The 109,809-nt window shown below is 71.9% G+C and carries 107 protein-coding genes and 1 pseudogene (2 of these 108 running past the window's edge); 71 read left to right on the top strand and 37 right to left on the bottom strand.

The genetic code is table 11. From position 1 onward, the window contains the following. From rplE to J8403_RS18760, 24 genes are all read left to right on the top strand, one after another. Nucleotides 1–226, top strand: the 3' end of a protein-coding gene (gene rplE / locus J8403_RS18875) for a 50S ribosomal protein L5 (RefSeq protein WP_014054174.1). Its footprint begins 335 nt before the window's first position; only the last 226 of its 561 coding nucleotides appear in the window; the start codon falls outside the window, past its left edge; its stop codon occupies nt 224–226. A 3-nt stretch (nt 227–229) separates the two neighbouring features. Next, nucleotides 230–415, top strand: a complete 186-nt coding sequence (locus J8403_RS18870; RefSeq protein ID WP_003948630.1) for a type Z 30S ribosomal protein S14 — start codon at nt 230–232, stop codon at nt 413–415. A gap of 260 nt (nt 416–675) precedes the next feature. Next, the gene (gene rpsH / locus J8403_RS18865) at nt 676–1,074 is read left to right on the top strand and encodes a 30S ribosomal protein S8 (RefSeq protein ID WP_093463854.1); all 399 of its coding nucleotides are present in this window, start codon (nt 676–678) and stop codon (nt 1,072–1,074) included. Nucleotides 1,075–1,094: 20 nt separating this feature from the next. Continuing rightward, the gene (gene rplF / locus J8403_RS18860; RefSeq protein ID WP_211124227.1) at nt 1,095–1,634 is read left to right on the top strand and encodes a 50S ribosomal protein L6; all 540 of its coding nucleotides are present in this window, start codon (nt 1,095–1,097) and stop codon (nt 1,632–1,634) included. Nucleotides 1,635–1,637: 3 nt separating this feature from the next. Next, entirely contained in the window at nt 1,638–2,021 is a 384-nt protein-coding gene (rplR, locus tag J8403_RS18855) for a 50S ribosomal protein L18 (protein WP_211124226.1), read from the top strand. A gap of 43 nt (nt 2,022–2,064) precedes the next feature. Beyond that, entirely contained in the window at nt 2,065–2,670 is a 606-nt protein-coding gene (gene rpsE / locus J8403_RS18850; protein ID WP_030835127.1) for a 30S ribosomal protein S5, read from the top strand. 2 nt (nt 2,671–2,672) lie between these two features. Next, a complete protein-coding gene (gene rpmD, locus J8403_RS18845; RefSeq protein ID WP_009715866.1) occupies nt 2,673–2,855 on the top strand; it encodes a 50S ribosomal protein L30 in 183 nt (60 codons plus the stop codon). 1 nt (nt 2,856) lies between these two features. Next, nucleotides 2,857–3,312: a 50S ribosomal protein L15 gene (rplO, locus tag J8403_RS18840; protein ID WP_059148967.1), complete on the top strand. Its 456-nt coding sequence runs from the start codon at nt 2,857–2,859 to the stop codon at nt 3,310–3,312. Between the two features lie 204 nt (nt 3,313–3,516). Continuing rightward, entirely contained in the window at nt 3,517–4,830 is a 1,314-nt protein-coding gene (gene secY, locus J8403_RS18835) for a preprotein translocase subunit SecY (RefSeq protein ID WP_059148966.1), read from the top strand. Next, nucleotides 4,830–5,486, top strand: coding sequence for an adenylate kinase (locus tag J8403_RS18830; RefSeq protein ID WP_211124225.1), 657 nt, complete (start codon nt 4,830–4,832; stop codon nt 5,484–5,486). The genes secY and J8403_RS18830 overlap by 1 nt, the downstream gene beginning before the upstream one ends. 87 nt (nt 5,487–5,573) lie before the next feature. After that, nucleotides 5,574–6,410 carry a type I methionyl aminopeptidase gene (gene map / locus J8403_RS18825; RefSeq protein WP_211124224.1) on the top strand — a complete coding sequence of 279 codons (837 nt, stop codon included), beginning with the start codon at nt 5,574–5,576 and terminating at the stop codon, nt 6,408–6,410. Between the two features lie 151 nt (nt 6,411–6,561). Continuing rightward, nucleotides 6,562–6,783 carry a translation initiation factor IF-1 gene (infA, locus tag J8403_RS18820; RefSeq protein ID WP_003956442.1) on the top strand — a complete coding sequence of 74 codons (222 nt, stop codon included), beginning with the start codon at nt 6,562–6,564 and terminating at the stop codon, nt 6,781–6,783. 27 nt (nt 6,784–6,810) lie between these two features. After that, on the top strand, nt 6,811–6,924 hold the full coding sequence (gene rpmJ / locus J8403_RS18815; RefSeq protein ID WP_003956441.1) for a 50S ribosomal protein L36: 114 nt from the start codon (nt 6,811–6,813) through the stop codon (nt 6,922–6,924). A 196-nt stretch (nt 6,925–7,120) separates the two neighbouring features. Further along, nucleotides 7,121–7,501, top strand: coding sequence for a 30S ribosomal protein S13 (rpsM, locus tag J8403_RS18810; protein ID WP_014054183.1), 381 nt, complete (start codon nt 7,121–7,123; stop codon nt 7,499–7,501). A 66-nt stretch (nt 7,502–7,567) separates the two neighbouring features. Next, nucleotides 7,568–7,972: a 30S ribosomal protein S11 gene (gene rpsK / locus J8403_RS18805; RefSeq protein WP_009715860.1), complete on the top strand. Its 405-nt coding sequence runs from the start codon at nt 7,568–7,570 to the stop codon at nt 7,970–7,972. Between the two features lie 28 nt (nt 7,973–8,000). Next, nucleotides 8,001–8,627: a 30S ribosomal protein S4 gene (gene rpsD, locus J8403_RS18800; protein ID WP_059148963.1), complete on the top strand. Its 627-nt coding sequence runs from the start codon at nt 8,001–8,003 to the stop codon at nt 8,625–8,627. 107 nt (nt 8,628–8,734) lie between these two features. Continuing rightward, nucleotides 8,735–9,757 carry a DNA-directed RNA polymerase subunit alpha gene (locus J8403_RS18795; protein WP_009715858.1) on the top strand — a complete coding sequence of 341 codons (1,023 nt, stop codon included), beginning with the start codon at nt 8,735–8,737 and terminating at the stop codon, nt 9,755–9,757. Nucleotides 9,758–9,870: 113 nt separating this feature from the next. Then, complete coding sequence (gene rplQ / locus J8403_RS18790; RefSeq protein WP_211124223.1) at nt 9,871–10,401, top strand: 50S ribosomal protein L17; 531 nt, start codon at nt 9,871–9,873, stop codon at nt 10,399–10,401. Nucleotides 10,402–10,487: 86 nt separating this feature from the next. Continuing rightward, nucleotides 10,488–11,354: a tRNA pseudouridine(38-40) synthase TruA gene (gene truA / locus J8403_RS18785; RefSeq protein WP_211124222.1), complete on the top strand. Its 867-nt coding sequence runs from the start codon at nt 10,488–10,490 to the stop codon at nt 11,352–11,354. A 174-nt stretch (nt 11,355–11,528) separates the two neighbouring features. Further along, nucleotides 11,529–12,407: an STAS domain-containing protein gene (locus J8403_RS18780; protein WP_211124221.1), complete on the top strand. Its 879-nt coding sequence runs from the start codon at nt 11,529–11,531 to the stop codon at nt 12,405–12,407. Continuing rightward, on the top strand, nt 12,404–12,814 hold the full coding sequence (locus J8403_RS18775) for an STAS domain-containing protein (RefSeq protein ID WP_211124220.1): 411 nt from the start codon (nt 12,404–12,406) through the stop codon (nt 12,812–12,814). Before J8403_RS18780 ends, J8403_RS18775 begins: the two co-directional genes overlap by 4 nt. Nucleotides 12,815–12,869: 55 nt before the next feature. Then, a complete protein-coding gene (locus tag J8403_RS18770) occupies nt 12,870–13,277 on the top strand; it encodes an ATP-binding protein (protein ID WP_246586350.1) in 408 nt (135 codons plus the stop codon). Next, nucleotides 13,274–14,293: a SpoIIE family protein phosphatase gene (locus tag J8403_RS18765; RefSeq protein WP_211124218.1), complete on the top strand. Its 1,020-nt coding sequence runs from the start codon at nt 13,274–13,276 to the stop codon at nt 14,291–14,293. Before J8403_RS18770 ends, J8403_RS18765 begins: the two co-directional genes overlap by 4 nt. Next, the gene (locus J8403_RS18760; RefSeq protein WP_211124217.1) at nt 14,290–15,498 is read left to right on the top strand and encodes a PP2C family protein-serine/threonine phosphatase; all 1,209 of its coding nucleotides are present in this window, start codon (nt 14,290–14,292) and stop codon (nt 15,496–15,498) included. Before J8403_RS18765 ends, J8403_RS18760 begins: the two co-directional genes overlap by 4 nt. Here the strand turns inward: J8403_RS18760 and J8403_RS18755 are convergent. Together J8403_RS18755 and J8403_RS18750 are read right to left on the bottom strand one after the other, a co-directional pair. Continuing rightward, on the bottom strand, nt 15,492–16,037 hold the full coding sequence (locus J8403_RS18755; protein WP_211124216.1) for a hypothetical protein: 546 nt from the start codon (nt 16,035–16,037) through the stop codon (nt 15,492–15,494). The genes J8403_RS18760 and J8403_RS18755 overlap by 7 nt on opposite strands. A gap of 98 nt (nt 16,038–16,135) precedes the next feature. Then, nucleotides 16,136–18,223, bottom strand: a complete 2,088-nt coding sequence (locus tag J8403_RS18750; protein ID WP_211124215.1) for a glycosyltransferase family 4 protein — start codon at nt 18,221–18,223, stop codon at nt 16,136–16,138. Nucleotides 18,224–18,529: 306 nt separating this feature from the next. Between J8403_RS18750 and J8403_RS18745 the strand changes: the two genes are divergently transcribed. After that, on the top strand, nt 18,530–19,285 hold the full coding sequence (locus J8403_RS18745) for a hypothetical protein (RefSeq protein ID WP_211124214.1): 756 nt from the start codon (nt 18,530–18,532) through the stop codon (nt 19,283–19,285). 41 nt (nt 19,286–19,326) lie between these two features. Here the strand turns inward: J8403_RS18745 and J8403_RS18740 are convergent, their stop codons facing one another. Continuing rightward, the gene (locus tag J8403_RS18740) at nt 19,327–20,187 is read right to left on the bottom strand and encodes a hypothetical protein (RefSeq protein ID WP_211124213.1); all 861 of its coding nucleotides are present in this window, start codon (nt 20,185–20,187) and stop codon (nt 19,327–19,329) included. 359 nt (nt 20,188–20,546) lie between these two features. On the opposite strand from J8403_RS18740, the gene rplM reads away from it, so the two are divergent. From rplM to glmM, 3 genes are all read left to right on the top strand, one after another. Then, on the top strand, nt 20,547–20,990 hold the full coding sequence (gene rplM, locus J8403_RS18735; RefSeq protein ID WP_059148951.1) for a 50S ribosomal protein L13: 444 nt from the start codon (nt 20,547–20,549) through the stop codon (nt 20,988–20,990). 41 nt (nt 20,991–21,031) lie between these two features. After that, complete coding sequence (rpsI, locus tag J8403_RS18730; protein ID WP_059148950.1) at nt 21,032–21,535, top strand: 30S ribosomal protein S9; 504 nt, start codon at nt 21,032–21,034, stop codon at nt 21,533–21,535. Nucleotides 21,536–21,675: 140 nt separating this feature from the next. Next, entirely contained in the window at nt 21,676–23,034 is a 1,359-nt protein-coding gene (glmM, locus tag J8403_RS18725; RefSeq protein ID WP_211124212.1) for a phosphoglucosamine mutase, read from the top strand. Nucleotides 23,035–23,320: 286 nt separating this feature from the next. Here the strand turns inward: glmM and J8403_RS18720 are convergent, their stop codons facing one another. Both J8403_RS18720 and coaA read right to left on the bottom strand, forming a co-directional pair. Further along, nucleotides 23,321–24,241 carry a DUF389 domain-containing protein gene (locus tag J8403_RS18720; RefSeq protein WP_211124211.1) on the bottom strand — a complete coding sequence of 307 codons (921 nt, stop codon included), beginning with the start codon at nt 24,239–24,241 and terminating at the stop codon, nt 23,321–23,323. 16 nt (nt 24,242–24,257) lie between these two features. Further along, the gene (gene coaA, locus J8403_RS18715; protein ID WP_211124210.1) at nt 24,258–25,268 is read right to left on the bottom strand and encodes a type I pantothenate kinase; all 1,011 of its coding nucleotides are present in this window, start codon (nt 25,266–25,268) and stop codon (nt 24,258–24,260) included. 95 nt (nt 25,269–25,363) lie between these two features. Between coaA and glmS the strand changes: the two genes are divergently transcribed. Together glmS and J8403_RS18705 are read left to right on the top strand one after the other, a co-directional pair. Further along, nucleotides 25,364–27,211, top strand: a complete 1,848-nt coding sequence (gene glmS, locus J8403_RS18710) for a glutamine--fructose-6-phosphate transaminase (isomerizing) (protein ID WP_211124209.1) — start codon at nt 25,364–25,366, stop codon at nt 27,209–27,211. Between the two features lie 16 nt (nt 27,212–27,227). Further along, nucleotides 27,228–27,596, top strand: coding sequence for a holo-ACP synthase (locus J8403_RS18705; protein ID WP_059148944.1), 369 nt, complete (start codon nt 27,228–27,230; stop codon nt 27,594–27,596). A gap of 508 nt (nt 27,597–28,104) precedes the next feature. On the opposite strand, the gene J8403_RS18700 is transcribed toward J8403_RS18705, so the two are convergent. Beyond that, the gene (locus J8403_RS18700) at nt 28,105–30,009 is read right to left on the bottom strand and encodes an NAD(P)H-hydrate dehydratase (RefSeq protein ID WP_211124208.1); all 1,905 of its coding nucleotides are present in this window, start codon (nt 30,007–30,009) and stop codon (nt 28,105–28,107) included. Between the two features lie 83 nt (nt 30,010–30,092). Here J8403_RS18700 and alr point away from each other — a divergent pair, with 83 nt between their 5' ends. From alr to J8403_RS18675, 5 genes are all read left to right on the top strand, one after another. Continuing rightward, nucleotides 30,093–31,247, top strand: a complete 1,155-nt coding sequence (gene alr / locus J8403_RS18695; RefSeq protein WP_211124207.1) for an alanine racemase — start codon at nt 30,093–30,095, stop codon at nt 31,245–31,247. A 2-nt stretch (nt 31,248–31,249) separates the two neighbouring features. Further along, the gene (locus tag J8403_RS18690) at nt 31,250–32,473 is read left to right on the top strand and encodes an alpha/beta fold hydrolase (RefSeq protein ID WP_211124206.1); all 1,224 of its coding nucleotides are present in this window, start codon (nt 31,250–31,252) and stop codon (nt 32,471–32,473) included. Between the two features lie 53 nt (nt 32,474–32,526). Next, on the top strand, nt 32,527–32,790 hold the full coding sequence (locus tag J8403_RS18685) for a hypothetical protein (protein ID WP_211124205.1): 264 nt from the start codon (nt 32,527–32,529) through the stop codon (nt 32,788–32,790). A gap of 341 nt (nt 32,791–33,131) precedes the next feature. Beyond that, complete coding sequence (gene tsaE / locus J8403_RS18680) at nt 33,132–33,650, top strand: tRNA (adenosine(37)-N6)-threonylcarbamoyltransferase complex ATPase subunit type 1 TsaE (protein WP_161560382.1); 519 nt, start codon at nt 33,132–33,134, stop codon at nt 33,648–33,650. Nucleotides 33,651–33,839: 189 nt separating this feature from the next. Next, complete coding sequence (locus tag J8403_RS18675) at nt 33,840–34,082, top strand: hypothetical protein (RefSeq protein ID WP_211124204.1); 243 nt, start codon at nt 33,840–33,842, stop codon at nt 34,080–34,082. A 66-nt stretch (nt 34,083–34,148) separates the two neighbouring features. Here the strand turns inward: J8403_RS18675 and J8403_RS18670 are convergent, their stop codons facing one another. After that, the gene (locus J8403_RS18670) at nt 34,149–34,715 is read right to left on the bottom strand and encodes a hypothetical protein (RefSeq protein WP_211124203.1); all 567 of its coding nucleotides are present in this window, start codon (nt 34,713–34,715) and stop codon (nt 34,149–34,151) included. Between the two features lie 179 nt (nt 34,716–34,894). On the opposite strand from J8403_RS18670, the gene tsaB reads away from it, so the two are divergent. From tsaB to J8403_RS18650, 4 genes and pseudogenes are all read left to right on the top strand, one after another. Then, complete coding sequence (tsaB, locus tag J8403_RS18665; RefSeq protein ID WP_211124202.1) at nt 34,895–35,563, top strand: tRNA (adenosine(37)-N6)-threonylcarbamoyltransferase complex dimerization subunit type 1 TsaB; 669 nt, start codon at nt 34,895–34,897, stop codon at nt 35,561–35,563. Between the two features lie 26 nt (nt 35,564–35,589). Next, a pseudogene (gene rimI, locus J8403_RS18660) lies at nt 35,590–36,102 on the top strand (ribosomal protein S18-alanine N-acetyltransferase); the annotation flags it as partial. Nucleotides 36,103–36,310: 208 nt separating this feature from the next. Continuing rightward, nucleotides 36,311–37,429, top strand: coding sequence for a tRNA (adenosine(37)-N6)-threonylcarbamoyltransferase complex transferase subunit TsaD (gene tsaD, locus J8403_RS18655; RefSeq protein WP_211124201.1), 1,119 nt, complete (start codon nt 36,311–36,313; stop codon nt 37,427–37,429). After that, a complete protein-coding gene (locus J8403_RS18650; protein WP_211124200.1) occupies nt 37,426–37,689 on the top strand; it encodes a hypothetical protein in 264 nt (87 codons plus the stop codon). The genes tsaD and J8403_RS18650 overlap by 4 nt, the downstream gene beginning before the upstream one ends. A 36-nt stretch (nt 37,690–37,725) precedes the next feature. Here J8403_RS18650 and J8403_RS18645 read toward each other — a convergent pair whose 3' ends face one another. Next, nucleotides 37,726–39,729, bottom strand: coding sequence for an AfsR/SARP family transcriptional regulator (locus J8403_RS18645; protein WP_211124199.1), 2,004 nt, complete (start codon nt 39,727–39,729; stop codon nt 37,726–37,728). Between the two features lie 94 nt (nt 39,730–39,823). On the opposite strand from J8403_RS18645, the gene J8403_RS18640 reads away from it, so the two are divergent. After that, a complete protein-coding gene (locus tag J8403_RS18640; protein ID WP_211128321.1) occupies nt 39,824–40,723 on the top strand; it encodes an alpha/beta fold hydrolase in 900 nt (299 codons plus the stop codon). 27 nt (nt 40,724–40,750) lie between these two features. Here the strand turns inward: J8403_RS18640 and J8403_RS18635 are convergent, their stop codons facing one another. From J8403_RS18635 to J8403_RS18620, 4 genes are all read right to left on the bottom strand, one after another. Next, nucleotides 40,751–41,890, bottom strand: a complete 1,140-nt coding sequence (locus tag J8403_RS18635) for an ABC transporter permease (RefSeq protein ID WP_211128320.1) — start codon at nt 41,888–41,890, stop codon at nt 40,751–40,753. A 62-nt stretch (nt 41,891–41,952) separates the two neighbouring features. Further along, the gene (locus J8403_RS18630; RefSeq protein WP_211124198.1) at nt 41,953–42,714 is read right to left on the bottom strand and encodes an ABC transporter ATP-binding protein; all 762 of its coding nucleotides are present in this window, start codon (nt 42,712–42,714) and stop codon (nt 41,953–41,955) included. Continuing rightward, a complete protein-coding gene (locus J8403_RS18625; protein ID WP_211124197.1) occupies nt 42,711–43,775 on the bottom strand; it encodes an efflux RND transporter periplasmic adaptor subunit in 1,065 nt (354 codons plus the stop codon). The genes J8403_RS18630 and J8403_RS18625 overlap by 4 nt, the downstream gene beginning before the upstream one ends. Further along, nucleotides 43,772–44,314: a hypothetical protein gene (locus J8403_RS18620; RefSeq protein WP_211124196.1), complete on the bottom strand. Its 543-nt coding sequence runs from the start codon at nt 44,312–44,314 to the stop codon at nt 43,772–43,774. The genes J8403_RS18625 and J8403_RS18620 overlap by 4 nt, the downstream gene beginning before the upstream one ends. 260 nt (nt 44,315–44,574) lie before the next feature. Here J8403_RS18620 and J8403_RS18615 point away from each other — a divergent pair, with 260 nt between their 5' ends. Together J8403_RS18615 and J8403_RS18610 are read left to right on the top strand one after the other, a co-directional pair. Further along, nucleotides 44,575–45,354 (top strand): response regulator transcription factor, encoded by a 780-nt coding sequence (locus tag J8403_RS18615; RefSeq protein WP_211124195.1) that lies wholly within the window; start codon nt 44,575–44,577, stop codon nt 45,352–45,354. Then, nucleotides 45,351–46,619 (top strand): sensor histidine kinase, encoded by a 1,269-nt coding sequence (locus tag J8403_RS18610; protein ID WP_343245305.1) that lies wholly within the window; start codon nt 45,351–45,353, stop codon nt 46,617–46,619. The genes J8403_RS18615 and J8403_RS18610 overlap by 4 nt, the downstream gene beginning before the upstream one ends. Nucleotides 46,620–46,651: 32 nt before the next feature. Here the strand turns inward: J8403_RS18610 and J8403_RS18605 are convergent, their stop codons facing one another. Further along, the gene (locus tag J8403_RS18605; RefSeq protein ID WP_211124194.1) at nt 46,652–47,509 is read right to left on the bottom strand and encodes a polysaccharide deacetylase family protein; all 858 of its coding nucleotides are present in this window, start codon (nt 47,507–47,509) and stop codon (nt 46,652–46,654) included. Between the two features lie 209 nt (nt 47,510–47,718). Here J8403_RS18605 and J8403_RS18600 point away from each other — a divergent pair, with 209 nt between their 5' ends. Then, a complete protein-coding gene (locus tag J8403_RS18600; protein ID WP_211124193.1) occupies nt 47,719–48,459 on the top strand; it encodes a hypothetical protein in 741 nt (246 codons plus the stop codon). Here J8403_RS18600 and J8403_RS18595 read toward each other — a convergent pair. The 4 genes from J8403_RS18595 to J8403_RS18580 all read right to left on the bottom strand — a co-directional run bounded on the left by J8403_RS18595 (nt 48,417) and on the right by J8403_RS18580 (nt 50,840). Further along, nucleotides 48,417–48,749, bottom strand: a complete 333-nt coding sequence (locus J8403_RS18595; protein ID WP_211124192.1) for a hypothetical protein — start codon at nt 48,747–48,749, stop codon at nt 48,417–48,419. The two genes, J8403_RS18600 and J8403_RS18595, sit on opposite strands and share 43 nt — an antisense overlap. A 100-nt stretch (nt 48,750–48,849) precedes the next feature. Then, nucleotides 48,850–49,683: an arylamine N-acetyltransferase family protein gene (locus J8403_RS18590; protein ID WP_211124191.1), complete on the bottom strand. Its 834-nt coding sequence runs from the start codon at nt 49,681–49,683 to the stop codon at nt 48,850–48,852. Between the two features lie 82 nt (nt 49,684–49,765). Then, nucleotides 49,766–49,978 carry a DUF397 domain-containing protein gene (locus tag J8403_RS18585; RefSeq protein ID WP_211128318.1) on the bottom strand — a complete coding sequence of 71 codons (213 nt, stop codon included), beginning with the start codon at nt 49,976–49,978 and terminating at the stop codon, nt 49,766–49,768. A gap of 10 nt (nt 49,979–49,988) precedes the next feature. Then, nucleotides 49,989–50,840: a helix-turn-helix domain-containing protein gene (locus J8403_RS18580; protein WP_059148925.1), complete on the bottom strand. Its 852-nt coding sequence runs from the start codon at nt 50,838–50,840 to the stop codon at nt 49,989–49,991. A 158-nt stretch (nt 50,841–50,998) separates the two neighbouring features. Between J8403_RS18580 and J8403_RS18575 the strand changes: the two genes are divergently transcribed. After that, nucleotides 50,999–51,469 (top strand): ATP-binding protein, encoded by a 471-nt coding sequence (locus J8403_RS18575; RefSeq protein WP_211124190.1) that lies wholly within the window; start codon nt 50,999–51,001, stop codon nt 51,467–51,469. A gap of 42 nt (nt 51,470–51,511) precedes the next feature. Here J8403_RS18575 and J8403_RS18570 read toward each other — a convergent pair whose 3' ends face one another. Next, the gene (locus tag J8403_RS18570) at nt 51,512–52,921 is read right to left on the bottom strand and encodes an acyltransferase (RefSeq protein WP_211124189.1); all 1,410 of its coding nucleotides are present in this window, start codon (nt 52,919–52,921) and stop codon (nt 51,512–51,514) included. A 380-nt stretch (nt 52,922–53,301) separates the two neighbouring features. Continuing rightward, entirely contained in the window at nt 53,302–54,504 is a 1,203-nt protein-coding gene (locus J8403_RS18565) for a class I SAM-dependent methyltransferase (protein WP_211124188.1), read from the bottom strand. Nucleotides 54,505–54,548: 44 nt separating this feature from the next. Between J8403_RS18565 and J8403_RS18560 the strand changes: the two genes are divergently transcribed. The 3 genes from J8403_RS18560 (at nt 54,549) to groL (ending at nt 58,033) form a co-directional block, all read left to right on the top strand. Then, nucleotides 54,549–55,658, top strand: coding sequence for a polysaccharide deacetylase family protein (locus tag J8403_RS18560; RefSeq protein WP_211124187.1), 1,110 nt, complete (start codon nt 54,549–54,551; stop codon nt 55,656–55,658). A gap of 349 nt (nt 55,659–56,007) precedes the next feature. Then, entirely contained in the window at nt 56,008–56,316 is a 309-nt protein-coding gene (gene groES, locus J8403_RS18555; protein WP_014054228.1) for a co-chaperone GroES, read from the top strand. A 91-nt stretch (nt 56,317–56,407) separates the two neighbouring features. Continuing rightward, on the top strand, nt 56,408–58,033 hold the full coding sequence (groL, locus tag J8403_RS18550) for a chaperonin GroEL (protein ID WP_211124186.1): 1,626 nt from the start codon (nt 56,408–56,410) through the stop codon (nt 58,031–58,033). Between the two features lie 159 nt (nt 58,034–58,192). Here the strand turns inward: groL and J8403_RS18545 are convergent, their stop codons facing one another. Then, nucleotides 58,193–58,966 (bottom strand): SDR family NAD(P)-dependent oxidoreductase, encoded by a 774-nt coding sequence (locus J8403_RS18545; protein WP_211124185.1) that lies wholly within the window; start codon nt 58,964–58,966, stop codon nt 58,193–58,195. A gap of 72 nt (nt 58,967–59,038) precedes the next feature. Continuing rightward, nucleotides 59,039–59,707 (bottom strand): MOSC domain-containing protein, encoded by a 669-nt coding sequence (locus tag J8403_RS18540; RefSeq protein WP_211124184.1) that lies wholly within the window; start codon nt 59,705–59,707, stop codon nt 59,039–59,041. Between the two features lie 80 nt (nt 59,708–59,787). Between J8403_RS18540 and J8403_RS18535 the strand changes: the two genes are divergently transcribed. Continuing rightward, on the top strand, nt 59,788–60,690 hold the full coding sequence (locus J8403_RS18535; RefSeq protein WP_211124183.1) for a LysR family transcriptional regulator: 903 nt from the start codon (nt 59,788–59,790) through the stop codon (nt 60,688–60,690). Nucleotides 60,691–60,760: 70 nt separating this feature from the next. On the opposite strand, the gene J8403_RS18530 is transcribed toward J8403_RS18535, so the two are convergent. Continuing rightward, nucleotides 60,761–61,075: a WhiB family transcriptional regulator gene (locus J8403_RS18530; RefSeq protein WP_014054233.1), complete on the bottom strand. Its 315-nt coding sequence runs from the start codon at nt 61,073–61,075 to the stop codon at nt 60,761–60,763. Between the two features lie 408 nt (nt 61,076–61,483). Here J8403_RS18530 and J8403_RS18525 point away from each other — a divergent pair, with 408 nt between their 5' ends. The 4 genes from J8403_RS18525 (at nt 61,484) to J8403_RS18510 (ending at nt 65,869) form a co-directional block, all read left to right on the top strand. Further along, complete coding sequence (locus tag J8403_RS18525) at nt 61,484–62,095, top strand: response regulator transcription factor (RefSeq protein WP_003948568.1); 612 nt, start codon at nt 61,484–61,486, stop codon at nt 62,093–62,095. Between the two features lie 290 nt (nt 62,096–62,385). Then, on the top strand, nt 62,386–62,997 hold the full coding sequence (locus J8403_RS18520; RefSeq protein WP_093463921.1) for a sigma-70 family RNA polymerase sigma factor: 612 nt from the start codon (nt 62,386–62,388) through the stop codon (nt 62,995–62,997). A 157-nt stretch (nt 62,998–63,154) separates the two neighbouring features. Next, nucleotides 63,155–64,657, top strand: coding sequence for an IMP dehydrogenase (gene guaB / locus J8403_RS18515; RefSeq protein WP_014054235.1), 1,503 nt, complete (start codon nt 63,155–63,157; stop codon nt 64,655–64,657). A gap of 84 nt (nt 64,658–64,741) precedes the next feature. Continuing rightward, a complete protein-coding gene (locus J8403_RS18510; RefSeq protein WP_211124182.1) occupies nt 64,742–65,869 on the top strand; it encodes a GuaB3 family IMP dehydrogenase-related protein in 1,128 nt (375 codons plus the stop codon). Nucleotides 65,870–65,969: 100 nt separating this feature from the next. Here the strand turns inward: J8403_RS18510 and J8403_RS18505 are convergent, their stop codons facing one another. Both J8403_RS18505 and J8403_RS18500 read right to left on the bottom strand, forming a co-directional pair. Next, nucleotides 65,970–66,647, bottom strand: coding sequence for a hypothetical protein (locus J8403_RS18505; RefSeq protein ID WP_211124181.1), 678 nt, complete (start codon nt 66,645–66,647; stop codon nt 65,970–65,972). A 210-nt stretch (nt 66,648–66,857) separates the two neighbouring features. Further along, entirely contained in the window at nt 66,858–67,301 is a 444-nt protein-coding gene (locus tag J8403_RS18500) for a hypothetical protein (RefSeq protein ID WP_211124180.1), read from the bottom strand. Nucleotides 67,302–67,390: 89 nt separating this feature from the next. Between J8403_RS18500 and J8403_RS18495 the strand changes: the two genes are divergently transcribed. Further along, on the top strand, nt 67,391–68,548 hold the full coding sequence (locus J8403_RS18495) for a rod shape-determining protein (protein ID WP_211124179.1): 1,158 nt from the start codon (nt 67,391–67,393) through the stop codon (nt 68,546–68,548). Between the two features lie 213 nt (nt 68,549–68,761). Then, the gene (locus J8403_RS18490; RefSeq protein WP_246585895.1) at nt 68,762–71,194 is read left to right on the top strand and encodes a DUF6049 family protein; all 2,433 of its coding nucleotides are present in this window, start codon (nt 68,762–68,764) and stop codon (nt 71,192–71,194) included. A gap of 21 nt (nt 71,195–71,215) precedes the next feature. Here J8403_RS18490 and J8403_RS18485 read toward each other — a convergent pair whose 3' ends face one another. Next, a complete protein-coding gene (locus tag J8403_RS18485; protein ID WP_211124178.1) occupies nt 71,216–72,490 on the bottom strand; it encodes a nucleotide sugar dehydrogenase in 1,275 nt (424 codons plus the stop codon). A gap of 206 nt (nt 72,491–72,696) precedes the next feature. On the opposite strand from J8403_RS18485, the gene J8403_RS18480 reads away from it, so the two are divergent. Then, nucleotides 72,697–74,403, top strand: coding sequence for a glycerol-3-phosphate dehydrogenase/oxidase (locus tag J8403_RS18480; RefSeq protein WP_211124177.1), 1,707 nt, complete (start codon nt 72,697–72,699; stop codon nt 74,401–74,403). A gap of 105 nt (nt 74,404–74,508) precedes the next feature. Here J8403_RS18480 and J8403_RS18475 read toward each other — a convergent pair whose 3' ends face one another. Beyond that, nucleotides 74,509–75,729 carry a serine hydrolase domain-containing protein gene (locus J8403_RS18475; RefSeq protein ID WP_246585894.1) on the bottom strand — a complete coding sequence of 407 codons (1,221 nt, stop codon included), beginning with the start codon at nt 75,727–75,729 and terminating at the stop codon, nt 74,509–74,511. Between the two features lie 200 nt (nt 75,730–75,929). On the opposite strand from J8403_RS18475, the gene J8403_RS18470 reads away from it, so the two are divergent. Both J8403_RS18470 and J8403_RS18465 read left to right on the top strand, forming a co-directional pair. Then, entirely contained in the window at nt 75,930–77,942 is a 2,013-nt protein-coding gene (locus J8403_RS18470; protein ID WP_211124175.1) for a serine/threonine-protein kinase, read from the top strand. A gap of 157 nt (nt 77,943–78,099) precedes the next feature. Further along, complete coding sequence (locus tag J8403_RS18465) at nt 78,100–80,964, top strand: protein kinase (protein WP_211124174.1); 2,865 nt, start codon at nt 78,100–78,102, stop codon at nt 80,962–80,964. Here J8403_RS18465 and J8403_RS18460 read toward each other — a convergent pair. Next, entirely contained in the window at nt 80,961–82,577 is a 1,617-nt protein-coding gene (locus J8403_RS18460) for an AMP-binding protein (protein WP_211124173.1), read from the bottom strand. The two genes, J8403_RS18465 and J8403_RS18460, sit on opposite strands and share 4 nt — an antisense overlap. Before the next feature lie 260 nt (nt 82,578–82,837). On the opposite strand from J8403_RS18460, the gene J8403_RS18455 reads away from it, so the two are divergent. From J8403_RS18455 to J8403_RS18445, 3 genes are all read left to right on the top strand, one after another. Continuing rightward, nucleotides 82,838–84,001 carry an acyl-CoA dehydrogenase family protein gene (locus J8403_RS18455; RefSeq protein ID WP_211124172.1) on the top strand — a complete coding sequence of 388 codons (1,164 nt, stop codon included), beginning with the start codon at nt 82,838–82,840 and terminating at the stop codon, nt 83,999–84,001. An 8-nt stretch (nt 84,002–84,009) separates the two neighbouring features. Then, nucleotides 84,010–85,065, top strand: a complete 1,056-nt coding sequence (locus tag J8403_RS18450; protein ID WP_211128316.1) for an acyl-CoA dehydrogenase family protein — start codon at nt 84,010–84,012, stop codon at nt 85,063–85,065. A gap of 465 nt (nt 85,066–85,530) precedes the next feature. After that, on the top strand, nt 85,531–86,109 hold the full coding sequence (locus tag J8403_RS18445; protein WP_211124171.1) for an ATP-binding protein: 579 nt from the start codon (nt 85,531–85,533) through the stop codon (nt 86,107–86,109). A gap of 323 nt (nt 86,110–86,432) precedes the next feature. Here the strand turns inward: J8403_RS18445 and J8403_RS18440 are convergent, their stop codons facing one another. Then, nucleotides 86,433–87,359, bottom strand: a complete 927-nt coding sequence (locus J8403_RS18440; RefSeq protein ID WP_211124170.1) for a cyclase family protein — start codon at nt 87,357–87,359, stop codon at nt 86,433–86,435. Between the two features lie 110 nt (nt 87,360–87,469). Here J8403_RS18440 and J8403_RS18435 point away from each other — a divergent pair, with 110 nt between their 5' ends. The 4 genes from J8403_RS18435 to J8403_RS18420 are packed head-to-tail and all read left to right on the top strand — an operon-like array spanning nt 87,470 to nt 92,384. Continuing rightward, entirely contained in the window at nt 87,470–88,381 is a 912-nt protein-coding gene (locus tag J8403_RS18435; RefSeq protein WP_211124169.1) for an SDR family oxidoreductase, read from the top strand. A gap of 56 nt (nt 88,382–88,437) precedes the next feature. Beyond that, a complete protein-coding gene (locus J8403_RS18430) occupies nt 88,438–89,850 on the top strand; it encodes an acyl-CoA dehydrogenase family protein (protein ID WP_211124168.1) in 1,413 nt (470 codons plus the stop codon). Further along, the gene (locus J8403_RS18425; RefSeq protein WP_211124167.1) at nt 89,847–91,313 is read left to right on the top strand and encodes an aldehyde dehydrogenase family protein; all 1,467 of its coding nucleotides are present in this window, start codon (nt 89,847–89,849) and stop codon (nt 91,311–91,313) included. Before J8403_RS18430 ends, J8403_RS18425 begins: the two co-directional genes overlap by 4 nt. A 21-nt stretch (nt 91,314–91,334) precedes the next feature. Beyond that, a complete protein-coding gene (locus J8403_RS18420; RefSeq protein ID WP_211124166.1) occupies nt 91,335–92,384 on the top strand; it encodes a Zn-dependent alcohol dehydrogenase in 1,050 nt (349 codons plus the stop codon). A gap of 130 nt (nt 92,385–92,514) precedes the next feature. Here J8403_RS18420 and J8403_RS18415 read toward each other — a convergent pair whose 3' ends face one another. Beyond that, on the bottom strand, nt 92,515–93,537 hold the full coding sequence (locus tag J8403_RS18415; RefSeq protein WP_211124165.1) for a GlxA family transcriptional regulator: 1,023 nt from the start codon (nt 93,535–93,537) through the stop codon (nt 92,515–92,517). Nucleotides 93,538–93,596: 59 nt separating this feature from the next. Here J8403_RS18415 and J8403_RS18410 point away from each other — a divergent pair, with 59 nt between their 5' ends. Beyond that, complete coding sequence (locus J8403_RS18410; RefSeq protein ID WP_211124164.1) at nt 93,597–94,985, top strand: MFS transporter; 1,389 nt, start codon at nt 93,597–93,599, stop codon at nt 94,983–94,985. Between the two features lie 90 nt (nt 94,986–95,075). Here J8403_RS18410 and J8403_RS18405 read toward each other — a convergent pair whose 3' ends face one another. The 4 genes from J8403_RS18405 to J8403_RS18390 all read right to left on the bottom strand — a co-directional run bounded on the left by J8403_RS18405 (nt 95,076) and on the right by J8403_RS18390 (nt 100,306). Beyond that, on the bottom strand, nt 95,076–95,711 hold the full coding sequence (locus tag J8403_RS18405) for a flavin reductase family protein (RefSeq protein WP_246585892.1): 636 nt from the start codon (nt 95,709–95,711) through the stop codon (nt 95,076–95,078). Nucleotides 95,712–95,795: 84 nt separating this feature from the next. Further along, nucleotides 95,796–96,611: an enoyl-CoA hydratase/isomerase family protein gene (locus J8403_RS18400; protein ID WP_211124163.1), complete on the bottom strand. Its 816-nt coding sequence runs from the start codon at nt 96,609–96,611 to the stop codon at nt 95,796–95,798. A 16-nt stretch (nt 96,612–96,627) separates the two neighbouring features. After that, nucleotides 96,628–98,877: an acetate--CoA ligase family protein gene (locus J8403_RS18395; RefSeq protein ID WP_211124162.1), complete on the bottom strand. Its 2,250-nt coding sequence runs from the start codon at nt 98,875–98,877 to the stop codon at nt 96,628–96,630. Between the two features lie 274 nt (nt 98,878–99,151). Beyond that, a complete protein-coding gene (locus J8403_RS18390) occupies nt 99,152–100,306 on the bottom strand; it encodes a flavin-containing monooxygenase (protein ID WP_211124161.1) in 1,155 nt (384 codons plus the stop codon). Between the two features lie 293 nt (nt 100,307–100,599). On the opposite strand from J8403_RS18390, the gene J8403_RS18385 reads away from it, so the two are divergent. Then, complete coding sequence (locus tag J8403_RS18385) at nt 100,600–101,052, top strand: DoxX family protein (protein WP_211124160.1); 453 nt, start codon at nt 100,600–100,602, stop codon at nt 101,050–101,052. Then, entirely contained in the window at nt 101,034–101,492 is a 459-nt protein-coding gene (locus tag J8403_RS18380; RefSeq protein ID WP_211124159.1) for a Zn-ribbon domain-containing OB-fold protein, read from the top strand. Before J8403_RS18385 ends, J8403_RS18380 begins: the two co-directional genes overlap by 19 nt. 225 nt (nt 101,493–101,717) lie before the next feature. Here J8403_RS18380 and J8403_RS18375 read toward each other — a convergent pair whose 3' ends face one another. From J8403_RS18375 to J8403_RS44360, 3 genes are all read right to left on the bottom strand, one after another. Beyond that, nucleotides 101,718–102,416: a pyridoxine/pyridoxamine 5'-phosphate oxidase gene (locus tag J8403_RS18375; protein WP_211124158.1), complete on the bottom strand. Its 699-nt coding sequence runs from the start codon at nt 102,414–102,416 to the stop codon at nt 101,718–101,720. Between the two features lie 427 nt (nt 102,417–102,843). Beyond that, entirely contained in the window at nt 102,844–104,022 is a 1,179-nt protein-coding gene (locus J8403_RS18370; RefSeq protein WP_211124157.1) for a thiolase C-terminal domain-containing protein, read from the bottom strand. Nucleotides 104,023–104,207: 185 nt separating this feature from the next. Beyond that, nucleotides 104,208–104,336, bottom strand: coding sequence for a hypothetical protein (locus J8403_RS44360; RefSeq protein ID WP_281427929.1), 129 nt, complete (start codon nt 104,334–104,336; stop codon nt 104,208–104,210). 188 nt (nt 104,337–104,524) lie between these two features. Here J8403_RS44360 and J8403_RS18365 point away from each other — a divergent pair, with 188 nt between their 5' ends. Both J8403_RS18365 and J8403_RS18360 read left to right on the top strand, forming a co-directional pair. Further along, entirely contained in the window at nt 104,525–105,931 is a 1,407-nt protein-coding gene (locus tag J8403_RS18365) for an acyl-CoA dehydrogenase family protein (protein WP_211124156.1), read from the top strand. Further along, a complete protein-coding gene (locus J8403_RS18360; protein WP_211124155.1) occupies nt 105,931–106,413 on the top strand; it encodes a nitroreductase family deazaflavin-dependent oxidoreductase in 483 nt (160 codons plus the stop codon). The genes J8403_RS18365 and J8403_RS18360 overlap by 1 nt, the downstream gene beginning before the upstream one ends. A 448-nt stretch (nt 106,414–106,861) precedes the next feature. Here J8403_RS18360 and J8403_RS18355 read toward each other — a convergent pair whose 3' ends face one another. Next, nucleotides 106,862–107,509 carry a TetR family transcriptional regulator gene (locus J8403_RS18355; RefSeq protein ID WP_211124154.1) on the bottom strand — a complete coding sequence of 216 codons (648 nt, stop codon included), beginning with the start codon at nt 107,507–107,509 and terminating at the stop codon, nt 106,862–106,864. A 398-nt stretch (nt 107,510–107,907) separates the two neighbouring features. Between J8403_RS18355 and J8403_RS18350 the strand changes: the two genes are divergently transcribed. Continuing rightward, a complete protein-coding gene (locus J8403_RS18350; RefSeq protein ID WP_211124153.1) occupies nt 107,908–108,693 on the top strand; it encodes a VOC family protein in 786 nt (261 codons plus the stop codon). 230 nt (nt 108,694–108,923) lie between these two features. After that, nucleotides 108,924–109,809: the 5' portion of a protein serine/threonine kinase AfsK gene (afsK, locus tag J8403_RS18345; protein WP_211124152.1), read on the top strand. The gene runs 1,754 nt beyond the window's last position; the window shows 886 of its 2,640 coding nt (coding positions 1–886); its start codon is at nt 108,924–108,926; the stop codon falls past the right edge of the window.

Below are 109,809 nucleotides of genomic sequence, written 5' to 3'. Positions count from 1 at the left end.
CGCGCTGCCGCGCATCCGCGACTTCCGCGGTCTGTCGCCGAAGCAGTTCGACGGCCGGGGCAACTACACCTTCGGTCTCACGGAGCAGGTCATGTTCCACGAGATCGACCAGGACAAGATCGACCGCGTCCGGGGTATGGACATCACCGTGGTGACCACGGCGACCAACGACGACGAGGGCCGCGCCCTGCTGCGTCACCTCGGCTTCCCGTTCAAGGAGGCGTGAGCCGTGGCGAAGAAGGCTCTCATTGCCAAGGCCGCCCGCAAGCCCAAGTTCGGCGTGCGTGGGTACACGCGCTGCCAGCGTTGCGGACGTCCGCACTCCGTCTACCGTAAGTTCGGCCTGTGCCGCGTGTGCCTTCGTGAGATGGCTCACCGTGGCGAGCTGCCGGGCGTGACCAAGAGCTCCTGGTAACAGCCCACCCGTCTTCCGCCACCGCCCTCAACGGGCGCCCTGGCGGGCGAAAGATGGAATTTTGGGCTGGTACCGGACTCTCGGTAAGCAAATGGATGGCGAGCCCCGCCCGTCCACTCCCGTAGAGTGGAACGGTTGGGCGCTCGCCGCCCAGAATCCTTACTACGCCGTAGGTCCCCGCGCCGCACCCGTGCCCACCGTGAGTGGGTGAGAGGGATGGCGCATACAGGAAACCCCGGCGAGAGAGGCCGAAGGCCATCATGACCATGACCGATCCGATCGCAGACATGCTGACACGTCTGCGAAACGCGAACTCGGCGTATCACGACTCCGTCCAGATGCCCCACAGCAAGATCAAGTCGCATATCGCGGAGATCCTCCAGCAGGAGGGCTACATCACCGGCTGGAAGGTCGAGGACGCCGAGGTCGGCAAGAACCTCACCCTCGAGCTGAAGTTCGGCCCGAACCGCGAGCGCTCGATCGCCGGCATCAAGCGGATTTCGAAGCCGGGTCTGCGGGTCTACGCAAAGTCCACCAACCTGCCGAAGGTGCTCGGCGGCCTGGGCGTGGCGATCATCTCCACGTCGCACGGGCTCCTCACCGACAAGCAGGCCGGCAAGAAGGGCGTGGGTGGGGAAGTCCTCGCCTACGTCTGGTAACCAGGGAACGGAGGAAGCACATGTCGCGCATTGGCAAGCTGCCCATCCAGGTTCCCGCTGGTGTGGACGTCACCATCGATGGCCGCACGGTCGCCGTGAAGGGCCCCAAGGGTTCTCTCTCGCACACCGTCGCCGCGCCGATCGATGTCGCCAAGGGTGAGGACAACACGCTCGTTGTCATCCGCCCCAACGACGAGCGTCAGAACAAGGCCCTGCACGGCCTGTCCCGCACGCTGGTGGCGAACATGATCACCGGCGTGACCCAGGGCTACAGCAAGGCGCTCGAGATCAGCGGTGTGGGTTACCGCGTCCAGGCCAAGGGCTCCAACCTGGAGTTCGCCCTGGGCTACAGCCACCCGATCGTGGTCGAGGCCCCCGAGGGCATCACCTTCAAGGTGGAGTCCCCGACCAAGCTGAGCGTCGAGGGCATCGACAAGCAGAAGGTCGGCGAGGTCGCCGCGAACATCCGCAAGCTGCGCAAGCCCGACCCGTACAAGGCCAAGGGCGTGAAGTACGCGGGCGAGGTCATCCGCCGCAAGGTCGGAAAGGCTGGTAAGTAAGCCATGGCATACGGTGTGAAGATCGCCAAGGGCAACGCCCGTAAGGCGGCTGCCGTCAAGCGGCGTCACATCCGCGTCCGCAAGCGGGTCTCCGGCACGCCGGTCCGTCCTCGCCTCGTGGTGACGCGGTCCAACCGTCACATGGTGGCGCAGGTCATCGACGACATCGCGGGCCACACGCTGGCCTCGGCGTCGACGCTGGACAGCGCCATCCGGGCGGCCGAGGGCGACAAGAGCGCCCAGGCGCAGCAGGTCGGCGCGCTGGTGGCCGAGCGGGCGAAGGCCGCGGGCATCGAGGCCGTCGTGTTCGACCGTGGTGGCAACAAGTACGCCGGGCGGATTGCCGCTCTGGCGGACGCCGCCCGCGAGGCCGGGCTGCAGTTCTGAGCCCCGGTTCCAACGCAAAGCGGAAACGAGAGAGGTAAATCCAATGGCTGGACCCCAGCGCCGCGGTGGCGGCGCCGGTGGCGGCGAGCGGCGGGACCGGAAGGACCGGCGGGACGGTGGCGCTGCCGCCGAGAAGACCGCTTACGTCGAGCGTGTTGTCGCGATCAACCGCGTCGCCAAGGTTGTGAAGGGTGGTCGTCGCTTCAGCTTCACCGCGCTGGTCGTGGTGGGCGACGGTGACGGCACCGTGGGTGTCGGTTACGGCAAGGCCAAGGAGGTGCCGGCCGCGATCGCCAAGGGCGTGGAGGAGGCCAAGAAGCACTTCTTCAAGGTCCCCCGGATCGCCGGCACCATCCCGCACCCGATCCAGGGTGAGGAGGCCGCGGGTGTCGTGCTGCTGAAGCCGGCGTCCCCCGGTACCGGTGTGATCGCCGGTGGCCCGGTGCGCGCCGTGCTGGAGTGCGCGGGCATCCACGACGTGCTCAGCAAGTCGCTCGGTTCGTCGAACCCGATCAACATCGTGCACGCCACGGTGGCCGCTCTGCAGGGCCTTCAGCGCCCCGAGGAGATCGCCGCCCGCCGTGGTCTGCCGCTGGAGGACGTCGCCCCCGCCGCTCTGCTGCGGGCGCGTGCCGGGGTGGGTGTGTGAGCATGGCCCGCCTGAAGATCACGCAGACGAAGTCCTACATCGGCAGCAAGCAGAACCACCGCGACACCCTGCGTTCGCTCGGGCTGAAGAAGCTCGGCGACGTGGTTGTCAAGGAGGACCGCCCCGAGTTCCGCGGCATGGCGACCACCGTGCGGCACCTCGTGACGGTCGAGGAGGTCGACTGAGATGGCGGAGAACAACCCGCTGAAGGTCCACAACCTCCGGCCCGCCCCTGGCGCCAAGACCGCCAAGACCCGTGTCGGTCGTGGTGAGGCGTCCAAGGGTAAGACCGCTGGTCGTGGCACCAAGGGCACCAAGGCCCGCTACCAGGTTCCGGAGCGCTTCGAGGGTGGGCAGATGCCCCTCCACATGCGGCTCCCGAAGCTCAAGGGCTTCAAGAACCCGTTCCGCACCGAGTACCAGGTCGTGAACCTGGACAAGCTGGCCGCGCTCTACCCGCAGGGTGGCGAGGTCACGGTGGCCGATCTGGTCGCCAAGGGTGCGGTGCGCAAGAACCAGCTCGTCAAGGTGCTGGGCTCCGGTGAGGTCTCCGTGGCGCTCCAGGTGACGGTCGACGCCGTCTCCGGCTCCGCCAAGGAGAAGATCACCGCTGCCGGTGGCACCGTCACCGAGCTCGTCTGAGCACGGTGCACACCCGACCGGGGATGCTCCAGATACGGGGCATCCCCGGTTGGTCGTTCCAAGCGGGGCCAGGTCGCCGGTAAGGTGGCGTGCGTTGTTACCTTCCGCGCGGTACGCCTCCGCGCGGGTCCTGGCTGATAAGTATTCGTCGATCCTCAAGACCGTCACCTCTCGCGCACGCACGCGGGGGGCGCAGGAGGCACCGTGCTCACCGCGTTCGCCCGGGCGTTCAAGACGCCCGACCTGCGCAAGAAGCTGCTGTTCACGCTGGGCATCATCGTGCTCTTCAGGCTCGGGCAACATATCCCGATCCCGGGCATCGACTACAAGAACGTCCAGACGTGCATGGACCTCGCCAAGGGCCAGCAGGGGCTGTTCGGCCTGGTCAACATGTTCAGTGGTGGCGCACTGCTCCAGATCACCATCTTCGCGCTCGGGATCATGCCGTACATCACGGCGAGCATCATCCTGCAGCTGCTGACCGTGGTGATCCCGCGTCTCGAGGCCCTCAAGAAGGAGGGTCAGGCCGGGCAGTCGAAGATCACGCAGTACACCCGCTATCTGACGATCGCGCTGGCGATTCTGCAGGGCACCGGCCTGGTGGCCACCGCCCGCAGCGGCTCGCTCTTCCAGAGCTGTCCCGTCGGCGGCCAGATCGTCCGGGACGACTCGATCTTCACTACCGCCGTGATGGTCATCACGATGACCGCCGGCACCGCGCTGATCATGTGGCTCGGTGAGCTGGTCACCGACCGCGGCATCGGCAACGGCATGTCGATCCTGATGTTCGTCTCGATCGCCGCCGGGTTCCCGAGCGCGATGTGGAGCATCAAGCAGCAGGGCAAGATCATGGGGGGCTGGCTGGAGTTCGGCCTGGTGATCCTCTGTGGTCTGGCCATGGTCGGCCTGGTGGTCTTCGTCGAGCAGGCCCAGCGCCGGATCCCGGTGCAATACGCCAAGCGCATGATCGGCCGTCGCTCGTACGGCGGTACGTCCACCTACATCCCGATGAAGGTGAACCAGGCGGGTGTGATCCCCGTGATCTTCGCCTCATCGCTGCTGTACATTCCGGCGCTGATCGTCCAGTTCTCCAATTCGAAGGCCGGCTGGGCGACCTGGATCTCGCAGAACTTCGTCAAGGGCGACCACCCGATCTACATCGCCACGTACTTCCTGCTGATCGTCTTCTTCGCATTCTTCTATGTCGCCATCAGCTTCAACCCCGAAGAAGTTGCCGACAACATGAAGAAGTATGGTGGGTTCATCCCGGGTATCCGGGCTGGTCGTCCCACCGCGGAGTATCTGAGCTACGTGCTGAACCGCATCACGTGGCCCGGTGCGCTCTATCTGGGCTTGATCGCCCTGGTGCCCACGGTGGCACTGGTGACGCTCAACGCCAATCAGAACTTCCCGTTCGGCGGCACGAGCATCCTGATCATCGTGGGTGTCGGCCTGGAGACTGTGAAGCAGATCGAGAGCCAGCTTCAGCAGCGACACTACGAAGGGTTCCTCCGCTGATGCGAATCGTCCTCGTCGGGCCTCCGGGAGCCGGCAAGGGTACGCAGGCCGCGTACCTTGCCGAGAAGCTGTCGATCCCGCATATCTCCACCGGCGACCTGTTCCGCGCGAACATCAGCCAGGGCACTCCCCTCGGCAAGCAGGCGCAGGAGTACATGCGGGCCGGGCAGCTGGTACCGGACGAGGTCACCATCGCCATGGCGGAGGACCGGCTGGACCAGCCGGACGCACAGTCGGGCTTCCTGCTGGACGGGTTCCCGAGGAACCAGGTCCAGGCCGAGGCCCTGGACGCCTACCTGGCCGAGCGCGGGGTCTCGCTGGACGCGGTGCTGGACCTGGAGGTCCCCGAGTCCGAGGTGATCAAGCGCATCGCGGGCCGCCGTACCTGCCGTCAGGACAGCTCGCACACGTTCCACGTGGAGTACAAGCCGCCGAAGGTCCCGGGTGTGTGCGACATCTGCGGCGGCGAGCTGTACCAGCGCGAGGACGACAGCGAGGAGACGGTCCGCAAACGACTCGAGGTCTACCACCGGGAGACCGAGCCGATCATCGACTACTACAAGGCCAAGGGCCTGGTCGTGACGATCTCGGCGCTCGGCAAGGTGTCCGAGGTCACCCAGCGGGCGATGGACGCCCTGGCGGCCAAGGCGGCCTAGGGAACAGAGCTGATCGGCCGCGATGCCCCGCCGGGGGCATCGCGGCCGTACTGTTGAGCAGAACCGATGGACGCGGAAGGCTGAGTGATGGTGGAGATCAAGACTCCCGAGCAGATCGCGAAGATGCGTGAGGCGGGACTGGTCGTCGCCGCCATTCACGAGGCGACACGGGCGGCCGCGGTCCCCGGCGCCACCACCAAGGACCTGGACGACGTCGCCCGTAAGGTCATCGCCGACCACGGCGCCAAGTCGAACTTCCTGGGTTACGGCGGCTTCCCCGCCACGATCTGCACCTCGGTGAACGACATCGTGGTGCACGGCATCCCGGACCAGGAGACCGTCCTCAAGGACGGCGACATCATCTCCATCGACGCGGGCGCGATCGTGGACGGCTGGCACGGCGACGCCGCCTTCACCGCCTTCGTGGGCACCGGTCACGCCCCGGAGCTGCACGAGCTCAGCCGGGTGACCGAGGAGTCGATGTGGGCCGGGATCGCGGCGGTCCGCAAGGGCCACCGGCTCATCGACATCTCCAAGGCGATCGAGGGCTACATCCGCCGCCAGCCCCGCCCGGCCTCCGGCAAGTACGGGATCATCGAGGACTACGGCGGCCATGGCATCGGCACCCAGATGCACATGGACCCGCATCTGCTGAACTACGTCTCCAAGAAGCGCGGCAAGGGCCCGCGGCTGGGCCCCGGCTTCTGCATCGCGATCGAGCCCATGGTGAGCCTGGGCACCGCGAAGACGCATGTGCTGTCCGACGACTGGACCGTCAAGACGGACGACGGCACCTGGTCCAGCCACTGGGAGCACTCGGTCGCGCTGACCGAGGAGGGCCCGCTGGTGCTGACCGCCGTGGACGGCGGCAAGGCCAAGCTGGCCGAGCTGGGCGTGGAGGCCGCGCCCGATCCCCTGGCCTGACGATCATCCGTGGGCATAAAGATCTCGATTCCGGGGCATCATGCCCCGGATTCGTGTTTCGGGATGCCCTGACGTAGACTGACACGTCGGCTCACGCATGCCCTCCCGCATGTGGCGAGCCGATCAAGGTAGCCGATCCCGAAAGCAGGACATGGCCAAGAAGCAAGGCGCCATCGAAATCGAGGGCACCGTGATCGAGTCTCTGCCGAACGCGATGTTCAAGGTGGAGCTTCAGAACGGTCACAAGGTCCTCGCGCACATCAGCGGCAAGATGCGCATGCACTACATCCGCATCCTGCCCGATGACCGGGTCGTGGTGGAGCTGTCTCCGTACGACCTCACGCGCGGACGGATCGTCTACCGCTACAAGTAGATCTCACGACCCGGAGAACCTCACACCATGAAGGTCAAGCCGAGCGTCAAGAAGATCTGCGACAAGTGCAAGGTGATCCGCCGCCACGGCCGGGTCATGGTCATTTGCGACAACCTGCGCCACAAGCAGCGCCAGGGCTGACGCACACCGGCCGGATATCCTGCACCACTCGCAGCATCTTCGCGCGACGTCATAACTTTGCGTACATACGCAGTCACCCGTTCCCGCCTCGCGGGGACGACACCCCCGGTCGGAGGCCGGGGACCCGGTATCCGTGCGAACGGTGGCCGGGAGCGGTGCTGCGGAAGACCTCCGACAACCATCTGGAGCCAGATTCATGGCACGCCTCGCAGGCGTTGATCTCCCGCGCGAAAAGCGCGTCGAGGTCGCCCTCACCTACGTCTTCGGCATCGGTCGCACCCTTGCCCAGCAGACGCTCGCCAACACCGGTGTGAACCCGGACACCCGCGTTCGTGACCTGGGCGAAGAAGACCTGGTCAAGATCCGCGAGTACGTGGACAACAACATCAAGACCGAGGGTGACCTCCGTCGCGAGATCCAGGCCGACATCCGCCGCAAGGTCGAGATCGGCTGCTACCAGGGTCTGCGCCACCGCCGCGGCCTTCCGGTCCACGGCCAGCGCACCAGCACCAACGCCCGCACCCGCAAGGGCCCGCGTCGCGCGATCGCCGGTAAGAAGAAGCCGGGCAAGAAGTAGTCCGCACCGGACGCTGTCAAGCGGTCCGAGCTGTAGGACCGACCACCTCCACGGGAGATTTCAGGAATGCCTCCGAAGAGCAGGACGGCCGGCGCCAAGAAGGTGCGCCGCAAGGAGAAGAAGAACGTCGCCCACGGGCACGCTCACATCAAGAGCACGTTCAACAACACCATCGTCTCGATCACGGACCCGACCGGGAATGTGATCTCTTGGGCCTCTGCCGGCCACGTCGGCTTCAAGGGCTCGCGCAAGTCCACTCCGTTCGCCGCGCAGATGGCCGCCGAGTCGGCCGCCCGCCGCGCGCAGGAGCACGGCATGCGCAAGGTCGACGTGTTCGTCAAGGGTCCGGGCTCCGGCCGTGAGACCGCGATCCGCTCGCTCCAGGCCACCGGCCTGGAGGTGGGTTCGATCCAGGACGTCACTCCGACTCCGCACAACGGATGCCGCCCGCCCAAGCGTCGGCGCGTCTGACCGGCTGAAGTAGGAGACAACAAAAACAATGGCGCGTTACACCGGGGCCGACTGCAAGCGTTGCCGTCGGGAGAAGCAGAAGCTCTTCCTCAAGGGGAGCAAGTGCGAGAGCGCGAAGTGCCCGATCGAGATCCGTCCTTACCCCCCGGGTGAGCACGGTCGCGGGCGCACCAAGGACAGCGAGTACCTGCTGCAGCTCCGTGAGAAGCAGAAGGCGACCCGCATCTACGGCGTCCTTGAGAAGCAGTTCCGTGGCTACTACGCGGAGGCGAACAAGAAGTCCGGCAAGACCGGTGAGAACTTGCTTCGCATCCTCGAGACCCGCCTCGACAACGTGGTCTACCGGGCCGGCTTCGCCAAGTCCCGCGACCACGCCCGTCAGCTGGTCCGCCACGGCCACATCAACGTGAACGGCCGCAAGACCGACATTCCGTCGGCCCGCGTCACCGTGAACGACATCATCGAGGTCCGCACGAAGTCCCGGACCCTGACCCCCTTCCAGGTGGCTCAGGCCGAGGCGGGCGAGCGCACGGTGCCGGCGTGGCTGGAGGCCATTCCGTCGCAGCTGCGGATCCTCGTGCACTCCATGCCCGAGCGCCAGGTGATCGACACCCAGGTGCAGGAGCAGCTGATCGTCGAGCTCTACTCCAAGTAGTAGACCGCTGGACGATACGGGCGGTACGGAGCCGTTTGGCCCGTACCGCCCGTACCATTGAAGGGTTCGGCGTCAAATAGCGGGCGCCGAAGACTGGAGGCAAACCCATGCTGATCGCTCAGCGTCCCTCGTTGACCGAAGAGGTCGTCGACGAGTTCCGCTCCCGGTTCGTGATCGAGCCGCTGGAGCCGGGCTTCGGCTACACCCTCGGAAACTCCCTGCGTCGTACGCTCCTCTCCTCGATCCCCGGTGCGGCCGTCACCAGCATCCGGATCGACGGGGTCCTGCACGAGTTCACCACCGTGCCGGGCGTCAAGGAGGACGTCACCGACCTGATCCTCAACATCAAGCAGCTGGTCGTCTCCTCGGAGCACGACGAGCCGGTCGTGATGTACCTGCGCAAGCAGGGCCCGGGTCTGGTCACCGCCGCCGACATCGCCCCGCCGGCCGGTGTCGAGGTGCACAACCCCGACCTGGTCCTGGCCACGCTGAACGGCAAGGGCAAGCTGGAGATGGAGCTCACGGTCGAGCGTGGCCGCGGTTACGTCTCCGCCGTGCAGAACAAGCAGGTCGGCCAGGAGATCGGCCGGATCCCGGTCGACTCGATCTACTCGCCGGTGCTCAAGGTCACCTACAAGGTCGAGGCGACCCGTGTCGAGCAGCGCACCGACTTCGACAAGCTGATCGTCGACGTCGAGACCAAGCAGGCCATGCGGCCGCGTGACGCCATGGCGTCGGCCGGTAAGACCCTGGTCGAGCTGTTCGGCCTGGCCCGCGAGCTGAACGTGGACGCCGAGGGCATCGACATGGGCCCGTCCCCGACGGACGCCGCCCTGGCCGCCGATCTGGCGCTGCCGATCGAGGAGCTCGAGCTCACCGTCCGCTCGTACAACTGCCTCAAGCGCGAGGGCATCCACTCCGTGGGTGAGCTCGTGGCGCGGTCCGAGGCGGACCTGCTCGACATCCGGAACTTCGGCGCCAAGTCGATCGACGAGGTCAAGGCGAAGCTGGCCGGTATGGGCCTGGCGCTCAAGGACAGCCCGCCCGGATTCGACCCGACCGCCGCGGCGGACGCCTTCGGCGCCGATGACGACGCGGATGCCGGTTTCGTCGAGACCGAGCAGTACTAGAGACCTGCCGGTCCGCTGTGGCTGAGGCGTTGTCCTCAGCCACCGGACGGGCTGGATTTTGTTCACTGACACCGGTACCTCATACGGCCGGTGCAGACATCTAGGAGAGACACATGCCGAAGCCCGCCAAGGGCGCCCGTCTGGGCGGCAGCGCTGCGCACGAGCGGCTCCTGCTGGCGAACCTCGCCACCGCGCTGTTCGAGCACGGCCGGATCACCACCACCGAGGCGAAGGCCCGCCGCCTGCGCCCGGTCGCGGAGAAGCTGGTCACCAAGGCGAAGAAGGGCGACCTTCACAACCGCCGTCTGGTGCTCCAGACCATCCGCGACAAGAGCGTCGTGCACACCCTCTTCACCGAGATCGGCCCGCGCTACGAGAACCGGCCGGGTGGCTACACCCGTATCACCAAGATCGGCAACCGTCGTGGCGACAACGCCCCGATGGCGGTCATCGAGCTGGTCGAGGCGCTGACCGTGCAGCAGGAGGCGGTCGGCGAGGCCGAGGCCGCCACCAAGCGCACCGCCAAGGACGCCGCCGGTGACACGGCCGCCGCGAACCTCAAGAAGGACGAGGCCACCGAGGCCCCGGCCGCCGAGGCCGAGGCGACTGAGGCTCCGGCCACGGAGGAGTCGAAGGACGCCTGAGGCGTCGCTCCGGCTTTCGTTGTCACGGACGGGCCCGCCCCCAGAACCTGGGAGCGGGCCCGTTCCGCGTGGAGAGGAACGACCCAGTGAGTGACGAGGCGGCCCCCGGTTTCGTACGGGTCCGGCTGGATCTGAGTTACGACGGCAAGGACTTCTCGGGCTGGGCCAGGCAGCGCGAGCGGCGCACCGTGCAGGGCGAGCTGGAGAGCGCGCTGCGGACGGTGACGCGCTCCTCGGAGACCTTCGAGCTGACCGTCGCGGGCCGCACCGACGCGGGGGTCCATGCCCGCGGCCAGGTGGCCCATGTGGATCTGCCCGAGGCGCTGTGGGCCGAGCACCGGGACAGGCTGCTGCGGCGGCTCGCCGGCCGGCTGCCCCATGACGTACGGGTCTGGAAGGTCGAGCAGGCCCCGCCCGGGTTCAACGCCCGCTTCTCCGCGATCTGGCGGCGCTATGCCTACCGGGTCACCGACCACCCCGGCGGGGTCGATCCGCTGCTGCGCGGCCATGTGCTGTGGCATGACTGGCCGCTGGACGTGGCCGCCATGAACGCGGCCTCCGAACGGCTCCTGGGCGAGCACGACTTCGCCGCGTACTGCAAGAAGCGCGACGGCGCCACCACCATCCGCACCCTCCAGCGGCTGGACTGGGTGCGCGGGGCGGACGGGGTCATCACGGCGACGGTGCGGGCGGACGCCTTCTGCCACAACATGGTGCGTTCGCTGGTGGGCGCCCTGCTCTTCGTCGGCGACGGCCACCGTCCCTCGGACTGGCCGGCCAAGGTGCTCGCCGCGGGGGTGCGCGACTCCGCCGTCCATGTCGTCCGACCCCATGGCCTGACCCTGGAGGAGGTCGGCTATCCGGCCGATGACCAACTCGCCGCCCGTAACCGGGAGTCCCGCAACAAGCGCTCCCTGCCGGGTGCGACGGCGATCGGTTCCGGCTGCTGCTGATATCGGCGGGTGTGGGCGGTCGATCTTTGGGTACTCGCCACGAGCCTCGTGTGCCGAGGACTGGGCGGGTGAGTCAAGGCGGCGGGGCTACCGGCATGATGCGACTTCCGGGGCCTCCGGAAGATCGATAAAATCTGCCAACCGACAACGGTCGCAGACCGCGAAGGGATCCGCGTGAGTACCAGCGAGGCCGCTGTACGAGAGCGCCTGACCAGGGCTCTTCAGGAGCGCGATGAGGAAATCGCCGATCGCTGGGTCGAGCTGCAGATGGAGCAGGCCCTGCTTGACACCGACATCGGCGAGGCCGAACTGCGCGAGGAGGCCGACGCCTTGATCGAGGCGCTGGTTCCGGGCCTGCAGAGCGGTGTGCCGGTGGACCGGGTGGTGACCTCCACCCCGGGGCTGCACGAGGCCGTGGTGGGGCTGTCGATGCGCCGGGCGCGGGCGGGGGCCACGCCGACGGCGACCTCGCTGGCGGTGCTCGCGCTCAAGGAGGCGCTGCTCAAGGCGGTGCAGCGGGACACTCGGGACGCCGAGGAGCTGTTCGCCTCGGCCGTCTTCATGAACCGGCTGCTGGATGTGGCCGGGGCGCTGTCCTTCGAGACGTATGTGGAGGGCCGGGAGGAGATCATCCGCCGGCAGAGCCAGCAGTTGATGGAGCAGTCGACACCGGTGGTGCGGCTGTGGCGGCAGGTGCTGGCGGTGCCGCTGATCGGCACGCTGGACACCGCCCGGACCCAGGTGGTGATGGAGAATCTGCTCCAGGCCATCCAGGACCATGAGGCGCTGGTCGCGATCATCGACATCACGGGTGTGCCGACGGTGGACACCGCCGTCGCCCAGCATCTGATGCAGACCGTGAACGCGGTGCGGCTGATGGGCGCGGACTGCGTGATCAGCGGGGTCCGTCCCTCGATCGCCCAGACCATCGCCCAGCTCGGCATCGATCTGTCCACCATCCTCACGCGGGCGACCCTGGCCGACGCGCTGGCCGCCGCGATCAAGATGATCGACGGGCCCGGTCCCGACGGTGACGAAGGAGATGGTCGGTGAACGGTCATCGCTCACCCGGCGTTCCGATTCTGCGACTGGGAGATGTCCTGGTCACGGGGCTGCTCAATGAACTCGACGATCGGACCGCCATCGCCTTCACCGAGGAGCTCACCGAGCGGATCTCGGCCGAGGGCGCCCGTGGGGTGCTCATCGACATCTCCCGGCTGGAGGTCATCGACTCCTTCGTGGCCCGGACGCTGATGGAGCTGACCACGGTGGCCCGGCTGCTGGGGGCCCGGGTGATCGTGGCCGGGATGCGACCGCCGGTGGCGATCACCCTGGTCGAACTGGGGATCGAACTGGTCGGTGTGGAGACCGCACTCAATCCGGAGCAGGGGCTGGCCGCGCTGGGGTGGCGTCAGGCCGAGCAGCCCCTGGAAGGGGCCCGACGTGGCACTGCCCGGTGAATCCACCCTCGCCTCCCACGGGCCCAAGCGGCCCGCGCGGGCGGAGAGCCGGCGCCTGCCCGCGCCGGCCACCTATCCGGTGCGCACGGAGGAGGACCTGCTGACGGTCCGCCACGCGGTGCGCGCGGCCACCATCGAGGTGGGCTTCGGCCTGGTGGACCAGACCCGTGTGGTCACGGCCGCCAGCGAGCTCGCCCGTAACGCCTATGTCCACGGGGGCGGCGGCACCGTCACCCTCGACTATCCGCGCGAGCCCTCCGGACGGCGGGGGCTGCGGCTGACCGTCAAGGACGAGGGGCCGGGCATCGCGGACCTCGAGGCGGCGCTCACCGACGGCTTCACCACCGGCTCGGGCCTGGGCCACGGGCTGGGCGGCGCCCGGCGGCTGATGGACGAGTTCACCGTGCGCACCGGCCCGGGTGAGGGCACCGTCGTGGTCGTCACCCGCTGGGCGGTCCGGTGACCCGTCCCTTCACGGTGCCCACCGCCCAGGTGCGCGTCGACCACCACAGCGCCGTGCATCTGGCCGCCGAGACGGCGCGTGCGGTGGCCCGGGAGTGCGAGCTGCCGGGGGCGCTGCCCGATCAGGCGGCGGTGATCGCCTCGGAGCTGGCGACCAACCTGGACAAGCACGCCAGCGACGGCACGCTCTACGTCCAGCCGCTGCCGCTGGGGCACGGGGTGGAGATCCTCGCCGCCGACCGCGGCCCCGGTATGCACGACCCCGAGCGCTGTCTGGCCGACGGCTACACCACCTCCGGAACGCTGGGGGTCGGGCTCGGCGCCGTCAAGAGGATGGCGACCCACTTCACCATGCGCAGCGCCGATGGCACCGACGCGGGCACCTGGGCCTGCGCCCGCCTGACCGCGCCGGGCGAGCAGCGGCCGGAGTGGCGGGGGGTGGGCGCGATCTGCCTGCCCGCCGAGGGGGAGGAGGGCTGTGGCGACGCCCGCGGGATCGTCGACACGGACGCCGCCCGCACCGCGGTCGTCCTCGACGGCCTCGGCCACGGCCGCGCGGCCGAGGAGGCGGCCCAGGCGGCGCTGCGGACCTTCCACACCGACCCCGACCGGCCGCTGCCGGAGGTGCTCACCCGGATGAACCGGGCCCTGCGGCACACCCGCGGGGCCGCCGTGGGGCTGCTGCGGCTGCACGCCGACCGCGCCGACTACTGCGGCATCGGCAACATCCGCGCCCTCGCCCTGACCCCGGGCGGGGTCGAACACCGGCTGACCGGACAGCCCGGGATCGTCGGCTGGGGCATGCCCACCCCGCGCGTACACGGCTTCCCGCTGTCCCAGGGCGCCACGGCGGTGCTGCACAGCGACGGTATAGACGCCCGCTGGGCGCTGGACCCGCCCCCGTCCGTGCTCCGTCTTCCGCCGTCCCTGCTGTCCGCCGCACTCGCCCATGGACATCGCCGCGTCCGCGACGACGCCACGGTGCTCGCGGCCAGGTCTCCCCTAAGGCTTCCATGACGACGAGGAACCTCACCTGCGCCACGACGGCCGCGCTCAGCCGGGCCGTTCGGGCGCTGGCCCGGGAGCACGCCCTGGACCCGGAGGTCCGGGGGCGCCTTGTGCTGTCCGCTGCCGAGGCCGCCGGGGAGGCGCTGCGCGCCGGGCGTCAGACCGTCCTGGAGTGGGCGTACGACCCGGACGCCGGGCGGCTCACGGTGGTGCTGCGGACGCCGGGCGATACGGGCCCGTCGTCGGCGGAGCTGCCGATGGCGCCCGAGGCGGTGACCGGGGACGAGGTGGTCTGGCGGCTCCCGGCGGGCCCGCCGGTGGACGCCGCGGAAGGGGCGCCCGGCGAGGAGGCCCTGGCCGCCGAGGAGTTGCGCGCCGTGCTGGCCGCCGCCGACGCGCTCACCGCCGAGCACCGCCGCCTCAAGGACGAACTCGAGGAGACCAACAGCGGGGTGCTCGCGCTCTACGTCCAGCTCGACGAGCGGGACAAGCAGTTGCGCACCGCGCACGGCCAGACCCTGCGGGAGCTGGAGGACGCGCTGCGCCCGCCGCTCATCAAGGCCGACGGTCTCGAACTCGCCGTGCACTACGAACCGGCCGGCACCGACGCGCCGACCGGCGGGGATCTGTACGACTGGTTCGTGCTGCCCGACGGCACCGTCCACATCACCATCGTGGACGCGCTGGGCCATGGGGTGACCAGTACGCGCAGCGCGCTCAACGTCACCCACGCGGTGCGCACCCTGGCCCTGGAGGGCCACCGCCTCCAGTCGATCGTGGCCCGCACCGACGAGATCCTGCACCCCTTCGACCGGGCCGTGATGGCCACCGTGCTGCTCGCCCGGATCGATCCGGTCACCGGTGAGCTGTGGCTGGCCAACGGGAGCCATCCGCCGGCGCTCCTGCTGCGCCGCGACGGCACGGCCCGGTATCTAGAGGCCCGGGGGCGCGGGATCGGCTTTCCGCTGCCCGGGAGCGAGACCCCGCTGACCGAGCGGCTGGCCCCCGGGGACCTCCTCCTGCTCTACACCGACGGGCTCACCGAGAGCCGCCGGGACCCGATCGAGGGCGAGAGGCGCCTGATCGAGGCCGCGCACAAGCATCTGCAGAGCCCGATCGAGGAGGTCCCCGGCGCCATCGCGGAGGATATGCACACGGTGATCCTGCATCCGGATGACACCCTCGCACTGGCGGTGCGGCTCACCGGTCAGTGATCGGCGGCCGGGCCGAGGCGCTGTCGCGGGATACGGCCCTGCTGACGATCCCGCTGACGGGGGACCGGGGGCGGGAGCGGGCGCTCGTCGTGCGGCTGTGCGCGCACGAGTTGCTCGAACAGGGGGCGCGCCGCGACCAGCGCCTCCCGCATCCGCTCGGTGGCGGCATCGGCGGCCTGGGCGGCCTCGCTGTCGTGTACCTGTGCCGCCATGGCGTGCAGTCGGCGGTAGCCGTCGATCTCCCCGGGGTGACGGATGGACAGCGCGTCCATCCGCTTGTCGTCGGACTCGGCCGGATAGCCGCGGTCGACGGCCAAGGCGCCCAGCAGCCGGTCGGCTTCGCGCAGCGCCCACCCGGGGGAATCCACGAATCGCTCCTGCAGGCCCGCCCACCGCGCCGCGTACTGCTCCCTGGCTTCCGAGGGCAGGCTTCGGACCGGCAGTTCGCCCTTGCGGCCCTGCCGGACCGAGGGGGCGATCACAAGGCCGGCCATGGCGGCCAGGGCCGCCACCAGGATGATGAGCGTGACTGTTGACATCGCTGTGCCTTCCGCAGAGTTTCCCTCGCTCGAGGCTGGTATCACCGAGTGTTACCGGTGATCTCCGCGGCAAACACCGCACCTATGACTCGCCTCCCTCAATTGTCTGTGTTGGGGGAGATGATGGTGAGGTCGCCGGTGCGGGTGAGGTGGGGTCGGACACCGTGGGTGACCGGGAAGAGGTCCGTTTTGTCGCGGTCCACAATGTCGCCCACGATGCGGCCGATCGGGATCGGAGTCTCGGACCCGGCGGACTTATGGAGCGTCAGGGTCCAGGCCGCGGCGCCCTCGTCGTCCGTACGGGCCCGCTGGATCCGCTCGTACGGGACGGTGAAGCGGAACCGACCGCCGTCCAGCGCCGTGACGCCGGTGAGGAACGGGCGGGCCGGGCCGCGGGACGGGGTGGCCACCGCGGTCGGGGTGGCGCCGGGCCCGAAGCGCGCCCCGTACAGGGTGCCTTCGACGGCGAGCCCCTCGGCGTCCATGCGGATCACCCGGGCCTCGGCGTGGACCGGGCGCCGCCAGGCGCGCAGCGCGAGATAGCCGTCGACGGTGGAGTAGGGGATCCACCAGGCGAAGGGCGAGCCGGGCAGCGGCTCCAGGTCCAACAGCCCGCGCCCTTCGGCGAAGCGGCAGCCGACCCGGCGGCGGACGCCGTCGGAGCGGCGGACCACATGCAGATCCCAGCGGCCCTCGGCGAGATCGAGCGTCGCGCGGTCGAGCGTGGCCGTCCAGGGCGCGGACGGCGTGAGGCTCGCCGGGGGCAGCAGCGGAACGCGGAGCGGAGGCTCGTCGCTCTTGCGGCGGGTGACGGTCAGTTCGAGTTCGCCGCCGCGCACCTCGGCGGGCTCCACCAGCACCGACAGATTGCCCTCGGCGGTGACCCGGCAGGACGCGATGGGCCGCAGCGGCCTGCGGACGAGCTGCTTGACCGCGCCCTTGAGGGTGACGGTCAGCGGCGTCCCGGCCGCCCGGGCGCGCAGCGGCGCGACCGTACGGCGCCGGTGGGCCGGGGGCTCGGTGCCGCGGGCGGTGTGGAGTTCCTCGATGAGCCGTTCGTAGGCGGCCGCCACGCGCTCGGGGGCGTACCGCCGCGCCGAGACGCGGGCCGCCTCGCCCATGGAGCGGCGCAGTTCGCCGTCCTCGATCAGGGTCAGCAGCCCCTTGGCGATCCCGTCGGCGTCGCCGGGCGGCACCAGCAGCCCGTCCCGGCCGTCGGTGATGATCTCGCCCGGTCCGTGCGGGCAGTCGGTGGCGACCACGGGCACCCCGCAGTGCATCGCCTCGACGATCGTCATGCCGAAGGACTCCTCGCGGGAGGTGACGGCGGCGATCGCGCCCTTGGCCCATTCGGTCTCGATGGGGGAGTGGGCGCCCATCAGGGTGATCTGGCCGGCCAGCCCGAGCCCGTCGATCTGGCGGCGCAGCGCGGGAAGTTGGGGGCCGCGGCCGTAGATGCGCAACCGCCAGTCGGGGTGTTTGGCGGCGACCGTCTCCCAGGCGGCCACCAGCAGGTCGTAGCGCTTGACCGGGATCAGCCGGCCCGCGGCGACGACCAGTTTGGCGCGGCCGTCGGAGGGCTCGATCCCGGTGGCGGGCACCCCGTTGGGCAGGGCGGTCAGCCGGGTGGTGATACCGGGGAGGTGGGCCCGGTGGGTGGCCGCGTCGGCCTCGGAGACCGAGGTGTACGCGTCCAGATGGGGTATCGCGGCGTCGCAGGCGGCGCGGAGCTCGGCGCGGTGGGTGCCGTAGAGGCGGTGCTCCTGGCCGATCCGCAGAAAGCGGCCGGTGCGGCCGAGCGCGGCGAGGTAGATCACCAGGCCGGGGCGGGTGGCGATGACGACATCGGCGTCGGTGCGGTCGAGGTAGCCGGCGACGCGTTCATCGGTGAGGGCGTTGAAGTTGGTGGTGCCCCTGGCCTCGGCGTCCGGGATATGTGCGCTGGGCCGCGAGAGCAGCGGATGGCCGAGATCGCCCGCCCGGGCTCCGTCCTCGTGGGGGCGCAGGTCGATCAGGGGTCTGAGCCGCACGGCGGGGTGGAGGGGGAGGTTCGGGGTGTCGATGGTGCGGATCAGGGAGACGATCTCCACGGTGTGGTGAGCGGCGAGTGCCCCGGCCACATTGAAGGTCGACCGGATGGTGCCACCGATGCCATAGGCGTTGTGGAGCAGGAAAGAAATCTTCACGGTGATGTACGCCCGGCGCAGCCGATCCGCCGCGGCGTGCCCTCCCCTCCGAGGTCGTGCTGTGTTCTGGTTCCGAACCAGGCTGCATTACGCCGATATGGGGCTGGTGTGATGCCGGTATGGAGCCAGTAAGGACCGATCGGTCCGTAAGACTGGTCTGGGCTCCGAAGGTTGCTTATGCGCATGGTGATATGGGATCCACCACATTCGGGAAAGGGAGTACAACCCTCCCGGTGTTCTGGGAGTCTGCGGGGTGTCCGTGCGGTGGCCGTACGGGTCCGATAACGACCAGGGGTGGACAGAGAAATGAACGAGTCCGGTGCGAAGCGGACCATGGGCGCGGCCATCGCGGCGGTGGCGGCGCTGGGGCTGATGACCGGATGCGGCAGCGACTCCGGCGACGGCACGTCCGACGGCGCCAAGCAGGATGACAAGCCCGCGAGCACCGCCCCGGCCGCGAAGCCGCTGTCCGCGCCCGCCCTGGAGCGGGCCACCCTGACCAAGGGTGAGGTCAAGGGGATCGAAGTCCAGAAGATGACGGACAAGGAGGTCAGCGAGGGCGGCTCGTCCAAGTCCGCGAAGGCCGAGTGCCAGCCGCTGGCCGCGCTGATGGGCACCAGCTACGACCCGGCGCCCAAGGCCAGCGTCCACCGCGCCTACGCCACCGACCTCACCAAGGCGAAGGTCGGCGGCGCCGGCCTGATCCGCATCTCCTCCTACGGACCGGGCGACGCCGAGCGGACGATCAAGGACCTGCGCGAGGCGGTGACCGCCTGCCGGGGCGGCTTCCCGGCCGAGGACGGCACCGGGGCGAAGGCGGACGTCACGAAGGTGACACCGCTCGACGCGCCGAAGCGCGGGGATGAGGGGGTTGCGTTCAGCCTGCATGACGCGGGCAAGGAGAACGCCGTCATCAAGTTCACGGTGGTGCGGACGGGGCCGCAGGTGACGGTGTTCTTCGGGGTCAACATCGCGGACCCCGCGAAGTCCGAGATCCCGGCCGCGCTGGTGGACGCCCAGGTGACGAAGGTGGAAAAGGCCGCGCGGGGCGCCGCGTCATAGCGAGCCGGGTCCCCCGGCGGGGGACCCGCTGAACCGGTGGCTCAGTCGGCGGTCGTCGCGGCCGCCTCCGCCGAGGCCTGGGCGCTGCCGCGGGCCAGGATGCGGCGGAAGGTGTAGTCGGCCACGTCGCGCCCGGCCTGGAGGGCGGCGGTGTCCGACGCCGTGACCGCCTTGCCCGACGTATAGCCGGAGATCGTGAAGTAGGCGTACCGCCCGATCGCGTTCGCCGAGCTCTGGCAGGCGGTCCGGCGGCAGAAGGCCGGCACGCCCCCGCCCGACAGCGAGGCGATATTGGGCTTGTACTGGTCCTTGGCCTTCTCGGCCGCCGCCTTGCCGTCGAAGACCGCGACGCCGACCGTCACCGCGACGCCGTCCCGGGAGAAGGTGGCCCGCAGCAGCTTGCGGCAGCCGTTGTTCGCCAGCACCGAGCCGAGCGCACCCTGGGTGCCGGCGGCGCAGCTGGTCGTGGAGGCGGACGCCGCCTTGGTGTACGAGCGGTCGTCCTTCGCGGCGCGCTTCTCCGGGAAGAGGCCGGCCGCGGACAGCGGCGCCTTGTCCCGCCGGGCGCTGGAGATGATGTCCAGCGGCTTCGGCGGCGCGGGCGGGGCGACATCGGAGAAGGTGGGCTCGGGCGTCGCCGACTCGCTGGGGAGGTCCTGGGGGGTGGGCAGCCCGCCGGCCGAGTCGCCGCCGCTCTTGTCCTTGTGGCCGCTGCTGACCACGGCGGTGGCCACGATCGCGGCGACGGCGGCGGTGGCGAGCGCCCCGCCGCCGATGAAGAGCAGCCTGCGGCGCCGGCCCGCGCGGGCGGACTGGTCGGCGAGCGCCGCCCAGTCCGGTGTCGACGGCTGAGGCGGCTGAGATCCCCCGGGCCCGTAAGGCCCCCCTTGCCCAAAGCTCATGGCGCGCATCTTAGACCGGCCGGGTGACGCCGGGGAGCCGTCGGCGGGGCGCGGGCCCGGCCGGTGGTCCGGCCCGGTGCGGGCCGCGGGCGGGTGCGCGGCCAGGCGGGGGCGTTTTGACCCGCGGTGGGGCGGGCCGGTATTCTGCCAGTTCGTTATGCGTATTGGCTTGCTCGTTCTCACGTGAGAGGCCGTTACGCCGGTCCACCGGGCCGATGACCAGCGGCAGGCACTCGGATGCGTCACCGAGGTGCGGCCAAGGCTGTCGTGATCGTCCGGGTGGCCTTGTCCGGACCCGTCCCCTCGGTCCTAGCGGATCCGGGGAGACCCCACTCACTGAAGAAGCGAAGGCTACGACCGTGCGTACGTTCAGCCCCAAGCCCGGCGACGTCCAGCGTCAGTGGCACGTCATCGACGCCACCGACGTTGTTCTCGGCCGTCTGGCCACTCAGGCCGCCACCCTCTTGCGGGGCAAGCACAAGCCGGTGTACGCGCCGCATGTCGACACTGGTGACTTCGTCATCATCATCAACGCCGACAAGGTGCACCTCTCCGGTAACAAGCGGACCCAGAAGATGGCGTACCGCCACTCCGGCTACCCGGGTGGTCTGCGCTCCATCCGCTACGACGAGCTGCTGGAGAAGAACCCGGAGAAGGCCGTCGAGAAGGCCATCAAGGGCATGCTCCCCAAGAACACCCTGGGCCGTCAGATGCTCTCGAAGCTGAAGGTGTACTCGGGTGACCAGCACCCGCACACCGCTCAGCAGCCGGTCCCGTTCGAGATCACCCAGGTCGCGCAGTAGTCCCGGCCACCCCTTACGACGAAAAGAATCTGAGGAGCATCGTGGCCGAGACCACCGCCGAGACCCCCCTCGATGTCGAGGAGTACACCACCGAGAGCGTTGAGACGGTCGAGTCGGAGTACACCTCCGAGTCGCTCGCTTCCCGCTTCGGTGACCCGCAGCCGGCCGCCGGCACCGGGCGTCGCAAGAACGCCGTGGCGCGCGTCCGCATCGTGCCGGGCAGCGGGCAGTGGAAGATCAACGGTCGTACTCTCGAGGAGTACTTCCCCAACAAGGTCCACCAGCAGGAAGTCAACGAGCCCTTCAAGGTGCTCGAGCTGGACGACCGCTACGACGTGATCGCCCGCATCGCGGGCGGCGGCGTGTCCGGCCAGGCCGGTGCGCTCCGTCTGGGCATCGCCCGCGCGCTGAACGAGGCGGACGTGGACAACAACCGCGCCCCCCTCAAGAAGGCCGGCTTCCTGACCCGTGACGACCGTGCCACCGAGCGTAAGAAGGCCGGTCTGAAGAAGGCCCGCAAGGCGCCTCAGTACAGCAAGCGCTGACGCCCATCGCGGCACCGCTGCTTCACCCGAACGCCCCGGCGGCACCACCCGTGCCCCCGGGGCGTTCGGCTATCGGCACCAGGGGGCGTATACCTACAAGCAAGCTTCTGCCCCCCAGCTCGTAACTTCGGAGGACACCAGTGGGACGACTCTTCGGTACGGATGGTGTGCGCGGCGTCGCGAACGCCGATCTGACGGCTGAGATGGCGCTCGGCCTGTCGGTAGCGGCGGCGCATGTGCTCGCCGAGGCGGGAACCTTCGAGGGCCATCGGCCGGTGGCGGTGGTCGGGCGGGATCCGCGAGCGTCCGGGGAGTTCCTGGAGGCGGCCGTGGTGGCGGGGCTGGCCAGCGCCGGAGTGGACGTCCTGCGGGTCGGCGTGCTGCCCACGCCGGCCGTCGCGCATCTGACCGGGGCGCTGGACGCGGACCTCGGGGTGATGCTCTCCGCGAGCCACAACCCGATGCCCGACAACGGGATCAAGTTCTTCGCCCGCGGCGGCCACAAGCTGGCCGACGAGCTGGAGGACCGCATCGAGACCACCTACCGCTCGCACGCCTCCGGCGAGCCGTGGGACCGGCCGACGGGCGCCGGAGTGGGCCGGGTCCGGCCCTACGAGGAGGGCTTCGACGCCTACGTGGCCCACCTGATCGGCGCCCTCCCCAACCGGCTCGACGGCCTCAAGGTTGTCATCGACGGCGCGCACGGCGCCGCCGCCCGGGTCTCGCCCGAGGCGTTCGCACGCGCCGGGGCCGAGGTCGTGACGATCGGCACCGACCCGGACGGCCTCAACATCAACGACGGCTACGGCTCCACCCACCTCGACCGGCTCCAGGCCGCCGTCGTAGAGCACCGCGCCGACCTCGGCATCGCCCACGACGGGGACGCCGACCGCTGTCTAGCGGTGGACGCGACCGGCCGCGAGGTCGACGGCGACCAGATCCTCGCCGTCCTGGCCCTGGCCATGCGCGAGGCGGGCGAGCTGCGGGGGGACGCGGTGGTCGGCACCGTGATGTCCAACCTCGGCTTCAAGCTGGCCATGCGGCGCGAGGGCGTCGAGCTGGTCCAGACCGCGGTCGGGGACCGCTATGTGCTGGAGGAGATGAAGACCCGCGGCTACGCGCTGGGCGGCGAGCAGTCCGGCCATGTGATCGTCCTCGACCACGCCACGACCGGTGACGGCACGCTCACCGGACTGCTGCTGGCGGCCCGCGTCGCCGCGACCGGCCGCACCCTGGCCGATCTCGCGGCCGTCATGGAGCGGCTGCCCCAGGTCCTGGTCAACGTCCCCGACGTGGACAAGTCCCGCGTCGCCTCCAGCGCCGACCTGGCCGCGGCCGTCTCCGAGGCGGAGCGCGAGCTGGGCGAGACCGGCCGGGTACTCCTCCGCCCGTCGGGCACGGAGCCGCTGGTGCGGGTCATGGTCGAGGCGGCCGACATCGAGCAGGCCCGCTCGGTCGCGGGGCGCCTGGCGGACGCGGTGAAGTCGGCTCTGGGCTAGGGCCGTGTCGCTCCTCAAGCGCCGGAGGGGCTGGAAGCCCAGCCCCTCCGGGGGGCACCTCCCAGCGGTAGCTGGGGGAGCTTGAGGAGCGGGGCCCAGGGGCGGAGCCCAGGAGCGGGGCGCGGGGGCGGAGCCCAGGAGCGGGGCCCAGGGGCGGAGCCCCGGCGGGCCGGGGGCGGAGCCCCCGAAACGGGGTCCGGGGCGGAGCCCCAGGGGGGTCTGGGGCGGAGCCCCGGCGGGGTCTGGGGCGGAGCCCCGGTTTCGGGAAGGGGCGGGGTGGGGGAACCTACCCCCGCCGCCCCCACAACACCTTCTGCGCCAGCAGCGTCAACGTCCCCGCCACCACGATCCCCACCAAATTCAGCAGCAGCTGCTCCGTCGACCCCCACATCTGGTCGATCTCCCCATACCCGAGCGCCACCGCCGCATTGGCCGCCGCCGGCACCGTGGTCACCGAGATCGCCACACCCACCAGCGCCCCGGACTTCGCCGAGGTCAGCGACAGCGTCCCGGCGATCCCCGCGAGCACAGCCACCACGAACGAGAACATGTCCGGCTTCCAGATGAAGTCCGTGTTCGGCCGGGCGGCGTCCAGCATGTCCCTGCCGAAGAGCCCCACCGCGTCCATCGCGATGCTGAAGCCGGTGGTCAGCACCATCGCCGCGGCGAACCCGACCAGCAGCGCGATCGCCGAGCGCGCGGCCAGCCGCGGCGCCCGCCGCACCAGCGCGGTGCACAGCCCCGCCAGCGGCCCGAACTCCGGGCCCACCGCCATCGCGCCCACGATCAGGATCGCGTTGTCCAGCACCACACCGCACGCCGCGATCATCGTCGCGATGACGAGGAAGGCGAGATAGGTGACCGAGAGCGTGGACTCCTCATGGGTGGCGTCCGCCAGGTGCTCCCACAGGACGGCGTCCGCTCCCTCGCCGGGCGCTTCCTCCTCCGCCTCGTCGGCGCGCTTGGACAGCGAGAGGTCGATGTTCTCCACCGCGATGGACCCGGTCTCGTCAAGACCGAGCTCGCGCAGCTCGCCCAGCAGACCGTCCCCGGCCTCGCGCGCCACGTCGCACATGACGACGTCGCCCGCGGGGTCGCGGGCGGCGCCCGGCAGCACCACCAGATGGGTGGTGCCGACCGTCTCCTCCACGGCGCGCACCACCGCCTCGGTACGGTCGGCGGGAACGATCAACCGCAAGTGCAGCATGGCGTACGTACGCTCCTCACAGCTTGCGCAGGGACAGCCGCTGGACCTTGTGGTCCGGCCCCTTGCGCAGCACCAGCGTCGCCCGGCCCCGCGTGGGCTGGACGTTCTGCTTCAGATTGGGCTTGTTGATGGTGCGCCAGATCATCCGGCCGTAGTCCAGCGCCTCCTCCTCGGAGACCTGGGTGTACTTGCGGAAGTACGAGGAGGGGTCCTGGAAGGCCGTCTCCCGCAGCTTCCGGAAGCGGCCCAGGTACCAGCGCTCGATGTCCTCGGTCCGGGCGTCCACGTACACGCTGAAGTCGAAGAAGTCCGCGAGCCCCACCCGGGTCAGCCCGTCGTTCCCCGGCAGCGCGGGCTGCAGCACATTGAGCCCCTCGACGATCAGGATGTCGGGGCGGTGCACGGTCAGCCGCTCGTCCGGCACGATGTCGTAGATCAGGTGCGAGTAGACCGGTGCCGACACCTCCGCCCGGCCCGCCTTCACATCGGCGACGAAGCGGGTCAGCGCCCTGCGGTCGTAGCTCTCGGGGAACCCCTTACGGGACATCAGCCCGCGGCGCCGCAGCTCCGCGTTGGGGTACAGAAAGCCGTCCGTGGTGATCAGCTCCACCCGCGGATGCTCGGGCCAGCGGGCCAGCAGCGCCTGGAGCAGCCGGGCGGTGGTCGACTTGCCGACCGCGACACTGCCCGCCACGCCGATGACGAACGGCGTACCGGGCTGGGCGCCGTTGCCGTGCTTGGTGTCGCCGAGGAAGGTGTTGAGCGCGCCGCGCAGATTGCCGGTGGCGGCCACATAGAGGTTGAGCAGCCGGGACAGCGGCAGATAGACGTCCCGCACCTCTTCGAGGTCGATGACGTCGCCCAGCCCGCGCAGCTTCTCCACCTCCTCGGCGGTCAGCGGCAGCGGGGTCTTGTCCCGCAGCGCGCTCCACTCGGCGCGGGACAGATCCACATACGGGGTCGCCTCGCCGCTCCGCCGCTGCGGGCCGCCCACGGTGCGCGCCGCGCGCGCGGTTGACGTGATCACCCCCTCATTGTCATGCCAGGGACCGGCCGAGTGACCGGTGCCCCGGCGTGGGGTCGGTCACCCCGGCCCGGGGCCGGGGGCCGTACGCTGCGTCCATGTGCGGAATCGTTGGTTATGTGGGAGGGCAGTCGGCCCTCGATGTCGTCCTCGCCGGACTCAAGCGGCTGGAGTACCGCGGCTATGACTCGGCGGGCGTCGCCGTGCTGGCCGATGGGGGGCTGGCGGCCGCCAAGAAGGCGGGCAAGCTGGCCAACCTGGAGAAGGAGCTGGCCGACCGCCCGCTGCCCACCGGCAGTACCGGCATCGGCCACACCCGGTGGGCCACCCACGGCGGCCCCACCGACGCCAACGCCCATCCGCACCTGGACAACGCGGGCCGGGTCTCGGTCGTCCACAACGGCATCATCGAGAACTTCGCCGCGCTCCGAGCCGAGCTGGCCGAGCGCGGCCACGATCTGGCCTCCGAGACCGACACCGAGGTCGTGGCGCATCTGCTCGCCGAGTCGTTCTCGTCCTGCGGCGACCTCGCCGAGGCGATGCGCCAGGTCTGCCGCCGCCTGGAGGGGGCCTTCACCCTCGTCGCGGTGCACGCGGACGCGCCCGATGTGGTGGTCGGGGCGCGCCGCAACTCGCCGCTGGTCGTCGGCGTCGGCGAGGACGAGGCGTTCCTGGCCTCCGATGTGGCCGCGTTCATCGCCCACACCCGCGAGGCCATCGAGCTGGGCCAGGACCAGGTCGTGGAGGCCCGCCGGGAGGGTGTGGTCGTCACCGACTTCGAGGGGGCGCCGGCCGAGGTCCGCCCGTACCACGTGGACTGGGACGCCTCCGCCGCCGAGAAGGGCGGCTACGACTACTTCATGCTCAAGGAGATCGCCGAGCAGCCGAAGGCCGTCGCGGACACCCTGCTCGGCCGGATCGACCTGGCCGGAAACCTCTGCCTGGACGAGGTGCGCATCCCGGCCTCGGTGCTGCGCGAGGTCAGCAAGGTCGTGATCGTGGCCTGCGGCACCGCCTACCACGCGGGCATGATCGCCAAGTACGCCATCGAGCACTGGACCCGGATCCCCTGCGAGACGGAGCTGGCCAGCGAGTTCCGCTACCGCGATCCGATCCTGGACCAGCGGACGCTGGTGATCGCCATCTCCCAGTCCGGCGAGACCATGGACACCCTGATGGCGCTGCGGCACGCGCGGGAGCAGGGCGCGAAGGTGCTGGCCATCTGCAATACGAACGGTTCCACCATCCCGCGCGAGTCGGACGCGGTGCTCTACACCCACGCCGGGCCCGAGGTCGCCGTCGCCTCCACCAAGGCGTTCCTCACCCAGCTGGTGGCCTGCTACCTGGTGGCCCTCTACCTGGGCCAGGTGCGCGGCACCAAATGGGGCGACGAGATCCTGTCCGTGATCCGCGAGCTGTCGGAGATCGCGACCCAGGTGGACCAGGTCCTGGAGACCATGGAGCCGGTACGCGAGCTGGCCCGCACCCTGGCGGACAAGAACACCGTCCTCTTCCTGGGCCGCCACGTGGGCTACCCCGTCGCCCTGGAGGGCGCGCTCAAGCTCAAGGAACTCGCGTACATGCACGCCGAGGGCTTCGCGGCGGGCGAGCTCAAGCACGGGCCGATCGCGCTGATCGAGCAGGACGTGCCGGTCGTGGTGGTCGTGCCGTCGCCGCGCGGGCGGTCGGTGCTCCACGACAAGATCGTCTCCAACATCCAGGAGATCCGGGCCCGGGGCGCCCGCACGATCGTCATCGCCGAGCGCGGCGACGAGACGGTGGCCCCGTACGCCGACCACCTGATCGAGATCCCCGCCACGCCCACGCTGCTGCAGCCCCTGGTCGCGACGGTGCCGCTGCAGGTCTTCGCGTGCGAGCTGGCCACGGCGCGCGGCAACGAGGTCGACCAGCCGAGGAACCTCGCCAAGTCGGTGACCGTGGAGTGACCCGACGGATGACGGCGTGATCGTCGGCGTGGGCATCGACGTGGCCGGTATCGACCGTTTCGCGGAGGCGCTGGAGCGCACGCCCGGGATGGCGGACCGGCTCTTCGTCGAGCGCGAGCTGTGGCTGCCGAGCGGGGAACGCCGCGGCATGGCCTCCCTGGCGGCCCGCTTCGCGGCCAAGGAGGCCCTGGCCAAGTCCCTGGGCGCCCCCGGCGGCCTGCGCTGGACGGACGCCGAGATCCTCACCGAGCCGAGCGGCCGCCCCCGCCTCTCGGTCCGCGGCACGATCGCCGTCTGCGCGGAGCGGCTGGGGGTGCGGGGGCTGCACGTCTCCCTGAGCCATGACGCGGGGGTCGCGTCGGCGGTGGTGATCGCGGAGGGGTAGGGGCGCCACCAGGCGATCCGGACCGGGCCAGGTCGGAGCCCACTGGCGCGTGGCCGCCGGTGAGCCGGACGGGCCGGGGCCGTACCGACCCCACACCCAACACCTGGCCCCGGGCCGAACACGGAACGGACGGGCGTCCTGGCCACCGGCGGGTGGTCGCAAGCGGGCGCTCCGCGAGGGGCGCCACGCCCCGGGGCCGCACGCCGGGTGCGGGCCGTGGGCGCCTCCGGCGGGAAGCCCCCACCCCGCCCCTTCCCGCAGCATCAATATGCGGCTCCGCCGCGTGGGGGGCTCCCTCACCCCCGCCGGGGCTCCGCCCCGGACCCCGCTCCTCAAACGCCGGAGGGGCTGGGTTCACGCCCCCCGGCGCCGTAAATGTGCGGTCCAGGGCGCCGCACCGGAGGCCCCGCCCCCGGCACCCACCACGAACTGCGGGCGCACCACCCACGCACCCGCACCCACAACGACGCACCCGCACCCAGCGGACCCCGCGGAACCCGCTGAACCCTCAGCTCAACACGTCCCGCCACGTGTCCGTCAGCGCCGTCGACACGTCGTACGCCGCGATGGGCGCGCCATGCGGCGTTGTGGCGCGGCGGGCCGCCAGGCCGTGGAGGTAGGCGCCGACGGAGGCGGCGTCGCGGGCGGGGAGGCCCGTGGCGAGCAGGGAGCCGATCAGGCCGGACAGCACGTCGCCACTGCCCGCCGTGGCCAGCCAGCCGGTGCCGGTGGGGTTGACGCGCACCGGCTGGTGTTCGGCGGCGATCAGCGTGGTGGACCCCTTCAGGAGCACGGTCGCGCCGTAGCGCTCGGCCAAGGCCCGCACGGCGGCGAGGCGGCCCGACTCGACCTCCTCGCGGCTCACGCCGAGCAGCGCCGCCGCCTCGCCCGCATGCGGGGTGAGGATGGTCGGCGCCTCGCGTTTGCGCAGGTCGCTCCCGCTGGGCAGCAGGTGGAGCCCATCGGCGTCGACCAGGACCGGGACGTCGGAGGCGAGGACGTCGTCCAGGGAGTGCTTGGCCGCCGCGCCGTCGCCGAGTCCGGGGCCGACGACCCACGACTGGACGCGGCCCGCCTTGGCCGGGGGCCCGGTGTGGACGAGGGTTTCGGGGAAGCGCGAGATGACGTTGTCGGCGGCGGGGCCGACGTAGCGCACCGCCCCCGCGCCGCCCCGCAGCGCGCCCGAGACGGCCAGCACGGCCGCGCCCGGGTAGCGGGCGGAGCCCGCGACGACGCCCACCACGCCGCGCCGGTACTTGTCGCTCTCGGCCGAGGGCCGGGGCAGCAGCGCCGCCACGTCCTCGTGCTGGAGCGCCTCCACGTCGGGGTCGGCCGGAAGATGGGCGTCCAGGCCGATGTCGACCAGCCGCAGGGCGCCCGCGTGGGTGTGGGCGGGGTCGATGAGCAGCCCCGGCTTGTACGCGCCGAAGGTGATCGTGGCGTCCGCGCGCACGGCGGAGCCGCGTACCTCGCCGGTGTCCGCGTCGACCCCGCTGGGCAGGTCGACGGCGACGGTGATGCCGCGCACCGCCCGGACCAGCCGCTCCGCGTCGGGCCGCAGCCCGCCCTTGCCGCCGATGCCGACGATGCCGTCGATGACGAGATCGGCGCGGGCCACCGCCGCCTCGGCGTCACCGTTGGCCTCGTTTCCGCCGCCCGCCGACTCGCGGTCCGCCGGCTCGCGGTCCGCCACCGCGCCGCCCGCCGACTCGCGGTCCGCCGGCTCGCGGTCCGCCACCGCGCCGCCCGCCGGCTCGCGGTCCGCCACGGCGCCGCCTGCCACGTCGCGGCCCGCCGTCGGGCCACCGCCCGTCGCGGTACTGCCGCTGCCTGTCGTCTCGCTGCCGACCGCGCCGCCTGCCGGGCCGCTGCCTGTCGTCCCGCCCCCGACCGCGCCGCCTGCCGGGCTGCCCGTCGTCCCGCCGCCGACCGCGCCGCTGCCTGTCGTCCCGCTGCCGACCGCGCCGCCTGCCGGGCCGCTGCCCGTCGCCCCGCTGCCGACCGCGCCGTCTGCCGGGCCGCCGCCTGCCGGGCCACCCTCCGTCGCCCTGCCGCCGACCGCGCCGCCTGCCGCGCCGCTGCCCGTCGTCCCGCCGCCAACGGCGGCCACCCGCCCGCCCGCCGCCCGCAAGGCGGCAAGGCCGCCCCCGTGCGCCCGGTCGGGGCTGAGCAGCACCGCCGTGACCCCGGCGCCGCGCCGGGCCAGCCGGGCGCCCGCGTAGAGCGCGTCGCCGCCGTTGTCGCCGCTGCCGACGAGCAGGGCCACCCGGGAGCCGTACACCCGGCCCAGCAGATCGGCGCACGCGGCCGCGAGCCCCGCCGCCGCGCGCTGCATGAGCGCTCCTTCGGGCAGCCGCGCCATCAGTTCGCGCTCGGCGGCCCGTACGGTCTCCACGCTGTAGGCAATCCTCATGCTCTTAGTCTCCCGAACACAGGGCACTCCGTGCGTGGAAGCACACACTCCGGTGGGCTGATCGGCCTGAGAGACTGACGGAGATGGACGAGACACCGATGCGCGCCCGTGCCGTGGTCGATCTGGCCGCCCTACGGGCCAACGTGAAGGTGCTGCGCGAAGCGGCACCCAGGGCCGAGCTGATGGCCGTGGTCAAGTCGGACGCCTACGGCCACGGCATGATTCCGTGCGCGCGCGCGGCCCGTAAGGCGGGCGCGAGCTGGCTGGGCACGGCCACGCCCGAGGAGGCGTTCGCGCTGCGGGCGGCGGGGGACACGGGCCGGCTGATGTGCTGGCTGTGGACGCCCGGCGGCCCGTGGAGGCAGGCGATCGAGGCGGACATCGACGTGTCGGCCAGCGGGCTGTGGGCGCTGCGCGAGGTCGCCGCCGCGGCGCGCGCGTGCGGCCGTACGGCACGGCTCCATCTGAAGGCGGACACCGGGCTCGGCCGTAGCGGCTGCCAGCCCGCCGACTGGCCCGCCCTGGTCGACGAGGCCCGCGCGGCCGAGGCGGAAGGGGCCGTTCGGGTGACGGGGCTGTGGTCCCACTTCGCCTGCGCGGATGAGCCGGGCCATCCGTCCATCGGCGCCCAGCTGTCGGTCTTCCGCGAGATGGTGGCGCACGCCGAACAGGCGGGGCTGCGGCCGGAGGTGCGCCATCTGGCGAACTCCCCGGCGACCCTGACCGTGCCCGAGTCGCACTTCGACCTCGTCCGGACCGGCATCGCCACCTACGGCATCTCCCCGAGCCCCGAGCTCGGCGCGGCCGCCGACTTCGGCCTGCGGCCGGTGATGACGCTCTCCGCGGCCCTCGCCTCCGTCAAGCGGGTGCCGGGCGGGCACGGCGTCTCCTACGGGCACCGCTACGTGACCCCCGGCGAGACCACCCTCGCGCTGGTGCCCGTCGGGTACGGGGACGGCATTCCGCGCCATGCCTCGGGCACCGGCCCGGTGCTGGTCGCGGGAAAGTGGCGGACCATCGCGGGCACGGTCGCCATGGACCAGTTCGTGGTGGACTTGGGCGGGGACACCGCCGCCCCGGGGGACGAGGCGGTGCTGTTCGGCCCGGGCGACCGGGGCGAGCCGACCGCCGAGGACTGGGCACGTGCCGTGGGCTCGATCGCCTATGAGATCGTGACGCGAATCTCGGCCCGGATTCCCCGCGTTTATGTAGGTGAGGACGGGGGCACAGGGAACTGACCATGGGCGACGAGAGCACGGCCGGCAGTACGGCAGAGATGGCGACACGAGTCGCGGCGGGGGCCACAGCCGTGAGCTGGCGCCGGGGCGCCGGCTTCGCGGGAGCCACGATCGGCGTGCTCGCGGCGGGGGCGGCCGCGGGCGTCGCGCTGGAGCGGCTGACGGTCGGCCGCGGCGTACGGCGCAAGGCCCGCCTCGCACTGGACGCCGAGGGCCCGTACGGCACCCTGCGCGGCACCCCGGGCACGGCGGTCGCCGACGACGGCACCGAGCTCTACTACGAGGTCGAAGAGGTGCGGGAGAACGCCGCGGCGCCCTCGCCGCGGCGCAAGCGGCGGTTCGGGCGCCGCACCCCCACCCCCGTCACCATGGTCTTCAGCCATGGCTACTGCCTCGGCCAGGACTCCTGGCACTTCCAGCGCTCCGCGCTGCGTGAGGTCGTCCGCACCGTCTACTGGGACCAGCGCTGCCACGGCCGCTCGGCGCGCGGCTGCGCCCAGGCGGACGGCGAGGCGATCAGCATCGACCAGCTAGGCCGCGATCTGAAGGCGGTCATAGACGCGGCCGCGCCCGAGGGCCCGCTGGTGCTGGTCGGCCACTCCATGGGCGGGATGACCATGATGGCGCTCGCCGCGCAATACCCCGACCTGGTGCGCGAGCGCGTGATCGGCGCGGCCTTCATCGGCACCTCGGCGGGCCGGCTCGGCGAGGTCAGCTTCGGCCTCCCGGTGGTCGGGGTGAACGCGGTGCGGCGGGTGCTGCCCGGGCTGCTCAAGGCACTGGGCTGGCAGGCCGACCTGGTCGAGCGGGGGCGGCGGGCCACCGCCGATCTCTTCGCGGGGCTGATCAAGCGCTATTCGTTCGGCTCGAAGGACGTGGACCCGGGGGTCGCCCGGTTCGCCGAGCGGCTGATCGAGGCCACGCCGATCGATGTGGTCGCGGAGTTCTACCCGGCGTTCATCGCCCACGACAAGGCGGCCGCGCTGCCGCACTTCGACGGGGTGCCGGTGCTGGTGCTGGCGGGCGACAAGGACCTGATCACCCCGATGGAACATAGCGAGGCGATCGCGGAGCTGCTGCCCGGGGCTGAGCTGGTGATCCTCGAAGAGGCCGGGCATCTGGTGATCCTCGAGCATCCCGAGGTGGTCAACGGCCATCTGACCGAGCTGCTGTCGCGGGCCGTGGACGGGGCGGGCGACCGGGCGAAGCGGGGCGTGTCGGGCTGAGGGGGCCGCCGAGGCGGCCAGGTGCGTCTGGCCGCCCTGGCGGTCTGGTGCCCGTGCTTGCTGAAGCGGTGCTCGTGGCTGGTGGCGGCCTGGTGCCCGTTCGTGGTTGGGCGGTGTTTGTGCCGGGCGGTGGCCAGGTGCTCGTGCGTGGCGGGGCGGTGTTTGTGCCGGGCGGTGGCCAGGTGCTCGTGCGTGGCGGGGCGGTGCTCGTGCCCGGCGGCGGCCAGATGGCCGTTCGTGGTCGGGCGGTGTTCGTGGCTGGTGGCGGCCTGGTGCCCGTTCGTGGTTGGGCGGTGTTTGTGCCGGGCGGCGGTTAGGTGCTCGTCCCTCGGCCGGCCGGGGGGACGTCTCCGGCGGCCCGGTAGCCGTTTCCGGCGGGCCCGTGGCTGTCGCCGGTGCTCGGCGCGTGTGTCCGCGTCGGCCCGGTGGCTGTTCCCCGCGGCCTGTTCCTGGCCGTCCGGAGTCTGGCCCCGGGCGGCTCGGCGCCCGTACCCGGCGGCCGGGCGGGCCTACCCGGCGGCCGGGCGGGCCCTACCCGGTGGGCCCGGTGCCCGTCCTGACGGTGCCCGCGTGGCTGTCCGCCCGCCTGATCGACCGCCCGGCCAGGGCGTTCGTACCGGTCCGCACCGGGCTTTTGCTGCCCGTACCATCGGCGAGTATGGACGTAGGCACGCGCATCACCGTCACCTCTCCCGACCAGATGCGGGACCTGGGCCGCAGACTCGCCAAGCTGCTGCGCCCCGGCGATCTGGTCCTGCTCACCGGTGAACTCGGCGCGGGCAAGACGACCCTGACGCGGGGCCTGGGCGAGGGCCTGGGCGTTCGTGGCGCCGTCACCTCCCCCACCTTCGTGATCGCCCGGGTGCACCCCTCGCTGGGCGACGGCCCGCCGCTGGTCCATGTCGACGCGTACCGGCTGAACGGCGGCCTGGACGAGATGGAGGACCTGGACCTCGACGTCTCCCTGCCGGATTCGGTGGTGGCCGTGGAGTGGGGCGAGGGGAAGGTCGAGGGGCTGGCGGAGGACCGGCTCCATGTGGTGATCCAGCGGACGGTGGGCAGCGATATGGCGGTCACGGACGCGATGGCAGCCGACGTGGACGACGTACGGGACGTGGTGGTGACGGGCGTCGGCCCCCGCTGGGCGGGGGAGGACCTGGCGTCGCTCGCGGGGTAGCGCCGCGGAGTCGGTCCAGGCGCGCCGTTGTCGCCGGGTAGAGCTCGCGTGCAGATGCCGGGTAGTTTCCGACAAGCCGTCGGCATGCTGTTGCGTTCCGGGCATCGCCCGTGGTCACATGGGGAGAGAAAGCGTGGGTTAGGTCTGCCTAACTCCGCTCGACTGCCCCAGCACCCTCAGGAGGCATCCATGTCGGCCCACGACCCCGTGGCCGGGACCGGCGCGCCCGAGGACCGGTCACCGTCGATGTCGGAGCTCCTGGCGGCATGTGCGGCGGCGAGCGCGGTCTCGACGCCCCCGCGGCCGGCCGAGGAGGAGACGTCGGCGTCAGCCGAGACGCCCACGTCAGGCGATTCCGAGCCCGAGACCGAGTCCGAGCCAGGGCACGGGCACGGGCACGAGGCGGATGACGCGGAGCGCAACGCGGCATAGCGCCCGTCGTGGCCGCGTCATCTCCGCCACGGGACCACCTGGCTACCGGGCTACCTGGCTACCTGGCTACGGGATGACGACGACCTTCGTGTCCACCTGGGCGAACTCCCACATCGCCGCACTGTCCGCCCGGCTCTCCCGGACGGCCCCGGTCCGCTTGCGCGCGTTCGGGTCCGGCATCGACCCGTCCACCGCCGCGCTGAAACCGAACACGACTCCCCCTTCCGAGTGGAAGACGACGACGTGCTCGACCTGCACTCCGTCCGATCCGACCCCGCCCTTGTTGCGCGAGGTCACGGAATAGGTCCCCGGGTCGGGGCTGGCCGGGCTGGGGCCCACCTGGAACGTGCGGGTGACCTTGCCGTCGGCACCGACCAGCCAGACCCGCTTGTCGCCCAGTGCGTAGACGACCCGTACGCCGGTGCCGGTGCCGGCCGGAAGGGCGGTGGACTTCCGCTTCGACCCCGCGTCGTCCTTGTCCTTCTTCTTGGACTCGGCGGCGTGCGACCCGGGCCGGGCCTGGGTCGGATGGTCGGGCGCGGTCGCGGCGGCCTGGTAGCCGAGGAACCCGACGACGCCCAGCGCGGCGGCGGTGAGTACGGCCACAGCTGGCCCGGTACTGCTCCTTGGCACGGCGGAAACCCTCTCCTGAGGTCAGTACGTCCTGACGGCCCGTACACACTTACGGTGACGGTAGCACCGGCGCCCACCGCCCCGCCGCGCTCCGGCCGAGCGGTGACCGAGCTGTTCCACCGTCGGTACGAAAGGTCGGTACGAAAGAACGACCTCCCGGCGCGCCGTAGGCTGTTCTCGTGCTGTTGCTCGCTCTTGATACCGCCACCCCCGCCGTGACCGTCGCCCTGCACGACGGCTCCGCAGTGATCGCCGAGTCCTCGGACGTGGACGCCCGGCGCCACGGCGAGCTGCTGCTGCCCGCCGTGCACCGGACGCTGAAGGAGGCGGGCACCGAGCTGGCCGCGGTGACGGAGATCGTCGTCGGGGCTGGCCCCGGCCCGTACACCGGACTGCGCGTGGGCCTGGTGACCGCGGCCACCTTCGGCTCGGTCCTCGGCGTGCCCGTCCACGGGCTGTGCACCCTGGACGGGATCGCGTACGCCGCCGGGCTGGCCGGACTGGACGGCCCCTTCGTGGTGGCCACGGACGCGCGGCGCAAGGAGGTCTACTGGGCGCGCTACGACGACGCCCGGACCCGCGTCACCGAGCCCGCCGTCGACCACCCCGCCGATCTCGCCGAGCGGGTCGCCGGGCTGCCCGCGGTCGGCGCGGGCGCGCTGCTCTACCCGGCGGCCTTCGCCGACGTACCGCCCGGGATGCCGGAGTACCAGTCGGCCGGGGCGCTCGCCTCGCTCGCCGCCGAGAAGCTGGCGCGTGGCGAGGAACTGCCGCCGCCCCGGCCGCTGTATCTGCGCCGCCCCGACGCCAAGGTGCCCGCCAACTACAAGGTGGTCACCCCGAAGTGAGCGGCGCGACCGTGACGCTGCGCGAGATGCGCTGGTGGGACCTGGACCGGGTGATGGCGCTCGAAGAGGAGCTGTTCCCCGAGGACGCCTGGTCGCGGGGGATGTTCTGGTCCGAGCTCGCCCACGCCCGGGGCCGGGACGCCACCCGGCACTATGTGGTGGCGGAGAGCGGGCCCCGGCTGGTCGGCTACGCCGGGCTCGCCGTCTTCGACCGCACCGGCGACGTCCAGACCATCGCCTCCGCCCGCGACCACTGGGGCACCGGCCTCGGCGCCCGCCTCCTCACCGACCTCCTTACGGCCGCCACGGCCTTCGAATGCCGTGAGGTGCTGCTGGAGGTGCGGGTCGACAACGCCCGCGCGCAGCGGCTGTACGAACGCTTCGGCTTCGAGCCGATCGGCATACGCAAGGGCTACTACCAGCCCGGCAATGTGGACGCCCTGGTCATGCGGCTGTCCGACCCGGCGGCGCCGGGGGTGACGACGGCGGGCATGGCGACTGCCGCGGACAGCGAGCCGGATGTGACCACTGAGAGTGGTGTGTCTCCTGGCGCCGGCGCGTCCCCCGAGACCGGCGCGTCGACCGAGACTGGTGCGCCCACCGAGACCGGCGCGCCCACCGCGCAGACAACGCCCACCGCGCAGACAACGCCCACCGCGCACACAGCGAACCCCGCGAACCCCGTGCACACAGCGCCCACCGCGCACACAGCGAACCCCGCGACCTCAGTACAAGGAACCGAGACCCATGGCTGACGAACCCCTCGTCCTCGGCATCGAGACCTCCTGCGACGAGACCGGCGTCGGCATCGTCCGCGGCCACACCCTCCTCGCCGACGCCGTCGCCTCCAGCGTGGACGAGCACGCCCGCTTCGGCGGCGTCGTCCCCGAGGTCGCCAGCCGCGCCCATCTGGAGGCGATGGTCCCCACGATCCAGCGGGCGCTGAAGGAGGCCGGGGTCGCCGCCTCCGACCTCGACGGCATCGCCGTCACCGCGGGCCCCGGGCTCGCGGGCGCGCTGCTGGTCGGCGTCTCGGCCGCCAAGGCGTACGCCTACGCCCTCGGCAAGCCGCTCTACGGCGTCAACCACCTCGCCTCGCACATCTGCGTCGACCAGCTGGAGCACGGGCCGCTGCCCGAGCCGACGATGGCGCTGCTGGTGAGCGGCGGCCACTCCTCGCTGCTCCTCGCGCCCGACATCACCTCCGACGTCCGCCCGCTCGGCTCGACCATCGACGACGCGGCGGGGGAGGCGTTCGACAAGATCGCCCGGGTGCTGAACCTGGGCTTCCCCGGCGGCCCCGTCATCGACCGCATCGCGCGCGAGGGCGACCCGGACGCGATCGCCTTCCCGCGCGGGCTGACCGGTCCGCGGGACGCCGCGTACGACTTCTCCTTCTCGGGGCTGAAGACCGCGGTCGCCCGCTGGATCGAGGCGAAGCGGGCGGCGGGCGAGGAGGTCCCGGTCGCCGATGTCTCGGCCTCCTTCCAGGAGGCGGTCGTGGACGTGCTGACCCGTAAGGCCGTCCGCGCCTGCAAGGACGAGGGCGTGGAGCATCTGATGATCGGCGGCGGCGTCGCCGCCAACTCCCGGCTGCGGGCCATGGCCGAACGCCGCTGCGAGGACGCGGGGCTCACCCTGCGGGTGCCGCGGCCGAAGCTGTGCACGGACAACGGGGCGATGGTGGCGGCGCTCGGCGCGGAGATGGTGACGCGGGGACGGTCCGCCTCGGCGTGGGACCTGTCGGCGGACTCCTCGCTTCCGGTGACCGATCCGCATGTCCCGGACCCGAACGGGCACGCCCACTCCCACGTTCATTCACACGACCATGTGCACGAGCTGAGCCGGAAGAACCTGTACGCATGACCGTCGCGCTGATGTGGGAAGCCCGAGCCGTGGCGGGGAAGGGCGAGGAACTGCTGGCCTGGGCCACCCGCCAGCCCCTCGACCCGGCGCCGCTGCGCCGCGAGACCTTCCGCGCACCCGAGGACCGCGTCCTCGTCATCACCTGGTGGCACGGCACCTACGACACCCCGGACCTGCCGGAACTCCCCGAACCGGGGGAGGACTTGGTGCGCCGCGCGGTGCACCGCTGGCGCTTCGAGACGGTCACGGACGAGAACTGAGCCGAACAGCACGCCTGGGCTGTACCGCCCTGACCCTCACCGGAGGGCGTCCGTGAGATCGGCGAGGTGCCGGGCGACCGGGCCCAGGGTGAGCAGGCCGCTGCCCGCGCCGGCCAGTTCGGCCGCCGCCGGGGCAAGGGCGGTGCGGGCGCGCGCCATCGTTTCCCGGTCGCCGACGGCGAGGGCCGCCCGGCCGGTGAGACACCACAGGGCCTCCAGCAGCAGATCGCGGGGCGGCTCCGGGACCGCGCGCAGCGCCGCCGCGGCCTCGGTGCGGTGGTCCCGGGCCAGCAGCACCAGCGGGCGGGCCCAGGGCGCGTACGGCCCCCAGTCGAGGTCCGGGTCGGTCGGGGCGGGGCGCCCCTGCTCCACACGCAGACTGAGCAGCGCGAGCGGCAGCAGACCGTGCGCGAGACCGGGCATCCCGGCGCCGTCCAGCCGCATGGCCGCGTCCCGGTAGGCCGCCTCGGCTTCGGCCGCCTGCCCGGTCGCGGCAAGCCGCAGTGCCCGGTACCACTCGGTGAACACGCTTACCAGCGGCCGCTCATGGCGCTTGCCCAGACGGTCGGCGGCGGCCGCGTGCCGGTCGGCCGACGCGAAGTCCGCGAGCGCGCTGCGGGCCTGGAGCCGGATGAGATGGCCGAGCACCTCGAAGGTGACCAGACCGTGCCGGGCCGACAGGGCGATCAGCTCGGCCCCGGTCGCGTCCCGGCGGGGTGCCAGCCCCGCGCGGTCGAAGGTCTGCATGAAGACGCCGTTGAGGGCGAACGCCAGCAGCGCGGGATCGTCCAGCCGCCGGGCGATCTCCTCGGCCTGCCGAGCCGCTTGGCGGCCACGTTCGGAGTGACCACCACGCGACTCGACGGCGATCGTGGCCAACAGCCGCGCCCGCACCGCCTCATGACGCGGCGCGGCCTCGGCTGTAGGCCCGTGCCCGATCACCCCGGGACCGGCCGCCAGCGCGGCCAGCGTGCGTTCGGCCGCGGCGACGATCGACGCCGCCTGTTCCGGGTCGTCCAGGCGGGTCCAGATCGCCGGGACGTCGTAGGAGCCGATGACCCGGGCGGTCAGTTCCGGGTCGCCCAGTTCCTCCGCCGCCGCGACCGCGGCCACGCGTTGCCGCCGGGCCGTCCGGAGGCCGCCGCCTCCGGTCATCGAGAGGTCGCGGAGCAGGCCGACCGTGGACTCCAGACGGGTCCGCGCGCCGGAGGCCACCGTGCGGTCGTAGGCGGCGGCCGCTTCCGCCCATACCTGGGCGGCCGCCCCACCCCGGGCCGTGGCGGGGTCGAGGTGGGGCGCCTGGTCGAGGATGTCCGTCTCCAGGCGGCGCAGTTCCGGGCCCGGGTCCACGCCCAGCTGCTCGACCAGCAGCGTCCGGGCCCGCCGCAGCACCGCCAGCGCGTCGCCCTGGCGGCCGGTGCGGTACAGCGCGAGGGCCAGCGCCCGCCAGGCACCCTCGCGCCAGGGGTGCTCGGCCAGATGCGCCTCCAGGTCCGGGACCGCCTCGGCGGCCCGGCCCAGTGCCAGCCGCGCCTCCGCCTGCCGTTCGACGGCGTGCAGCCGCAGCTCCGCCAGCCGGGAGCGCTCGCCCCGGGCCCAGTCCTCGTCGGCGAACTCCGCGTACGCGGGCCCGCGCCACCGGCTCAGCGCCGCCTCCAGCCGGGGCAGCGCGCCGTCCGGCGGCAGGGTCGCGGCGGCGGACACGTCCTGTTCCAAGCGCCAGGCGTCCACCGCGTCCACATCGGCCCGCAGCGCGTATCCGGGCCCCTCGGTGACCAGCAGCCGGGCCGGGGTGCGGGGCGGGCGCTGCGGCTCCAGCGCGCGGCGCAGCGCGGCCACGAACGTACGCACCGCGCCGACCGCCCCCGGAGGCGGCTCCGTCCACAGGTCGTCGACCAGCCGGGATACGGGTACGACGCGTCGGCGGGCGACGATCAGCCGGGCCAGCACGGCGCGGTGCCGTGGCCCCTTCAGCGCGATGGCGTGCCCGTCGGCGTCCCAGGCCACCACCGGCCCCAGCACCCCGAACCCGACCCGCATGCGGTCACCGTAGCGCGCTGATCGGATGCTCATCCGCACCCGGCAGGCTGACAGCCGCCTGGTCACCTCCATCATGCAGAGCAAGGGCGGAAACATGAGCCTTCTCATCCCCGGCTTCGACTACCGGCGCGTCCCCGTCGCCGACGGCGTGTCCCTGAACGTGGCCGTCGCGGGCTCGGGCAGCCCCCTCGTGCTGCTGCACGGCTTCCCGCAGACCCACCTGATGTGGCGGCATGTCGCCGCCGACCTCGCGGCGGACCACACCGTGATCTGCCCCGACCTGCGCGGCTACGGCGCCAGCGACAAACCGGCCGCCGATGCGGATGCCGCCGCTGAAGCAGACGGCGCCGCCTACTCCAAGCGCACCATGGCCGCCGACATCGTCGCCCTGGCCCGCGCCCTCGGCCATGACCGCTTCGCCCTGGCCGGGCATGACCGCGGCGGCCTGGTCGCCTTCCGGGCGGGTCTCGACCACCCCGCGGCGATCACCCATCTCGCCTGTCTGGACGTGCTGCCGACCCTCGACATGTGGGACGTGATGCGCGGCACCACCGCCGCGGTCGGCTTCCACCTCTTTCTGATGGCCCAGCCCCCGGGGCTGCCCGAGCGGATGATCGCCGCCTGCCCCGACGACTTCTTCGGCCACTTCCTCGACCTGTGGACGGGCGTCCCGGGGGCCATCCCCGCCGAGGTCCGCACCGCCTATCTGGACGCCTGCCGCGCCGCGGTGCCCTCGATCGTGGCCGACTACCGCGCCTCCGCCGGTGTCGACGTCGACCACGACCGTGCCGACCGGGACGCCGGGCGCCGGCTGACGATGCCGCTCACCGTGCTCCAGCAGGACTGGGGCGCCGCCCTCGGCTATGACGCGGCGGCGGTGTGGCGCGCCTGGGCCGATGACCTGGAGCACCGCACCGTCGGCTACGGCCACTTCATGGCCGAGGAGGCACCCGCCGACATCGCCAAGGCGCTGCGGGACCTCCTCTCCCGCTAGGCGGATCAGGCCCGGATCAGGCCCGGATCAGGCCGCGTGGAGGGCGAGGGTCGGGGACAGACGGGAGGCGCGGACCGCTGGGTAGAGGCCCGCGAGCGTGCCGATGACGAGCGTGGCGCCGAAGCCGCCGCCGATCGTCCACGGCGGGATCACCCAGGGAATGCCGTTGCTGATCGCGTAGCCGCCGGTGGCGGCGGCGCCCAGGAGGATGCCGACGAGACCGCCGAGTCCGGACAGCAGCAGCGACTCGGTGACGAACTGGCCCCGGATCTGCCCTCGCGTCGCGCCGATGGAGCGACGCAGGCCGATCTCGTAGCGGCGCTCCAGCACCGAGATGATCATGGTGTTGGCGACGCCGACTCCGCCGACCAGAAGGGCCACTCCGCCGAGCCCGAGCAGCAGATTGCTGAAGGCGCCCTCGGCGGCGGCCTTGGCCCGGAGCCCCGATGACGGGTCGGTGACCTCCACGTTGTGGGGCGTTTGGGGGTCGACCGCCCGCGGGATCAGGCCGTGGACCGCATCCACCCGGTCGTCGGCGGAGCGTTCGTAGATCGTGGTCGGGCGGCCGTCGAAGCCGAGCCGCGTCCGTCCGGCCTCCCAGCCGACCAGGGCGGAGCGGGCGACCTCGGGGGCCAACGGCAGTTCGTCGAGGATGCCGAGGACGGTGAAGTACTCGTTGTCGATGTAGACCCGCTGACCGGGCTCGGTGATGCCGAGGCGCCGAGCCGCGACATCGCCGAGCACCACCGAGGGGTACTTGCCGGTGGCCGCGTTGAGCCAGGTGCCGCTGCGCACGCTGCCCCGCAGGGTGGTCAGCAGGTCCTCGGTGGCGCTCTGGACCGAGATACCGCCGGTGATCATGTGGTCGATCTTCTCCGACCGGCGGACGGTGTGATCCAGCAGGCCGGTGGCGCCGACGCGCTCGACGCCGTCGATCCGGGCCACCCTGCCCGCCGCGTCCTTCGCCATCGGCACCGGCTTCTGGCTGACCAGATCCGTGCCGGGGGTGACGACCAGCATGTTCGTGCCGAGCTTGTCGAGTTCCCGCAGAAGCTCCTCCTTGCTGGAGGCGGAGATGCCCACCACCGAGATCATCGTCGCGATACCGATGGCGATTCCGAGGGCGGACAGCACGACGCGCATCGGGCGGTTGCGCATCCCGGCCATCCCGGTGTGCAGGATGTCCAGCGGTGTCAGACGGGCCGGTTTGAGGACCGACCGCCGCCGCCTCACCGGGCCTCGCTCGGCACGTGGCCGGGGGCATGCGCGTGCCCCCGGTCGTGAGCGGTGTCCTGGACGATGCTGCCGTCGCGGAGCCGCACCTGCCGGGGCAGCCGGCCGGCGATCTCGGTGTCGTGGGTGATGACCGCGATGGTCGCGCCCTCCTTGTTGAGTTCGTGGATGAGTTCCACGACGGCCTCGCCGGAGGCGGAGTCCAGTGCGCCGGTCGGCTCGTCGGCGAGGAGCAGATCGGGCTCGCCCACGACCGCACGGGCGATGGCGACGCGCTGCTTCTGACCGCCGGACAACTCGTGCGGCCGGTGGTTCAGCCGGTCGCCGAGGCCGACCCGCTCCAGGGTCTCCACCGCGCGCCTGCGGCGTTCGGCGCGCGGCAGACCGGAGTAGAGCAGGCCCTCGGCGACGTTGGCCTGCGCGCTCATGCCCGGTACGAGGTGGAACGCCTGGAAGACGAAGCCGATGTGCTGGGCGCGCAGCGCGGACAGGCCGCGGTCGCCGAGCCCGGCCGCGTCATGGCCCGCGATGCTGACCGAACCGGCCGTGGGCTGGTCGAGGGTGCCCACGATGTGCAGCAGGGTCGACTTGCCCGACCCCGACGGCCCGACGATGGCCACCAGTTCGCCCCGGCCGATGGTCAGATCCACCCCGCGCAGGGCCATGACCCCGCCCGGGTACTCCTTGGTCACGCCCGCCAGCCGCACCACGGGTCCGGTCCGGGCGGCGTTGCCGACGGTCAGGTCAGAGGCGGTCATGTCGTGGGCACCCCGACGCGCATACCGTCCCGCAGCCCGGCGCCGGAGACCTCGACCCGGCCCTGAGCGAACATGCCGAGCCTCACCTTGACCTCGCGTGCCGTGCCGCCCGCGACGACCTGGACGCCGAACGAGCCGTCCTCCAGGGCCAGCAGAGCGCCGACCGGAACGCTGAGCACGTCCTTGCGGGTCCGGCCGGTGAACATGACGGTGGCGGGGGACTTGTCGACGCCCTCCACCGCGCCGGGATCGTCGAAGGTGACCGTGACGCCGACCTTCGGGGTCTTGTCGTTCGGGTCGTCACCCATCGAGGCGGCCTCGTCCACGGAGGAGACCGTCCCGTCGGCGACGGTTCCGCCCGGCAGCTCCACCCGCACCTTGTGGTCCGGCTTGGCCAGCGCGGCCTCGGAGACCTTGACCTCGAGGCGCACGACCCGGTCGGAACCGGTGGTGGTCATGATCTTCTGGCCCGGCGCCGCCACATCGCCGGCCGCCGCGTTCACGCTCTGCACCCGCAGCGGGCCGGACGCGAAGGCGATCTGGTCGGGCCCGATCCGCCCGGTCTCCGCCAGCCCGTGGTGCTCCTGCCAGCGCTCGACGGCCGCGGTCGTGCCCGCCGTGAACTCGTCGTCGGCGACGAGGCCGCCGCCGTACCCGAGCACGATGAGGTTGTCCTTGAGCTGCTTGACGTCGGTGCCCGTGTCGCCTTCCTTCAGCGTCCGGTACATCGGCTCGCTGCCGTACATCAGGCGTACGTCCTTGCCGCCGAGGGCGTACAGACGGCCGTCCCGCTTGACGGTGGAGCCGCTGCGGGTCACCCAGGTGAGGGTGCCGGACGCCCCGGCGTTCAGCTTGCGTTCCCGGGAGTAGCCGAGCGTGCCGTCGACGCTGATGCCGCTGGTCAGGTCGCCGCGCTCGACGGATGCCGTCGCCGCGGGCAGTTGGGACCGCCGCGGCCCGGATTCGTCCTTCCGCGGCTGGGCCAGTCCCGTCACGGCGATGCCGCCGCCGACGACGGCCGCGACCGCCACCAGCGAGGCGATGATGGCCGCCCGCCTCATGCCGCGCACTCGTTGAGGGCCTTGAGGAACTTGTCGGGGTCGGCTCCCTTCGGGATCCGGAAGCCGCCGTTGGCCCCGTCGCGGCCGGGCTTCGGGTCGGGCATGTCGAAGCCCTTGCTCCGCACACACTGGGCGATCTTGACCTGCTGGTCGAGTGACTCCTGCTGGTCGGCGGCGCCGCCGGAGCCGCCCCCGGCCATGCCGGATCCACAGTCCTTGAGCGCCGTGGACCACTTGTCCGCGGAGGTGCCCTCCGGCTGCGCGAGTGTCGCCGAGTGCGGGTCCTCGCCCGGCTTGAGGTCGGGGACGTCGATGCCCTTGCCGCGCAGGCACGTACGCAGCTTCTGGGCCTTGTCGAAAGCGGCCGAGTCCGAGCCTGAGCCGCCCGAGTCGCCGGACCCGCCCGAAGCGGCGGAATTCCCGGACGAGGACGCGTCCTTGGACCCGCCGGAGTCGGACGAGCCGGAGCAGCCGGTCACGAACAGGGCCAGACCGGCCGCGGTGGCCGCCAGGGGCAGGGTGAGCCTGTGGTTCCTCACGGTTCTCTCTCCTCGCGAATGAGCCGCCGCCCGTGCCGCGCGCCGTTGCTGCGTGGCGTGCCGCGTGCCGTGCGGCGACCGCGTGGTTGCGGACAGCTCGGAGAGTGATCGATGGGGCTGTTTCGTTTCTCTTACGGACGCGCGGGCGCCTCGCCCGGCGCCGCGGACACCCGCAACACCGGACACCCGCAACAGCGGGCACCCGCAACACCCGACACCTGTAACAACGGCGAAAGGCGCCCGTCGGGTAGACAGGGGCCATGCGTGTTCTGGTGGTGGAAGACAACGCGTTTCTCGCCGAGATGATCGCCGAGGGCATGCGCCGCGACGCGATCACGGTCGATGTCGCCCTGGAGGGGGTCAGCGCCCTGCGCAAGCTCCAGTTCGGCGACTACGACGTCCTCGTCCTCGATCGCGACCTTCCCGGTATGCACGGCGACGAGGTGTGCCGCCGCCTGGTCGCCAAGGGCCTGCTCACCCGGGTGCTGATGCTCACCGCCTCGGGGACCGTCGCCGAGCGGGTGGAGGGGCTGAGCCTCGGCGCCGACGACTACCTCACCAAGCCGTTCGCCTACGAGGAGTTGCTCGCCCGCGTGCTGGCGCTCGGCCGTCGCGTCCAGCCCGCGCTGCCGCCGGTGATCGAGCGTGCCGGGATCACCCTGGACACCGCCCGCCGGCAGGCCGACCGCGACGGCGCGGCGCTCTCCCTGACCCGCAAGGAGTTCGCCGTCCTGGAGACGCTGATGCGCGCGAACGGCGCCGTCGTCAGCGGCGAGGACCTCATCGAGAAGGTGTGGGAGGAGAACGCGGGGTACGACACCAACCCCGTGCGCGTCGCCCTGAGCCGGCTGCGCACCAAGCTCGGGGGCCCGCCGGTGATCGAGACCGTACCCGGCGCCGGATACCGCATCGCCGCCTCCGCCCCGTCCCTGCGGCACGCCGCGGAGGCGGCCGACTCCCCGGAAACACCCGGCCCGGCGGGCACACCCCGCTCCGGGGAGATATCCGGATCCAGCGACTCCGGGCGGGCCGGGCGATGATGCGCCGACCGCTGCCCACGACCGCGACGATGCGCCGACTGCTGCCCACGACCGCGACGATGCGCCGACTGCTGCCCGCGACCGCGACGATGCGCCGACTGCTGCCCGCGACGGAGCGGGCCCGCCTCACCGCCCTCTACGGCGGGCTCCTGCTGCTGGCCGGAGGCGTCCTGGCCGGCGTCATCTACGCACTGGTCCGGGACGACCTGGACGCACGTCTCGGCAGCGCGATCACCCCCGTGCCGCGCGGCCCGCGGATCACCTCCGACGACGACATCCCTCCCGGCGCCGTCCGGGGGGACGAGTACACCGTCCTCCCGGCGAACAAGGCGGGCGAGGCGGCCAGGACCCGGACGGTCGCGGCCCTCACCGCCACCACCCTCAGCCGTCTGCTGACCGTCTCGGGCATCGCGCTCGGCGTCTTCGCGGTGCTCTCGCTCTTCCTGGCCTGGTGGATGGCGGGCCGGGTGCTGCGCCCGGTCGGTGTGATCACCGCCACCGCGCGCAAGCTCTCCGGGGAGAACCTCCACCAGCGCATCGGCCTCAAGGGGCCGCCCGGGGAACTCAAGGCGCTGGCCGACACCTTCGACCAGATGCTGGGCCGGCTGGAACAGCTGGTGACGGCCCAGCAGCGGTTCGCGGCGAACGCCGCGCACGAGCTGCGTACACCGCTGGCCGTCCAGCGGGCCGCCGCCGAGATCGGCCTGGCCGACGCCGACCCCGAACGCGTGGCGTGGATCCGGGCCGAGCTGATCAAGGCCGCGGACAGCAGCGAGAGACTCATCGAGTCGCTTCTCCTGCTCGCCGCCACCGACCAGGGCATCCAGCGCCGCGAGGACGTCGAGATGGACGAGACGGTCGCGGTCGTCACCGCCGGATTCTCCGACGAGGCCCACGAAAAGGCGATCACCGTCACGACCACGGTGGAGCCGCTGACGGTTCCGGGCGACCCGGTCCTGCTCGCCCATCTGGTCCGCAATCTCGTCGCCAACGCGGTGGCGTACAACCACCGGGGCGGCCGCATCCGCGTCCACCTCGCCGGCCGGGTGCTGCGGGTTTCCAATACGGGCCCGGAGATCCCCGCGGACACCGTCCACCGGCTCTTCGAACCGTTCCGCCGCCTGAACGAGCGCACCCACACCGCGGGGGAGGGGGCCGGACTCGGCCTGTCCATCGTCGCGTCCATCGCCCGGGCCCACGGGGCCGAGGCCACCGCGGACGCCAACCCGGGCGGCGGCCTCTCGGTCAGGGTCCGTTTCCCCTGAGGCCGCCGTCCCGCCCTCACGCCGTCCCGCCCTCAGGCCGTCCGGGCGTAGTGCTCGGCGATCTCGTCGCTGGTCGTCACCCACACCCCGGGGTGGTTCACGACGTACTCCAGCGCCTGGTCCACGTACCTGTGCCGGAACGGCTGATTGATCACGAACGGATGCAGCACCAGGGACATCACCCGGCCGCTGGTGGCCGCGTCGGCGTAGAGCTGGTCGAGCTGGTCCTTGACGATCCGGACGAAGTCCGGCCCGCTGAGGCTCTTGCCCACGAACATCTGGACGTCGTTGACCTCGATCGAATACGGCACGCTCAGCATGCCCGGCACATTCAGCCGGTACGGCTGGTCGTCGTTGGCCCAGTCCAGCACGTACCCCAGCCCCAGCTCGGCCAGGAGCTCCGGGGTCCGGAAGGTCTCGGTCAGCGCCGGTCCCAGCCAGCCGCGCGGCCTGCTGCCGGTGGCCTTCTCGATGGTGTCGATCACCTCGGTGAGGTAGGCGCGCTCCTCCTCGGGGGACATGTCCGCCTGGAGGATCGAGTTGTTCCTGCCGTGCGCCGCCCACACCCAGTTCCGCTCCCGGCCGGCCCGGATGATCTGGGGGTAGCGCTCGGCGACATCGGAGTTGAGCATCACGCTCGCCCGCACCCGGTGCCGGTCCAGGCTCTCGATCAGCCGCCAGATGCCCACCCGGGGCCCGTAGTCCCGCCATCCGTAGTTCAGCGGGTCGGGCGCCAGCGCCCTGGTGTCGGCGAAGATACTGGTCGAGGGGCGGTCGACCTGGTAGTGCTCGACGTTCAGCCCGACGTAGAAGGCCACGCGGGCGCCGTCCGGCCAGTGGATCGGTGCGCGTTCGACGATGGGGCTGTAGTCGAAGAGCTGGTTGTCCATCAGAGCTCACCTCAGGTGTGCGGTGCGGCGGTTCGGTTCGCTTGATGGGCATCGTGAAACCCTCACATCAGTGAGAAGGTCAAGCGGGGGCTTCGCATGAGGAGTGACCACGCGAACTGAAAGACTGCGTCGGCGTAACCCGCTGTGCTGCGAGTGCCACGAGTGACGTGTGTGCCAGCAGTGCCATGAGTGCCCTGAGGAAGGACGTCATGACGCCGCCCATCGAGCTTCCGTCACCGCCGCCCGGCCCGGACGAGCGGCCGTGGAAGGACCGCGCCGGATTGCTGGAGGAGCGGGCGCGGGCGATGGGGGCGCTGGCGCGGTGGTACCTGGCGCCGCATCGGGCGCTGCTGCTGTGGCTGTCCACGCTCGTCTTCGCGCTGGGGTGGAGCCTCGCGGTCTCGGGGTTCCAGTTCCTGGTCAAGGGCGAGATCATCGAGCATGTGCTGGGCGTGATCTTCCTGGGTCTCGCCCTGGGCGCCACGGTCCCCTCCAGCCTCGGGGTCGTATCGGGCATTCGGCGCGACGTCTTCGTGGGCGCGTGCCTGCGCGACTGGGCGGAGCTGGAGCGTGACCCCCAGACGCTGCCGCACTGGCGCGTCTCGGGCGGTGCGCTCCTGTGGCTGGGCCCGTCCATCGTGCTGACCTGCCTCGGGCTGGCGCTGGGCGGGTTCGCCGTCTTCGCGGACATCGGTACGGAGAGCTTCGGCACCGTCGCCGGTATCGGCATCGTCTTCGCGGTCGCCGGGGCGCTCGGCATGGCCAAGGCGATCGACTACTACCGTCTGGTCAGCCGCGAACTCCGCCCCGACACCGGCGTTCCCGATGCCCACGGCCGGGATGCCCACGAGCGGGATGCCCACGGCCGGGATGCCTGCGCTCCGGACGCGCCCGGCCCCGGCTCGCCCTACGACGACGGCTTCTGCGACGACGGCTTCTGCAGTGACTGAAAGCGGTGCCGCAGCTCCTCGTACCGCTCGTTCGGGCTCTCCCCGCGCTGCTTGGCCGCCTCCTCGATACGGGTCAGCAGCTGCCTGATCCGCACGGCGTCCGTATAGGCGTCGCGCTCCAGCTTCTTGTACGCGGCGGCGGCGGGCCCCTTGTGGTCGTCCGGGTCGACCGACTGCTTCAGGTGGCCGAGACGCTCGATCTGTTCCTCGAGGTAACTGAGCATTCCCTCAAGGTCTTTGATGAGATCCGACAGATCCTGGTCCGATACGGACAGTTTGTCATTACTCATGTTTCACCGTCTCTGCCATCCTCCCATCGGCCCAGTCGCGGGATGATCGTGCCATGACCGGGGCCGGTGTGGAGAGCCGCCCGGAGTTTCTTACCGGAGGTCAGTCCGGCAGGACCGTGTCCGGGGGCAATGCGATGCCGAAATCGGCGGCGAGAACGGCCAGCACCTCATCGCCGTCGGCGAGTTGGCGCTCCTTGCGGGTGCCGTCGGAGCCGGTCTCGACGAGGGTCCGCCCGGACAGCGAGAGATGGCGGTCCAGGGTGGTGCGCTGGACGAAGAGGCTGTGCTGGAAGGGCGAGCGCGGGCTGGTGGCCACGTACCAGTTGATCACCACGTAGTCGGACGGGTGGCAGGGCTCCCGGGTGAAGGCGTACTGGTCCTGCCAGGAGCCGTCGAGGAACGCCTGGAACACCCACAGGTCCTCCAGCCCGCCGGGGTACGGCTCGCGGACGTAGCGATGGCGCCGGGTGCCGTCGTGGAACTCGGTGCCGGCCACGAGCGGCACGGCCTCCAGGAGGCCCCCGATGCTGCCGAAGCCCACATCGGCCACGTAGCGCCGCTCCTCGCCCGGGATCTCGACCAGCAGCACCATATGGGTGCGCGGACGGACCGCCCCGGGGGCCGCTCCGACCCGGACGCGGCCGGAGAGGCCGGTGACGCCGAAGCCGAGCGCGGTGAGGGCGGCGGTCAGCAGCGTGTTGTGCTCGTAGCAGTAACCGCCGCGCCGACCGCGGACCAGTTTGGCCTCGAGGTCGGGGAGGTCGAGGGAGGGGGCCGAGCCGAGGAGGGGCTCGAGGTTCTCGAACGGGATGGACATCAGATGCGCCCGGTGCACCGCCCGCAGCGTCTCCACGGTGGGCGCGGGGCGCCGGTCGCCGGTCCAGCCGATACGGGCCAGATAGGCGTCAAGATCGAGGTCGGTGCGGGCTTCCATACTGCCGACCGTAACGCCGGAGCCCCGGCACCGGCCTCCGCTCATGGTGGGGACCGCGGCTGATCCCCTGGACGTAGGTCCGCTACGCCTCAGGCGCCGCCGCGAGGTGATCGAGCTCGCCCGCCTTGATGGACCGGAGCAGGGCTCCCAGCTTCATGGGGGTCGTGGCGAGGACGGTGCGGGGGTCGTCGCTCTCGCGGAGGGCGACGGTGGTGCCTATGAGGGCGAGTTCTATGCAGGAGTTTCCGTCCCCCGCGCTGGAATAGGAGGATTTCTGCCAGTTGACCTCGGTCATCTCCACGCCTTCATGTCTGTTGAGCGATGTCACGAATGAAATCACGTGACTCCTCCACGGAGAGGGCCGCCTCGGTGGTGCGGTCCAGGACTCCACGATGGTTGACGAGCTGGGACTGCGCGTCCAGGAAGACCGGGCCGTGGGCGGCGTCGAGTTGCGCGGTGTCCAGCTGGGGCACCGCCCCCAGGGCGTAGGTGACCGAGAGTCCGGGCACATGGAACCCTCCGGCCTCGAAGGTCAGCACGCGCACGGTGACGTTCTTCCGCTCGGAGGACTCCAGCAGGCTGTCCAGTTGCGCGCGCAGGACGAGGTCCGTTCCGAACCGCATGCGCAGCGCCGCCTCGTGGATGATGAAGGTGCACGACGGCGGGTCGTCCCGGTCCAGGATGTCGCGGCGCTTCATCCGGTGGGAGAGCCTGCGTCTGAGGTCCGTGGCGGACCACTGCGGGACGGTGGAGCCGAGCACCGCCCGCGCGTACTCCTCCGTCTGCAACAGGCCGGGCATATGCATGATTTCGAGCACGCGCAGGCTCGTGGCGTAGTACTCCAACTCGGCCAGATCGAGCCCGCCGGTGGCGATATGGCCCCGGTACTCCTCCCACCAGCCGCCCTTGCGCTCCCGGGTCATGGCGACGAGCGCCTCGACGTACGCGCTGTCCGGGCAGGCGTAGATGGCGGCGAGGGCCCGGACCCGCTCCTCGCTCACGCCGAAGCGCGCCAGCTCCAGGTTGGTGATGTGGGTGCGATTGATGCCCAGCCGGTCGGCGGCCTCCTGAATGCTGAGACCCGCGCCTTCGCGCATCCTCCTGAGTTCTGTACCGAGCCGGACTTGGCGCGCGGTCGGGACGCTCCTGGGTGGCATGGTCCTCCGTAACCCTCAAGGAGTAATTGTCGGGGAAATTCAACGGGACCGTAGCAGTTGTTTGCATCGCTGCCCTACCGTAGGTGCTGTTGCCGCTACTGCGCGTTGATCGCCGTAACGGTACGCGCGCTGTCGGCCCCCTCACAGGGAGTTGCCCCATGGATTCCGATCACGAGTCCGACGACCGTCCCCCACGCCGCCCGCCCGTCCCCTCCAGGGATCCGTACGTCTACACCCTCCAGAGCAGCCGCCATCCGACGTCCTCCAAGGTCTGCCGGGACTTCGTGGCCTGTGTGCTGAACTCCGTGGGGCAGGAGGAACTGGTCGACACGGCGACGCTGTGCACCTCGGAGCTGGCCACCAACGCGTTTCTGCACGCCGAGGGCGACTCCCTGATGCTGCGCGTGGTGATCGAGCCGCCCCGCTTCCGCGTCCTGGTCTACGACGCCTCCGCCGAACTCCCCACCGCGGCCCGCCTCCCCGAGGGCGATCGCCTCCACGGCCGCGGCCTCGGCCTGGTGGCGGCCCTGGCCGACGCGTGGGGGACGGCGGAGGGGGACGCGGTCGGCACGTATGCGAAGGGGGTCTGGTTCGAGCTCGCGGGCAAGGAGGAGGACGCCGAGGGCTAGCCCCGGCGCTTTATGGTCGCGCGGGCTTCCGCACCGCTTTCCTCACCACTTGGCTTTGGCGTCCATGAAAGTCAGCGGAAAGGTCTCGCCGGACTCCGCGTAACGGTGGAACCGGCTCGCCCAGGACGGCTCCTGAAGGGCCCGGACCTGGGCGCGGGGCAGGGCCATATGCACATCGCGGGCGCCGTTCTGGTCGGCCGGGGCCGGCGCTATGTGCACGGTCCAGGGAATGGGAATCGAGGTGAAGTCGTACCAGAACGGCGCGCCCTGCCCGAAGTCGATGCGGTAGAAGGGGAGCTTGGACCAGTTGTTGATCGCGATGGTGCTGTCGAACGCGTCCAGGCCCATGGTGTTCATGACGCGCTTGAAGCGTCCCGCGTCCCGTTCGGCGCAGAGGAACGCCGCTTCCTCGCGGATTCGCTCCTCCGTGTTCTCGGCATGGCCCGCGCGGACCGCCGCGGCGACCTCGCCGAGAGGGCGGGCGCGCAGTTCGGCCGCGGTCATTCCGGGCCGGGTGTTGGTGACGGCGTTGCCCCAGTAGTCATCCGGTATCGCGTCCCCGGCGAACGAACGGAAGTCGGCGATGAGGCCGAGCCTTTCCTCGCTCGCGTCGGGGCGGTCACGCAATTCGCCCAGCACTTTCCACAGATGGGCGGTCAGCGCGTCATTGGTCGACACCCACCGCTCCGTGCCCGCGAGGTCGGCCATCGCGGTGTCCTTCATGGTGGCGAGTTCGGCGGCCGTGAAGCGGGTGGTCACCGTCGTCACATTGCCGAGGCTGCCCATCAGGGCGCGGCCGATGAAGGCGGACTTCTGGCCGCGCCCGATGATCGTGAGATGGGCACCGCCCATCCGGGTGTCACCCGTGGCCGAGGCGCCGAGCGCGTCGATGACGCCGCGGTCGTGGCTGGGCTTGGGATATCCGAGGCCCCGGTGCTCGCGCACCCAGCTCTCCAGGAAGCTCATATAGCTGGAGCCGTCGGCCACGGCGTGATTCATCGTGAGGCCCAGGATGGAGCCCCCGCCCTTCATATGGGTGAGCTTCACCGTGAAAAGCGGTGTATCGCGGTCGACCACCCAGAAGGGCATGGCGTGACTGAGATGGCGCTCCAGTCCCTTTTTCGCCGTATGGCGAGGCCCGTAGTCCGGCATGGGCTCGGATGCGTATGCCTCGACGAAGCGCACACCGCCGTCGTCGCAGAGCACACTGAGACCGCCGTCGGGATCCCTCTTCATACGGCCGGAAAGGATGGGGAAGGTGCGCAATGTCCTGGCGAGGGAGGCGCGGAGCGCCTCGCCGTCGAGGGTCTCCCGGTAGAAAAAGGCACGCGGGGTATAGACCGGGCCGATGAGCATGTCGTAGACGCTGAGCCGTATGCGATCACCGCTCGCCTCCCCGGCACGCACGGTGAACGTTCGCTTGGCGCCGCTCTCGGTGGCGGAGGCCGTCATACTCACACGCTCTTTCGTCGGGACCGAACACGCTGTCGCGTCGACGCGTTGCCGCAACTCCCGACGCGTTGACCGTAACCCTCGAGGCGTCGACCGTAACCCCCGGGGCGCGAGCGGCCTCACGAAGTGGAACCGGGTTTAGGGGATTCCCCACCGCCCGTCCGGCCGTGGTCTTTCCCCTCCCCGCCCCTTCCCGTGCCAGGGGCCAGGCCCCTGGACCCCGGGGAGGGACGGGCCGGCCGCCTCTGCCGTGAGCGCCCGCACCGGTGGGCTGGTCGCGGTCGGCACGTCTGCGCGGGTCTCGGTCGTCGGACCGGGGTCTGGGGCGGGGCCCCGGTTTCGGGAAGGGGCGGGGAGGGGATCAGCGCCCGCCGCAGGCGTTACGGGCCGGTGGGCAGGGTCTGGGCCGGATGCCCCAGAAGCATCGTGGGGGAGCCCTTCGAGCGCGTCAGCACGATGGTGCAGGCGTTCCCGCCCTCGAGCCGGAGCTTCTTGCGGAGCTGCTCCGGCTCGACCGCCGAACCGCGCTTCTTGATGGTCGCGATGCCGACCTCCCGCTCCCGCAGCAGCGCCTTCAGCCGCTTCAGGTTGAACGGCAGCACATCCGTGATCTCGTACGCGGTGGCGAACGGCGTCGGGCGCAGCTCGTCCGTCGTGATGTAGGCGATCGTCGGGTCGATCAGGCGGCCGCCGACGCGGGCCGCGACATCGGCGACGAGATGGGCGCGGATGACGGCCCCGTCCGGCTCGTAGAGCCAGCGGCCGACCGGGCCGGGGCCGGGGGCGGGGAGGTGCGGGGTGCCGACGAGGGAGTGGGCGCTCGGCAGAAGGGTGGCGCGGCGCAGCCCGGGGCGGGCGGTGCCGAACCACAGGACGGCCTCCTTCACCTGGCCGTGGTCCGAGATCCACTCGGCCTCCGCGTCCTCGGGGACCACCTCGTGCGGCACGCCGGGGGCGATCTTGAGGGCGGCGCGCGGGGTGGTGCGGGCGGCCTCGATGGCCCAGGAGAGGGGCGGGGAGTACGCCTCGGGGTCGAAGACGCGGCCCCGGCCGCCGCGCCGGGCCGGGTCGACGAAGACCGCGTCGAAGGGCCGGGTGTCGATGTCGGTGACATCGGCGCAGCGGATCTCGATGAGCTCGGCCAGGCCGAGCGCCTGGGCGTTGGCACGGGCGACGGCGCAGGTCAGCGGGTCGCGGTCGACGGCGAGGACGGAGATCCCGGTGCGGGCCAGCGCGATCGCGTCGCCGCCGATGCCGCAGCACAGATCGGCCATCCGGCGGACGCCGAACTCCGCGAAGCGGGCGGCGCGGTACGCGGCGACGGAGGTGCGGGTGGACTGCTCCACGCCGTTCGGCGTGAAGTACATCCGGTGCGCGTCCTCGGGGCCGAATTTGGCCACCGCCCGCTGTCGCAGCGCGGCCTGGGTCAGGGCCGCCGAGACCAGCGCCGGGGGGTGGTCGCGGCGCAGCCGCGTCGCGGTGGCGAGCTCCTTCGCCGGGTCGTAGTCGCGGAGCCCGGAGAGCAGCGCCTGCCCCTCGTCGCCGAGCAGTGAGTCGAAGGCGTCAACGTCCACATGGCCCATTCTCCCCGCTCCCGCGAGCGCATTTGCCCGCGTAGGGCGCGCAGATGCACGCCTCTGGACCGAAGATCACTTATGTGATGATGATCAAGACTGGTTTTCCTCGCTGTCTGGTTCTCGTCGGCGCGGCAGCCGTGCTCACGGCCTGCGGATCCCTCGGCGCCGCCACCGAGCCGCACACTGGCTCCCGTCACGGCGCGCCCATGCCGCCGGCCTCGCTCGCCTCCCGGCTGGACGATCCGCCGTCGTCCTCGCGGCCGCCGTCCGGACGGGAGCCGGAGCGGCGACCACCGGCGTCGTCAGGGCCGGGGTACGAGGGGCAGGGGTACGAGGGTGAGGCCCAGGGCGGCGCGTTCCCGGACCTGCCGCCGGGCTCCGGTGACGCCTCGGCGCCCACCCCGCCCCAGGCCGCGGGGCGGTCCGGCACGGCCTCCGCGCCGCGCTCGGGCTCGCTGGGCGGCGCCTCCGACGCCTACCGTCGCTGGGGGCTGGACCGGCCGCTGGAGCGGCCTCCGGCCCCGCCCGCCGTCAAGCCCGCGCTGGGGCGGTCCGGGCCGCAGCAGTGGGGGCTGCCGCCGATCGTGCGGCAGGTGCCGACCGACCAGCGGGTGGTCTTCGTGACGATCGACGACGGGATCGAGAAGGACCCGCGCTTCGTGGAGCAGGCCCGCGAGCTTGGGCTGCCGTTCACCGCGTTCCTCACCGACAACGTGATCGGCGACCACTACGACTACTTCGACCAGCTGCGCCGGCTCGGCAACCCCATGGAGAACCACACCCTCACCCACCCCAGCCTGGCCGGTATGGCCTACGACGACCAGGTGCGGGAGATCTGCGGCCAGCGGGACAACCTGTGGGACCACTTCGGTCAAGCCCCGCGTCTCTTCCGTCCCCCCTTCGGGGACTACGACGAGACGACCCTGCGGGCGGCGGGCTTCTGCGGGGCGCGGACGGTGGTGCTGTGGCGCGCCGAGATGGAGACCCACGGACTGGCCTACCGCTCCGGCGACCACCTCCAGCCGGGGGACATCATCCTCGCGCACTTCCGGGGGCCGGAGCAGCTCGAGGGGCAGTCGATGACCGGCTGGATCACGGAGCTGGTGCGGGCGATCCAGGCCCAGGGCTTCACCATCGGGCGGCTGGAGGACTATGTGTGACGGCGCCGGGGCCGCACAGACGGGGCCTGGGCCGCACAGACGGGGCCTGGGCCGCGCAGACGGCCTGGGGCTCTGGAGCGGGGGCCGGGGCCGCGCGGAGTGCTCGCGGCCCCGGAGCGCGGCGGCCGTTAGGCGGTGATGGGGTGGCGAGCGGGGGGGCGCCACCACGTCGCTTGGCACTCTAGTTGACTGAGTGCTAACCGCGTCATAATGTCGAGGCTGGCACTCGGGACCGATGAGTGCCAAGGGATACAGCGACGGGCAGGTCCGGCACCCGCGACGACGGATCCACCTGGTCGCCACCTCAGACAGTTGACCCCGTGAGATCTCCGAAGGGGGAGGTCGGATCGTGACGACCACCAGCTCCAAGGTTGCCATCAAGCCGCTCGAGGACCGCATTGTGGTCCAGCCGCTCGACGCCGAGCAGACCACGGCTTCGGGCCTGGTCATTCCGGACACCGCCAAGGAAAAGCCCCAGGAGGGCGTCGTCCTGGCCGTGGGCCCGGGCCGCTTCGAGGACGGCAAGCGCCTTCCGCTCGACGTCTCCGTCGGTGACGTCGTGCTCTACAGCAAGTACGGCGGCACCGAGGTGAAGTACAGCGGCGAGGAGTACCTCGTCCTCTCGGCTCGCGACGTCCTCGCGATCGTCGAGAAGTAATCACCGAAGTTTTGCCTATGAGCCGCGCCCCGGTGCCCGCGTCTGAAACCGGGGTCGGGGCGCGGTTCGTTTGAGAGGACATACGGAACTCATGGCGAAGATCCTGAAGTTCGACGAGGACGCCCGTCGCGCCCTCGAGCGCGGCGTCAACAAGCTTGCGGACACCGTCAAGGTGACGATCGGCCCCCGTGGCCGCAACGTCGTCATCGACAAGAAGTTCGGTGCTCCGACCATCACCAACGACGGTGTCACGATCGCCCGCGAGGTCGAGGTCGAGGACCCGTACGAGAACCTGGGCGCCCAGCTCGTCAAGGAGGTGGCGACCAAGACCAACGACATCGCGGGTGACGGCACCACCACCGCGACCGTGCTGGCCCAGGCCCTGGTCCGCGAGGGCCTGAAGAACGTGGCCGCCGGCGCCTCCCCGGCCGCCCTCAAGAAGGGCATCGACGCGGCGGTCAAGGCCGTCTCGGACGACCTGCTGGCCACCGCCCGCCCGATCGACGAGAAGTCCGACATCGCCGCCGTGGCCGCGCTGTCCGCGCAGGACAAGCAGGTCGGCGAGCTGATCGCCGAGGCGATGGACAAGGTCGGCAAGGACGGTGTTATCACCGTCGAGGAGTCCAACACCTTCGGTCTGGAGCTCGACTTCACCGAGGGCATGGCCTTCGACAAGGGCTACCTCTCGCCGTACATGGTCACCGACCAGGAGCGGATGGAGGCCGTCCTCGAGGACCCGTACATCCTGATCCACCAGGGCAAGATCGCCTCGATCCAGGACCTGCTGCCGCTCCTGGAGAAGATCATCCAGGCCAACGCCAGCAAGCCGCTGCTGATCATCGCCGAGGACGTGGAGGGCGAGGCCCTCTCGACCCTCGTCGTCAACAAGATCCGCGGCACCTTCAACGCCGTCGCGGTGAAGGCCCCGGGCTTCGGTGACCGCCGTAAGGCCATGCTCGGCGACATCGCCACCCTCACGGGCGGCACCGTCATCGCCGAAGAGGTCGGCCTCAAGCTGGACCAGGTCGGTCTGGACGTGCTGGGCACCGCCCGCCGCGTGACCGTCACCAAGGACGACACCACGATCGTCGACGGTGGCGGCAAGGCGGACGAGGTCGCCGGCCGCATCAACCAGATCAAGGCCGAGATCGAGGCCACGGACTCCGACTGGGACCGCGAGAAGCTGCAGGAGCGGCTCGCGAAGCTGGCCGGCGGCGTGTGCGTGATCCGCGTGGGCGCGGCCACCGAGGTCGAGCTCAAGGAGAAGAAGCACCGCCTGGAGGACGCCATCTCCGCGACCCGCGCCGCGGTCGAGGAGGGCATCGTCTCCGGTGGTGGCTCCGCGCTGGTCCACGCCGCGAAGGTGCTGGAGAACAGCCTGGGCCTGGAGGGCGACGAGGCCACCGGTGTCGCGGTCGTCCGCCGCGCCGCGGTCGAGCCGCTGCGCTGGATCGCCGAGAACGCCGGTCTCGAGGGCTACGTCATCACCTCGAAGGTCGCCGAGCTCGAGAAGGGCCACGGCTACAACGCGGCCACCGAGGAGTACGGCGACCTGGTGAAGGCCGGCGTCATCGACCCGGTCAAGGTCACCCGCTCCGCGCTGGAGAACGCTGCGTCGATCGCCTCGCTGCTGCTCACCACCGAGACGCTGGTGGTCGAGAAGCCGGCCGAGGAAGAGGCCGAGGCCGCGGGCCACGGGCACGGTCACGCGCACTGAGGTTTTCTCCACGCAGCTTGCCTGTGCTGTGCGAAGGCGCGGCCGCCCTCGGGGCGGCCGCGCCTTCGTAAATCCAGCCCCTCCGGCGTTTGAGGAGCGGGGTCCGGGGCGGACCCCCGCCGGGGGTCCAGGGGGCGGAGCCCCCTGGCTTCGGGAGGGCTACGCCTTCGCCGGAGGCCGGCCGACCCTGGAGGAAAGCGTGGAGAGGGCCGACCGCGGAGCCAGCTTCGCCAGCCCCGTCATCGCCTTGTACCGCGGATCCGGAATGGACAGCGACTTCCCCCGCGCGAAATCCTTCAGCGCCGCCGTGACCAGCCGATCCGCATCCAGCCACATCCAGCTCGGCACGCTCTCCCGCTTGATTCCCGCCCGGGCGTGGAACTCCGTACGGACGAACCCCGGGCACAGCGCCATCAGCCGTACGCCCGCGCCCGCCAGGTCCTTCGCCGCGCCCTGGGTGAACTGCACGACCCACGCCTTGCTCGCCCCGTACGTTCCGCGCGGGAAGAAGGCCGCGATCGAGGCCACGTTGATCACCCCGCCGCGGCCGCGGCTGCGCATCGTTTCGGCGCCCGCGCTGGTCAGTCGCAGCACCGCTTCGCAGTGCAGCTTCAGCATCCGCAGCTCATCGGTGATCGGCACCTCCAGATAGCGGTCGCGGTTGCCGAAACCGGCGTTGTTGACGAGCAGGTCGACCGGGTGGGTGCGGTCCCTGAGGCGGGTCTCGACCGCAGCGATTCCGTCATCCTCGGACAGGTCCGCCACCAGCACGTCGGCCTCCACGCCGTGCCGGTCGTGCAGATCCGCCGCCTGCTCCCGCAGCCGCTTCTCGTCGCGTGCGACGAGCACCAGATTGTGCCCGTCGGCGGCGAGCCGGCCCGCGAAGGCGGCCCCGATGCCCGCGGTGGTTCCGGTAATCAATGCAGTCGTCATACGCGCACGTTATCGGCCACGGCAGGCACCGGCGCGGACCGCGAGCGATCTGCGCCGGAATGAACACTTCCGTCAGCTGGGCCGGTACTTGAGGGCGGCCGCCCGCGGTTCCGGATGCAGGGCGTCGCCCGCCGCCAGCACCCTCGGCAGCAGCTCCCGCTCCGTGGTCTCGGCGCGGAAGAGGAAGGCGACCGTCACCTCGTGGTCGGGCCGGTGCACGATCTCGACCGCGTCGCCCGAGCGGATCTCGCCGGGTTCGAGCACCCGCAGATACGCCCCGGGGACGGCGGCCTGGGTGAACCGCTTGAGCCATCCCCGCTCGCCCAGCCACCCCGCGAACGTACGGCAGGGGATGCGCGGTGAGGTCACCTCCAGCAGCAGTTCGTTCCCCACCCGCCAGCGCTCGCCGATGAGGGCGCCGTTGACGTCGAGGCCGCTGGTGGTGAGGTTCTCGCCGAAGACGCCGTTGGACAGCTCGCGGCCCAGCTCCTGTTCCCAGACGTCGAGGTCCTCCCGGGCGTAGGCGTAGACCGCCTGGTCGTTGCCGCCGTGGTGGCGGGTGTCGCAGACCGTGTCACCGGCCAGACCGCTGCCGCCCTGGCCCTTCGGCCCCGGGGCCGCGACCCGTACCGGGCGCTCGACGGGACGCTTGTCGATACCGGTGCCGGTCGGACAGTCGGAGTAGTCGGTCGGCGTCGCGCGGCCCAGGTTCACCGTGAGAACGGATGGCGTATGCAGCATGACCGCACCGTAAGGCAGCGCCGTCAAAGCGGCGACGTAATATCCCGGCCGATCCCCAAGGGTCGCTTATGCTCGGAGGCATGATCGAGGCCCGCCATCTCAGGGTGCTGCGCGCGGTGGCCGCCACCGGCTCCTTCTCCGCCGCCGCCCGGGAACTGGGCTGCACCCAGCCCGCCGTCAGCCAGCAGATGAAGGCCCTGGAGGGCGCCGCGGGCACCCCGTTGCTGATCCGCAGCGGGCGGGAGATGCGGCTGACCGAGGCGGGCCGGGCGCTGGTGCGGCATGCCACCGGGATCCTGGCCGGGCTGACCGCCGCCGAGGAGGAGGTCGCGGCGATCGCCGGGCTGCGGGCGGGCCGGGTGCGGCTGGTGTCCTTCCCCAGCGGCAGCTCGACCCTGGTGCCCATGGCGCTCGCCGAGCTGCGCGCGGCGCATCCGGGGACGCGGGTCTCGCTCGTGGAGGCCGAGCCGCCGGGCTCGGTGGAGATGCTGCGCTCGGGCGACTGCGAGGTCGCGCTGGCCTTCCGCTATCCGCAGATGGGCGAGGAGGCTTCGGGTGAGTGGGACGACCTGGTCCTGCGGCCGCTGTTGAACGACCGGCTGGTGGGCGTGGTGCCGGAGGGGCACAAGCTCGCGGGCGCCGGGGCGGTGGGGATCGCCGAGCTGGCCGGGGAGCCGTGGATCGCGGGCTGCCCGCGCTGCCGGGGGCATCTGGTGGAGGTGTGCGAGTCCGAGGGGTTCACCCCGCGGATCGACTTCGCCACGGACGACTATCCGACCGTCATCGGCCTGGTCGGAGCCGGGCTGGGGGTCGCGGTGCTGCCCGAGCTGGCGCTGGAGTCCGTACGGGCCAAGGGGGCCACGACGCTGGAGGTGGAACCGGCGGTGCGCCGGGAGGTGGTGGCGCTGACGCTGCCCGACCTCGCCCGCGTCCCGGCGGTGGCGGCGACGCTGGACCGGCTGGAGCAGGCGGCCCGCAGGTGAGCGTTGCGTCCCAGCGCATGTGGTGGGCGCAGAAGGAACGTTTCTTCGATTGGCTGTGGCCGGGCTCCGATCAGGATCCGGGGGCCCCGGTGCCGGCGACCGCGCGGTGGCGTGCCCGCCCCATGAGCTCCTCGCGTTCGTCCTCGGTCAGTCCACCCCACACTCCGTAAGGCTCGCGCACGGCGAGGGCGTGCGCGGCGCACTGGGCTCGTACCGGGCAGCGCATGCACACCTCTTTCGCCGACATCTCGCGTGCGCTGCGGGCAGCGCCGCGCTCCCCCTCCGGGTGGAAGAAGAGCGAGCTGTCGACCCCGCGACACGCGGCCAGGAGCTGCCAGTCCCACAGGTCGGCATTCGGGCCGGGAAGACGGGAGAAATCTGCCATTGCCTTATCTCCTCGATGCGATCGGCTGCGGACGCTGCGTCCTGGGTCGTACACCTACGGTGTAAGTAGATGTAAATATGACTCATTGCGAATCTAGCCACACAGACCGGCAAATTGGAAGCAAGGTCGCCAAATGCCACCGAAGGGACTGCCTCGGGGGCTGCCCTATGGGGGAGACGCGAAGGGCGCGACCTGTGCGACGAAGCTGCTCCGTGTCCGCGCCCTCACGTAGAGTGTCGAAGGTGGCCGCCGAACCCCGTAACTCTTTCGGGTGACCGTCGTTGAGAGTGCGGAGGCGGTTGATGGGTAAAGCTCTCGGACAGATATCCGGGGCTGTCAATCGCTCAGGTGACGATATGTACCAGCCTGGAGGCTCAAGGTGACGCGCATCAGCTGCGGAGGACGGCCATGACATCCGTCCTCGTCTGCGACGACTCCCCGCTTGCCCGAGAGGCGCTGCGCCGTGCGGTGGCGACCGTGCCCGGCGTCGAGCGTGTGACGACGGCGGCCAACGGCGAGGAAGTCCTCCGCCGCTGGGGTGCCGACCGCTCGGATCTGATTCTGATGGACGTACGGATGCCCGGTCTCGGCGGTGTCGAGACCGTGCGGCGGCTGCTCTCCGCCGACCCGGGCGCCCGGATCATCATGCTCACGGTCGCCGAGGACCTCGACGGCGTCGCGCTGGCCGTGGCCGCCGGCGCCCGTGGCTATCTGCACAAGGACGCCTCGCGCGCCGAGCTGCGCGCCACCGTGACACAGGCGCTCGCCGACCCCACCTGGCGGCTGGCCCCGCGCCGGCTGCGCTCGGCCGAGATGGGCGCCGCGCCCACCCTCACCGCGCGCGAGATCCAGGTGCTCGAGGGCATGAGCCACGGCCGCTCCAATGCGGAGATCGGCCGTGAGCTGTTCCTGTCCGAGGACACGGTCAAGACGCACGCACGCCGGCTCTTCAAGAAGCTCGGCGCGTCCGACCGGGCCCATGCGGTGGCCCTCGGGTTCCGCTGGGGTCTGGTCCGCTGACCCGGCCACGACCGTTCTGACGTGCTGCGCAGCGGGGGCGCTACGGTCCCCGCCCGCCGGGTGGCGGGCGGGGCGAGAGCGTGCGCGGCGGGCCCCGTCGCGGTGGCCTGTACCAGTTCCCCGCGCTATGCCGCATCCTTGAAGGTGTGGAGTTCCTCGGGGACGAGTCGGTCGGGCGTGAGGGGAGAGCGCAGGACGTGACGACAGCCGGCGCACCTGCTCATAACGCTTCAGCGCACAACTACGGACGCGGTGCCACGGAGCCACCGGGCCCGAGGCACCATGGATGGATGCCGCGCGACGACGAGAACCCAGGAGCCGCCAAGGGCGCTCCCGGGGGCACGGGGCCGATCGGCGCCCTCGTCGGGCGCGCCGCCGAAGGGGACGAGCAGGCCACGCATGACCTGCTGGCCCTGGTCCATCCGCTGGCCCTGCGGTACTGCCGCACGAGGCTGTCCCGACTTCCGGGTGATGCCCGCCACTTCGTGGACGACCTGGCGCAGGAGGTCTGTCTCGCGGTGCTGTGCGCGCTGCCGCGCTACCGCGACACCGGAAAGCCCTTCGAGGCGTTCGTCGTGGCCATCGCCTCCCACAAGGTCGCCGATCTGCAGCGGGCCGCCATGCGCCACCCGGGCTCCACGGCCGTCCCCTCGGACGAGATGCCGGAGCAGCCGGACGATTCGCTGGGCCCCGAGGAGCGGGCGCTGCTCAGCAGTGACGCGGAATGGGCCAAGAAGCTCCTGGCCAACCTTCCGGAGAACCAGCGCGAGCTGGTGCTGCTGAGGGTCGCGGTCGGGCTGACGGCGGAGGAGACCGGGCAGATGCTCGGCATGTCGCCCGGAGCGGTGCGGGTCGCCCAGCACCGCGCCCTGAGCAGGCTGCGCGCGCTCGCCGAGCAGTGAGCCGAGGGCCGACCAGTCGCTGGTCGCGCTCGTTACCTCGTTGTGCCTTCCGTATTCAGCAGCTCACTGAGAAGTTTTCCACAGGGCGGAATGAGGCACTCGGGGAGCCCGTTAGCATGGGAGTCCGCGCTGGGGCAAGACCATTTGGAAGGGTGTCATGACTGACAACGTCGACGGAGTGCCTGAGAAGTTCGCCATGCTCGGGCTGACGTACGACGACGTGCTGCTGCTGCCGGGCGCCTCCGAGGTGCTGCCGAACGCGGTCGACACCTCGTCCAGGGTCTCTCGGAACGTCCGGGTGAATGTGCCGCTGCTGTCCGCCGCCATGGACAAGGTCACCGAGTCCCGGATGGCCATCGCCATGGCCCGGCAGGGCGGGGTGGGCGTGCTCCACCGCAATCTGTCCATCGAGGACCAGGCCAACCAGGTCGACCTCGTCAAGCGTTCCGAGTCCGGCATGGTCACCGACCCGATCACGGTCCGGCCGGACGCCACGCTGCACGAGGCGGACGCGCTGTGCGCGAAGTTCCGCATCAGCGGTGTGCCGGTCACGGACGCGGTGGGCAAGCTGCTCGGCATCGTCACCAACCGTGACATGGCCTTCGAGGTCGACCGGGGCCGCCAGGTCCGCGAGGTCATGACCCCGATGCCGCTGGTCACCGGCAAGGTGGGGATCTCCGGCGAGGACGCGATGCAGCTGCTGCGCCGCCACAAGATCGAGAAGCTGCCGCTGGTCGACGACGCGGGCGTGCTCAAGGGCCTGATCACGGTCAAGGACTTCGTGAAGGCCGAGAAGTACCCCCACGCGGCGAAGGACGCGGGCGGCCGGCTGGTCGTGGGTGCCGCCGTCGGCGTCGGCGACGAGGCGTACGAGCGGGCCCAGGCGCTGGTCGAGGCCGGCGCCGACTTCCTGGTCGTGGACAGCGCGCACGGCCACAGCCGGGGCATCCTCGACATGATCGCCAAGGTCAAGTCCAATATCTCGGTCGATGTGGTCGGCGGCAATGTCGCCACCCGGGACGGCGCCCAGGCGCTGATCGACGCGGGGGTGGATGGTGTGAAGGTCGGCGTCGGCCCGGGCTCCATCTGCACCACGCGCGTGGTCGCGGGCATCGGAGTGCCGCAGGTGACGGCGATCTACGAAGCCGCGCGGGCCTGCCACGCGGCCGGGGTGCCGCTGATCGGCGACGGCGGTCTGCAGTACTCGGGCGATATCGCCAAGGCGATCGCCGCCGGTGCGGACACGGTCATGCTGGGCAGCCTGCTGGCCGGCTGCGAGGAGTCGCCGGGCGAGATGGTCTTCATCAGCGGCAAGCAGTTCAAGTCCTACCGGGGCATGGGGTCGCTGGGCGCGATGCAGACGCGCGGCCAGGCCCGCTCGTTCTCCAAGGACCGCTACTTCCAGGACAACGTGCTCTCCGAGGACAAGCTGGTCCCCGAGGGCATCGAGGGCCAGGTGCCCTACCGTGGTCCGCTGGCCTCGGTCGCGCACCAGCTGGTGGGCGGTCTGCGGGCGTCGATGGGCTATGTCGGCTCGGCCAATGTGGCGGAGCTGAAGGAGAAGGGCCGCTTCGTGCGGATCACCTCGGCGGGCCTCAAGGAGAGCCACCCGCACGACATCCAGATGACCACCGAGGCGCCGAACTACTCCGGCCGTTGACCCGCGCCGTTCACCCGGGCGACCCTGCGCGGGTCCGGGCAGGGATACTGGGACGGCTGTTCGTGAACAGGGAAAGGCACCCACGTGACTGAGATCGAGATCGGGCGCGGCAAGCGCGGCCGCAGGGCGTACGCGTTCGACGACATCGCCGTTGTGCCGAGTCGTCGCACCCGGGACCCCAAGGAGGTCTCGATCGCCTGGCAGATCGATGCCTACCGCTTCGAGCTGCCGTTCCTGGCCGCGCCGATGGACTCGGTGGTCTCGCCCCGCACCGCGATCCGCATCGGTGAGCTCGGTGGCCTCGGGGTGCTGAACCTGGAAGGGCTCTGGACCCGTTACGAGGACCCGGAGCCGCTGCTCGCGGAGATCGCCGAGCTGGACGAGCGCACCGCGACCACCCGGATGCAGGAGATCTACGCCGAGCCGATCAAGGAGGAGCTGATCGGCCAGCGCCTGAAGGAGGTGCGGGACGCGGGCGTGGTGACCGCCGCCGCCCTGTCCCCGCAGCGCACGGCGCAGTTCTCCAAGGCCGTGGTGGACGCGGGCGTCGACATCTTCGTGATCCGCGGGACCACGGTCTCCGCCGAGCATGTCTCCGGCGCCGCCGAGCCGCTCAACCTGAAGCAGTTCATCTATGAGCTGGACGTGCCGGTGATCGTGGGCGGCTGTGCCACCTACACGGCCGCGCTGCATCTGATGCGCACCGGTGCCGCCGGTGTGCTGGTGGGCTTCGGCGGCGGCGCCGCGCACACCACCCGCAATGTGCTGGGCATCCAGGTGCCGATGGCGACGGCGGTCGCCGATGTCGCCGCCGCCCGCCGGGATTACATGGACGAGTCCGGTGGTCGCTATGTGCATGTGATCGCCGATGGCGGCGTCGGCTGGAGCGGCGATCTGCCGAAGGCCGTCGCCTGTGGCGCGGACGCGGTGATGATGGGCTCCCCGCTGGCGCGGGCCACGGACGCACCGGGCCGCGGCCACCACTGGGGCATGGAGGCCGTGCACGACGAGGTGCCGCGCGGCAAGCGGATGAACCTGGGCACGGTGGGCTCCACCGAGGAGATCCTCCTCGGCCCCTCCTCCACCCCCGACGGTTCGATGAACTTCTTCGGTGCGCTGCGCCGGGCCATGGCCACGACCGGCTACTCGGAGCTGAAGGAGTTCCAGCGGGTCGAGGTCACGGTCGCCCCGTCGGCCCGCGACAAGAGCTGAGCCCGCTGCCGAGCGTTCCGCGAGGGAAGGCCCCGACCGCGCCGCGGTCGGGGCCTTCCCTTGTCTCGTCTGTGTCGCTGTGTGCGCGTCGCGCGTGGGGTCAGCGGTTGCTGATCCGGTACGCGGTGCTGACCGCGGCGACCGGCGCGAGCGCCATGAAGATGTAGGTCAGCGCGTCCGAGTCTTCCTTCCACGACTTCCACAGGTCGCTGAAGTGGTCGAAGAAGATCTCGTTCGAGGAGAGCACCTGGCTGCTGGCGCCGCCACCGATCTTGTCGGCGTAGTTGCTCATCACATCGTGCAGGATCATCGCGTAGCCGTAGAGCTCCCCGAGGAAGACCGCGGCCAGCGCCAGCACCGCGCCGACCACCCACAGCCCGGTGTTGCGGCCGCCCAGCTTGGCGACCGCCAGACCGATGAGCGCACCGACGACCACACCGGCGTAGGCGAACTGCGTGACCTCCGGCGGGGTCTTGTCCGTGTCCGCCATCGCGCTCAGCAGGAACGCGTAGAGGAACGCGCCGACGAGCGTGGCCACGAGGGCGGCACCCACCGCCAGCATCGGGTTGCCCGGACGGCCGACCGGCGGCGCGGGCGGCGGGAAACCGCCGCCGTACTGCGGCTGCTGCGGCTGCTGGGGCGCCTGCGGGTAGCCGTAGCCCGGCTGCGGGGTGCCGTAGCCACCGGCCTGCTGGGGCGGGGCGGGCTGCTGCGGGTAACCGCCGGGCTGCTGTGGGTAGCCACCCGGCTGCTGTGGCTGCTGCCAGTTCTGGCTCATGAAATTCCCCCGGGGATGAAGGTGTTGAGACCGCGTTCCATGGACAGCTGAGTTGATGAGCGGCTGCGGGCCGGGAACGCGGATGGAAACTATCGAGCCATAAAAGTAACAGGCAGGCATGACAACCAGACAAGTCGTGTCTGGCCTCCGTGACATGGCTGGGACCGGATGGAGACACGCTGACCCGGCATATGCGGATTTCGTCGGCCGCTACTCGCTGATCCGCTTCGCGACGAGGTAACTCTCCGCGCCGGCCACCGTGTAGAAGGTGATGTCGTTGCGCCCCAGGATGTCATCGCGCCAGTGGTCGATGACCAGGCCGAAGTGGCCGATCAGGGCGTCCGCGGTGGGCCAGGAGCTCTCGTCCCCCATCAGCACCGCGACGCCGAGCAGTTGCGCCAGCGAGACGCCGACCACCGCGAGCGGTATGCCGATGAGCGCCAGCAGCGGGGCCCGGCCGCCCAGCTTGCCCAGCGCGGCGCCGGTCAACAGTCCGATGCACAGCGCCCAGTAGCCGACCTCCTGGCCGCGGTGGCCGATTTTCCCCTGGATGAAGCCGAAGACCAGCGCCCCGAGCAGCGCCGCCGCGACGCCCGCCGCGAGACCGCGGGCCGGTCGTGGGGCCTGAGCCGCGAAGGGTCCGGACGTGATCATGACCGCAAGGTAGCAGTGGCATGGCCGTACGGTGGTGCGAATGACATCAGTGCCGGGACAGAATCCGGCATAAGCAATAATGTCAACTTATGGCGCAGAACAAGTCGTTCAATGGGCGTGACATGGGTATCGACCTCGGCACCGCCAACACACTGGTGTACGTACGGGGCAGGGGCATCGTGCTCAATGAGCCGTCGGTTGTGGCAGTGAACACAGTCGACGGCAGTGTGCTGTCGGTGGGTTCGGCGGCCAAGGAGACCATGGGGCGGACGCCGACGAACATCGTCGCCGTGCGACCGCTGCGCGATGGCGTGATCGCCGATTTCGAGATCGCCGAGCGCATGCTGCGGTACTTCATCAAGAAGGTGATGGGCAGCCGCCGGCTGGCCCGTCCCCGGGTGGTCGTCTGTGTGCCCTCCGGGATCACGGGCGTTGAGCGGCGCGCGGTGATGGAGGCCGCCACCCAGGCCGGGGCGCGGCAGGTGCATCTGGTCGAGGAGCCCATCGCGGCGGCGATCGGGGCGGGGCTGCCGGTGAGCGAGCCGACCGGCTGCATGGTCGTCGACATCGGCGGCGGTACGACGGAGGTCGCCGTGGTCTCGCTGGGCGGCATCGTCACCGCGCGGTCGGTGCGTACCGCGGGCGACTCCATGGACGTGGCGATCACTTCCTATGTGAAGAAGCAGTACGCGCTGGCGATCGGTGAGCGGACCGCCGAGGAGATCAAGGTGTCCATCGGGTCCGCCTCGCCCGCCGGGTCGCTGCCCGTGCCCCGGGTCTCGGAGGCCGTCCGGCGGCCCGAGCGGAATGTCGAGGTGTTCATCCCGGGCCAGAGCGAGGACCCCGAGGACACCCAGGCGCTGCTGCCGCCGGACCGCTGCACCATCCGCGGCCGCGACCAGGCGACCGGGCTGCCCAAGGTGCTCGAACTGACCGCGGACGAGGTGCGGCACGCCCTCTCCGAGCCGGTGGACAGCATCGTCGCGGCGGTGCGGTCCACGCTCGACGAGACCCCGCCCGAGCTGGCGGGCGACATCATGGACCGCGGCATCGTGCTGACCGGCGGCGGTGCCCTGCTGCGCGGTCTGGACGTACGGCTGGGGCGCGAGCTGAACATCCCGGTGCTGGTGGCCGACGACCCGCTGGACTGTGTCGCCATCGGCACCGGCCGCTGTGTGGAGGACTTCGCCTCACTGCGCACCGCGATGGACGCACGCCCCCGCAGGCCGGACACGGTGCGGGTGTGATGCCTCGGGGGCGGGCCGGGTGAGGGTGATGCCTCTGGGGCGGGGCCGGGTGGGTGTGCTGCTTCGGGGCCGCCGCGTACCGATGTGACGCCCCGGGGCGGCCCCGCGAGGATCCCCAGGGCCGCGGTCTCCCAAGGCCCCTCCCCGGGGCGGGGGTCTTGAGCGTGCGGCATCGTCCCCGGCGTGGTGGGGTGGTGACACCGCGTCGGTCCCGTGCGGCGCGGGCGGACGGCAGACGCGGGCGTCGAGGTGGTGGTCGTGGGGCGCGGCGGGACGTACGGGCGGGCGGTCGTCGCGACCGTCACCACGATCCTGGTCGCGATCACTTCCGTACCGGCGACGCCCACCGGGCCCGCCCGGGCCGCGGGTCCGGCGCCCGGCCGCGGGACCTACGACGTCACCGCGGCGCGGGGTCCGTCGCGGGCGTACGGCTCCACGACGGCTCAGAGCCTTTCGGGGGCGTACGGCTCCACCACGCCACAGAGCCCGTCGGGGTCATACGGTTCCACCACAGCTCGGGGCCCATCGCGCTCGTACGGCGCCACGGCAGCGCGGAGCCCCTCGCGTGCGTACGGCTCCACCACGCCACAGGGCCCGTCGCGTAAGTACCCCGTATCCGTCGAACTGGCCTCGCTGACCCCCGCGGTGATCCGCCAAGGTGGCGACCTGACGATCAGCGGGCGGGTCACCAATACCTCCGGGCGGCGTCTCGGTCCCGCGCATATCGGGGTGCGGATCGGCGCGTCCGGCGCGATCGACACCCGCGGCGGGCTCTCCACCGTGGCCCGCCGCACGCCGCTGACCCGGGCCGACGGCCCCGAGGTGGCCGGCCGTACGGCCCGCCTCGCCGCGCTGCCGACCGGCGCCGAGCGCGGCTTCCGGCTCACCGTGCCCGTCCCCGACCTGGAGCTGGACGACGCCGGGGCGTACGCGCTCACCGTGAACGTCGTCCGCGAGGGCGGCGCCGGCGCCGGGACCGTGCTGGGGCTGACCCGCACCCATCTGTCCGCGTACCCCGACGCCACGCGGCTGGAGCCGCTGCGCACCACCGTGCTGTGGCCGGTCCTCGACGCCCCGCGGATGGAGGCGCTGACCCTGCGCACCCAGGACAGCGTGCTGCCGGTCTTCCGCGACGACGAGCTGACCGCCGCCTTCGGGCCGGGCGGCCGGTTGCGGCGGCTGGTGGAGATGGGCAAGGGGCAGCCGGTCACCTGGGTTCTCGATCCGGATCTGATCGTCCAGGCGCGGGCCATGGCCGCCGGGTACCGGGTGGCCCGTACGCCCGGCGACAGCGATCCCCAGGAGGCCACCGAAGGGGAGGGCGGCGAGGCGGCGGCGGACTGGCTGGCCGCGCTCCGTGCGGCGGTCCGGGGCCGGGAGGTGATCGCACTGCCGTACGCGGACCCGGATCTGGCCTCGCTCGCCCGCGGTGGCGGCGCCCCGCTCGCCGGGCTGCTGCGCCGGGCCTCCCGCACCGGCCGGAGCGTGGTGGACCGGGCGCTGGGCGTCCACGCGCGCGCCGGGGTGGGCTGGCCCGCGGGCGGTGAGCTGGACGACGGGATCGCCCGGTACGCCAAGGAGCTCGGCCTGGACACGGTGCTCGCCTCCGGCGCCGGGGTGGCCTCCGAGGGCGAGCTGGTCTCCGAAGGGGCCACCGACGACGGAGCCGTCTCGCTCGAGGGCGGGACGACCGCGCTGCGCTACGACGCGGCGATCGCCGCCCAGCTCTTCGCGAGCCACCCGGCCGCGGGTGCCGCCGGTGAGCCCGCCCGGCTGCTGCTGCGGCAGCGGCTGCTGGCCGAGACGCTGACCGCCGCCCGGGAGCTGCCGTACGCCCGGCGCGAGCTGGTGATGGTGCCCCCGCGCCGGATGTCGCTCGCGGTCGCCCGGGTGCTGCTGACGGTGGTGGCCGAGGGCAGGAAGGCGGGATGGCTGGAGCCGGGCGGGTTCACGGCCGCGCTGCGCAAGCCCACGGCGGGGCGGCTGCGGGGCTTCGACGGCTATCCGCTGGCCCGGCACGCCTCCGAGCTGCCGCCCGCCCGGCTCGCGGCGGTGGTCCGGGACCGGCGGCGGATGCGCGCCCTGGCCAAGGTGCTGTCGGACGCGCGGGCCACCGCCGCGTCCGTCCGGGCCGCGCTGGCCCGCTCCGTCGCGACCGCCTGGCGCGCCGACCCGTCGGGCGCCGCCTCGTACCAGCAAGGGGTGTCCCGCTATCTGACCGCCTCGATCGCGTCGGTGCGGCTGGTGCCGAAGTCGATGGTGGTGGTGGCCGGGGGCTCGGCGACCATCCCGGTCACCGTCGACAACGGGCTGCAGCAGGACCTCACCGGGGTGGAGCTGCGGGTCCTCTCCAGCCGCCCCGAGCGGCTGAACGCCCGGGACCGCGCGATGCCGGTCCGGGCGTCACGGGCGGTGAGCCGTACGGTGCGGATCCGGGTGAAGGCGTACGCGAACGGGCCGGTCCGGCTGACCGCCCAGCTCTACACCACCGCCGACGGACTGCCCTGGGGCGCGCCGATGACGTTCACGGCGGATGTGCGGTCGGTGCCGTCGGGCGCGGTGATCTTCGTGCTGGGCGGGACGGCGCTGATCGTGCTGGCGGCCGCGGTCCGGCCGCGGCGTGCGAGGCGTGCGCGGCGGCGTTGACGAAACGGGGGTCGGGGCTGGTCAGAGCCGGTGCGCCGCCCCCGCGGGGCCCGCGCCCCGGGTGTCCAGCAGCAGCTGGGCCTTGACCGCGAGCCCCTGCAGGTCGTAGGTGCGGTGGGGCTGCAGCAGGACGGTCAGGTCGGCGTCGGCCGCCGCCTCGTAGACCGAGTCGGCGCGCTCCACCTGGCGCCCGAGCACCCGCCACCGCGCCACGTACGGGTCGTGGTAGCTGAGCCGGGCGCCCAGCTCGATCAGCCGGGAGGCGATCTCCCGGGCGGGCGAGCCCTCCGCGTCGGCGACGTCGGCCTTGTAGCCGACGCCCAGCAGCAGGACGTGCGCGCCGCGCGCCGACTTCCCGTACTCGTTGAGCAGGGCCGTGCAGCGTCGGGTGACATAGCCCGGCATCCGCCCGTTGACCTGCTGCGCGAGCTCCACCATGCGCAGCGGCAGGCCGAGGCCGCGCTGCTGGTCGGCCATATGGCCGTGGTCGACCGGCACGCCATGGCCGCCGACGCCGGGGCCCGGGCGGAAGGACTGGAAGCCGAACGGCTTGGTCTCCGCGCAGCGGACCACGTCCCAGACATCGACGCCGAGGTCATGGCAGTACACCGCCATCTCGTTGACCAGGGCGATGTTGACGTGCCGGTAATTGGTCTCCAGGACCTTGACGGTCTCGGCCTCGCGGGTGCCGCGGGCCCGGACGACCTTCTCGGTGAAGCGGCCGTAGAAGGCGGCGGCCGCCTCGGTGCAGGCGGGGGTGAGGCCGCCGATGACCTTGGGGGTGTTGGCGGGGCCGTGGGCGCGGTTGCCCGGGTCGTGGCGGCAGGGGGAGTAGGCGAGGTGGAAATCGCGCCCGGCCCGCAGCCCGGATCCCTCCTCGAGAAGCGGACGGAGGAATTCCTCGGTGGTGCCGGGGTACACGGTCGATTCCAGCAGAACGGTGGTGTGCGGACGCAGCCGCGCCGCGAGCGTACGGGCCGCCTCGCCGACCGCCGACAGATCCAGTCTGCGGTCGTCCCCGAGCGGGGTCGGTGCGCAGATCACGGCGGTGCGGACGCGGCCGAGCTCGGCGGGGTCGGCGGTGATCCGGAAGCCCTGGGAGGCCATCCGGCGCAGCTCGGCGGCGGACAGCCGGCCCTCGCCGCCCGAGCCGGAGGGCAGCCGTCCGGACCGGAGGTCGGCGGCGGCGCGCGGATCGGGGTCGTAACCGACGGTACGGACACCGGCGGCGGTGGCGGCCTGGGCGAGAGGAATACCGAGATGACCGAGTCCGATGACGGCGAGATCTGCGGGCATGACGTCGTGTCGTCCTTCCCGGGACGATGTCGGATGGCGCAAACCCCCCACAGACAGACTAAGCGGAAATATGACTCGTATTCAGTATTGATGGGAGGTGTTGGCGCGGTGTCGTGGCGGTGGACGCGGCAGCGGCATGGCACGGAGGAGCGAAAGCCAGGAAAATCGGCAGGGCGGCGTGACGTCGATCGCAACGGGAGGCAGCGGTGAAGACACCGGCACTGGGACCGGCCGAGCGCGGCGAGGCGCTGGCCCGGATGGCGGACCGTGAGCTCGATGTGCTGGTCGTGGGCGGCGGAGTGGTCGGCGCGGGCACCGCGCTGGACGCCGCCACGCGCGGCCTGGAGACCGCTCTGGTCGAGGCGCGGGACTGGGCCTCCGGGACCTCCAGCCGGTCCAGCAAGCTGATCCACGGCGGACTGCGCTATCTGGAGATGCTCGACTTCGCACTGGTGCGCGAGGCACTGAAGGAGCGCGGCCTGCTGCTGGAGCGGATCGCACCGCACCTGGTCAAACCGGTGCCGTTCCTGTATCCGCTGCAGCACCGGGTCTGGGAGCGGCTCTACGCGGGATCGGGCGTCGCGCTCTACGACGCGATGTCGATCTCCTCCGGGCACGGCCGCGGACTGCCCGCCCACCGCCATCTGTCCCGCCGGCGGGCGCTGCAGGTCGCCCCCTGCCTCAAGAAGGACGCGCTGGTCGGGGCGCTGCAGTACTACGACGCCCAGATGGACGACGCGCGCTATGTCGCCACGCTCGTGCGCACGGCGGCGAAATACGGCGCGCAGGTGGCCAACCGCGCGCGGGTGGTCGGCTTCCTGCGGGAGGGCGAGCGCGTGGTCGGCGCCCGGGTGCACGACCTGGAGCAGGGGGGCGAGTTCGAGGTCCGCGCCCGGCAGGTGGTCAACGCCACCGGGGTGTGGACGGATGAGACACAGGCGCTGATCGGGGAGCGCGGGCAGTTCCACGTCCGGGCCTCCAAGGGCATCCACCTGGTCGTCCCCAAGGACCGCATCCACTCCACGACCGGGCTGATCCTGCGCACCGAGAAGAGCGTGCTGTTCGTGATCCCCTGGGGCAGGCACTGGATCCTCGGCACCACGGACACCGACTGGGACCTGGACAAGGCCCATCCGGCCGCCTCCAGCGCCGATATCGACTATCTGCTGGAGCATGTCAACGAGGTCCTCGCGGTGCCGCTGACCCGCGACGACGTGGAGGGCGTCTACGCCGGGCTGCGCCCGCTGCTGGCCGGGGAGTCGGACGCCACCAGCAAGCTCTCGCGCGAGCACACGGTGGCCCATCCGGTGCCGGGCCTGGTGGTGGTCGCGGGCGGCAAATACACCACGTACCGGGTGATGGCCAAGGACGCCGTGGACGAGGCGGTGCACGGCCTCGACCGCCGGGTCGGACCCTGCGTCACCGAGGAGATCCCGCTGGTCGGCGCCGTCGGCTACAAGGCGCTGTGGAACGCCCGGGAGCGGATCGGCCGGCAGGTCGGGCTGCATGCGGCGCGGATCGAGCATCTGCTCAACCGCTACGGCTCGGCGGCTCAGGAGGTGCTGGACCTGATCGCGGCCGACCCGTCGCTGGGGAAGCCGCTCGCCGGGGCGGAGGACTATCTGCGCGCCGAGGTCGTCTACGCCGTCTCGCACGAAGGGGCCCGCCATCTGGACGACGTCCTCACCCGCCGCACCCGCATCTCTATCGAGACCTTCGACCGCGGTACGCGCTGCGCCCGCGAGGCGGCCGAGCTGATGGCACCCGTCCTGGGCTGGGGCGAGGACCAGACCGACCGGGAGGTCCAGCACTACGAGAAGCGGGTGGAGGCCGAGCGCGAGTCCCAGCGTCAGCCGGACGATCTGACGGCGGACGCGGCGAGGCTGGGCGCGCCGGACATCATCCCGCTGTAGGAGGTGCGTGATCCCGCTGTGGGAGATGGGCGTCTTACCGGCGATCGGCGTTTTACCGGGGCTGGTGTTTTTCCGGCGATCGGCGTTTTACCCCGGGCCGGTGTTCTACCCGCGATCGGTGTCCTGCCGGCGAGGGCAGAACTCGGTCTCGAGGAGAGACGTTTCGGCGGCCAGCCCGGGATCGGCCGTGCTGTTGAGCCGGTAGGCGAGGGTGTGGCGGCCGTCGGGGGTGGCCACGGCCAGCGCGTAGGAGCCGGTGATCTCGCCGTTGTGGCCCCACAGCGTCACCCCGCACGACAGCCGCACCGGGAAGAGGCCCATGCCGTACTGGCCGGCGGAGGCGGCGGTGTTCCGCATCTGCCGCAGCTCGGCCCGGGGCACGACCGTGCCGCGCAGCAGTCCGGAGAGGAGATGGCTCAGATCGTCGAGTGTGGAGACCAGCTCGCCCGCGGCCCCCGCGTAGGAGGGGTTGAGGTCGGTGACATCGCGTCGGGCACCGTCGCCCCGGGCCCCGCTGTCCCTGGTTCCGCTGTCCCTGGTTCCGCTGTCCCGGGGCCCGCTTTCGCGTGTGTACGCGCGGCCGTGCGGGGCCGGGAGGGTGGTGCGGGTGCCGGGGAAGGAGGTGGCGTGCAGGCGCAGGGGGCCGAGCACTTCGCGCCGGGCCTGGTCCGCGTAGGAGCGGCCGGTGGCCCGCTGCACGACCATGCCCAGCAGGACGTAGTTGGTGTTGGAATAGTGCCATTCCGCCCCGGGCGCGAAGTACGGGCGGTGGGTGAGGGCGGTGCGCACCAGGGAGGCGGGGGTGCGGATGCGGTCGGCCGCGGCGGAGAGCTGACGCGCCAGGACCGGGTCCTCGGTGTAGTCGAACAGCCCGCTGGTCTGGTTGAGAAGCTGACGAATCGTGATGTTCCGGCCGTCGTTGCCATGGCCGCGCACCAGCCCCGGAAGGTGCTCCTCCACCGTGTCGTCCAGGCCGAACCGCCCCTGTGCGGCCAGCCGCAGGGCCATCGCCGCGACGACGGTCTTGGTGAGGCTGCCCGCCCGGAAGTGGTCACTCCGGTGGATCCGCCGTCCGGTGCGGACGTCCGCGACCCCCGACGCGACGAACCGTGTGCCCCCGCCCGTCCGGCGGATGAGGACCGCCGCCCCCGGCGCGTCGCCCTGCGCCGCCAGCCGGCGTACGGCGCCGCGCAGGGCGCCGTCCTGACCGCCGCCCGCGCCCGCACCCGCCCGCGGGCCGGCGTCCCGGCCCGCCTCGGTGGCCGCCGTTCCGCAGCCGGACAGGGCGAGTCCGAGGGCGGCCGTGAGTGCCACGGCGGTCGGCATACGGCTCCGCCTGTGCCATCGTATGGCGGAGATGGGCATGACACGGACCTCCGTTCCCTGCGTACCTCCAGATGGTCGCAGGTACCGCGGCGGCCGCCACGCCGCGCCCCGGACCCCCGGCGGTTCCGGGTCCGCGGATGAGAGACAATGGACGCTCTCCCAGGGTGGGTTCAGGGTGGGTAGATTCGCAGAGGGGTCGCATGTCGGAGGCTGAGAAGACGCAGGGTTCGACTGGGCGCCTCCTCGCCGGGCGGTACCGGCTCGGGGAGATCCTCGGTCAGGGCGGCATGGGCACGGTCTGGCGTGCGAGCGACCAGACCCTCGGCCGTACGGTCGCGGTCAAGGAGCTGCGCTTCCCGTCCAGCGTGGAGGAGGACGAGAAGAGACGGCTCATCACCCGTACGCTGCGCGAGGCGAAGGCGATCGCCCGGATCCGCAGCAACGGCGCCGTCACCGTCTATGACGTGGTCGACGAGGACGACCGCCCGTGGATCGTCATGGAGCTCATCGAGGGGCGTTCGCTCGCCGATGTTGTCCGCGACGACGGTCCGCTGACCCCGCGGCGCGCCGCCGAGGTCGGGCTCGCCGTCCTCGATGTGCTGCGCGCCGCCCACCAGGCGGGCATCCTGCACCGCGATGTGAAGCCCTCCAACGTGCTGATCTCCGACGACGGCCGGGTCGTCCTCACCGACTTCGGCATCGCCCAGGTCGAGGGCGATCCGTCGGTGACCTCGACCGGCATGCTCGTCGGAGCGCCCTCCTACATCTCACCGGAGCGGGCCCGCGGCCAGAAGCCGGGTCCGCCGGCCGACCTGTGGTCGCTGGGCGGGCTGCTGTACGCGGCGGTGGAGGGAGTGCCGCCGTACGACAAGAGCACGGCCATAGCGACATTGACCGCCGTGATGACCGAGCCGGTGGAGCCGCCGAAGAACGCGGGCCCGCTGGAGGAGGTCATCTACGGTCTGCTCACCAAGGACCCGGCCCGGCGGCTCGACGACGCCGGGGCGCGGGCGCTGCTGGAGCACGCGGTGAGCGCCCCCGAGGAGACCAAGGTCCCCGCCGACGCGACCCGCACGATGAGCCTGCCGCCCGCCCCGGCGGAGGACGAGGCCGCCGCCGAGGCCAAGGAGTCGGCCGTCTCGGAGCGCAGGCGCGGTGCGCTGAAGTCCGTGCGCAACGCGGCGGCCGCGGCGGCCACGAAGAAGGCGGACAGCGGGAGCGCGGCGAAGCCGGCGGAGTCGGCGGAGAAGTCCGGCGCCTCCGGGGCCGCGAAGACCGGGGCCGCGAAGACCGGCGCGGCGAAGTCCGGCGCGGCGGCGAAGGCCGAGCCGGCCGCCGCGACGCCCGAGGGCGCGCCCGGCCCCCGGTCCGCCGTGCCGCCGCGCGCCTCGATCACCGATGTGGTCCCCAGGCGCACGCTGATCATCATCGCGGTGGTCGTGGTGCTCGCCATCGTGGGCACCGTGCTCGCCGTCGTCCTGAGTGACGGCGGGGACGGCGGCGACAAGGCCAAGGGCGCCTCGGGCGGCGACAAGTCCACCTCCGCGGGGACCTCGGGCGGTGCCAAGGACAAGCAGGGCGCCGACAAGACGGGCCAGTCGGAGGGCGAGTCGCCGAAGGCGGGGGACTCCGGCGGGAAGTCGGGGTCGCAGCCGGGCACGGACGCCTCCGAGAGCTCGGACGACAACTCGGGCAAGGACGGCGGCGAAAGCGGCGACGACAGCGGTAAGGGCAAGGGCGGCGGCGGTAAGGGCGGCCTGCCCGACGGCTACCGGACCGTGAAGTCCTCCGACTTCCCGTTCAGCATGGCCATGCCGGAGGGCTGGTCGGTCCACTCCGGAAGCTATGCCGGAAGCCGTAAGTACTACGGCGGGTCCAGCATTCCGCGTATTCAGATCGACTTCACCGACGCGCCGAAGTCGGACGCGGAGGCGGACTGGCGCAAGGGCGAGGACAACGCCCGGCGCACCATGGCCGGCTACAAGGGCCTCGGCATCAAGTCGGTCGACTGGCGCGGCTATCCGACCGTCGCGGACTGGGAGTTCGAGCGCGATCAGGACGGCAAGCGGGTCCGGGTGCTCAACCGCGGCTTCAAGGCGGACGGCAGCCATGGCTTCGCCATACTGATCACCTGCGAGGCGAGCAAGTGGAACGACAAGGAGTGCGCCACCCTGCGGCAGACCGCCTTCAACACCTTCAAGATTACGGACTGAACACTCCTGTCGGCGAAGCGTCGTTCGGGCACGTATCGTGAGAGGCCCTAGACTGTGCGCAGCCGCTGGAACCCGCCAAAAACGACCACATTTGACGGTTTCACGCTGCGCTGATCGCTGATGAGGGCGGCGTTGATCGCGCGCTTGGGGAGGCGTCGTGGAGGAGTACGCGGGCCGGGTGCTGGCCGACCGCTATCGCCTGCCCCTTCCGCCCGCCGATGAGTACGAACTCATCGAGACCCGCGCCTTCGACACCTACAGCGGACAGGAAGTCCATCTGCGGCAGATACCGCTGCCGGAGGTCGTCGACGCCGAAGTCGTCGACGAGGACGCGCGGTGGGGCGGCGGGCCCTCGGGGCGGAACGGCACGGTCGCCGGTGCCGGGCGTACGGCCCGGGGCGGCGGCGATCCGGCCGTCCGGCGCGCCATCGCGGCGGCGACGTCCGCCGCGCAGATCCCCGACCATCCGCGGCTCGGCCAGGTCTTCCATGTCTTCGCGGAGGCCGGAAGCCTGTGGATCGTCAGCGAACTGGTCTCCGGCCGCCCGCTGGCCGCGCTGCTGGCCGAGGGCACGCTGTCCCCGCACCGCGCCGCCGAGGTCGCCAACGACATCCTTACGGCGCTGGGCGCCCTGCACGCCCATGGCTGGGTCCACCGCAACATCACCGCCCGTACGGTGCTGTTGTGCGACGACGGCCGCGCGATGCTCATGGGGCTGGCGGCGGGCGCGGCGGAAGAGGCGCTGTGCGGCTACGACCCCGTTCCGGCGCCCGCGTCCGCGCCGTCGGCCGAGGCCCCCGCCGTCGAGGAGCCCCGGCCGGATGAGGCCCCGGCCGCCCTGCCGCAGGGCCCGGCGGGTTCCGGCGATCGGCCGGACCGGCCCCAGGGCCGGGCCGGGCGAGGAGACGAAGGGCGCGCCGCCATCCCCGGCGCCCGGACGGCAGAGGGCGGCGAGGCGCGGCCGCAGGGCGGCCCGCGCTACCGCGACCAGGGTGCCGCCGGAGGATTCCTGCCCCCGGGCGGCCCTTACGGTGGCCATGAAACGGCGGGGACGGGCTCGCGGCCCGACGCCGAGGGCAGGGAGCACGGCGGCCACGGCACGGAGACGGGCCTGTCCGAGCCACGGACGCCTTACGGCACGGAGGCGGGCCTGCCCGAGCCACGGACGCCTTACGGCGACCACGGGGCGGCGGAGCCGAGTTCGAGGCCCGGCCCCAGCGGTCCGGTGTACCGGGATCAGGTGACGTTCGGTCCGGGGACCGGCGGGCCCATGGCTCCCTACCGCGACCAAGGGGCCGCCGGCGGGCTGCCCGGACCGCGCCGGGCGGGGCAGCCGGGAAACAAGGAGGGCGAACCGGGCGGCGCCGGTGCCGACGCGCCGAGCGCGGCCGCCCGGGCCGCGCGGGCCAGCGCCATCGCCGCCTACGCGGCGGGCGCGCGAGCCGCCGCGCGGGCCAACGTCGAGGCGGCCACCCGCTCCCCGCACACCCCCGGGCCCGCCCCCGCGGCCACGCCCGAACCGGAGCCGGAGCCCGGCGGCGCGCGATGGCCCGGCCAGCCGGACCGTGAGGAGAGCGCCCAGCCGGCCGCCTCCGAAGGCGGCGGCTCCTGGGACACCGGCGGAGCCGCGGTCGGTGGCCCCGCCACCGCGCTCGCCGCCGAACGGGCCCGCCAGGCCCGTATCGTCGTGGTCGGCGCCGTCACCGAGCGGTGGGCACCCGAGCAGGCCGGACCGGTCCATGAGAACTGGCGGCTGGCGCCCCCGGTCGGCCCCGCCGCCGATCTGTGGGCGCTCGGCGCGCTGCTGTTCCGCGCGGTGCAGGGCCATGCCCCGTACCCGGAGGAGAGCGCCGCCGAACTGGTGCAGATGGTCTGCGGCGAGGCACCCGCGTACGCGGAGGAGTGCGGTCCACTGCGGCCCGTCGTCGAGTCGCTGATGCGCCAGGACCCCACCGAGCGCCCGGAGTTCGAGGAGCTGCGCGGCTGGCTGCGGTCGCTGATCCGGTCGGCGCCCGAGCCGGACGTCGGCAGCGGCACGGTCACGGTGCCCTCGCTCGGCGCGGGCGGGGCGTCCGACCCCCGGCGGCTGCCGATCGTCCGTAGGCGGGGCTGGCTGGTGCGCAGGGGCCGGGGCCGCCGTCCGGCCGCCGCGGCCGACGCGGCGGCCGGGCACGCCCGGCACCGGCGCGCCAAGCGGGAGAAGCGGGAGGCCCGGGAGGCTCGGGCGCCCCGGGAGACGCGGGCACCCCGGCCGCCCCGGCCTTCCCCGGAGAGCACGGAGACCCGGGAGACCCGGCAGGCCCCGGCGCCCGCCCAGCGCAAGCCGCGCAGGCTGGGGCGGATGCTGTTGCTGCTGATCTTCCTGGCGCTGGCGGCGGCGGTGGTCTACGCGATGATGTTCATGCCGCGCGCCAAGGACGACGACGGCCAGGGGCGTACGGGTTCGTCCGGTACGCCGAGCGCGGCGCCGCACGACCCCGCGGACGGCGGCGGTGACGAGGGCGAGGCCGGAAAGCCGGCCGACCCCGGCGACCAGGAGCCGCAGTCCACCGACCCGGCCGGACTGGCCAAGGGCTTCGCGGTCCGCAAGGACCCCAAGGGCTTCAAGGTCGCCGTCCACGAGGACTGGACCCGCCGGGGCGAGAACGGCCGGGGCCAGATCCGCTACATCGGCGGCGACTTCGAGCTGGTGGTCGTGGCCGGACGGGACAAGATGTCGGAGTTCGGCGGCGACCCGATGGCGTACCAGCAGGACCGCGAGGCCGAACTGGCCGCCTTCCGCGGCTCCTCCTGGGCCTCGTCCTCGGGGCTGCGGCGGATCGACGTCGGCCGGACGGCGATGGCGGAGGGCTCGTTCACCTGGCGCGACAGCAGCGGGCGGAACGTGTACGCGCGCAACCTCGCGATGCTGATCGACGGCCGCTACCACGTGGTCCTGGTCATCGGCCCGTCCGACGAGCGCACCGCGGTCAACCGCTACTTCGAGCAGGCCACGGCCACGTACAGCACGACCAACGGCTAGGGCTCAGGCGTTGCCCCCGGCGTGAGCTTCTCGGGGGCTTCTTCCCGTGCCGCCTGCGCGCCGCCGTGCTCCGCGAACCGCTCCCGCAGCCGGTACTTGAGCACCTTACGGAGCGTCTCATTGCGCGGCAGGGCGTCCACCACTTCGAGCCGCTCCGGCAGCTTGTGCACCGACAGCCCCGCCGCGCGCAGATAGGACACCGCCCGGCCGAGCGTCAGCGGCTCCGCCCCCGCCGGCTGCTCCACGACGGCGCAGACCAGCTCGCCCCGGGCCGGGTCGGGCAGGCCGATCACCGCCACATCGCCCACGTCCGGGTGCTGGTACAGCAGCTGCTCGATCTCCTTGGCCGAGATGTTCTCGCCCTTGCGGATGATGATGTCCTTGGCGCGGCCGGTCAGCACCAGATGGCCGCTCTCGGTGAGGTGGCCGAGGTCGCCGGTGAGGAAGAAGCCGTCGGCGTCGAACGCCTTACGGGTCTCGGCGTCGTCCAGATATCCGGCGCAGACCGCCTCGCCGCGCAGCCCCACCTGGCCGTCCACCACCCGGATCTCCATCTCCCGGGGCGGCCGGCCCTCGGTGGTGGCGAGGTTCTCGTCCGTGTCGTCCGGCGCACCCATGGTGATCATGGGGACTTCGGTCATTCCGTAGCCGTGGGTGAGCGTGCAGCCCAGCTCCCGTACGACCTCGTAGTAGAGCTCGGGCGGTTTGGGCGCGCCGCCGCCCGCGAGGAGCCGCAGGGTGGGGATGAGCCTGCGCGAGGGGTCCTTGCGCTGTTCGGCCAGGAACATCGAGTAGAAGGCGGTGCTGCCGCCCGCGACCGTCACCCCGTGCCGCCGGTAGGCGGGCAGCGACTCCGGCAGGGAGAAGTGCTCGAGCAGCACGGCCGGGAAGCCGTAGAGCAGCAGCATCACGGTGTAGTCCGGCCCGGCGACATGGGCGTAGGGGAAGGCCATGGACCCCACGTCGTTGGGGTCGAGCCGCAGCGCGTGGGCGAGGCAGGCACCGGCGGCGATGAGGCTGCGGTCGGTGTGCAGCACGCCCTTGGGGTCGGAGGTGGTGCCCGAGGTCCAGTAGATCCAGCGGACGGCCCGCCCGTCGGCGGGCGGTGGCGGCAGCCGCAGGGCCTGGGGGTCGGCCACCGGCAGGGTGTCGTACGCCTCGAAGACCAGCGGCGGTTCGGGCAGTTCGGCGGCCAGGCGCCGGGCCATCGCGGTGTGGTCGAAGCCGCGCCAGCGGCCGGGCACGGCGAGGAACCGCGCCCCGGACCCGCGGAGCGCGAACCGCACCTCGCGGTCGCGGTAGTAGGGGATCAGGGGGGTCTGCACGGCGCCGAGGCGGGCGAGCGCCATGGTCAGCACGACCGTCTCGATCCGGGTGGGCAGCTGCCAGGCGACCCGGCTGCCGGGGCCTATCCCCATCCGGTACAGCCCGGCGGCGGCCCGCTCGGCGCGGGTGCGCAGGGCGCCGAAGGTCAGCCGGCGGTCATGCCGGGCGGTGGCGCCGGCCTGCAGCAGGGCGGGGGCGTCGGGAGTGAGCGCGGCACGCCGTTCGAGCAGTTCCCACAGCGTCGCCGAGCTGCCGAGCTCATGCGCTTCTTGCGCGACGTCGGTCATCCGGCCTCCCGTGGAACTCTTCCGGAACCGTTCGAGGCGAATCGCGTGATCGTGGCCCGGGAGCCCGGGAGCCCGGGAGCCCGGGAGCCCGGGGAGCCTTGGAGCTGAACCGCGCGGCGACCCGGTCTGGACGATAACTGACGATCCATCAGATAGTGCTGGAAGCGTAAGGCCATGCGCCTTGTCGGTCCAGGGGGTGCGGACTAGCCTGCGGATCCCCACCTTGCCTGACGGGCCATCAGAAAGGAGGTCGGCCGCTGATGGATCTCGCCTTCACGGAGGATGAGGAGGGCTTCCGGCACCGGCTGCGCGCCTGGCTCGCCGACGTGCTGCCCACGCTGCCGGACCGCCCGCATCCGGCCGACTGGCCGGGCCGCCGCGCCTATGACTGCGGCTGGCAGCGGATGCTCCACGACGCGGGCTACGCCGGGCTGCACTGGCCCGAGGACGCGGGCGGCCAGGGCGCGACGCCCACCCAGCATCTGATCTTCCTGGAGGAGACCGAGCGGGCCGGTGCGCCCTATGTGGGCGCGGGCTTCGTCGGACTGCTGCACGCGGGCCCCACCATCGCCGCCGAGGGCACCCCCGAGCAGCGGGCCCGCTGGCTGCCGCCGATCCTGCGCGGGGACGAGGTCTGGTGCCAGGGATTCTCCGAACCGGACGCCGGCTCCGACCTGGCGTCGCTGCGCACCCGGGCGGTACGGGACGGCGATACGTATGTCGTCAGCGGAAGCAAGATCTGGACCTCGCACGCCGAGATCGCCGACTGGTGCGAACTATTGGTGCGCACCGCGCCGGTAAACGCCGACACGCCGAAACACCGGGGCATCACCTGGCTTGCGCTGCCGATGGACGCGCCCGGGGTGACGGTGCGGTCGCTGCGGACCCTCGCCGGGACGGCGGAGTTCGCCGAGGTGTTCCTGGACGAGGTGCGGGTGCCGGTCGGCCACCGGGTCGGGGAGGAGAACGACGGCTGGCGGGTGACCATGGTGACCCTCTCCTTCGAGCGCGGTACGGCCTTCGTGGGCGAAGTGGTCGCCTGTAGGCGAGTGCTGGAGGCGCTGGCCCGCACGGCGAAGGCCAACGGGCGCTGGGACGACGCGGTGCTGCGGCGCCGGTTGGGGCGGCTGGCGGCGGAGTGCGCGGCGCTGTGGCGGCTCACCCAGTGGAATGTGAGCGAGGCGCAGCGCACCGGGGGGGTGCCGGGCGTCGGCGGCTCGGTCTTCAAACTGCGCTTCTCGCAGGTGCGGCAGGAGCTGTACGAGGCGGCCGCCGAGGTGCTGGGGCCGGACGCGCTGGACGCCGGTCAGGAGTGGGTCGCGGACCGGCTTTCGTCGCTCTCGTACACGATCGCGGCGGGGACCTCGCAGATTCAGCGGAACATCGTGGCCGAGCGGATCCTCGGCCTGCCGAAGGGACGGTGAGCGGGGCCGTGGACTTCCAGCTCACGGACGACCAGCGGGCGCTGCGGGCGGGGATGCGCGAGCTGCTGGAACGGCGTTTTCCGCGGACCCGGCTGCGGGCAGTGGTGGACGGGGACGCGGAGCGGGGCGCGGAGTTGGACCGGGCGCTGTGGCGGGAGCTGGGCGCGGCGGGGCTCTTCGCGCTGCGAGTGCCGGAGTCGGCGGGCGGGGTGGGGCTGGGGCTGCCGGAGGCGGTGCTGGCCTTCGAGGAGGCGGGCCGGGCGCTGCTGCCGGGACCGTTGGTCGCGACGGAGCTGGCGGCTGGGCTTTCGGGGCTGTGGGCGGCGGTGGGTGCGGTGCCGGGGTCGTCGCAGGCGGGGCTTTCGGGGTTGGCGGCGGGTGCTGTTCAGGGTGAGACGGTGGTGACGGCGCTGGACGTGGAGGGGGCGCGGGCGCCGGTGGAGCATCTGGTCTCCGCCGATGCGGTGCTGGCGCTGGGGCCGGTGGCGGTCGAGCTGATCCCGGCTGCGGAGGTGGCGTGTGCGGCGGAGCCGATGCGGTCCGTCGACCCGGCCACCCCGCTGCACCGGACGGGGCCGATCCGAACCCGGCGGGACCAGGCGGGGCCGGGCCGTTCCGGGATCGCCGCCCGGCTGCGCCGCGAGGCGGCGCTGCTGACCGCGGCACAACAGCTGGGCAGCGCCTCCCGAACCGTGGAGCTCGCGGTGGACCACGCCAAGCGGCGCACCCAGTTCGGCCGGCCGATCGGCGCCTTCCAGGCCGTGCAGCATCTGTGCGCCCAGATGCTGGTACGTGCGGAATCATCCAGAAGTGTGGTGTATGCGGCGGCGGTCACAGAAGACCCGGGTGACATCGCGGCCGCCAAGCTGCTCGCCGATGAGGCCGCTGTCCACAATGCCCGCGATTGTCTGCAAGTCCATGGCGGAATGGGCTTCACCTGGGAGGCGGATGTCCATCTGCATCTCAAGCGGGCGTGGGTGCGGGCAGGTCAGTGGCAGTGCGCGGCGGCGGCGGAGGAGGAACTTGCGGCCGGGCTCGTGTCGACCGTTGAAAGATGTTTGTAGCCGAGCTCGATGGATACGCCTGAATTGTTGGGATGTCGCATTCTCTGGGGAGATCCCCAGAGCGTCTGAGGTGACCGAGCGTTGATACCAGGTTGTTTCCTAGGCGTGACTCGTCACAGGGGGGAGTCGGGCCCGGGCTCGGGTACTCTCCGTGGGGTGCGAGCGCTTATGGGGTGCAAGAGGCCCGGCGTTGCCCATGGGGCGATTCCGGGCATGCCGACGTGCCCCGTTCGCACGGGGTATGCGACGCCTGAGCTTCGGTGTTCGAGTCCTCAGGACGTGTGTCGCACAGTATGCCCCACGCATACTCCTTGGCGCTGGAATATGACCGAAGCGCTTGTTGGGGTGACTGTACGTCAACCATGCTGTCGCGCAAGTCTCTCAGCGGTGGCTGGGGGAGCGTCACGGTCCGTGACCTCTTGGAGGTACAAGGCGATGTGTGTGCCGGTTCGGATGGTGTGAGCAGTGCAGGTGCTTCAGGCGCAGATGGAGGTCCGGCCCGATCCGGCGGAGGTGAGCCGTGCCCGTAGGTGGGCCCGTTCGCGGCTCGTCGGATCAGGGATCGGAGCCGACGAGCCGCTCGCTGAGACGTTGATTCTGCTCATTTCCGAACTCGTCACCAACGCCGTGGTGCACACCGGCTGTCCGGCCGTGCTGCGGATGCTCTTCCCCGCCCAGTCGATGGGCGGCGGAGGCGGCGGGAACGGGAACGGTGGCGGTGTCGTCGGCGGGGGCGGGGCCTCAGGGCCGTTCGTGAGCCGGGGTGCCGGTCTGGGAACGGTCCGGGTCGAGGTCGCCGACGTCAGCGACCGCGCGCCGCGCCAGCGCTGCGCCGATGAGGAGGACACTCATGGGCGCGGACTGGAGCTGGTCGACGGTCTCGCCGACCGATGGGGCTGGCAGCCGGAGGGCTCCGGCAAGCGGATCTGGTGTGAAATCGACCGCGCCAAGGGCGAGGAGCCGCTTTCCAAGCGGCGAGCGGCCTCTCATGCGCCATCACACATGGGACGAACCAGACAAAGTCCAGACCAGGTGTTGACGTGACGTGTTCGGTTGATCACTCTAGGATCAGCGATTCGTCGCGAGGGGACGCCGAGGGCTGTGGTGTCTCTGTGAGCCCTGTGTTCACAGTGACGTTCCTTGGCGAGTGCGGGTCGCGCCCCCGCTGCTGAACCAGGGCTCAGCGTCGGGAGTCGGGTGGCGGTGCGCGGTGCCGTGCTCGGGGCGCGCATGAGCGCACCGCCGCCCGAGAAGATCGACCCGCCCTCCCCTTCTGGGCCCGACGCGCGCCGCCCGGTGCGCACGTTGGAGATGCCAAGGCGGCGGGGCCGGGCGCCAGGGCGGGGCCGGGCGCCAGGGGATGGGCGTCAGAGGATCGCCACGGGGGCGACGGGTGAGCCCGTGCCGCCGACGAACGGCTCGGGCGGGGCCGACAGCAGAAAGGCGTAGCGCCCCTCCTCGGCGCAGGCGTCGGAGAGTTCCTCGAGATTCCAGTTCTGGCCCTGGAGCATGCCCATCTCGACCAGATCGAGGGCGTGGACCGGCATCCAGAGGTCCTCGATCTCGGGTGGGAAGATCTCGAAGGTCAAGGTGTCGTTGGCGACCGCCGCCACATCGCGGGTATGGAACCACTCCGGTGTGCGCAAAGAGAGGCCCGGTGAAGGGTAGGCGTACGCCTCCTTCTCGCCCGCCAGATACCGCTGGATCTGCCCGGTGCGGACGAGGACGATATCGCCGGGGCGCACCGTCGTCCCGGCCAGCTCCTCGGCGGCGTCGAGGTCTTCGGGGGTGACCGCATGCCCCTCGGGCAGCCGCTCGGCGCCCCGGGCGCGCGCCACATCGAGGAGCACCCCGCGCGAGACGAGGGGTCCCACCTTGTCGATACCGCTGAAGGCGGCGCGGTCATGGGTGGTGATGGAGTCGGCGGGCCGGCCGTTGTAGATCCGGCCGGAGTGCGAGACATGGGTGAGCCCGTCCCAGTGGGTACCGGCCTGGAGCCCCATCGTCACGGCGTCGTCGCTGGTCGCCACGGTGCCGGGGCCGAACATCTCGAAGTTGACGGCGATCATCGTATGGAGCGGGTTGACCCGCCCGGGGATCATTCCGGTCTGGATGCCGTCCTGCCTCAGCGGCACCGCGAGGGGAATGCGACGGCCGGTCCGTATCGTCGCGGCGGCCTCCCGGACCACGGCATCGGTGATCAGGTTGAGCGTGCCGATCTCGTCCGCCGCCCCCCAGCGGCCCCAGTTGTTGACGCGCTTGGCGATCTCGTGGAACTCGGCTGGCAGCGGCATGGCATCTCCTTCGTCGTTCCCGGTCGACGTTTGTGCGCGAGGGCTTGTACTCGGGCCGCGTCTGCTCAAAAATCTAACGGACCGTCAGAAACTCCGGGAGGGGATGCGACGTGGGCAACTTCTTGGACGGCAAGGTGGTCGCCGTCACCGGGGCCGGACGCGGTATCGGACGAGCGGTGGCCCTCGCCTGCGCGGCCGAAGGCGCACAGGTGGTCGTCAACGACTACGGGGTCTCGATCGAGGGCGGCGAACCGAGCAGCGAGGTCGCCGAGGCCGTGGTCAAGGAGATCGTGGCGTCGGGCGGTGAGGCGGTCGCGGTCGCCGACGACGTCTCGACCATGGCCGGTGGCCAGCGGATCGTGGACACCGCGCTCGACCGGTACGGACGGCTGGACGGGGTCGTCTGCGTCGCCGGGATCCTGCGCGAGCGGATGCTCTTCAACATGTCCGAGGAGGAGTGGGACCCGGTCGTCGCCACCCATCTCAAGGGCACCTTCACGGTCTTCCGGGCGGCGTCGGCGGTGATGCGCCGCCAGCGCTCCGGCACCCTGATCGGCTTCACCAGCGGCAACCACCAGGGCAGCGTCGCCCAGGCCAACTACGCCTCCGCCAAGGGCGGGATCATCTCCCTCGTGCGCAGCGCCGCGTTGGGGCTGCACAAGTACGGCGTCACGGCCAACTGTGTCGCACCGGTCGCCCGCACCCGGATGTCCGCCAATGTGCCGATGGAGCTCAAGGAGATCGGCGAACCGGAGGACGTGGCGGCCCTGGTCGTCTATCTGCTGAGCGAACGCGCCCGCGCGGAGCGGATCACCGGCCAGGTCTATACGATCGCGGGCCCCAAGATCGCGGTCTGGGCCCAGCCCCGTGAGCTGCGCGCCGGATACACCGAGGGCGGCTGGACCCCGGAGAAGATCGCCGACTTCCTCCCGGGCACGGTCGGCACCGATCCCATGCCGATGCTGGCCCAGCTCGAGGCCATGGCCCAGGCGGCCGCCACCGGCCAACGCCCCAACGCCTGACCGCGACAACGGCAGGGCTTGCCGGGAACACCGCAGCGCCGACGAGGGGAGAGGCCGTGGACTTCGCTTTCGGACCGGAGGACGAGCGGTTCCGCGCCGAAGCGCGCGACTGGCTGAGCGAGCACTTCGCCGGACCGTTCGCCGCCCTCAAGCAGGAGCCGGGCGGCCACCCCGGCGAGGCGCGCGGCGATATGACCGCCCGCCGCGCCTGGGAGCGTGAGCTCGGCACGGGCGGCTGGATCGGCCTGGGCTGGGACCGTACGGACGGGGCGTACGGCAACCGCGCCGCGACGATGACCCAACAGGTCGTCTGGGCCGAGGAGTACGCCCGCGCCGGCGCGCCCGGCCGACTCGGCCATATCGGCGAGAACCTCCTCGCGCCCACCCTGCTCGCCCACGGCGACTCCGCACAGCGCGCCCGCTTTCTGCCGCCCATCGCCCGTGGCGAGGAGCTGTGGTGCCAGGGCTACAGCGAACCCGACGCGGGCTCGGACCTCGCCGGGCTGCGGACCCGCGCCGTCCGCGACCCGGGCGAGGGCACCTATCGCATCACCGGGCAGAAGATCTGGACCTCCCTCGCCCATGAAGCCGACTGGTGCTTTGTGCTGGCGCGCACCGAGGAGGGCTCACAGCGCCATCATGGACTCTCCTTTCTGCTGGTGCCGATGGACCAGCCGGGACGGATCGAGGTGCGGCCGATCCGGCAGCTGACCGGGACCGCGGAGTTCAACGAGGTGTTCTTCGACGGGGCCGTGGCCCGCGCCGAACACCTCATCGGCGGTGCGGGCCACGGCTGGCGCGTGGCCATGAGCCTGCTCGCGGTGGAGCGCGGGGTCTCCACCCTGGTCCAGCAGATCGGCTTCGCCCAGGAGCTGAGCCGGGTGGTGCGGCTGGCGCTGGAGACCGGCGCCGCAGAGGAGCCCGTCCTGCGTGACCGGCTCATACGGCAGTGGGCCGAGCTCAAGGCCATGCGCTGGAACGCCCTGCGCACCCTGGGCGCCGCACAGAACCTCACCCCGAACCTCGCCCCGGACCCGGCCCGGGACTCAGCCGCTCGGGACTCCGCCCCGGACCCCGTTCGGGGCTCCGCCCCGGACCGCGCCCCGCACGATGCCCGGGACCCCGCCCCGCGGAAGGGTGCCGCCCATGACCTCCCCCCGGGGAGCGCGGGCCCCCAGGCGCCCGGCTCACGCGATCCCGGCTCGCAGGACCCCGGCGCGCCCAGCGTCGCCAAGCTGCTGTGGGGCGGCTGGCATCAGCGGCTCGGCGAGCTGGCCGTGCAGGTGAGAGGCGCCGCGGCCGCACTCGGCCCGGCGCGCTGGACCGCCGGCCGGCCGTACGAACTCGACGCCTTCCAGCGTCTCTTCCTCTTCTCCCGCGCCGACACCATCTACGGCGGCTCGGACGAGATCCAGCGCACCATCATCGCCGAGCGCGTACTTCACCTCCCCAAGGAGTCACGCCGATGACGAAGACCTATGCGCACTGGATCGGCGGCTCGTGGCGGGATCCCGGGAACGGGCACTACCCCGTCATCAACCCCGCCACCGAGGAGACCGTCGGCCATGCCCCCGAGGCCGACCCGGCCGACGTGGACGCCGCCGTCCGGGCCGCCCGCGCCGCGTACGACGGCTGGTCGCGCACCGCCCCCCGGGAGCGCGCCGCCGTACTCGACAGGGCCGCCGATCTGCTCGCCGAGCACACCCCGGACCTGGTGCCCCTCGTCCAGGCGGAGACCGGGGCGACGCTGCGCGTCACCTCCGCCCTCCAGGTGCCCCCGGCGATCGACCGCTTCCGCCGCTATGCGCGCGGCGCCCTCGAACCGGACACCGTGCCGCTCGCCCCGCTGCCCATGGCCGCCACCCCGCTGGCGCCCGGCGGGCTGATCGGAGCGGCAGCGGTCCGCCGTCCTCTCGGTGTCGTCGCCTGCATCACCTCCTACAACTTCCCTCTCACGAATCTCGCGGGCAAGGTCGCCCCGGCCCTGGCCATGGGCAATACCGTCGTGGCCAAACCCGCACCGCAGGACCCGCTGTGCTGTCTGGAACTCGGCCCCCTGCTCAAGGAGGCCGGGCTCCCGGACGGTGCCTTCAATGTCGTCACCGGCTCGCGCGCGGCCGCCGGCGAGGCGCTGGTCGCGCACCCCGGTGTCGACATGGTCAGCTTCACCGGATCCACCGCCGTGGGTAAGAAGATCGCCGAATCCGCGGGGAGGTCGATGAAGCGCACCCTGATGGAACTGGGGGGCAAGGGCGCGGCCATCGTCCTGGGGGACGCCGACGAGCGAGCGATCGCGTCGGCGGTCGGGGCGGTCGGTTCGACCTTCTCCTTTCACAGCGGACAGATCTGCACGGCGCCGACCCGTGTGCTCGTCCATCGATCGCTGTACGAGAAGGTCATCGCCGCACTCACACACTACGCAGAGTCACTGAAGATCGGGGACCCTGTGGATAACTCCACGATCGTCGGCCCGTTGATCTCCGCCGCACAGCGCGATCGCGTCGAGGCGTATGTCTCCGGCGCCCGTGACCAGGGCGCCCGGATCGTCGTGGGCGGCGAACGCCCCGCCCGCAAGCCCGGCTTCTACGTCGCCCCCACCCTCATCGCCGACGCCGACCCCGCGATGACCGTCGCGCGGGAGGAGCTGTTCGGACCGGTCGTCGTGGCCCTGCCCTTCGACGACGAGGACGAGGCGGTGCGGATCGCCGACGCCACCCCCTACGGCCTCTACGACTACGTCTTCAGCGCCGACGCGGGCCGCGCCTGGACCCTCGCCGCCCGTCTGCGCAGCGGAAACGTCGGCATCAACACCGCCCAGCGCCACCCCGAGACGCCGTTCGGCGGGTTCAAGGAAAGCGGAGTCGGCCGCGACGGCGGCTCGTTCGGCCTGCACGCGTACAGCGAACTCCAGTCGCTGGTCTGGGTCTCCTGAGGCACCGGAAGGGTGATGAGGATGAGAGGCGTCATCTTCGACGGCACGGCGCCGCGCGTGGTCGAGGACCTGGAGGTGCGCGACCCCGGCCCCGGCGAGGTGCTGGTGCGCATCGCCGCCGCGGGGCTGTGCCACAGCGATCTGTCGGTCATCGACGGCACCATCCCCTTCCCCCTCCCCGTCGTCCTCGGCCACGAGGGCGCGGGCGTGGTCGAGGAGATCGGGGCGGGCGTCACCCATGTCGCGCCCGGCGATCATGTGGCGCTGTCCACCCTCGCCAACTGCGGGACCTGCGCCGACTGCGCCCGGGGCCGCCCCACCATGTGCCGCGCGGCGATCGGCCGGCCGACCCGGCCCTTCCGCCGCGGCGACGAGCGGCTGTACAACTTCGCCTCGAACTCCGCCTTCGCCGAGCGCACGCTCGTCACCGCCGTCCAGGTGGTGCGGATCCCCGAGGAGATCCCGCTCGTCTCCGCCGCGCTCATCGGCTGTGCCGTCCTGACCGGCGTCGGGGCCGTGCTCAACCGCGCCAAGGTGGACCGCGGTGAGTCGGTCGTCGTCATCGGCAGCGGCGGCATCGGGCTCAATGTGCTGCAAGGGGCCCGGATCGCCGGGGCGTTCCCCGTCGTCGCCGTCGACTCCAACCCCGCCAAGGAGCCGCTGGCCCGGCGCTTCGGCGCGACCCACTTCGTCCCCTCGGCCGACGCCGTACGGGAGATCCTGCCGACCGGCGCGGACCACGCCTTCGAATGCGTCGGCTCGACCCGGCTCATCCGGCAGGCCGTCGATCTGCTCGACCGGCACGGCCAGGCGGTGCTGCTCGGCGTGCCGCCCGCCGACGCCGAGGCGGCCTTCCGCGTCTCCTCCATGTATCTGGACAAATCCATCCTGGGCTGCCGCTACGGCACCTCACGGCCGCAAGCCGATATCGCCCTGTACGCCGACCTCTACCGGCAGGGGCTCCTGCTGCTGGACGAACTGGTCAGCAGGACATACCCGTTGGAGGACTTCGCCAAGGCCGCCGACGACGCCCACCACGGCCGGGTGGCGCGCGCCGTGCTCACCTTCTGACGGGCGCCGATCTGCCTTACGGTCCGCATCCGGCCCGTATCCGGCGGGGTGATGGCCCGCATCCGGCCCGTATCCGGCGGGTCATGGCCCGCGTCCGGTCCGGGTCCGGCCCGCCTTCGGCGCCTGACCGTTACCGTACGGCTTCGCGGTCGTCGGCCGAGGAGCCCGCGCGGAAGGTGCGGCGGTAGGCGGTCGGGCTGACGCCCACGGCCGCCTGGAAGTGCTGGCGCAGGGACGCGGGGGAGCCGAAACCCGCCTCGCGCGCCACCTGGTCCACCGACAGATCGGTGTCCTCCAGGAGATGACGGGACCGCTCCACCCGCTGCCGGGTCAGCCACTGGCCCGGGCTGACGCCGACCTCCTCGCGGAAGCGCCGGGTGAACGTCCGCACGCTCATCGACTCCTGGGCGGCCAGCTCCCTCAGCGAGATGGGCCGGTCCAGCCGGCCGAGCGCCCAGGCGCGCGCCGTCGTCGTGGTGGCCTGCTGGGGCTCGGGCAGCGGACGCGGGATGTACTGGGCCTGGCCGCCGTCGCGATGGGGCGGCACCAGGCTGTGCCGGGCGACGTCGTTGGCGACGGCCGTGCCGTGGTCGCGCCGCACCAGATGCAGACACAGGTCGATCCCCGAGGCGACACCGGCCGAGGTGAGCACATCGCCGTCGTCCACGAACAGCACATTCGGATCGACTTTGATCGTCGGGAAGAGCCGCTGGAACTGACCGACGCTGGCCCAATGGGTGGTGGCCGGGCGGCCGTCGAGAAGACCCGCGGCGGCGAGCACGAACGAACCGGTGCAGATGGACACCCAGCGTGTGTCCGGCCGGGCACGGGCGAGCGCGGCGCCGAGCGGCTCGGTCATCCGGCCCTCCTCGCGGACCGGGCCGAGTGCGTACGAGGCGGGCACCACGATGGTGTCGGCCTCGGCGAGGGCCTCCGGGCCGAGGTCCACGGCGATCGGGAAGTCGGCGTCCGTGGGCACCAGACCGGGCTCGACGGTGCAGGTGACCACCTCGTACAGCCGCCGGCCGTCGGCGGAGCGGGCCTTACCGAAGATCCGGTACGGAATGCCCAGCTCGAAGGGGATCACACCGGGGAGGGCGAGGACGACGACGCGATGGCGCCCGTTGGCGTCACCGGGCGGGGATTGGGGCACTTCCGGCCTCCCGTCGTTCGGACATGGCCCCATCGAGGGGCGTGGCCCGATCCTAGCGAATGCTGTCCCATGGGCCACTCGTCGTCGAGGAACCGCTGCTCAATGCTGGTCCGGTGACGCAGACAACCGAACTTTCCGGAGCTCCCGAACAGGACAAGCAGCCCGACCGGCCTCCGCGACGGGCCCTCCCGCGCCTTCCCCACCGCGCCTGGTCGGTCGCCGCCATCGCCTTCGTGACGATCATCGGCGCCGCCGGATTCGCCTCCCTGCCCGGTCTGCTCATCGATCCGCTCCACGACGAGTTCGGCTGGTCGCGCGGCACGATCGGGTTCGCGGTCTCCGTCAACCTCGCCCTCTACGGGCTCACTGCACCCTTCGCCGCCGCCCTGATGGATCGCTTCGGCATCCGTAAGGTCATCGCGGCCGCGCTCGCCGTCATCGCGACCGGTGGCGGCCTTACGGTCTTCATGACCGAGCCCTGGCAGCTCATCCTCTGCTGGGGTGTGCTGGTCGGCCTCGGCAGCGGCTCCATGGCGCTGGCCTTCGCCGCGACCGTGACCAACCGGTGGTTCGTCGCCCAGCGCGGTCTGGTCACCGGCATCCTCACGGCGGGCGGGGCCTCCGGACAGCTGATCTTTCTGCCGCTGCTCTCCTGGATCGTCGAACGGCACGACTGGCGGCCCGCCGCGCTGACGGTCGCGATCGCCGCGCTGGCGATCGTTCCCCTCGTCTGGCTGCTGCTGCGCGACTACCCCTCGGACGTGGGCCTCGCCCCGTACGGCGCCGACGGGCCGCCCACCCCGCGGCCCGCGGCCCGGCGCGGCGCGGCCCGGCGGGCGGTCAAGGCCCTCACCTCGGCCTCGCGCACCGGCACCTTCTGGCTGCTCGCGGGCACCTTCGCGATCTGCGGTGCCTCGACGAACGGCCTCGTCAAGACCCATTTCGTGCCCGCCGCGCACGACCACGGCATGCCCGTGACGGCCGCCGCGAGCCTGCTCGCCGTCATCGGCGTCTTCGACATCGTCGGGACGGTGGCCTCCGGCTGGTTCACCGACCGCTTCGACGCGCGACGGCTGCTGGCCATGTACTACGCGCTGCGCGGGCTCTCCCTGATGTTCCTGCCGATCCTGCTGGACGACGCGGTGCATCCGCCGATGATCTTCTTCATCGTCTTCTACGGTCTCGACTGGGTCGCCACCGTGCCGCCGACCATGGCGCTGTGCCGTGAGCAGTACGGGGAGGACAGCGCGATCGTCTTCGGCTGGGTGCTCGCCTCCCACCAGGTGGGAGCCGGGGTCGTGGCCTTCGTGGGCGGCATGGCGCGGGACGCCTTCGGCTCGTACGACCTGGTCTGGTACGGCGCGGGGGCGCTGTGCGCGATCGCCGCGCTGATGTCACTGGTGATCCGGCGCGGCTCGAACGCGCAGGCCGCGGCGGCGACGGTCTAGGCGCGCGGCCTCAGGGCGGCCGCGCGGCCCTACGGGGGCCGTGCGGTCCTACGGAAGGCCGCACGGCGCCTTACGGGAGGCCGCGCGGGCTCACGGAAGCGCCGTGAACTCGCCGAAGGAGCCGCGGTGGAAGAGCAGCGGCCCCGATCGCGCCGCGGACTCCTCCGTTCCCAGGGCCCGGACGCGGCCCACCACGACCAGATGGTCGCCGCCCGTGTGCACGGCGTGGACCGCGCAGTCGATCCACGCCGGGACGTCCGCGAGCCGCGGTGAGCCGGTGACCGGGGACGGTTCGTAGCGGACGCCCGCGAATTTGTCGGGGCGCCGGGAGCCGCTGACCGCGAAGGCGCGGCACAGCTCGCCCTGGTGGGCGCCCAGGACATTGACGCAGAAGACGCCCGCGCGGGCGATGCGCGGCCAGGTCGTGGAGGTGCGGGCGACCATGAAGGCGACCAGCGGCGGGTCCAGGGACAGCGAGGCGAAGGACTGACAGGCGAAGCCGGTCGGGCCGGTTCCGTCGACGGTGGCGATCACGGTCACCCCGCTCGCGAAATGGCCCAGTACGCGGCGGAATTCGGCGGGGTCGACCGGGGGCCGCTCATCGTCGCGCACACAGCGCAGCTCCGGCGGGGGCAGCGGGTCGACCGGTCGTACGGCGGCGGTCGGCGAGCCGACCGCCCGGAGGTAGCGGACGGCGGTGGCGGCCATACCGGCGTGTCCCATCATGGCCCGTCCCCCTTTCTTGACTTGCCCGATGGCTTTCCTGGCTTTTGCGACGGTCTTCTTGGCTTGTGCGACGGCGTGGGCCCCTCAGCGGCCTCGGTAGACGGGGGGCCGGCGCTCGATGAACGCGCGCAGGCCCTCCTGAGCGTCGGCCGTGGTCATGTTGGTCTCCTGCGCAGCCGCCTCGGCGGCGAACGCGGCCGGGCGCCCCGACTCCAGGGACGCGTTCACCAGCGCCTTGGTGAGGGCGAGGGCGCGGGTCGGGCCGACCGCGAGACGCTCGGCCCAGGCACGGGCGGTCTTGGCCAGGTCGTCGTCCGGGACGACCCGGTTGACCAGGCCCAGCCGCTCGGCCTCGGCGGCGGGCAGCGCGTCGCCGAAGAACATCAGCTCCTTGGCGCGCTGCGGGCCGATCAGCCGGGGCAGGAGATACGCACCGCCCCCGTCGGGGACCAGACCGCGACGGACGAACACCTCGATGAAGACGGCCGATTCGGCGGCCAGCACCAGATCGCAGGCGAGGGCGAGATGGGCCCCCAGCCCGGCCGCCGTGCCGTTGACGGCTGCGATCACCGGCTTCTCGCAGTCGAGGACGGCGGCGATGAGCCGCTGCGCTCCGCCGCGGATCAGCCGGGCGACATCGCCCGCGACGCGTTCCGCCGCGGCCGGTGCGCCGCGCAGATCCGCCCCCGCGCAGAAGCCCTTGCCGGTGGCGGTCAGCACGACGGCCCGGACGGCCGGGTCAGCGGAGGCGTGGTCCAGCAGCGAAATCAGGTGTTCTCGCTGGTCGGGGGTGATGGCGTTCATCGCGGCCGGGCGGTTGAGCGTGATCCACGAGACGCCGTTGTCAGTGGTGTGCCGTAGAACGGAGTCAAGCGCTTCTTCGGGGGAGGGAGAGGTCATGGGAACGCTCCATCGGTCAGCGGCAGATCGCCAGCGCGTCCAGTGCCACGGCACCTTGGCCGCGTTCCAGCACCATCAGCGGATTGACGTCGAGTTCGGCGAGGTGGTCCCCGAGCTCCAGGGCCATGCGCTGGACCCGCAGCACGACCTCCACGAGCGCGTCCACATCGGCCGGGGGAGCGCCGCGCACACCGTCGAGGAGGGCGCGGCCGCGCAGTTCGGCGAGCATCGCGCGCGCCTGGTCCTCGCCGAACGGGGGGACGCGTACGGCGGCGTCGCGGAAGACCTCCACGAGCACACCCCCTATACCCACGGTCACGGTCGGGCCGAAGAGGGAGTCGTGGCTCATGCCGACGACCATCTCCACCCCGCGCTGGACCATCTGGCAGACCAGCACCCCGTCCAGCTCGACGCCTTCGCAGCGGGCGATGTCGGTGAGCTCCCGATAGGTGTCGCGGACCTGGCTGGCCGAGGTCAGCCCCAGCCGGACCAGCCCCAGCTCGGTCTTGTGGGCGAGCTGCGGCGCGGACGCCTTCATGACGACGGGATAGCCCACGAGCCCGGCGGCGCGGACGGCCGCGGCGGCGCTGGTCACCAGCTGCTCGCGCGGCACCCGGATGCCGTACGCCCGCAGCAGTTGTTTCGCCGCGTGCTCGCTCAGGCGGCCTCCTGGGCGCAGCAGATCGCGCACCTTCCGCAGAGATGGGGACGGGGTGCGCGGGGCCTCGTCGAAGGGGGAGCGGTAGGAGGCGGTGAAGCGGTGGTGCCCCAGATAGGCGCGCACGGCGGTGATGCAGTTGGCGAACGTGCGGAAGGTGGCCACGCGCGAGGAGCCCAGCAGGGTGGTGCGGTAGGCGTCCTCGGTGCCGACCGGGGAGCCCCACACCACGCACACCAGCTTGTCCGTCTGCTCCGCCGCCTCCACCAGATCCTGCGCCAGCTTGTCGCTCATGGGCGGAAAGGGGCCGGTGATCGGGCAGATCAGCACGCCCACGGCGGGATCGGCCAGGATCGCGTCGATGATCTTGCGGCCGCGCCAGTCGCCGACCGGGTGACCGCCGTTGTCGACCGGGTTGGCGACGCTGAGATCGCCGGGTATCCACTGGTGGAGCTCGGTCTGCTTCTCGGTGGAGAGGGTGGGCAGGGTGAGGCCCGCCGCGGTGGCGAGGTCGGAGAAGTGGGCCCCGGTGCCCCCGGAGATCGAATACACCACGACGCCCTCGGCGAGCGGCGGGCGGGCGCGGGCCAGCAGCGCCGCGGTGTCCTGCAGCTCGTCCAGGCCGTCCACGCGGATCACGCCGAACTGCCGCATGGCCGCGTCCACCACCGCGTCCGAGCCGGTCAGCTTGCCGGTGTGGGAGGCGGCCGTGCGGGCGCCGGTCTCGGTGCGGCCGACCTTCACGGCGACGACGGGCACCTTGGCGCGGGCGGCCCGGTCGGCGGCGAGGAGGAAGCTGCGGCCGTCCTTCAGCCCTTCCGCGTACAGGGCGATGGCGCCGACCTCGGGCCGGGTGGCGAAGTAGGAGATGAAGTCGGCGGTCTCCAGATCGGCCTCGTTGCCGGTCGGGGCCCAGTGGCTGAGCCGGATGCCGAGTTCCTGGAGGGTGAAGACCGGGCGGCCTTGGTGGCCTGACTGGGTGATGAGGGCGATGGCGGGCCCGTCGAGGTCGTCGCGGAACTTCTCGAAGGCGTTGAGGTTGGTGTTGGGGCCGAGCAGCCGCAGCCCGGCGCCGCGGGCCGCGGCGGCGAGCTGGACCTGCGCGGCGGCGCCCTCGGGGCCGGTCTCGGCGAAGCCCGAGGCGAAGGCGACGGCGAACTTCACCTTGCTCCCGTCGAGTTCCTCGATGACCGGGAGCGGGTCACGGACGAGGAGGACGGCGAGGTCGACGGATTCGGGCAGCGCGGCCACGGACGGTACGCACGGAATGCCGAAGACGGCGGGACGGGAGGGATGCACGGGGTGCAGTCGGGCGCCGACGCGTTCGGCCCAGGCCAGGAGCTGGCGGGTGATACCGGTGTTGGGACGGCCGTCCGCGTCGGAGGCGCCGATGAGGGCCACCGACTCGGGATGGAAGAAGCGGTCCAGATCGGGGACGGCGGAGTGCAGCGGGCGCCCGCTGACGTCCACGTCGTCCGCGCCTTCGGCGGTCCCGCCCGCCGTCTCCCTGCTGGAGACGTGCACGGCGGGGCCGGGGGCCCGCCCGCAGGCGACGGCGCGGGCATGACGGGAGTTGGTGGTCAGGGTGCCGTAGGTCGATCCAAGCATCGGTATCCGCCACTCCTGCTCGTTGGCCAATAACCGGGCAGGTGACCGGGTGGTTCGGCGGCAAAACTGACGCCAAGTCACATTACCCAGTAGTCAGGTTACTGAACTGACGGCCTGTCAGGAATGCTCGGGGAGCGAGGAACACGCAGGGTGACGGGCGGGGGTGACTGCGGGGGTGACGGCGGGGCGGCGGAATGCGTGACCGGCCGCGCGCCCCCGGTGTGGTGTCGCGTTCGTGCGGCTGTCCGTGGTGGTGGTCTCGCCTGCCCGGCGGTCATGCCGTGGTGCAGGCCACCGTCTTGGCGATCTTCCGGGCGTCGATGGCCAGCTCGCGCAGCATCCCGCTGATCGGGTTCGTATAGCCCGTGAAGTGCAGTCCCGGGGCGGACTTCAGGGTCCGTCGGCCGTGCGGGAGGGGGCGGCCGCGGTCGTCGAGCACGCCCAGATGGCCGACCAGTTCCTCCAGGCCGCGCCGGTAGCCGGTCGCGGCGATCACCACCTCGGGGCTGATCCGCGAGCCGTCGGCGAGGACCACCTTGTCCAGATCGAAGGAGTCGACCGCCGAGACCACCTCCACCCGCCCCGTCCGTACCGCGTCGACCAGCCCCACGTCCTGGACCGGGATCGCGCCCTCGCGTACGCGGGTGTAGAGCCCGGTGTCGGGCCAGGGCAGACCGTGCTCGGTCAGATCCGGCATGCTCAGCCGGCACATCGCCCGGGCCGCCCGGTCCACCGCGCGCCGCGGCAGTCTGCGCACCAGGATGCCGGTCGCCTGCGCGGGCCAGCCGGCCGTCGAGCGGCGCAGGATGTGCGGCACGGTGCGGACCGCCAGCCGCACCCGGGCCGCGCCGCCCTCGATCAGGTCGACCGCGATCTCCGCGCCCGTGTTGCCGACGCCGACCACCAGTACGTCGCGGCCCTCGAAGGGGCGGGCGTTGCGGTAGTGGGCGGCGTGCAGCAGCTCACCGGTGTAGGCGGCGCGGCCGGGCCAGTCCGGCACCCGCGGGGTGTGGTTGAAGCCCGTCGCGACGACGGCCACGGGCGAGGACAGCGCACGGCCGCCCGTGGCATGCAGCACCCACTCCGTGTTGTCGGGCGACCGGTCGATGCGGGAGACCTCGACCCCCGTGACGATCTCCAGCCGGTGGTGCTCGGTGTAGCGCTCCAGATAGCGCACCACGTCGTCGCGCCCGACCCAGCGCCCGTAGGACCGGGGGATCGGCAGACCGGGCAACGCGGACAGCCGGCGCGTGGTGTGCAGATGCAGCCGGTCGTAGTGGTTGCGCCAGGACGCGGCGACCGCCTCGGACTTCTCCAGGACGACGGCGCGGATCCCGCGGTGGCTGAGCGCGGCAGCGGCGGCGAGTCCGCCCGGTCCACCGCCGATCACATAAACGGGTGAGGACTTCTCGGGGGAACTGTCAGCCATGCGGGTGAGCGTAGCCGGGTATTTGACGGGTTTCGGTCAAGGAGATCCGGTCAAAGTGATTCCGAATGGGTTGCGGACAGGTCACGGCCGGTATCTGTCGGTCGCCGTTCCACTGGTCTGCCGTTCCGCCATTCCGTCGGTTCGCCGTGCCGCCGGGCGCTGCTTGGGCTGCCGGGCGCTGCTCGGGCGTCCCGCCGGTTCCCGCTCCGCCGGTGCGACCCCTTGCGCGGGCCGCGCCCGACCCTGAAACTGACGTACCGTCAGATTCGCTGGGATGGGAGAGGTGGGGGACGATGCGGACGATCGGGCTCAGCGGGGCCGAATGGCTCGCCGTACTGCGCATCGGACTCGGCCTGTGGTGGCTCGAGAGCTGGCGGCACAAGAACAAGAAGGACTGGTTCGAGCGCGGCACCGGTATCGGCTGGGCGGTGGGCGTGGCCGACAAGCACCGCTGGGCGTTCGTCCGCAGCGGCTTCGGCGCGGTGGTCACACCCCGTCCCAAGGTCATGGCGTATGTCGTCGTCTACGCCGAACTCGCCCTCGGCCTCGGTCTGACGCTCGGCTTTCTGACCCCCATCGCCCTCGTCGGCGCGATCGTGCTCAATCTGCTCTATTTCCTGCTCATGATTCACGACTGGGCGGAGCAGGGGCAGAACTCGATGATGGTGCTGATCTCCGTGGTCGGGCTCTTCGGTATGAGCTGGCAGACCTGGTCGCTCGACGAGGTATGGGGGCTGTTCCTGTGAGCCCGGCGCCGCCCGCGGACGCCCCGCGCTTCGACCTGCCCGAGATCGACGCCTTCACCCGCCCCTACTGGGACGCCGCGGCCGGGGGCCGGCTGCTGATCCGGCGGTGCGCCGACTGCGGCCGGGTCCACCACTATCCGCGCGAATTCTGCCCGTACTGCTGGAGCGAGGACGTCGGCTGGGAGGAGGCGAGCGGCGCCGCGACGCTCTACACATGGTCCGTGGTGCACCGCAATGACCTGCCGCCGTTCGGCGCCCGCGTCCCGTACACCGCCGCCGTCGTCGACCTCGCCGAGGGGCCGCGGATGATGACCGAGCTCATCGAGGCCCCGGAGGGCGGCCCGCGCGTCGGGATGCGGCTCCGGGTGGCGTTCCGGTCGGTCGATGCCGCCGAGGGGACCGCCCCGGCCGTTCCCGTCTTCCGGCCGCTGCTCGCCTAGCGCGCCGCTGCGCGCATCGCGTTACGGCGTCGCCGCCTTACGGTCGCACTGTTCAGCGGTGCACGCCTTACGGTCGCGCTCGCCCTCTCGTCGCGCCCTTACGGTCGCGTTCGCCTTTTCGTCGCACCCTTACGGGCGCCGCCTTACGGTCGCACCGCCTTACGGTCGCACCGCCCTACGGTCGCACCGCCCTACGGTCGCACCGCCCGTACGGCCGCACCGCCCCTACGGCCACAGCAGCTCCCGCCGCCAGCCGCCTGGTTCGCCAGGCTCGCGGCGGTAGCGGAGCCGTACGTGCCGCCGCCGCGCCTCCTCCTGGTAGAACTCGACCTCGTCCGCCTCCAGGACGTACAGGGTCCAGGTGGGGGCGGTCGCGTCCGGTTCGCGTTCGGCCCGCTCGTACGCCGTCTCGAAGGCCCGTAGCAGTTCCTCGTACGAACCGAGCACCTCGCTCTGCCGGCCGCTCCCGGCCAGGGCCGCCGCGAGCGCCACGGGGGACCGGCCGCGCAGATCGGCCGCGCTCTCCTCCGGCCCGGCCTCGCCGACCCGCCCGCTGACGCGCACCTGACGGCCCGCCCCCATCCAGTGGAACGCGAGCGAGGCGTACGGGTTCTCGGCCAGCTCCCGGCCCTTACGGCTGGTGCGATGGGTGCCGAAGTGCCAGCCGCGCTCATCGGCGTCGTGCAGCATCACCGTGCGCTGGGACGGGCGGCGGTCGGCGTCCGCGGTGGCCAGGGTCATGGTGTGCGGGCCGGGTTCCCCCGCCTCGGCGGCCTCCCGCAGCCACCGCCGGAAGAGCGGAAGCGGTGCGTCCGGGGCCGTGTCCGGGTCGAAGACCGGCAGCTCGCCCGCATGGGGTACACGCAGGCCGCGCAGCACCGCGCGGAATGCCTCGGCCTCAGCCTCATCCTGGTTCTCGCTCATCGGCTCCCCATCCGATCACCCGCGACGGGCCGGGGCAAGCGGGGGCGTACGCACGTACGGCCGGGGCGGGCCGAACCGGGACCGGCGCGGGCCCGGCCGCCGGGCGGGCGCCACGCTCCCGCGCGAGCCCGCTCAACCGCGGACGCCCTAGCGTGGGCCCGGCCGCCGCGGACGCCCGCCCGTGCGGCCCGCTCAGCCCAGACGGCCCCGCGTGGGTCCGGTCAGCCGCGGGTGCTCCCGCGTGGGTCCGGTCAGGTGCGGACGCCCCCGCCGGGCCCGCTCAGCCGCAGACGGCCCCGCGTGGGTCCGGCCAACTGTGGGCGCTCCCGCGCGGGCCCGCTCAGTCGCGGACGCCCCCGCGCGGGCCCGCTCGGCCGCGGATGCCCCCGCGTGGGCCCGGCCGCCGCGGACGCCCCGCGCGGCCCGGTCAGCCTCGGCCCAGGACGACCGTGCCCGCCGAGCAGAACCAGCCCCCCGTCCCCGACGCCACGGCCAGTTCCGGCAGCCGTCCGCCCGCCTTGTGGACCTGTCGCTCTCCGGCCTCGCCGCGCAGCTGCCGTACCGCCTCGACCAGCAGGAACAGCCCGCGCATCCCCGGGTGGCAGGCGGAGAGGCCGCCGCCGTCGGTGTTGGTCGGCAGCTCGCCGTCCCGCGTCAGCCGGCCCTTCGCCGCGAACGCCCCGCCCTCGCCCTTGGCGCAGAAGCCCAGGTCCTCGAGGGTCACCAGGGTCATATAGGTGAAGGCGTCATAGAGCTCGGCCACATCGATGTCCGACGGCCGGACGCCCGCCCGTGTGAAGGCCGCCCGGCCCGAGGAGGCGGCCGGGGAGACCGTGAAGTCCTCCCATTCGGACATGGTGGTGTGCGAGACGGCCGTGCCCGAACCCAGCACCCACACCGGGGGTTTCACCGTGTCCGGTACGCACTCCTCGGCCGCGAGCAGCACCGCGCAGCCGCCGTCCGAGCGGATGCAGCAGTGCAGTTTGGTGAAGGGGTCGGCGATCATCGGGCCGCTCAGGACGTCATCGACCGTGATCGGTTCGCGAAACATCGCGTCCGGATTGTGTCCGGCGTTGATGCGCGCCTGAACGGCGATGTCCGCCAGCTGTTCGAGCGTGGTGCCGTACTCATGCATATGGCGGCGCGCGGCCATCGCGTACTTGGCGACCAGCGTATGCCCGTACGGGACCTCGAACTGCAGCGGTCCACGCGCCCCGAAGGAGAGGTTCGCGGTGCGGCGGCCCGCGCGGATGTCGGCGCGGGCGGTGGAGCCGTAGACGAGCAGGACGGCGCGGGCGTGCCCGGCGGCGATCGCGTCCGCCGCGTGCGCCGCCATGACCTCCCAGGTGGAGCCGCCGACGGCCGTCGAGTCGGTCCAGGTAGGCCGCAGCCCCAGATACTCGGCCACCTCGACCGGCGCGAGGGTGCCGAGCCCCGCCGAGGCGAAGCCGTCGACGACCGACCGGTCCAGACCGGAGTCGGCGAGGGCGCGGCGGGCGGCCTGGGCGTGGAGGGCGTAGGGGGTGGCCGCATCGACGCGGCCGCAGTCGGAGAGGGAGACGCCGACGACGGCGACCTTACGGGCGCGCTGTGCTGCTGGCGACATGAATCTGACGGTACATCAGATTGGTGGGAGCGGAAGAGGGAGCGGAAGAGGGTGTGGAAAGGGGGGCGGGCGAGGGCGCCGCGCGCCGGTGTGGCGGGGGGAGGGGGTGGCCCGGACGCTCTCCCGTATGGCCGTGCTCGCGCCTCGAACACCAGCCCCGTCCGGACCACGCGTGAGGCGCCCGGCTACTGCAGGAACTGCCCCACACAAGCGGCGATCGCCACCAGAAGGCTCAGCACTCCGATGATGACCTGCCATTTGTCAGCGCCGGTCCATCGGTCGTCGCTCGTCTCCCGCGTGCTCCGATCGTCCATCACCCCTCCTCGCTCCTCCGCTGGGCCCCGGAGGACAGGGCCACCGCCGGTCTGTGCTCCGGCGGAGCCGGTGGGGAGGAACGTGGTGAGGAGTCGGCAGTTTAACCGTGGAGCCCGGCGGAGGGGTGGGAAAGTCCGGAGCCCATCCCTAGTATGACGGGCCGTCAGAAAACGGAAGGTGCTCGCCGATGGACGCCGCGTTCACCGAGGAACAGGACGAGATCCGCCGTACGCTGCGCACACTCCTGCGGGAGCGGTGCGGGCCGGACGAGGTCAAGGCGGCGGTCCAGACCGCGCCCGGCTACGACGAGGCCCTGTGGCGGCAGCTCGCCCGGACGCTCGGGCTGCCGGGCCTGGCCCTTCCGTCGGCCTACGGGGGCGTCGGCTGTGGGGTCACCGAGCTGGCGCTGGCCTGTGAGGAGACGGGGCGCGTGCTGCTGCCCTCGCCGCTCCTGGCCACCGCCGTGTTCGCCGCGCCCCTGGTCGCCGCGGTGGGGACGGAGGCGCAGCGCGCCGAGCTGCTGCCGCGTATCGCGGAAGGCGCCCTTACGGCGGCGCTCGCGGTGCCGGGGCGCGCGCTGCCGGAAGCGCTCGGGCTCGTGGGAGCGCGGGACGGCGCATGGGCCGGTGGGGGGCGCGCGGGGGGTGTCCAGGCGCGTCCGGACAGCGACGGCGGTGTGGGGTGGCGGCTGTACGGGCAGGTGGAGCAGGTGCCCGGCGGGCACAGCGCCGAACTGCTGCTGGTCGCCGCCCGCGCCGGGGGCTATACGCGCGGGCGGACACTGCTGTTCCTCGTCCCGGCGGGGGCGGACGGGCTGGTCCGTACCCGGCTGACCGCGCTCGACGCGACGCGCCCGCAGGCCCGCATCGAGCTGCGGAACGTACCCGCCGAGCTGCTGGGGGTGGACGACGGCGGGAGCGGGGACGGGGTGGCGGAGGCGCTGGCGGCCGTGGGTACGGGGGCCGCGGCCGTGCTCGCCGCCGAGGCCGTGGGGGCGGCGGACGCGGCCCTCGCGCGGACGGTCGACTATGTGCGGGCGCGTGAGCAGTTCGGCCGCCCGATCGGCTCGTTCCAGGCGGTCAAGCACCGGCTGGCGGATGTGTACGTCGCGGTCCAGGCGGCCCGTTCGGCGGCCTACTACGCGGCTTGGGCCGCCGCCCAGGGCGGCGCGGAGGGCGCGGTCGCGTCCCAGGGCGGCGCGGAGGGCGCGGTCGCGGCCCCGGGTGGTGCGCAAGGCACGGACGCCGCGGTGGCGGGCGGGCTCGCGCTCGCGCAGGCGCTGGAGGCGCAGCGCACGGCGGCGGCCGAGGCGGTGCAGCTGCACGGCGGCATCGGCTTCACCTGGGAGCATGAGGCGCATCTCTACTTCAAGCGGGCCGCCTCCGACGAGCTGCTCTTCGGCCCCGTCCACCGGCTGCGGGCCCGGGCCGCGGAACGGGAGGGACTCTTCGGCGCGGCCGACCGCGCTCCTTACGGCGGCCATGACGGGCGCGGGGGGAACGGTGGGTACGGCGGGCGCGGTCGGCACGATGGGCCTGACAGGCGCGATAGGAACGACGGCCGGGACGGGCCGCGGAAGGCGGTGACGGTCTGATGGCCGGTTACGGCGTGAAGCTGGTCCGGAAGGTGTCCTCGACCCGCGCCTTCGCCAAGGTCGCGCCCCATGTCATCCCCGCCTTCGACCGCACCGTCCACCGGCTGACCCGCGGCAAGGTGCTGCCGAGCGCACGGATGCTGCCCGGCGTGATCCTTACCGCGCGCGGCGCGAGGTCGGGGCTTCCCCGTCGTACGCCGCTGGCCTGTATGCCGGAGGACGGCGGCACCTGGCTCCTGATCGGCAGCAACTTCGGCCGCCCGGGCCATCCGGCGTGGACGGCGAACCTCCTGAAGCACCCGCAGGCGGAGATCAGCTGGCGGGGCCGGGACATCGCCGTCCGGGCACGGCTGCTGGAGGGCGCCGAGCGCGAGGTGGCCTGGGCGGCGGCCCTCGCCTTCTGGCCGCCGTACGCGAGCTATCAGTCGCGGGTGGAGCGCGAGATCCGCCTCTTCCGCCTCCACCGCGCCGAGGAACGCTGAGCGGCCCGCCGGGCCTGTGGGGGCGCGCCGGTCCGCGGGCCTGTGGGGAGCGCTGAGCCGGTTCGCGGGGCCCGTGTGGGAGCACCGCGAGCCGGTCCGTGGCCCGTCAGCCGGGCCCATCCCTCCCCGGCGGCCCCACGACCGCTAAGCGCTGCGCGGGAAGGTGCCGCGAGGTGCGGTCGTTCATCCGCGGCTGTGGCTGGCTGGTCGCGCCCGCGCGGCGGAGCCGCACATCGACACAGCCCCGAGCCCCTTTCGCTGCGCACCCGAACCGCACCGGACGTCATCGAGGCCGCTCAGCGCCCCACGGGCACAAAAAGGCCGCGGCGGATCACTCGGGAGTGATCCGCCGCGGCGTGACAGGACGTGCGGGCTCGGCCGGGCGGCCGGCATCGAGAGGCCGGCAGGGAGGGGCCGAGGGAAGGGGCGGGAGAGGGGTGCGGATTCGTTACTTCGGCGGTTTGCGCCCGGTGACGCCGAGGTGGACGAGCCAGGTCAGGCTCGGCTTGAGATCGGCCTGCTTGACGCCCCAGCTCTGGAAGCCCTTCTGATGCGCCGCGACCGCGGCCAGCATCGCGACCAGCGAGCCCGCGATGGCCCCGGGGTTGAGGTCCTCGTCGATGCGGCCCTTGGCCTGCTGCTCCTTGACGGCGTCCGTAAGGGAGTTGGTGACGGAATTGAGGATCTTCATGCGGATCTTGTAGAACCGCTTGTCGCCCTCGGCGGCGCCCAGGTCGACCACCCGCAGGATGGCGTCGTGTTTGCGCCAGAAGGAGAGGAACCCCTCGACCAGGTCCTCCGCCGCCGCCGCGCCGGACTTGCCCGCCCATGAGCGGTCGGCGACCAGATCGGTCAGGTTCGCACCCTCCTTCGCCATTTCCTCGGCGAGCTCGAGGACGGCGCCCTCCACATCGGGGAAGTACTGGTAGAACGTCGCAGGCGAGGTCCCCGCCTTACGTGCGACATCGATGACCTTGACGTCTCGATACGGGGATGTGCTGAGCATCTCGCCGAGGCAGTCGAGCAGCTTCTGCCGCGTCGCCTGCCCGCGACGACCGGCCACCCGCCCGTCGACTGTGCGTACTTGTCCTGTCATGCCGTCAGCTTACCGAGGGGTGATCGGAGCGCGATTCGGCTGCGTGCAAATGGGGTTAGGGCGGGATGAGAGGGTTTGTGAGCCTCGCTGAGCAGGCTGGAATGGCTGATTCCGGCCCCTGTCCGCCGTCGTCAAGCCCTCAATCACTGCTCACCCACACGTGTGAATTGTGTTATCAACAGGCTGTGGATAACAACGGTGGATGACGCGGTCGGATCCGTCCTGACGCGAAAAGGATTGGCCAAATATTTCGAGTTCCGGGGCGAGCAGACCGGGCGATCCCCCGTTAGCGTGGCAAGTGAGGTAAACGAGCCAAGCGGCTCCAAACACGCGCCAAGCATCTCCAAACGGGCTGTGACCTAGCTCCGAGGACCGAGGGACGCGAGAGGACCCGGGCCATGGCGGCATTCGCGGAAGGCGTGCCCTGCTGGGCGGATGTGCTGCTGTCCGACCTCGCGGCGGGCCGGCGCTTCTACGGTGAGCTGTTCGGCTGGGCCTTTGAGGAGATCGCCACGGACTACGGCTCGTACACCCGTGCCCTCCTCGGCGGTAAGGAGGTCGCGGGGCTGGTCCCCAAGCCGGACGGCCGGATGCCCACCGTCTGGAACATCTACTTCGCCGCCCAGGACGCCGCGGCGACCGCCGCCCGGATCCGCGAGGCCGGTGGCCGGGTGATCACCCCGCCGGTGTGGATCGACCGGTTCTGCGTCATGGCGACGGCCGCCGACCCGGGCGGCGCCGTCTTCGGGGTCTGGCAGGCGGGCAGCCACACCGGCTTCGGGCGGCGCGGCGCGCCGGGTTCGTACGGCTGGACCGAGGTCCACACCCGTCAGCCGCGCGCCGTGGACGCCTTCTACCGGGCGGTCTTCGGCTACGGGATGGAGCCCCCCGCCGAGGGCGCGTCGGCCGACCTGGTCCTGTGGACGCCGCGCGGGGAGCCCCCGGACCCCCGTCACGCGATCGGCGGACGCGTCGTGATCGGCGAGGAGTACCCGGCCGTTCTGCCCGCCCACTTCCTGACGTACTTTGTGGTGGCGGACTGCGATCGGACGCTGCGCACGGCCCACCGGCTGGGCGGGCGGGTTCTCAAGACCGCCGAAGATACGCCGTACGGGCGTTTCGCGGTTCTTGCGGACAATCAGGGCGCGGCCTTCGCCGTCATCGACACCTCGACGGCAGGCTGAACCCCGGCCGGAGAACTGGGCGATACGGGCCTGAGGGCACTTAGATGATCCTCGGTCGAACCGGACGGTCCCCGGCTCCGTATCGCCCGATGACACGACGATTCGCCCCCGGGTTCGCAACCGCCGCCTTCGCCAGAGAGAATGCAGGATGCGTGCCGCCGGTTGGTTTGTCGGTGAGACGCTGCACGGGGCTGTATTTTTTCAAGCCCCCACGGGGAGGTGGCAGGCAAGTGGTGGAGCAGCTGACGCAGCACGATCCGAGGCGGATCGGCCCTTTCGAGGTGCTCGGCCGTCTCGGCGCGGGCGGCATGGGGCTGGTCTATCTGGCCCGCTCGGCATCGGGTCGACGGGTCGCGATCAAGACGGTCCGGACCGAGCTCGCTGAGGACCAGCTGTTCCGTGTCCGGTTCACCCGTGAGGTGGAGGCGGCCCGCGCGGTCAGCGGCTTCTATACGGCCGCCGTGGTGGACGCCGATCCGCGTGCCGCGGTGCCCTGGCTGGCCACGGCCTATGTGCCGGCTCCCTCCCTCGAGGAGATCATCAACGAGTGCGGGCCGATGCCGGCCCAGGCGGTGCGGTGGCTGGCGGCCGGGGTGGCCGAGGCGCTGCAGTCCATCCATGGCGCGGGCCTGGTCCACCGGGATCTGAAGCCGTCCAATGTGCTGGTCGTCGAGGACGGCCCGCGGGTGATCGACTTCGGTATCGCCTCCGGTGTGTCGAACACCCGGCTGACGATGACCAACGTCGCGGTCGGCACCCCCGCCTACATGTCGCCCGAGCAGGCGCGTGACTCACGCAGCGTGACGGGCGCGAGCGATATCTTCTCGCTCGGCTCGACCCTGACCTTCGCGGCCACCGGGCATGCGCCCTTCCACGGCGCCAACCCGGTGGAGACCGTGTTCATGCTGCTGCGCGAGGGCCCCGACCTGACCGGGCTGCCCGACGAGCTGCGGCCGCTCATCGAGTCGTGCATGCAGATGGAGCCCGAGCGGCGGCCGTCCCCGGCCGATCTGCAGTCCCAGCTGGCTCCGCATCTGTTCGCCTCCAACGCCGACGACAGCGGTACGGCCTCGGCCTGGCTGCCGCCCGGCGCCGTCGCGCTCATCGAGCGCAAGC

The sequence above is a fragment of the Streptomyces yatensis genome (assembly GCF_018069625.1).
Classification (GTDB): domain Bacteria; phylum Actinomycetota; class Actinomycetes; order Streptomycetales; family Streptomycetaceae; genus Streptomyces; species Streptomyces yatensis.
Note: the sequence above shows the minus strand (reverse complement) of the source record. Positions and strands in the feature narration are given on the sequence as shown.

Excerpts from the sequence above, each read along its gene's own strand:
- rpsH (WP_093463854.1), top strand. The coding sequence starts at position 676 with ATGACCATGACCGATCCGATCGCAGACATGCTGACACGTCTGCGAAAC.
- rplF (WP_211124227.1), top strand. The coding sequence starts at position 1,095 with ATGTCGCGCATTGGCAAGCTGCCCATCCAGGTTCCCGCTGGTGTGGAC.
- rplR (WP_211124226.1), top strand. The coding sequence starts at position 1,638 with ATGGCATACGGTGTGAAGATCGCCAAGGGCAACGCCCGTAAGGCGGCT.
- rpsE (WP_030835127.1), top strand. The coding sequence starts at position 2,065 with ATGGCTGGACCCCAGCGCCGCGGTGGCGGCGCCGGTGGCGGCGAGCGG.
- rpmD (WP_009715866.1), top strand. The coding sequence starts at position 2,673 with ATGGCCCGCCTGAAGATCACGCAGACGAAGTCCTACATCGGCAGCAAG.
- rplO (WP_059148967.1), top strand. The coding sequence starts at position 2,857 with ATGGCGGAGAACAACCCGCTGAAGGTCCACAACCTCCGGCCCGCCCCT.
- J8403_RS18830 (WP_211124225.1), top strand. The coding sequence starts at position 4,830 with ATGCGAATCGTCCTCGTCGGGCCTCCGGGAGCCGGCAAGGGTACGCAG.
- map (WP_211124224.1), top strand. The coding sequence starts at position 5,574 with ATGGTGGAGATCAAGACTCCCGAGCAGATCGCGAAGATGCGTGAGGCG.
- infA (WP_003956442.1), top strand. The coding sequence starts at position 6,562 with ATGGCCAAGAAGCAAGGCGCCATCGAAATCGAGGGCACCGTGATCGAG.
- rpmJ (WP_003956441.1), top strand. The coding sequence starts at position 6,811 with ATGAAGGTCAAGCCGAGCGTCAAGAAGATCTGCGACAAGTGCAAGGTG.
- rpsM (WP_014054183.1), top strand. The coding sequence starts at position 7,121 with ATGGCACGCCTCGCAGGCGTTGATCTCCCGCGCGAAAAGCGCGTCGAG.
- rpsK (WP_009715860.1), top strand. The coding sequence starts at position 7,568 with ATGCCTCCGAAGAGCAGGACGGCCGGCGCCAAGAAGGTGCGCCGCAAG.
- rpsD (WP_059148963.1), top strand. The coding sequence starts at position 8,001 with ATGGCGCGTTACACCGGGGCCGACTGCAAGCGTTGCCGTCGGGAGAAG.
- J8403_RS18795 (WP_009715858.1), top strand. The coding sequence starts at position 8,735 with ATGCTGATCGCTCAGCGTCCCTCGTTGACCGAAGAGGTCGTCGACGAG.
- rplQ (WP_211124223.1), top strand. The coding sequence starts at position 9,871 with ATGCCGAAGCCCGCCAAGGGCGCCCGTCTGGGCGGCAGCGCTGCGCAC.
- J8403_RS18760 (WP_211124217.1), top strand. The coding sequence starts at position 14,290 with ATGACGACGAGGAACCTCACCTGCGCCACGACGGCCGCGCTCAGCCGG.
- J8403_RS18755 (WP_211124216.1), bottom strand. The coding sequence starts at position 16,037 with ATGTCAACAGTCACGCTCATCATCCTGGTGGCGGCCCTGGCCGCCATG.
- J8403_RS18745 (WP_211124214.1), top strand. The coding sequence starts at position 18,530 with ATGAACGAGTCCGGTGCGAAGCGGACCATGGGCGCGGCCATCGCGGCG.
- J8403_RS18740 (WP_211124213.1), bottom strand. The coding sequence starts at position 20,187 with ATGAGCTTTGGGCAAGGGGGGCCTTACGGGCCCGGGGGATCTCAGCCG.
- J8403_RS18720 (WP_211124211.1), bottom strand. The coding sequence starts at position 24,241 with ATGCTGCACTTGCGGTTGATCGTTCCCGCCGACCGTACCGAGGCGGTG.
- glmS (WP_211124209.1), top strand. The coding sequence starts at position 25,364 with ATGTGCGGAATCGTTGGTTATGTGGGAGGGCAGTCGGCCCTCGATGTC.
- J8403_RS18700 (WP_211124208.1), bottom strand. The coding sequence starts at position 30,009 with ATGAGGATTGCCTACAGCGTGGAGACCGTACGGGCCGCCGAGCGCGAA.
- alr (WP_211124207.1), top strand. The coding sequence starts at position 30,093 with ATGGACGAGACACCGATGCGCGCCCGTGCCGTGGTCGATCTGGCCGCC.
- J8403_RS18690 (WP_211124206.1), top strand. The coding sequence starts at position 31,250 with ATGGGCGACGAGAGCACGGCCGGCAGTACGGCAGAGATGGCGACACGA.
- tsaE (WP_161560382.1), top strand. The coding sequence starts at position 33,132 with ATGGACGTAGGCACGCGCATCACCGTCACCTCTCCCGACCAGATGCGG.
- J8403_RS18675 (WP_211124204.1), top strand. The coding sequence starts at position 33,840 with ATGTCGGCCCACGACCCCGTGGCCGGGACCGGCGCGCCCGAGGACCGG.
- tsaD (WP_211124201.1), top strand. The coding sequence starts at position 36,311 with ATGGCTGACGAACCCCTCGTCCTCGGCATCGAGACCTCCTGCGACGAG.
- J8403_RS18650 (WP_211124200.1), top strand. The coding sequence starts at position 37,426 with ATGACCGTCGCGCTGATGTGGGAAGCCCGAGCCGTGGCGGGGAAGGGC.
- J8403_RS18645 (WP_211124199.1), bottom strand. The coding sequence starts at position 39,729 with ATGCGGGTCGGGTTCGGGGTGCTGGGGCCGGTGGTGGCCTGGGACGCC.
- J8403_RS18640 (WP_211128321.1), top strand. The coding sequence starts at position 39,824 with ATGAGCCTTCTCATCCCCGGCTTCGACTACCGGCGCGTCCCCGTCGCC.
- J8403_RS18635 (WP_211128320.1), bottom strand. The coding sequence starts at position 41,890 with ATGGCCGGGATGCGCAACCGCCCGATGCGCGTCGTGCTGTCCGCCCTC.
- J8403_RS18630 (WP_211124198.1), bottom strand. The coding sequence starts at position 42,714 with ATGACCGCCTCTGACCTGACCGTCGGCAACGCCGCCCGGACCGGACCC.
- J8403_RS18625 (WP_211124197.1), bottom strand. The coding sequence starts at position 43,775 with ATGAGGCGGGCGGCCATCATCGCCTCGCTGGTGGCGGTCGCGGCCGTC.
- J8403_RS18615 (WP_211124195.1), top strand. The coding sequence starts at position 44,575 with ATGCGTGTTCTGGTGGTGGAAGACAACGCGTTTCTCGCCGAGATGATC.
- J8403_RS18610 (WP_343245305.1), top strand. The coding sequence starts at position 45,351 with ATGATGCGCCGACCGCTGCCCACGACCGCGACGATGCGCCGACTGCTG.
- J8403_RS18605 (WP_211124194.1), bottom strand. The coding sequence starts at position 47,509 with ATGGACAACCAGCTCTTCGACTACAGCCCCATCGTCGAACGCGCACCG.
- J8403_RS18600 (WP_211124193.1), top strand. The coding sequence starts at position 47,719 with ATGACGCCGCCCATCGAGCTTCCGTCACCGCCGCCCGGCCCGGACGAG.
- J8403_RS18595 (WP_211124192.1), bottom strand. The coding sequence starts at position 48,749 with ATGAGTAATGACAAACTGTCCGTATCGGACCAGGATCTGTCGGATCTC.
- J8403_RS18590 (WP_211124191.1), bottom strand. The coding sequence starts at position 49,683 with ATGGAAGCCCGCACCGACCTCGATCTTGACGCCTATCTGGCCCGTATC.
- J8403_RS18585 (WP_211128318.1), bottom strand. The coding sequence starts at position 49,978 with ATGACCGAGGTCAACTGGCAGAAATCCTCCTATTCCAGCGCGGGGGAC.
- J8403_RS18580 (WP_059148925.1), bottom strand. The coding sequence starts at position 50,840 with ATGCCACCCAGGAGCGTCCCGACCGCGCGCCAAGTCCGGCTCGGTACA.
- J8403_RS18575 (WP_211124190.1), top strand. The coding sequence starts at position 50,999 with ATGGATTCCGATCACGAGTCCGACGACCGTCCCCCACGCCGCCCGCCC.
- J8403_RS18570 (WP_211124189.1), bottom strand. The coding sequence starts at position 52,921 with ATGACGGCCTCCGCCACCGAGAGCGGCGCCAAGCGAACGTTCACCGTG.
- J8403_RS18565 (WP_211124188.1), bottom strand. The coding sequence starts at position 54,504 with ATGGGCCATGTGGACGTTGACGCCTTCGACTCACTGCTCGGCGACGAG.
- J8403_RS18560 (WP_211124187.1), top strand. The coding sequence starts at position 54,549 with ATGCACGCCTCTGGACCGAAGATCACTTATGTGATGATGATCAAGACT.
- groL (WP_211124186.1), top strand. The coding sequence starts at position 56,408 with ATGGCGAAGATCCTGAAGTTCGACGAGGACGCCCGTCGCGCCCTCGAG.
- J8403_RS18545 (WP_211124185.1), bottom strand. The coding sequence starts at position 58,966 with ATGACGACTGCATTGATTACCGGAACCACCGCGGGCATCGGGGCCGCC.
- J8403_RS18540 (WP_211124184.1), bottom strand. The coding sequence starts at position 59,707 with ATGCTGCATACGCCATCCGTTCTCACGGTGAACCTGGGCCGCGCGACG.
- J8403_RS18535 (WP_211124183.1), top strand. The coding sequence starts at position 59,788 with ATGATCGAGGCCCGCCATCTCAGGGTGCTGCGCGCGGTGGCCGCCACC.
- J8403_RS18530 (WP_014054233.1), bottom strand. The coding sequence starts at position 61,075 with ATGGCAGATTTCTCCCGTCTTCCCGGCCCGAATGCCGACCTGTGGGAC.
- J8403_RS18525 (WP_003948568.1), top strand. The coding sequence starts at position 61,484 with ATGACATCCGTCCTCGTCTGCGACGACTCCCCGCTTGCCCGAGAGGCG.
- J8403_RS18520 (WP_093463921.1), top strand. The coding sequence starts at position 62,386 with ATGCCGCGCGACGACGAGAACCCAGGAGCCGCCAAGGGCGCTCCCGGG.
- guaB (WP_014054235.1), top strand. The coding sequence starts at position 63,155 with ATGACTGACAACGTCGACGGAGTGCCTGAGAAGTTCGCCATGCTCGGG.
- J8403_RS18505 (WP_211124181.1), bottom strand. The coding sequence starts at position 66,647 with ATGAGCCAGAACTGGCAGCAGCCACAGCAGCCGGGTGGCTACCCACAG.
- J8403_RS18500 (WP_211124180.1), bottom strand. The coding sequence starts at position 67,301 with ATGATCACGTCCGGACCCTTCGCGGCTCAGGCCCCACGACCGGCCCGC.
- J8403_RS18495 (WP_211124179.1), top strand. The coding sequence starts at position 67,391 with ATGGCGCAGAACAAGTCGTTCAATGGGCGTGACATGGGTATCGACCTC.
- J8403_RS18485 (WP_211124178.1), bottom strand. The coding sequence starts at position 72,490 with ATGCCCGCAGATCTCGCCGTCATCGGACTCGGTCATCTCGGTATTCCT.
- J8403_RS18475 (WP_246585894.1), bottom strand. The coding sequence starts at position 75,729 with ATGCCGACCGCCGTGGCACTCACGGCCGCCCTCGGACTCGCCCTGTCC.
- J8403_RS18470 (WP_211124175.1), top strand. The coding sequence starts at position 75,930 with ATGTCGGAGGCTGAGAAGACGCAGGGTTCGACTGGGCGCCTCCTCGCC.
- J8403_RS18460 (WP_211124173.1), bottom strand. The coding sequence starts at position 82,577 with ATGACCGACGTCGCGCAAGAAGCGCATGAGCTCGGCAGCTCGGCGACG.
- J8403_RS18455 (WP_211124172.1), top strand. The coding sequence starts at position 82,838 with ATGGATCTCGCCTTCACGGAGGATGAGGAGGGCTTCCGGCACCGGCTG.
- J8403_RS18440 (WP_211124170.1), bottom strand. The coding sequence starts at position 87,359 with ATGCCGCTGCCAGCCGAGTTCCACGAGATCGCCAAGCGCGTCAACAAC.
- J8403_RS18425 (WP_211124167.1), top strand. The coding sequence starts at position 89,847 with ATGACGAAGACCTATGCGCACTGGATCGGCGGCTCGTGGCGGGATCCC.
- J8403_RS18420 (WP_211124166.1), top strand. The coding sequence starts at position 91,335 with ATGAGAGGCGTCATCTTCGACGGCACGGCGCCGCGCGTGGTCGAGGAC.
- J8403_RS18410 (WP_211124164.1), top strand. The coding sequence starts at position 93,597 with ATGCTGTCCCATGGGCCACTCGTCGTCGAGGAACCGCTGCTCAATGCT.
- J8403_RS18405 (WP_246585892.1), bottom strand. The coding sequence starts at position 95,711 with ATGATGGGACACGCCGGTATGGCCGCCACCGCCGTCCGCTACCTCCGG.
- J8403_RS18400 (WP_211124163.1), bottom strand. The coding sequence starts at position 96,611 with ATGACCTCTCCCTCCCCCGAAGAAGCGCTTGACTCCGTTCTACGGCAC.
- J8403_RS18395 (WP_211124162.1), bottom strand. The coding sequence starts at position 98,877 with ATGCTTGGATCGACCTACGGCACCCTGACCACCAACTCCCGTCATGCC.
- J8403_RS18390 (WP_211124161.1), bottom strand. The coding sequence starts at position 100,306 with ATGGCTGACAGTTCCCCCGAGAAGTCCTCACCCGTTTATGTGATCGGC.
- J8403_RS18385 (WP_211124160.1), top strand. The coding sequence starts at position 100,600 with ATGCGGACGATCGGGCTCAGCGGGGCCGAATGGCTCGCCGTACTGCGC.
- J8403_RS18380 (WP_211124159.1), top strand. The coding sequence starts at position 101,034 with ATGGGGGCTGTTCCTGTGAGCCCGGCGCCGCCCGCGGACGCCCCGCGC.
- J8403_RS18375 (WP_211124158.1), bottom strand. The coding sequence starts at position 102,416 with ATGAGCGAGAACCAGGATGAGGCTGAGGCCGAGGCATTCCGCGCGGTG.
- J8403_RS18370 (WP_211124157.1), bottom strand. The coding sequence starts at position 104,022 with ATGTCGCCAGCAGCACAGCGCGCCCGTAAGGTCGCCGTCGTCGGCGTC.
- J8403_RS44360 (WP_281427929.1), bottom strand. The coding sequence starts at position 104,336 with ATGGACGATCGGAGCACGCGGGAGACGAGCGACGACCGATGGACCGGC.
- J8403_RS18365 (WP_211124156.1), top strand. The coding sequence starts at position 104,525 with ATGGACGCCGCGTTCACCGAGGAACAGGACGAGATCCGCCGTACGCTG.
- J8403_RS18360 (WP_211124155.1), top strand. The coding sequence starts at position 105,931 with ATGGCCGGTTACGGCGTGAAGCTGGTCCGGAAGGTGTCCTCGACCCGC.
- J8403_RS18355 (WP_211124154.1), bottom strand. The coding sequence starts at position 107,509 with ATGACAGGACAAGTACGCACAGTCGACGGGCGGGTGGCCGGTCGTCGC.
- J8403_RS18350 (WP_211124153.1), top strand. The coding sequence starts at position 107,908 with ATGGCGGCATTCGCGGAAGGCGTGCCCTGCTGGGCGGATGTGCTGCTG.